The sequence below is a fragment of the Nocardia sp. NPDC051756 genome (assembly GCF_040681495.1).
In the GTDB taxonomy this organism is placed as follows: domain Bacteria; phylum Actinomycetota; class Actinomycetes; order Mycobacteriales; family Mycobacteriaceae; genus Nocardia.
In genome coordinates this window covers 913,187-1,026,863 of sequence record NZ_JBFAYV010000003.1, presented here as the reverse complement: position 1 = coordinate 1,026,863, position 113,677 = coordinate 913,187, and the positions used below count along the sequence as shown (strand labels likewise).

At 67.5% G+C, this 113,677-nt stretch carries 105 protein-coding genes, 2 tRNA genes and 1 other RNA gene (1 of these 108 only partly in view); 48 read left to right on the top strand and 60 right to left on the bottom strand.

The features are described 5' to 3' along the window. Nucleotides 1-39 precede the first annotated feature (39 nt). Nucleotides 40-1,659 (bottom strand): alpha/beta hydrolase, encoded by a 1,620-nt coding sequence (locus tag AB0M22_RS16275; protein ID WP_364726505.1) that lies wholly within the window; start codon nt 1,657-1,659, stop codon nt 40-42. A 78-nt stretch (nt 1,660-1,737) separates the two neighbouring features. After that, nucleotides 1,738-2,505, bottom strand: a complete 768-nt coding sequence (locus tag AB0M22_RS16270) for a sulfite exporter TauE/SafE family protein (protein ID WP_364726502.1) — start codon at nt 2,503-2,505, stop codon at nt 1,738-1,740. A 267-nt stretch (nt 2,506-2,772) separates the two neighbouring features. On the opposite strand from AB0M22_RS16270, the gene leuA reads away from it, so the two are divergent. Both leuA and AB0M22_RS16260 read left to right on the top strand, forming a co-directional pair. Then, nucleotides 2,773-4,566: a 2-isopropylmalate synthase gene (leuA, locus tag AB0M22_RS16265; protein ID WP_364726499.1), complete on the top strand. Its 1,794-nt coding sequence runs from the start codon at nt 2,773-2,775 to the stop codon at nt 4,564-4,566. A 360-nt stretch (nt 4,567-4,926) separates the two neighbouring features. Then, on the top strand, nt 4,927-6,567 hold the full coding sequence (locus AB0M22_RS16260; protein ID WP_364726496.1) for an AAA family ATPase: 1,641 nt from the start codon (nt 4,927-4,929) through the stop codon (nt 6,565-6,567). 60 nt (nt 6,568-6,627) lie between these two features. Here the strand turns inward: AB0M22_RS16260 and AB0M22_RS16255 are convergent, their stop codons facing one another. Together AB0M22_RS16255 and AB0M22_RS16250 are read right to left on the bottom strand one after the other, a co-directional pair. Continuing rightward, complete coding sequence (locus AB0M22_RS16255; protein ID WP_364726494.1) at nt 6,628-7,887, bottom strand: KasA/KasB family beta-ketoacyl-ACP synthase; 1,260 nt, start codon at nt 7,885-7,887, stop codon at nt 6,628-6,630. A 253-nt stretch (nt 7,888-8,140) separates the two neighbouring features. After that, the gene (locus tag AB0M22_RS16250; RefSeq protein ID WP_364726491.1) at nt 8,141-9,070 is read right to left on the bottom strand and encodes a LysR family transcriptional regulator; all 930 of its coding nucleotides are present in this window, start codon (nt 9,068-9,070) and stop codon (nt 8,141-8,143) included. A gap of 144 nt (nt 9,071-9,214) precedes the next feature. Between AB0M22_RS16250 and AB0M22_RS16245 the strand changes: the two genes are divergently transcribed. The 10 genes from AB0M22_RS16245 (at nt 9,215) to AB0M22_RS16200 (ending at nt 19,068) form a co-directional block, all read left to right on the top strand. After that, nucleotides 9,215-10,162 (top strand): EamA family transporter, encoded by a 948-nt coding sequence (locus AB0M22_RS16245; protein ID WP_364726488.1) that lies wholly within the window; start codon nt 9,215-9,217, stop codon nt 10,160-10,162. Between the two features lie 267 nt (nt 10,163-10,429). Next, on the top strand, nt 10,430-12,205 hold the full coding sequence (locus AB0M22_RS16240; protein WP_364726485.1) for an FAD-dependent oxidoreductase: 1,776 nt from the start codon (nt 10,430-10,432) through the stop codon (nt 12,203-12,205). Nucleotides 12,206-12,255: 50 nt separating this feature from the next. Beyond that, entirely contained in the window at nt 12,256-12,891 is a 636-nt protein-coding gene (locus AB0M22_RS16235) for a pyridoxamine 5'-phosphate oxidase family protein (RefSeq protein WP_364726482.1), read from the top strand. A gap of 69 nt (nt 12,892-12,960) precedes the next feature. Further along, complete coding sequence (locus AB0M22_RS16230; RefSeq protein WP_364726479.1) at nt 12,961-14,196, top strand: MurT ligase domain-containing protein; 1,236 nt, start codon at nt 12,961-12,963, stop codon at nt 14,194-14,196. Continuing rightward, complete coding sequence (locus AB0M22_RS16225; protein ID WP_364726476.1) at nt 14,193-14,903, top strand: glutamine amidotransferase; 711 nt, start codon at nt 14,193-14,195, stop codon at nt 14,901-14,903. The genes AB0M22_RS16230 and AB0M22_RS16225 overlap by 4 nt, the downstream gene beginning before the upstream one ends. Nucleotides 14,904-14,985: 82 nt before the next feature. Further along, nucleotides 14,986-15,687, top strand: a complete 702-nt coding sequence (locus AB0M22_RS16220; RefSeq protein ID WP_364726473.1) for a DUF2637 domain-containing protein — start codon at nt 14,986-14,988, stop codon at nt 15,685-15,687. A 65-nt stretch (nt 15,688-15,752) separates the two neighbouring features. After that, nucleotides 15,753-16,196 (top strand): hypothetical protein, encoded by a 444-nt coding sequence (locus AB0M22_RS16215; protein ID WP_364726470.1) that lies wholly within the window; start codon nt 15,753-15,755, stop codon nt 16,194-16,196. Nucleotides 16,197-16,343: 147 nt separating this feature from the next. After that, complete coding sequence (locus AB0M22_RS16210) at nt 16,344-17,231, top strand: ABC transporter permease (protein ID WP_364726467.1); 888 nt, start codon at nt 16,344-16,346, stop codon at nt 17,229-17,231. After that, nucleotides 17,228-18,295: an ABC transporter substrate-binding protein gene (locus AB0M22_RS16205; protein WP_364726464.1), complete on the top strand. Its 1,068-nt coding sequence runs from the start codon at nt 17,228-17,230 to the stop codon at nt 18,293-18,295. Before AB0M22_RS16210 ends, AB0M22_RS16205 begins: the two co-directional genes overlap by 4 nt. Beyond that, entirely contained in the window at nt 18,292-19,068 is a 777-nt protein-coding gene (locus AB0M22_RS16200; protein ID WP_364726462.1) for an ABC transporter ATP-binding protein, read from the top strand. The genes AB0M22_RS16205 and AB0M22_RS16200 overlap by 4 nt, the downstream gene beginning before the upstream one ends. A gap of 7 nt (nt 19,069-19,075) precedes the next feature. On the opposite strand, the gene AB0M22_RS16195 is transcribed toward AB0M22_RS16200, so the two are convergent. The 6 genes from AB0M22_RS16195 to AB0M22_RS16170 all read right to left on the bottom strand — a co-directional run bounded on the left by AB0M22_RS16195 (nt 19,076) and on the right by AB0M22_RS16170 (nt 28,098). Next, on the bottom strand, nt 19,076-19,450 hold the full coding sequence (locus AB0M22_RS16195) for a type II toxin-antitoxin system VapC family toxin (RefSeq protein WP_364726459.1): 375 nt from the start codon (nt 19,448-19,450) through the stop codon (nt 19,076-19,078). Then, nucleotides 19,447-19,704: a type II toxin-antitoxin system prevent-host-death family antitoxin gene (locus AB0M22_RS16190; RefSeq protein ID WP_364726456.1), complete on the bottom strand. Its 258-nt coding sequence runs from the start codon at nt 19,702-19,704 to the stop codon at nt 19,447-19,449. Before AB0M22_RS16190 ends, AB0M22_RS16195 begins: the two co-directional genes overlap by 4 nt. A gap of 69 nt (nt 19,705-19,773) precedes the next feature. Then, complete coding sequence (locus tag AB0M22_RS16185) at nt 19,774-20,847, bottom strand: putative zinc-binding metallopeptidase (protein WP_364726452.1); 1,074 nt, start codon at nt 20,845-20,847, stop codon at nt 19,774-19,776. Between the two features lie 5 nt (nt 20,848-20,852). Then, nucleotides 20,853-21,767 carry a transglutaminase family protein gene (locus AB0M22_RS16180; protein WP_364726449.1) on the bottom strand — a complete coding sequence of 305 codons (915 nt, stop codon included), beginning with the start codon at nt 21,765-21,767 and terminating at the stop codon, nt 20,853-20,855. Further along, complete coding sequence (locus AB0M22_RS16175; protein WP_364726983.1) at nt 21,764-24,667, bottom strand: circularly permuted type 2 ATP-grasp protein; 2,904 nt, start codon at nt 24,665-24,667, stop codon at nt 21,764-21,766. The genes AB0M22_RS16180 and AB0M22_RS16175 overlap by 4 nt, the downstream gene beginning before the upstream one ends. Before the next feature lie 38 nt (nt 24,668-24,705). Further along, on the bottom strand, nt 24,706-28,098 hold the full coding sequence (locus AB0M22_RS16170; protein ID WP_364726446.1) for a transglutaminase family protein: 3,393 nt from the start codon (nt 28,096-28,098) through the stop codon (nt 24,706-24,708). A 175-nt stretch (nt 28,099-28,273) separates the two neighbouring features. Here AB0M22_RS16170 and AB0M22_RS16165 point away from each other — a divergent pair, with 175 nt between their 5' ends. Together AB0M22_RS16165 and AB0M22_RS16160 are read left to right on the top strand one after the other, a co-directional pair. Continuing rightward, nucleotides 28,274-28,480 carry a hypothetical protein gene (locus AB0M22_RS16165; protein ID WP_364726443.1) on the top strand — a complete coding sequence of 69 codons (207 nt, stop codon included), beginning with the start codon at nt 28,274-28,276 and terminating at the stop codon, nt 28,478-28,480. A gap of 25 nt (nt 28,481-28,505) precedes the next feature. Beyond that, entirely contained in the window at nt 28,506-29,150 is a 645-nt protein-coding gene (locus AB0M22_RS16160) for a hypothetical protein (RefSeq protein WP_364726440.1), read from the top strand. A gap of 1 nt (nt 29,151) precedes the next feature. On the opposite strand, the gene AB0M22_RS16155 is transcribed toward AB0M22_RS16160, so the two are convergent. The 3 genes from AB0M22_RS16155 to AB0M22_RS16145 all read right to left on the bottom strand — a co-directional run bounded on the left by AB0M22_RS16155 (nt 29,152) and on the right by AB0M22_RS16145 (nt 30,804). Continuing rightward, a complete protein-coding gene (locus tag AB0M22_RS16155) occupies nt 29,152-29,769 on the bottom strand; it encodes a LysE family translocator (RefSeq protein WP_364726437.1) in 618 nt (205 codons plus the stop codon). Between the two features lie 64 nt (nt 29,770-29,833). After that, nucleotides 29,834-30,442 carry a recombination mediator RecR gene (recR, locus tag AB0M22_RS16150; protein ID WP_150400723.1) on the bottom strand — a complete coding sequence of 203 codons (609 nt, stop codon included), beginning with the start codon at nt 30,440-30,442 and terminating at the stop codon, nt 29,834-29,836. A 20-nt stretch (nt 30,443-30,462) separates the two neighbouring features. Beyond that, nucleotides 30,463-30,804, bottom strand: coding sequence for a YbaB/EbfC family nucleoid-associated protein (locus tag AB0M22_RS16145; protein ID WP_150400722.1), 342 nt, complete (start codon nt 30,802-30,804; stop codon nt 30,463-30,465). A gap of 239 nt (nt 30,805-31,043) precedes the next feature. Here AB0M22_RS16145 and AB0M22_RS16140 point away from each other — a divergent pair, with 239 nt between their 5' ends. From AB0M22_RS16140 to AB0M22_RS16130, 3 genes are read left to right on the top strand one after another with little or no spacing between them, the layout of a single operon-like run. Next, complete coding sequence (locus AB0M22_RS16140; RefSeq protein WP_364726433.1) at nt 31,044-31,625, top strand: hypothetical protein; 582 nt, start codon at nt 31,044-31,046, stop codon at nt 31,623-31,625. Nucleotides 31,626-31,676: 51 nt separating this feature from the next. Beyond that, entirely contained in the window at nt 31,677-32,492 is an 816-nt protein-coding gene (locus tag AB0M22_RS16135; RefSeq protein WP_364726431.1) for a MerR family transcriptional regulator, read from the top strand. Nucleotides 32,493-32,505: 13 nt separating this feature from the next. Beyond that, a complete protein-coding gene (locus tag AB0M22_RS16130) occupies nt 32,506-32,856 on the top strand; it encodes a VOC family protein (protein WP_364726429.1) in 351 nt (116 codons plus the stop codon). Between the two features lie 65 nt (nt 32,857-32,921). Here the strand turns inward: AB0M22_RS16130 and AB0M22_RS16125 are convergent, their stop codons facing one another. Then, complete coding sequence (locus AB0M22_RS16125; protein WP_364726427.1) at nt 32,922-33,356, bottom strand: SRPBCC family protein; 435 nt, start codon at nt 33,354-33,356, stop codon at nt 32,922-32,924. A 207-nt stretch (nt 33,357-33,563) separates the two neighbouring features. Here AB0M22_RS16125 and AB0M22_RS16120 point away from each other — a divergent pair, with 207 nt between their 5' ends. Both AB0M22_RS16120 and AB0M22_RS16115 read left to right on the top strand, forming a co-directional pair. Beyond that, complete coding sequence (locus AB0M22_RS16120) at nt 33,564-35,003, top strand: FAD-binding oxidoreductase (protein WP_364726981.1); 1,440 nt, start codon at nt 33,564-33,566, stop codon at nt 35,001-35,003. Beyond that, on the top strand, nt 35,000-36,316 hold the full coding sequence (locus tag AB0M22_RS16115) for a class I SAM-dependent methyltransferase (RefSeq protein ID WP_364726424.1): 1,317 nt from the start codon (nt 35,000-35,002) through the stop codon (nt 36,314-36,316). Before AB0M22_RS16120 ends, AB0M22_RS16115 begins: the two co-directional genes overlap by 4 nt. Before the next feature lie 8 nt (nt 36,317-36,324). Here the strand turns inward: AB0M22_RS16115 and AB0M22_RS16110 are convergent, their stop codons facing one another. The 3 genes from AB0M22_RS16110 to AB0M22_RS16100 all read right to left on the bottom strand — a co-directional run bounded on the left by AB0M22_RS16110 (nt 36,325) and on the right by AB0M22_RS16100 (nt 41,230). Next, nucleotides 36,325-39,900 (bottom strand): protein kinase, encoded by a 3,576-nt coding sequence (locus AB0M22_RS16110; protein ID WP_364726421.1) that lies wholly within the window; start codon nt 39,898-39,900, stop codon nt 36,325-36,327. Nucleotides 39,901-40,096: 196 nt separating this feature from the next. Continuing rightward, a complete protein-coding gene (locus tag AB0M22_RS16105; RefSeq protein WP_364726417.1) occupies nt 40,097-40,738 on the bottom strand; it encodes an SgcJ/EcaC family oxidoreductase in 642 nt (213 codons plus the stop codon). A gap of 30 nt (nt 40,739-40,768) precedes the next feature. Beyond that, complete coding sequence (locus AB0M22_RS16100; protein WP_364726414.1) at nt 40,769-41,230, bottom strand: SgcJ/EcaC family oxidoreductase; 462 nt, start codon at nt 41,228-41,230, stop codon at nt 40,769-40,771. A 93-nt stretch (nt 41,231-41,323) separates the two neighbouring features. On the opposite strand from AB0M22_RS16100, the gene AB0M22_RS16095 reads away from it, so the two are divergent. After that, entirely contained in the window at nt 41,324-41,776 is a 453-nt protein-coding gene (locus tag AB0M22_RS16095) for a MarR family transcriptional regulator (RefSeq protein WP_364726411.1), read from the top strand. Between the two features lie 14 nt (nt 41,777-41,790). On the opposite strand, the gene AB0M22_RS16090 is transcribed toward AB0M22_RS16095, so the two are convergent. The 4 genes from AB0M22_RS16090 to AB0M22_RS16075 form a co-directional block, all read right to left on the bottom strand. Then, on the bottom strand, nt 41,791-42,897 hold the full coding sequence (locus AB0M22_RS16090) for an esterase-like activity of phytase family protein (RefSeq protein WP_364726409.1): 1,107 nt from the start codon (nt 42,895-42,897) through the stop codon (nt 41,791-41,793). A gap of 122 nt (nt 42,898-43,019) precedes the next feature. After that, nucleotides 43,020-45,170: a 3-hydroxyacyl-CoA dehydrogenase NAD-binding domain-containing protein gene (locus AB0M22_RS16085; protein WP_364726406.1), complete on the bottom strand. Its 2,151-nt coding sequence runs from the start codon at nt 45,168-45,170 to the stop codon at nt 43,020-43,022. Nucleotides 45,171-45,209: 39 nt separating this feature from the next. Continuing rightward, nucleotides 45,210-46,424 (bottom strand): acetyl-CoA C-acetyltransferase, encoded by a 1,215-nt coding sequence (locus AB0M22_RS16080; RefSeq protein ID WP_364726403.1) that lies wholly within the window; start codon nt 46,422-46,424, stop codon nt 45,210-45,212. A gap of 291 nt (nt 46,425-46,715) precedes the next feature. Further along, nucleotides 46,716-49,319, bottom strand: coding sequence for a DNA polymerase III subunit gamma and tau (locus AB0M22_RS16075; RefSeq protein WP_364726400.1), 2,604 nt, complete (start codon nt 49,317-49,319; stop codon nt 46,716-46,718). Nucleotides 49,320-49,787: 468 nt separating this feature from the next. On the opposite strand from AB0M22_RS16075, the gene AB0M22_RS16070 reads away from it, so the two are divergent. The 6 genes from AB0M22_RS16070 to AB0M22_RS16045 all read left to right on the top strand — a co-directional run bounded on the left by AB0M22_RS16070 (nt 49,788) and on the right by AB0M22_RS16045 (nt 57,621). Then, on the top strand, nt 49,788-50,612 hold the full coding sequence (locus AB0M22_RS16070; protein ID WP_364726397.1) for a hypothetical protein: 825 nt from the start codon (nt 49,788-49,790) through the stop codon (nt 50,610-50,612). 170 nt (nt 50,613-50,782) lie between these two features. Continuing rightward, the gene (locus AB0M22_RS16065) at nt 50,783-52,084 is read left to right on the top strand and encodes an ammonium transporter (RefSeq protein ID WP_364726395.1); all 1,302 of its coding nucleotides are present in this window, start codon (nt 50,783-50,785) and stop codon (nt 52,082-52,084) included. Nucleotides 52,085-52,170: 86 nt separating this feature from the next. Further along, nucleotides 52,171-54,453, top strand: a complete 2,283-nt coding sequence (locus tag AB0M22_RS16060; protein ID WP_364726392.1) for an MMPL family transporter — start codon at nt 52,171-52,173, stop codon at nt 54,451-54,453. Next, a complete protein-coding gene (locus AB0M22_RS16055) occupies nt 54,450-55,127 on the top strand; it encodes a TetR/AcrR family transcriptional regulator (RefSeq protein WP_364726390.1) in 678 nt (225 codons plus the stop codon). The genes AB0M22_RS16060 and AB0M22_RS16055 overlap by 4 nt, the downstream gene beginning before the upstream one ends. A 105-nt stretch (nt 55,128-55,232) precedes the next feature. Beyond that, the gene (locus AB0M22_RS16050; protein ID WP_364726387.1) at nt 55,233-55,937 is read left to right on the top strand and encodes a hypothetical protein; all 705 of its coding nucleotides are present in this window, start codon (nt 55,233-55,235) and stop codon (nt 55,935-55,937) included. 394 nt (nt 55,938-56,331) lie between these two features. Further along, complete coding sequence (locus AB0M22_RS16045; RefSeq protein ID WP_364726384.1) at nt 56,332-57,621, top strand: ROK family protein; 1,290 nt, start codon at nt 56,332-56,334, stop codon at nt 57,619-57,621. 4 nt (nt 57,622-57,625) lie between these two features. Here the strand turns inward: AB0M22_RS16045 and AB0M22_RS16040 are convergent, their stop codons facing one another. Next, nucleotides 57,626-58,303, bottom strand: a complete 678-nt coding sequence (locus tag AB0M22_RS16040) for an amidohydrolase family protein (protein WP_364726381.1) — start codon at nt 58,301-58,303, stop codon at nt 57,626-57,628. Between the two features lie 14 nt (nt 58,304-58,317). Between AB0M22_RS16040 and AB0M22_RS16035 the strand changes: the two genes are divergently transcribed. After that, nucleotides 58,318-58,605, top strand: coding sequence for a hypothetical protein (locus AB0M22_RS16035; RefSeq protein ID WP_364726378.1), 288 nt, complete (start codon nt 58,318-58,320; stop codon nt 58,603-58,605). A gap of 40 nt (nt 58,606-58,645) precedes the next feature. Here the strand turns inward: AB0M22_RS16035 and AB0M22_RS16030 are convergent, their stop codons facing one another. Continuing rightward, nucleotides 58,646-60,277 carry a DUF2207 domain-containing protein gene (locus tag AB0M22_RS16030; RefSeq protein ID WP_364726375.1) on the bottom strand — a complete coding sequence of 544 codons (1,632 nt, stop codon included), beginning with the start codon at nt 60,275-60,277 and terminating at the stop codon, nt 58,646-58,648. A gap of 376 nt (nt 60,278-60,653) precedes the next feature. Here AB0M22_RS16030 and AB0M22_RS16025 point away from each other — a divergent pair, with 376 nt between their 5' ends. Beyond that, nucleotides 60,654-61,571 carry a neutral zinc metallopeptidase gene (locus tag AB0M22_RS16025; RefSeq protein ID WP_364726372.1) on the top strand — a complete coding sequence of 306 codons (918 nt, stop codon included), beginning with the start codon at nt 60,654-60,656 and terminating at the stop codon, nt 61,569-61,571. A 4-nt stretch (nt 61,572-61,575) separates the two neighbouring features. Here AB0M22_RS16025 and AB0M22_RS16020 read toward each other — a convergent pair whose 3' ends face one another. Next, a complete protein-coding gene (locus AB0M22_RS16020; RefSeq protein WP_364726370.1) occupies nt 61,576-61,926 on the bottom strand; it encodes a hypothetical protein in 351 nt (116 codons plus the stop codon). A 152-nt stretch (nt 61,927-62,078) separates the two neighbouring features. Beyond that, the gene (locus AB0M22_RS16015; RefSeq protein ID WP_150400697.1) at nt 62,079-62,654 is read right to left on the bottom strand and encodes an HhH-GPD-type base excision DNA repair protein; all 576 of its coding nucleotides are present in this window, start codon (nt 62,652-62,654) and stop codon (nt 62,079-62,081) included. A 170-nt stretch (nt 62,655-62,824) separates the two neighbouring features. Between AB0M22_RS16015 and AB0M22_RS16010 the strand changes: the two genes are divergently transcribed. Beyond that, nucleotides 62,825-63,415, top strand: coding sequence for a phosphatase PAP2 family protein (locus tag AB0M22_RS16010; protein WP_364726366.1), 591 nt, complete (start codon nt 62,825-62,827; stop codon nt 63,413-63,415). Between the two features lie 127 nt (nt 63,416-63,542). After that, a complete protein-coding gene (locus AB0M22_RS16005; protein ID WP_364726363.1) occupies nt 63,543-64,349 on the top strand; it encodes a methyltransferase domain-containing protein in 807 nt (268 codons plus the stop codon). A 52-nt stretch (nt 64,350-64,401) separates the two neighbouring features. Here the strand turns inward: AB0M22_RS16005 and AB0M22_RS16000 are convergent, their stop codons facing one another. Next, entirely contained in the window at nt 64,402-65,691 is a 1,290-nt protein-coding gene (locus tag AB0M22_RS16000) for an aminotransferase class I/II-fold pyridoxal phosphate-dependent enzyme (protein WP_364726360.1), read from the bottom strand. Between the two features lie 185 nt (nt 65,692-65,876). Then, nucleotides 65,877-65,971, bottom strand: an RNA gene (ffs, locus tag AB0M22_RS15995) — signal recognition particle sRNA small type. A gap of 139 nt (nt 65,972-66,110) precedes the next feature. On the opposite strand from ffs, the gene AB0M22_RS15990 reads away from it, so the two are divergent. Continuing rightward, nucleotides 66,111-66,195: transfer RNA gene (locus AB0M22_RS15990), tRNA-Ser, on the top strand. A gap of 62 nt (nt 66,196-66,257) precedes the next feature. Here AB0M22_RS15990 and AB0M22_RS15985 read toward each other — a convergent pair. From AB0M22_RS15985 to AB0M22_RS15945, 9 genes are all read right to left on the bottom strand, one after another. Then, nucleotides 66,258-67,262 (bottom strand): alpha/beta hydrolase family protein, encoded by a 1,005-nt coding sequence (locus tag AB0M22_RS15985; protein ID WP_364726357.1) that lies wholly within the window; start codon nt 67,260-67,262, stop codon nt 66,258-66,260. Between the two features lie 101 nt (nt 67,263-67,363). Beyond that, nucleotides 67,364-67,588 (bottom strand): hypothetical protein, encoded by a 225-nt coding sequence (locus AB0M22_RS15980; RefSeq protein ID WP_364726355.1) that lies wholly within the window; start codon nt 67,586-67,588, stop codon nt 67,364-67,366. 195 nt (nt 67,589-67,783) lie between these two features. After that, nucleotides 67,784-68,116 (bottom strand): hypothetical protein, encoded by a 333-nt coding sequence (locus AB0M22_RS15975; protein WP_364726352.1) that lies wholly within the window; start codon nt 68,114-68,116, stop codon nt 67,784-67,786. Between the two features lie 34 nt (nt 68,117-68,150). Continuing rightward, nucleotides 68,151-69,257, bottom strand: coding sequence for an amidase domain-containing protein (locus tag AB0M22_RS15970; protein WP_364726349.1), 1,107 nt, complete (start codon nt 69,255-69,257; stop codon nt 68,151-68,153). A gap of 53 nt (nt 69,258-69,310) precedes the next feature. Next, nucleotides 69,311-69,625: a type VII secretion target gene (locus AB0M22_RS15965; protein WP_364726346.1), complete on the bottom strand. Its 315-nt coding sequence runs from the start codon at nt 69,623-69,625 to the stop codon at nt 69,311-69,313. A gap of 206 nt (nt 69,626-69,831) precedes the next feature. Then, nucleotides 69,832-70,236, bottom strand: a complete 405-nt coding sequence (locus AB0M22_RS15960) for a Clp protease N-terminal domain-containing protein (protein WP_364726344.1) — start codon at nt 70,234-70,236, stop codon at nt 69,832-69,834. A 123-nt stretch (nt 70,237-70,359) separates the two neighbouring features. Further along, on the bottom strand, nt 70,360-70,758 hold the full coding sequence (locus AB0M22_RS15955) for a hypothetical protein (RefSeq protein ID WP_364726341.1): 399 nt from the start codon (nt 70,756-70,758) through the stop codon (nt 70,360-70,362). Continuing rightward, nucleotides 70,755-71,183 (bottom strand): hypothetical protein, encoded by a 429-nt coding sequence (locus AB0M22_RS15950; protein ID WP_364726338.1) that lies wholly within the window; start codon nt 71,181-71,183, stop codon nt 70,755-70,757. The genes AB0M22_RS15955 and AB0M22_RS15950 overlap by 4 nt, the downstream gene beginning before the upstream one ends. Before the next feature lie 131 nt (nt 71,184-71,314). Beyond that, on the bottom strand, nt 71,315-72,298 hold the full coding sequence (locus tag AB0M22_RS15945; RefSeq protein ID WP_364726335.1) for an adenosine deaminase: 984 nt from the start codon (nt 72,296-72,298) through the stop codon (nt 71,315-71,317). Nucleotides 72,299-72,530: 232 nt separating this feature from the next. Between AB0M22_RS15945 and AB0M22_RS15940 the strand changes: the two genes are divergently transcribed. Next, complete coding sequence (locus tag AB0M22_RS15940) at nt 72,531-73,373, top strand: ADP-ribosylglycohydrolase family protein (protein WP_364726332.1); 843 nt, start codon at nt 72,531-72,533, stop codon at nt 73,371-73,373. Between the two features lie 7 nt (nt 73,374-73,380). Here the strand turns inward: AB0M22_RS15940 and AB0M22_RS15935 are convergent, their stop codons facing one another. Next, on the bottom strand, nt 73,381-74,031 hold the full coding sequence (locus AB0M22_RS15935; RefSeq protein WP_364726329.1) for a helix-turn-helix domain-containing protein: 651 nt from the start codon (nt 74,029-74,031) through the stop codon (nt 73,381-73,383). Between the two features lie 153 nt (nt 74,032-74,184). On the opposite strand from AB0M22_RS15935, the gene AB0M22_RS15930 reads away from it, so the two are divergent. Further along, nucleotides 74,185-74,559 carry a hypothetical protein gene (locus tag AB0M22_RS15930; protein ID WP_364726327.1) on the top strand — a complete coding sequence of 125 codons (375 nt, stop codon included), beginning with the start codon at nt 74,185-74,187 and terminating at the stop codon, nt 74,557-74,559. 42 nt (nt 74,560-74,601) lie between these two features. Here AB0M22_RS15930 and AB0M22_RS15925 read toward each other — a convergent pair whose 3' ends face one another. The 4 genes from AB0M22_RS15925 to AB0M22_RS15910 form a co-directional block, all read right to left on the bottom strand. Next, nucleotides 74,602-75,822: a cytochrome P450 gene (locus tag AB0M22_RS15925; RefSeq protein ID WP_364726324.1), complete on the bottom strand. Its 1,221-nt coding sequence runs from the start codon at nt 75,820-75,822 to the stop codon at nt 74,602-74,604. Between the two features lie 10 nt (nt 75,823-75,832). Continuing rightward, entirely contained in the window at nt 75,833-77,101 is a 1,269-nt protein-coding gene (locus tag AB0M22_RS15920; RefSeq protein WP_364726322.1) for a cytochrome P450, read from the bottom strand. 496 nt (nt 77,102-77,597) lie between these two features. Then, complete coding sequence (locus tag AB0M22_RS15915) at nt 77,598-78,161, bottom strand: TIGR03086 family metal-binding protein (RefSeq protein ID WP_364726319.1); 564 nt, start codon at nt 78,159-78,161, stop codon at nt 77,598-77,600. A 93-nt stretch (nt 78,162-78,254) separates the two neighbouring features. Then, entirely contained in the window at nt 78,255-80,702 is a 2,448-nt protein-coding gene (locus AB0M22_RS15910) for an ABC transporter substrate-binding protein (protein ID WP_364726316.1), read from the bottom strand. A 206-nt stretch (nt 80,703-80,908) separates the two neighbouring features. Between AB0M22_RS15910 and AB0M22_RS15905 the strand changes: the two genes are divergently transcribed. Further along, complete coding sequence (locus AB0M22_RS15905) at nt 80,909-81,373, top strand: GNAT family N-acetyltransferase (protein ID WP_364726314.1); 465 nt, start codon at nt 80,909-80,911, stop codon at nt 81,371-81,373. Then, complete coding sequence (locus AB0M22_RS15900; protein WP_364726311.1) at nt 81,370-82,065, top strand: class I SAM-dependent methyltransferase; 696 nt, start codon at nt 81,370-81,372, stop codon at nt 82,063-82,065. The genes AB0M22_RS15905 and AB0M22_RS15900 overlap by 4 nt, the downstream gene beginning before the upstream one ends. Before the next feature lie 31 nt (nt 82,066-82,096). On the opposite strand, the gene AB0M22_RS15895 is transcribed toward AB0M22_RS15900, so the two are convergent. Further along, nucleotides 82,097-83,464 (bottom strand): WS/DGAT domain-containing protein, encoded by a 1,368-nt coding sequence (locus tag AB0M22_RS15895; protein WP_364726308.1) that lies wholly within the window; start codon nt 83,462-83,464, stop codon nt 82,097-82,099. 222 nt (nt 83,465-83,686) lie between these two features. Here AB0M22_RS15895 and AB0M22_RS15890 point away from each other — a divergent pair, with 222 nt between their 5' ends. Continuing rightward, nucleotides 83,687-85,342, top strand: coding sequence for a cytochrome bc complex cytochrome b subunit (locus AB0M22_RS15890; RefSeq protein WP_364726305.1), 1,656 nt, complete (start codon nt 83,687-83,689; stop codon nt 85,340-85,342). 141 nt (nt 85,343-85,483) lie between these two features. Here AB0M22_RS15890 and AB0M22_RS15885 read toward each other — a convergent pair whose 3' ends face one another. After that, nucleotides 85,484-85,693 carry a DUF397 domain-containing protein gene (locus AB0M22_RS15885; RefSeq protein WP_150400677.1) on the bottom strand — a complete coding sequence of 70 codons (210 nt, stop codon included), beginning with the start codon at nt 85,691-85,693 and terminating at the stop codon, nt 85,484-85,486. A gap of 419 nt (nt 85,694-86,112) precedes the next feature. Between AB0M22_RS15885 and AB0M22_RS15880 the strand changes: the two genes are divergently transcribed. The 3 genes from AB0M22_RS15880 to AB0M22_RS15870 are packed head-to-tail and all read left to right on the top strand — an operon-like array spanning nt 86,113 to nt 88,319. Beyond that, nucleotides 86,113-86,598, top strand: coding sequence for a DUF309 domain-containing protein (locus AB0M22_RS15880; protein ID WP_364726301.1), 486 nt, complete (start codon nt 86,113-86,115; stop codon nt 86,596-86,598). A 48-nt stretch (nt 86,599-86,646) separates the two neighbouring features. Continuing rightward, nucleotides 86,647-87,564 (top strand): tRNA glutamyl-Q(34) synthetase GluQRS, encoded by a 918-nt coding sequence (gluQRS, locus tag AB0M22_RS15875; RefSeq protein ID WP_364726298.1) that lies wholly within the window; start codon nt 86,647-86,649, stop codon nt 87,562-87,564. A gap of 44 nt (nt 87,565-87,608) precedes the next feature. Next, the gene (locus tag AB0M22_RS15870; RefSeq protein WP_364726295.1) at nt 87,609-88,319 is read left to right on the top strand and encodes an RDD family protein; all 711 of its coding nucleotides are present in this window, start codon (nt 87,609-87,611) and stop codon (nt 88,317-88,319) included. 75 nt (nt 88,320-88,394) lie between these two features. Here AB0M22_RS15870 and AB0M22_RS15865 read toward each other — a convergent pair whose 3' ends face one another. Next, nucleotides 88,395-88,931, bottom strand: a complete 537-nt coding sequence (locus tag AB0M22_RS15865; protein WP_364726293.1) for a DUF4190 domain-containing protein — start codon at nt 88,929-88,931, stop codon at nt 88,395-88,397. A gap of 29 nt (nt 88,932-88,960) precedes the next feature. Between AB0M22_RS15865 and AB0M22_RS15860 the strand changes: the two genes are divergently transcribed. After that, on the top strand, nt 88,961-89,740 hold the full coding sequence (locus AB0M22_RS15860; RefSeq protein WP_364726290.1) for a queuosine precursor transporter: 780 nt from the start codon (nt 88,961-88,963) through the stop codon (nt 89,738-89,740). A 51-nt stretch (nt 89,741-89,791) separates the two neighbouring features. Here AB0M22_RS15860 and tgt read toward each other — a convergent pair whose 3' ends face one another. From tgt to AB0M22_RS15835, 5 genes are all read right to left on the bottom strand, one after another. Continuing rightward, nucleotides 89,792-91,072, bottom strand: coding sequence for a tRNA guanosine(34) transglycosylase Tgt (tgt, locus tag AB0M22_RS15855; RefSeq protein ID WP_364726287.1), 1,281 nt, complete (start codon nt 91,070-91,072; stop codon nt 89,792-89,794). A gap of 727 nt (nt 91,073-91,799) precedes the next feature. Further along, entirely contained in the window at nt 91,800-93,719 is a 1,920-nt protein-coding gene (locus AB0M22_RS15850; protein ID WP_364726284.1) for an ABC transporter ATP-binding protein, read from the bottom strand. Continuing rightward, complete coding sequence (locus tag AB0M22_RS15845) at nt 93,716-95,449, bottom strand: ABC transporter ATP-binding protein (RefSeq protein ID WP_364726281.1); 1,734 nt, start codon at nt 95,447-95,449, stop codon at nt 93,716-93,718. The genes AB0M22_RS15850 and AB0M22_RS15845 overlap by 4 nt, the downstream gene beginning before the upstream one ends. 154 nt (nt 95,450-95,603) lie before the next feature. Continuing rightward, nucleotides 95,604-96,113, bottom strand: coding sequence for an Rrf2 family transcriptional regulator (locus tag AB0M22_RS15840; RefSeq protein WP_150400668.1), 510 nt, complete (start codon nt 96,111-96,113; stop codon nt 95,604-95,606). A 46-nt stretch (nt 96,114-96,159) separates the two neighbouring features. Continuing rightward, nucleotides 96,160-96,753, bottom strand: coding sequence for a helix-turn-helix domain-containing protein (locus AB0M22_RS15835; protein WP_364726277.1), 594 nt, complete (start codon nt 96,751-96,753; stop codon nt 96,160-96,162). Nucleotides 96,754-96,954: 201 nt separating this feature from the next. On the opposite strand from AB0M22_RS15835, the gene AB0M22_RS15830 reads away from it, so the two are divergent. Beyond that, entirely contained in the window at nt 96,955-99,249 is a 2,295-nt protein-coding gene (locus AB0M22_RS15830) for an MMPL family transporter (RefSeq protein ID WP_364726274.1), read from the top strand. A 205-nt stretch (nt 99,250-99,454) separates the two neighbouring features. Continuing rightward, nucleotides 99,455-101,755 (top strand): MMPL family transporter, encoded by a 2,301-nt coding sequence (locus AB0M22_RS15825; RefSeq protein WP_364726271.1) that lies wholly within the window; start codon nt 99,455-99,457, stop codon nt 101,753-101,755. 44 nt (nt 101,756-101,799) lie between these two features. On the opposite strand, the gene AB0M22_RS15820 is transcribed toward AB0M22_RS15825, so the two are convergent. From AB0M22_RS15820 to AB0M22_RS15810, 3 genes are all read right to left on the bottom strand, one after another. Continuing rightward, nucleotides 101,800-102,060, bottom strand: a complete 261-nt coding sequence (locus AB0M22_RS15820; protein ID WP_364726268.1) for a hypothetical protein — start codon at nt 102,058-102,060, stop codon at nt 101,800-101,802. Between the two features lie 61 nt (nt 102,061-102,121). Then, nucleotides 102,122-102,322, bottom strand: coding sequence for a hypothetical protein (locus AB0M22_RS15815; protein WP_364726265.1), 201 nt, complete (start codon nt 102,320-102,322; stop codon nt 102,122-102,124). Between the two features lie 177 nt (nt 102,323-102,499). Further along, a complete protein-coding gene (locus tag AB0M22_RS15810; RefSeq protein ID WP_364726262.1) occupies nt 102,500-102,700 on the bottom strand; it encodes a hypothetical protein in 201 nt (66 codons plus the stop codon). A gap of 250 nt (nt 102,701-102,950) precedes the next feature. On the opposite strand from AB0M22_RS15810, the gene AB0M22_RS15805 reads away from it, so the two are divergent. The 3 genes from AB0M22_RS15805 to AB0M22_RS15795 are packed head-to-tail and all read left to right on the top strand — an operon-like array spanning nt 102,951 to nt 104,218. Further along, nucleotides 102,951-103,241 (top strand): DUF6191 domain-containing protein, encoded by a 291-nt coding sequence (locus tag AB0M22_RS15805; RefSeq protein WP_364726259.1) that lies wholly within the window; start codon nt 102,951-102,953, stop codon nt 103,239-103,241. A 37-nt stretch (nt 103,242-103,278) separates the two neighbouring features. Beyond that, nucleotides 103,279-103,599 carry a hypothetical protein gene (locus AB0M22_RS15800; protein WP_364726256.1) on the top strand — a complete coding sequence of 107 codons (321 nt, stop codon included), beginning with the start codon at nt 103,279-103,281 and terminating at the stop codon, nt 103,597-103,599. Between the two features lies 1 nt (nt 103,600). Continuing rightward, nucleotides 103,601-104,218 (top strand): hypothetical protein, encoded by a 618-nt coding sequence (locus AB0M22_RS15795; RefSeq protein WP_364726253.1) that lies wholly within the window; start codon nt 103,601-103,603, stop codon nt 104,216-104,218. Nucleotides 104,219-104,236: 18 nt separating this feature from the next. Here AB0M22_RS15795 and AB0M22_RS15790 read toward each other — a convergent pair whose 3' ends face one another. After that, nucleotides 104,237-105,091, bottom strand: coding sequence for an NAD(P)H-binding protein (locus AB0M22_RS15790; RefSeq protein ID WP_364726250.1), 855 nt, complete (start codon nt 105,089-105,091; stop codon nt 104,237-104,239). A gap of 62 nt (nt 105,092-105,153) precedes the next feature. Here AB0M22_RS15790 and AB0M22_RS15785 point away from each other — a divergent pair, with 62 nt between their 5' ends. Together AB0M22_RS15785 and AB0M22_RS15780 are read left to right on the top strand one after the other, a co-directional pair. Beyond that, nucleotides 105,154-105,546 (top strand): helix-turn-helix domain-containing protein, encoded by a 393-nt coding sequence (locus AB0M22_RS15785; protein ID WP_364726247.1) that lies wholly within the window; start codon nt 105,154-105,156, stop codon nt 105,544-105,546. After that, the gene (locus tag AB0M22_RS15780) at nt 105,543-105,980 is read left to right on the top strand and encodes a hypothetical protein (RefSeq protein WP_364726244.1); all 438 of its coding nucleotides are present in this window, start codon (nt 105,543-105,545) and stop codon (nt 105,978-105,980) included. Before AB0M22_RS15785 ends, AB0M22_RS15780 begins: the two co-directional genes overlap by 4 nt. Nucleotides 105,981-106,031: 51 nt before the next feature. Here AB0M22_RS15780 and AB0M22_RS15775 read toward each other — a convergent pair. From AB0M22_RS15775 to AB0M22_RS15765, 3 genes are all read right to left on the bottom strand, one after another. Then, a tRNA-Ser gene (locus AB0M22_RS15775) sits at nt 106,032-106,122 on the bottom strand. A gap of 139 nt (nt 106,123-106,261) precedes the next feature. Continuing rightward, nucleotides 106,262-106,696: a nucleoside deaminase gene (locus tag AB0M22_RS15770; protein ID WP_364726241.1), complete on the bottom strand. Its 435-nt coding sequence runs from the start codon at nt 106,694-106,696 to the stop codon at nt 106,262-106,264. A 34-nt stretch (nt 106,697-106,730) separates the two neighbouring features. Then, on the bottom strand, nt 106,731-107,270 hold the full coding sequence (locus AB0M22_RS15765; RefSeq protein WP_150400650.1) for a tRNA adenosine deaminase-associated protein: 540 nt from the start codon (nt 107,268-107,270) through the stop codon (nt 106,731-106,733). Between the two features lie 58 nt (nt 107,271-107,328). Here AB0M22_RS15765 and AB0M22_RS15760 point away from each other — a divergent pair, with 58 nt between their 5' ends. Next, nucleotides 107,329-108,279, top strand: a complete 951-nt coding sequence (locus tag AB0M22_RS15760; protein WP_364726237.1) for a prephenate dehydrogenase — start codon at nt 107,329-107,331, stop codon at nt 108,277-108,279. A gap of 18 nt (nt 108,280-108,297) precedes the next feature. Here the strand turns inward: AB0M22_RS15760 and AB0M22_RS15755 are convergent, their stop codons facing one another. From AB0M22_RS15755 to fadD32, 4 genes are all read right to left on the bottom strand, one after another. Continuing rightward, complete coding sequence (locus AB0M22_RS15755; RefSeq protein ID WP_364726234.1) at nt 108,298-108,915, bottom strand: putative glycolipid-binding domain-containing protein; 618 nt, start codon at nt 108,913-108,915, stop codon at nt 108,298-108,300. A 51-nt stretch (nt 108,916-108,966) separates the two neighbouring features. Then, nucleotides 108,967-110,808, bottom strand: coding sequence for an ABC transporter ATP-binding protein (locus AB0M22_RS15750; protein WP_364726979.1), 1,842 nt, complete (start codon nt 110,806-110,808; stop codon nt 108,967-108,969). 29 nt (nt 110,809-110,837) lie between these two features. Next, complete coding sequence (locus AB0M22_RS15745) at nt 110,838-112,661, bottom strand: ABC transporter ATP-binding protein (protein WP_364726231.1); 1,824 nt, start codon at nt 112,659-112,661, stop codon at nt 110,838-110,840. Between the two features lie 318 nt (nt 112,662-112,979). Beyond that, nucleotides 112,980-113,677, bottom strand: the 3' end of a protein-coding gene (gene fadD32, locus AB0M22_RS15740; RefSeq protein ID WP_364726977.1) for a long-chain-fatty-acid--AMP ligase FadD32. Its footprint extends 1,222 nt past the window's final position; the window shows 698 of its 1,920 coding nt (coding positions 1,223-1,920); its start codon lies off the right edge, out of view; it ends in the stop codon at nt 112,980-112,982.

The window sequence follows — 113,677 nt, the reverse complement described above, 5'->3', positions numbered from 1 at the left end:
CGCGACGCCCTCGGCAGATGGCCGGGAGGGGTCGGCGACTCACTCCGCGAACGGCGCCCGATCGGCCTTGCAGGTCGCGCCGGGCGCGGGAAGTTGCTGGTCGATGAGGTAGCGCTCCTGCAATCGCCGGGTGCAGTCGACGGTGGTGTCGTGCCCGTAGCCGCCGTCGACGACCACGAGGCGCGCGTTGACCAGGGCCTGCTGCGCCTTGCGCGCCGCGGTCAGCGGCGTGACCGGATCGAAGCGGTTGTTGAACAGCAGCGCGGGCACGTCCGAACGCAGGATCCACGGACCGGCGTAGCGCTGCGGGTAGCCGCCCTGCGGCGACGGCCACGAGGCGCACGACTGGCGCAGGTAGAGCCAGGAGCCGCCGAAGACCGAACCCTCGGCGCCCAATTCCTTTGCCATCGTGGGCCATTGCTCCGGCTCGCGCGGAAAAGTGTTGTCCGCGCAGGAGATTGCGATGAACGAGTCGAGGAAGCCGGGGGGCACCGCGTTCGCGTCGAGGACCGCGCGCACGACCTCGGGGTTGCCCGCGGCGCCGCGCTCGAGTTCGGCGAGCAGCTGGGCCAGTGCGGGCCAGCCGTCCTTGGGGTCGTAGAGCATCAGCATGCGCGACGAGGCGACGTCGTCGAAGGCGACCGTCCGGGCGCGGTCGCCCTCGCCGACCACGATGGGTCCTTGCCGCAGCCGGTCCAGCAGCGCAAGGTCGCGGGCGCGCAAATCATCACCGCCGCTTACCTTTTGGTCGCTGCGGATCTGCCCGATCGGGTCGGCGGCCGGCTTGTTCGCGCCCGCGAAGGCACAGCGCGGCTGACCCGCCTGGGCGCACAGCCGGTAGAACTCGGAGAGCACCTCGTCGGTGCCGGTCGCCGCGGCGGCGACCTCGGTGCGGGTGTCGGAGGTGTAGGCGTCCGGATCGATCATCGAGCTGAGGCTCAGCGCACGCACCCGATCGCCGAAGACCGCGCCGTACACCTCGCCGAGATAGCTTGCGTACGAACCACCTTCGTAGGTCAGCCGCTTGTCACCGACCGCACGGCGCAGCAGATCCAGGTCGCGGGCGGCGTCGACGGTGGTCAGATGCGGCAGCAGGGCCGCGCTGTTCGCCGCGCAGCCCGCCGACAGATCCCGGCTGAACCGCGCCTGCGCGGCCTCCTGCTCGGCATTCACCGGCGGAATCCAGGTGCCGGCCCAGAACCGTTGCTCCGCTTCGGGATCGGCGAAGCACCGGACCGGTGAGCTGCGCCCGACGCCGCGCTGATCGAAGGTGACCACGTCGAAGCGGCGGGCGATCTCGCCGGGGAACATCTCCGCGCTGCCCGCCCACCTGATGCCGGAGGCGCCCGGCCCACCAGCCGCGGTGAACAGCGTGCCGATGCGGCGCGACTGATCCGTCGCGGGCTGACGGACCAGCGCGAGCCCGAGCGTCGCGCCGTCCGGATGCGCGTAGTCGAGCGGCACCGTCGCCGTCGCGCATTGCAGCTTGCTCAGGGTTTTCTCCTGGCACGGCGCCCAATCCAGCCGCGGCGTCGGCGCCGCGTCGGACTGGGCGACCAGGTCGGCCACAGCCTGCTCGTGCTTCTTCGGCGTACCGCAACCACTCACTACCAACGTCGCCGCCAGCGCACCGACGACGACGATCCTCCACCCACGCATAACGAACATCTTGTGCCGCAACGGCACGGCCGTCGTCCACCACAGGGATGAGTTGCACCCTGAGATCGCCGCCACCTCCTAGGTCATCAACAGCCGAACCACCGCGATGAGGCCGACCACGACGATGACCGCGCGCAACGCGGTCGGCGGCAGCCGCCTGCCCATCTTCGCACCGAGCTGGCCGCCGATGATGGAGCCGAGCGCGATCAGCAGCACCGCCCGCCAGTCCACGTCGGCGATCACGATGAAGATCACCGCGGCCACCCCGTTCACGATGGTCGCGAGCACGTTCTTGATGCCGTTGAGCACCTGCATGTCGTCGTGCACGAACACGCCGAGCAGCCCCATCAGCAGCACGCCCTGCGCGGCGCCGAAGTAACCGCCGTAGATGCCGGTCGCGAAGATCGCCACGAGCAGGATCGGGCCGCCGTGCTTCGGCGCCGGGCTGTCGCCGTTCTCCCGCCGGCCCTTGACCCAGCGCGAGAGCCGCGGCTGCACGACGACCAGCACCAGCGCCGCGATGATCAGCACCGGCACGATCGCCTTGAACGCGGTCGCGGGCAGCACGAGCAGCAGGATCGCGCCGGTGATGCCGCCGAGTAATGACGCGGTGCCGAAGCGCAGCAGACGTTCGCGTTGCCCGGCCAATTCCCGGCGATAACCGTGCACCCCGCTGAGCGAGCCCGGTACCAGGCCGATCGTGTTGGACACGTTCGCCGTCACCGGCGGCAGCCCGAAGGCGAGCAGTACCGGGAAGGTGATCAGGGTGCCCGAACCGACGACGGCGTTGATGCCGCCCGCTCCGATGCCCGCGCCGAAGACCGCGAGCTGTTCCAGCCAAGTCATATGTTGAATCCGTTCGACGTCCCGTCGGACCGTGCGGCCCGTACAAGCGTTTGCTCCGCTCGAACGCTAGCGGCAATGTCGGATGAACGGACGACGGGACCGGGGTTCCGAGGTGTATTGCCACACGGTAAACTCGCCGACATCATGCAGCGGGCACTTCTTCTCAGCCGCCGCGACGGGGTCTGATCGGACCGGCTCCCGTCGCGGGGTTTCGCCGCGCCGGTCGACCCACCCTTTGGGAAACACCACACCCTCGGAGTAATCGCCATGTCCCCTGCTGACGCCTTCGTATCCGGCTCGCGCACCATCACGCCGCCGTCCAAGCCCGCCCCCGCCGATCAGGCCGGGTGGAACGCGCAGAAGAACTCCTCGATGCCGACCTTCCGGTACCGGCCCTTCGCCGAGGAGGTCGAGCCGGTCACCGTGCCCGATCGCACCTGGCCGGACAAGATCATCGACGTGGCGCCCGGCTGGTGCGCGGTCGACCTGCGCGACGGCAACCAGGCGCTGATCGACCCGATGAGCCCGGCCCGCAAGCGCCGCATGTTCGACCTGCTGGTGCGGATGGGTTACAAGGAGATCGAGGTCGGCTTCCCGTCGGCCAGCCAGACCGATTTCGACTTCGTCCGCGAGATCATCGAGGACGGCGCGATCCCCGACGACGTGACCATCCAGGTGCTGACCCAGTGTCGCGCCGAGCTGATCGAGCGCACCTTCGAGGCCTGCGCCGGCGCGCAGAACGTGATCGTGCACTTCTACAACTCCACCTCGATCCTGCAGCGCAAGGTGGTCTTCCGCGCCGATCGCGCGGCGGTCAAGAAGATCGCCACCGACGCCGCGACGCTGTGCCTGCAAATCGAGCAGCGCTACCCCGACACCAACTGGCGCTATGAATACAGCCCGGAGTCCTACACCGGCACCGAGCTGGAGTACGCCAGGGAGGTCTGCGACGCGGTCTCCGCGATCATCGCGCCGACCCCGGCCAAGCCGCTGATCATCAACCTGCCCGCCACCGTCGAGATGGCGACGCCGAACGTCTACGCCGACTCGATCGAGTGGATGAGCCGCAACCTGGCCCGCCGCGACTCGATCGTGCTGTCGCTGCACCCGCACAACGACCGCGGCACCGCGGTGGCCGCCGCCGAGCTGGGCTACCAGGCCGGCGCGGACCGGATCGAGGGCTGCCTGTTCGGCAACGGCGAGCGCACCGGCAACGTCTGCCTGGTCACGCTGGGCATGAACCTGTTCTCCCGCGGCGTCGACCCGCAGATCAACTTCTCCGACATCGACGAGATCCGCCGCACGGTCGAATACTGCAACCAGCTGGCGGTCGCCGAGCGCCACCCGTACGGCGGCGACCTGGTCTACACCGCGTTCTCCGGCAGCCACCAGGACGCGATCAACAAGGGCCTGGACGCGATGAAGGTCGCGGCCGACGACGCGGACTCCGATGTCGACGACATGATCTGGGCGGTGCCCTACCTGCCGATCGACCCGAAGGACGTCGGGCGCACCTACGAGGCGGTCATCCGGGTCAACTCGCAGTCCGGCAAGGGCGGCGTCGCGTACATCATGAAGACCGATCACGGCCTGGCGTTGCCGCGCCGGCTGCAGATCGAGTTCTCCCAGGCGGTCCAGCGGATCACCGACGGCGAGGGCGGCGAGGTCACGCCGAAGGAGATGTGGGACGTCTTCGCCGACGAGTACCTGGGCCCGATCCGGCCGCTGGAGCGGATCCGGCAGAAGGTCACCGCGTCCGAGACCGACGGCGGCACCGACACCATCTCCGTCGTGGTGAAGGTGGACGGGGTCGAGCAGGAGATCACCGGCACCGGCAACGGCCCGCTCGCCGCGTTCATCGACGCGATCGCCACGGTCGGCTTCGACGTGCGCGTGCTGGACTACTCCGAGCACGCCATGTCCGCCGGTGACGACGCGCAGGCCGCCGCCTACGTCGAGTGCGCGATCGGTGACAAGGTCGTGTGGGGCGTCGGCATCGCCACCTCCATCACCACCGCATCATTGCGCGCGGTGGTCTCCGCGGTGAACCGAGCACACTGAGCGCAACCTCGGCGGTGCGCGCGCTGGTCTCCTCGGCCAACCGAGCACGCTGATAGCGCAGGTCGAGTACGGTGGAGCCGGGCACGGTGGTCGAAGATCGATCCCGTGTCCGGCTCTCGATCTTGCTGTCGGAGACCAGTTATCGGCGGCGTGTCATCCGGGCGCGTCCGCTCTGCACAAAGCGCTTGCGAGAGCGAAGGCTCGAGGCCGCCTACCGCGACGCGAGCCCGCGAACCCCGTGCTAGCGTTGGTTTCGCACTCAAGCGCCGAGCTCTCTGCTCGTAGTCCCGAGCAGATGGGGGAACTGTGACAACTAACGACCACAACCCGACCTCACCGCCCTGGCTGCAGAGTCAAGCGGTGGACACGGCCGATGGCACCGAGTCGGAGCAAGCCGCTGACCCGTCGGCCGAGCAGCCCGGCGAGGTGGAAGTGGCGGAGTCCGAGACAGCCGAAGCGCCGGACAAGCCGGAGCAGGAACCGGCCGAGCCCGACTTCAGCGGCTCGACCGATCAGACGGTGTCCTACCCGCAGGCCTCGATGCCGCCGCAGTCCTACGGCCCGCCCGAGGGTTTCGCGCCGCCGGCCCCCGCCGAGCAGTACGGCGGCTACGCGCCGCCGAACGCCGGAGCCTTCGCGCCCACTGGCGCATATGAGCCGTATCAGACCGGCCAGTACCCTCCGGTGACCGCGCACAGCGGCAGCCATCAGATCGCGCCCGAGCCGCAGAACCCGGGCTACGGCGAGTACCGGCAGGAGATCGGCCCCGACGGCCTGGTCCGCCGGGTGCCGCAGGAACACGCCGAAGCCGCTGCGCCGCAACCCGATCAGCCGGCCGGACCGATCTACAGCTGGGCGCCGCCGCCCCCGCCGGTGACCCACCAGCCGCCGCCTCCGCCGGCGTACCAGCCGCCGCCCGCGCAGCTGGGCCAGCAGCCGCCCGGACCGCCGATGGGCCAGGTGCCGCCGCCGAGCTGGCAGGGCGGACCGAACCCGCACCAGCCGTCGCAGCCGTTCCAGCCGCAGCATGTGCCCGCGCCGGGCCAGCCGGGGCACTCGGTCAACGACCTGAACCTGCTCAAGCGCGCCCGTCGCGCGCCGCGCAGTGGTTGGCGGCGTGCGGTGCACAAGGCCACCGGCGGCGTGCTCAACCCCGGCGAGTCCGCGGCCGACGTCGTCTACCGCGACCTGGTCGACCGGGTGAATCAGCCGGTGCGCGGCGACTATCGGATCGCGATCCTGTCGCTCAAGGGCGGCGTCGGCAAGACCACCACCACGGTCGGCCTCGGCTCGACGTTCGCGTCGCTGCGCGGTGACCGGGTCATCGCGATCGACGCCAACCCGGACCTCGGCACGCTCGCCCATCGGGTGCCGCGCCAGACCCGCTCCACCGTGCGCAACCTGCTCGAAGACCAGCACATCAGCCGGTACTCGGACGTGCGGGCGCACACCTCGCAGGCACCGAGCCGACTGGAAGTGCTTGCCAGCGAACAGGATCCGGCCGTCTCGGAGGCGTTCAGCGAGGCCGACTACCGCAAGGCGATCGGCATCCTGCAGTCGTTCTACAACATCATCCTGACCGACTGCGGCACCGGCCTGATGCACTCGGCCATGGCCGGCGTGCTGGACATGGCCAGCTCGCTCGTCCTGGTCACCTCGCCCGCGATCGACGGCGCGCGCAGCGCCTCGGCCACGCTGGACTGGCTCGATCACCACGGCTACGGCAAGCTCGTCGAGCGCACCGTCGTGGTGGTCAACGCCTCCCGGCGCGGCGCGTCCACGGTCGACCTCGACCAGCTGCGCAAGCTCTTCCTCGACCGCACCCGCGCGGTTCAGGTGGTGCCGTTCGACGATCACCTCGCCGAGGGCGCGGAGATCGATCTGGAACTGGTCAGCAAGCCGACCCGGCGGGCGCTGCTGGAACTGGCCGCGATGGTCGCCGACGACTTCGGTTACGTCGGCGCGCAGCAGTACCACCACCCCGGCCCGATGGGCCACTAGAACAGTCGAAAATCGTTGCAGCCCGGCGCATCTCGCGCCGGGCTGCGATGTTTCGGTGGACTAGTACTTACCGAACAGGACGGCCGCGTTGTGGCCGCCGAAGCCATACGAATTGTTCATCACGTACTGGACGTCGGTGTATCGCGCAGTGCCGCTGACGATGTCGAGGGTGATGTCGGCGTCCTGGTTGTCCAGGTTCAGCGTCGGCGGGATCACGCCGTCGCGCAGGCTCAGCACCGAGATCGCCGCCTCCAGCGCACCGACTGCGCCGACCGAATGGCCGAGCGCGGATTTGGGTCCGTAGACCGCCGGATGCTTGCCGATCGCGGCCTCGATTCCCTTGGCCTCGGCCAGATCTCCGAACGGCGTTCCGGTGGCGTGCGCGTTGACGTGGTCGACCTCCGCGCCGGCGACACCCGCGGTCTCCAACGCGCGCCGCATCGCCCGAGCATTACCGCGCCCCTCCGGATCCGGCGCGACCAAGTGGTAGCCGTCCGCCGTCAGCCCCGCCCCGAGCAACCGGGCCAGCGGCCGGGCGCCACGCGCCAGCGCGTGCTCCTCGGACTCCAGCACGAGCAACGCCGCGGACTCACCGAAGACGAAACCGTCCCGATCACGATCGAACGGACGCGACGCGCGTTCCGGTTCCCCGACCCGCGAACTGAGCGCGCGCATATTCGTAAAGCCTGCCAGCGCAAGGGCATTGATCCGCCCCTCGACGCCACCCGCGACGATGATGTCGGCCTCGCCGAGGATGATCGACCGCCACGCGTGCACCAGCGACTCACAACCCGACGAGCACGCCGACACCGGCGTGACTACGCTCGCCCGCGCGCCCAGTTCGAGTCCGAGCACCGCGGCGGGCCCGTTCGGCATGGCCATCGGGATGGCGAACGGCGAGACCTTGCGATAGCCCCTGTCCCGCAGGATGTCGTTCGAGTCGACGATCACCTCCGCGCCGCCGACCCCGGTCCCGATCGAGATGCCGAGCCGGTCCTGGTCCACCTCCGGCGCGCCGAGCGTGTCCCAGATCCGTTTGCCCATCACATAGGCCACCTGCTGGACATAGGACATGCGCCGCTTCTTGATCCGATCGAGCTCGGCGGTCGGATCGCTCTTGAACGGCGCGCCGATATTGATCGGCAACTGCCTGCTCTCGACCTCCGGATCGTCGAGCACCCGCACACCGCTCTCCCCCGCCAGCAACCCCTTCCAGGTGGACTCCGCGTCCGCGCCGAGCGCGGAGGAGACCTCCACCGCGGTCACCACCACGCTTCGGAATCCCCCGTTGCGCGTAGAGAACTGGGTGATATCACGCATTGCCGTCGCGTGTCCTTTCGTCGAGCCGCACCGCGGAAAGCCTGTCCAGCAATCTATTTGGCCGAACCGGGCGGCGACATGTGCGGAACTCTCACAGGACACGTCCAGGAATTGTGGGAATGTGCCAACGACGCAACAACAGTCGGCCGCTTAGGCTCCCCCCTCGACTCCCGTACCAGTGCCTTCGTGTCACACTATCCCGATCAGCGCGCGGCCGGCTGTGGAAAGCGAACAACTCGGCGCGACGCCGAAATCACTTCTCCCGCTGCGCCGTAGACCGAGGTCCGGACTCCGCGACCACACTCGCCGCGGCATCGTGGAAGGCCGCCAGGACCGCGGCGATCGCCGGGCTCCGCTCGGCCCGGGGCCGGGTGGCCAGCTCGAACATGCGGGCCGCCCGGACTCCGGTGAGGCGCAGCAGCGACAGGTCCGGGTGCGACACCGAGTAGCGCGGCATCAACGAGACCCCGTACCCACTGATGACCAACGCCTCGATGACCCGGAAGTCGTTCAGCCGCTGCGCTATTCGCGGCTGCACACCGGTCTGGGTGGCGATCGAGCGGAGCACGTCGTCGATCGGGTAGCCGCCGCGCACGCTCAGCCAGGTCTCGTCGGCCAGTTCCCCTGGGATCACCGAGGCGTGGCCGGCCAGCCGATGGAACGGCGCCACCACGACATCGATGGGTTCGCGCATGAGCAGGCGGACGGCGATCCGCGGGTCGGCGATCGGCGCCGCGCGCTCGTCGCGGTGGGTGAGTACCACGTCGAAATCGGCCAGCAGCCGGGTGACTTCGGACGGCGGCAGGTCCACGTCACTCGCGACGAGCTCGACGCCGCTGCCCGCCAGCGCGGACAGCACCAGCGGCAGCAGCAGCGAGCCGGCCGAGGGGAACAGCGCGACCCGCACCCGGCCGCGCGGCGAACCGCGATAGTTGGCCATCTCCGCGACCGCGCGATCCATCGCGGCGAGCACCTCGTCCGCGCGCACCACCAGCGCCCGGCCCGCATCGGTCAGGCGGACGCGGCGGCCGTCGGGTTCGAGCAGCGCTACGCCAGCCTCCTTGGCCAGCACCTTGAGCTGCTGCGACACGGCGGACGGGGTCATCGAGAGCGCGGCGGCCACGGCGGCGATGGTGCCGCGATCGGCGAATTCGCGCAGCACCCGGAGCCGCTCGATCGACATCGGCGGCCCAACCGGCTGGTCAACCACGGTTTTCCCAGGTGAAGGACCCGCCGGACGACCCGCTTCGATCATGAAGCAAAACTACATCAATAGTCCACATTAATTCGATTGTTCTGATGGTTAGGCCCGCGCACGATTGATCGCATGACCGCTCGTGATCGCCTGCTCGGACTGACCGTCGTCCTGCTCTGGGGACTGAACTTCCTCGCGCTGCGCGCGGGGCTCGACCACTTCCCGCCGTTCTTCTTCGCCGCGCTGCGCTTCGCGGTCATCGCGGTTCCGGTGCTGCTGTTCGTCCCGCGCCCGAAGGTCCGGCTGCGCTGGCTCCTGTTGTACGGCACCGGTTTCGGCATTCTCCAGTTCGCCTTCCTGTTCACCGCGATGCGCGCGGGCATGCCGACCGGGCTGGCCTCGCTGGTGTTGCAGTCCTCCGCGCCGTTCACCGTGCTGCTCGGCGCGCTGTTCCTGCGCGAGCGGATCCGGCCGGTGCAGGTCGCCGGGATCGTGGTGGCGATGGCGGGTATGGCGGTGATCGGCTGGGACCGGCTCGAGCACGCCTCGCTGCTGCCGGTGCTGCTGACCCTGGCCGCCGGGCTCGGCTGGGCCTTCGGCAATATCGGCGCGCGGCAGGCCACCGTCGAATCCCCCGGCCTCGACACCATGCACCTGACGCTGTGGATCGCCGTGGTTCCGCCGCTGCCGATGTTCGTGCTGTCCGCCGCGACCGAGGGCCCGACCACCGGCCTGCACGCGGTCGTCGATTCCTTCTCCGCGGCGGGCTGGCCCGCGCTGGCCGCGGTGGCCTACACCGCGATACTCGCCACGGTCGTCGGCAGCGGCATGTGGACGTACCTGATGAGCCGCTACCCCGCGGGCGTCGTGGCGCCGTTCACGCTGCTGGTTCCGGTCGTCGGCATCGCCGCCGCCTGGGCGTTCCTGGACGAGACCCCGACGCCGCTGTCGCTGATCGGCGGCGTGATCGTCATCGCGGGCGCGTTCGCCGCGACCACGGGCAAGCGCCCGAAGGTCGATCCGGCGCAGGCCGCGGAACTCGACGCGGCGGCGGGCACCCCGGAACTCGTCAAGGCCTGACCCCGCGCGAGCGACGCCGCCACCCGTCCCGCCCGGTCCATCGAGCGGGACGGCAGGCGGCGCGGATATTTATGTGTACCAACGGGTTCGGGAAACTGTCGTCACAGGTTTGCCTATCCGATCCCGGATATCGCTATGCTCACATCCGCCGACCGAATCAGCCTTCACCTCGGACCAGGCACAGGGCGGGTACGCCGGTGCGGACCTGCCGCTTTACAGTAGTGACAACATGTAACAAAGGTCCCGAGGCTAGGCACAGAGCGGCGCATGGCAGACAATCGGTGGACCGTATCGCGGAGAACATTGCTTCGCGGAACGGCTGTGGCGGGGGTAGCGACAGCGGGGGCGCTGACGGCCGGAACGCTGAGATCCGGGCCTGCCGCGGCAGATCCGAGCGGCAGGCGGGTCGCGGTACTCGGCGGTGGCGTCGCGGGCTTGACCGCGGCACACGAACTGATCGAACGCGGCTTCCAGGTAACGATTTTCGAGCGCCGCGCGTGGGGCGGCAAGGCGCGCAGCGTGCCGGTGCCCGGCACCGGATCGGCCGGCCGGCCGGAGCTACCCGGCGAGCACGGCTTCCGTTTCTTCCCCGGCTTCTATCAACACGTGCCGGACACCATGCGCCGAATTCCGTTCGCGGGCAACCCGAATGGCGTGTGGAACAATCTGGTGGCGGTGCCCGAGGCCCGCTTCGCCCGGCGCGACGGCGACGACTTCCGGCTGCCGCTCGGCCCACGCGCCCGCACCGGGTTCACCCCGGACAGCTTCCGCGAGACCCTCGGCGCCACCATCTCGACCACGCTGCACATGCCGGTCAACGAAGGCCTCTACTTCGCCAACCGCCTGCTCGTGTTCAACAGCAGCTGCGATGCCCGCCGTCTCGGCCAGTGGGAACACACCTCCTGGCGCGACTACGTCGGCGGCAACGCCCGCTCGCACGAATTCCGCGCGCTGCTCTCCCGCACGCTGACCAGCATCATGGTCGCCGCGAAGGAGGACGTGGCCAGCGTCCGCACCATCGGCAACATGGGCGAACAGTTCCTCGGCAATCCGGCCGAGATCGGCAACGACGGCGGCCTCGATCGAGTGCTGAACGGACCCACCAACGCCGTGTGGATCGAGCCGTGGCTGCACCGGATGCGCGAGCTGGGCGTGCGCTTCGAACTCGGCGCCGAGGTGCGCGGGCTCGACGTGCGCGACGGCCGGATCACCGCGGCCCGCATCGTGGACAGCTCCGGCGCGCAACGCAGCATCGAGGCCGACTACTTCGTGGTCGCCGTGCCCGCCGAACAGGCGCGCGCCCTGTGGTCGCCGGACGTGCTCGCGGTGCGCCCCGAATTGGCCGCGATGGACCGGCTCTTCTCCGACTGGATGAACGGCCTGCAGTTCTATCTGCGCAGGCCCGCCGATATCTCCCGCGGCCACACCGCCTACATCGACGCGCCATGGGCACTCACCTCGATCAATCAGAACCAGGTGTGGGCGCGCAAATTCACCGACTTCGGCGACGGCTCCGTGCAGGACTGCCTGTCCGTCGACATCTCCGACTGGAACACCCCGGGCATGCTGTACGGCAAGCCCGCCAAGGAGTGCACCCACGACGAGATCGCCCGCGAGGTCTGGGCGCAGATCGCGGCGCACCTCAACGACCGCGGCGACGTGCTGCGCGAGGCCGACCTGCACTCCTGGCACCTCGACCCCGGCATCACCTGGCAGGAGGGTCCGCACCGCAACGCCAACGCCGACCCGCTGCTGATCAATACCGCCGGCTCGTGGGAGTTCCGGCCGGAACCGCACGGCGCGCTCGAAAACCTGTTCCTGGCAGGCGATTACGTCCGCACCAATGTCGACCTGGCCACCATGGAGGGCGCGAACGAATCGGCCAGGGCGGCGGTGAACGCGCTGCTCGACGTGTCGGGCTCGAACGCCGAACGCTGCCGGATGTACACGCTCTACCGCGCGACCGAACTCGAACCACTGCGCCGGATGGACGCCGACCGCTACGCAGCCGGCCAGCCCAACCTGTTCGACGTGCAGATCTGATGTGATCGATCTCCCGGCGGCCCACCGCGATCCGGATGCTTGAATCGGGTATGCGCGAGTCCACCGAACAGCTCACCGACCCCGTCGAACTGCGAAATCTGCTCGGCGAGGTGGGATCCCGCGCCGCGAACAAGGAGCGGGTCACGCTGCATCCCCGGGATCGCGACTGGATCGCCGCGACGCCGTTCCTGGTCATGAGCACCAGCGATGCGCAGGGCAACTGCGACGCGTCGCCGAAGGGCGATCCGGCGGGCTTCGTCCGGGTGCTCGACGACCGGACCCTCGCGATTCCCGAGCGTCCCGGCAACCGGCGCGCGGACGGCTACTTCAACATCCTGGCCAACCCGCACATCGGCCTGCTGTTCGTCATCCCTGGCCGCAGCCAGACCCTGCGGATCAACGGACGCGCCCGCCTCGTGCGCGACGCCCCCTACTTCGACGAGATGGTGGTGCGCGGCCACCGCCCGATCCTCGCCGTCGAGGTCGACATCGAGCAGATCTATTTCCACTGCGCGAAGGCGTTCCTGCGCAGCCATCTGTGGCAGCCCGAGCAGTGGCCTGACGACGGCCTGCCGTCCTGGCCGCACCTGGTCAAAGAGGTCCAGACCGACACCACCGAATCGCTCGAAGAACTCGAACGGCACTACGCCCCCGCCAACTACAACAGCAAGCTGTACCAGGGCTAGCCGCACCGGGTGGGCAACGCCACCGGCCCGGGCCGCGCCGGTAACCCGGGTCGAACATAGACTCGCGGCGTGGCAGACATTTCGGTGCGTGGGCGAATCGCACTGCGGGCCGCGGCGGCAGCGTCGTGGGCCTCGCAGAAGGCGGGACGCGGCAAGGGATCGATGATCGGCGGGCTCATCGCGCTGCAGATCGACAAGACGATCATGGACCAGCTCGGCCGCGGCCGGCGCACGGTGCTGATCACCGGCACCAACGGCAAGTCGACCACGACCAGGATGACCACCGCCGCGCTCAGCACGCTCGGCGAGGTCGCCACCCAGGCCGACGGCGCCAACATGGACGCGGGCATCGTGGCCGCGCTCAGCGCCCATCGCGGCGTCGAGCTGGCCGCGATCGAGGTGGACGAGCTGCACCTGCCGCACGTCACCGACGCGCTCGACCCCGCCGCGGTCGTGCTGCTCAATCTGAGCCGCGATCAGCTGGACCGGGTCGGCGAGATCAACATGATCGAGCGCAAGCTGCGGGCCGGCCTGGCCCGTCACCCCGACACCGTGGTGATCGCCAACTGCGACGACGTGCTGGTCACCTCGATCGCCTACGACCACCCGAACGTGGTGTGGGTGGCCGCGGGCAGCGGCTGGTCGATGGACGCGACCAGCTGCCCGCGCAGCGGCGAGCCCATCCTCTGGGAGGGTAAGCACTGGCGCAGCACGGGCGCGGATTTCGAACGGCCCGAACCGAATTGGTGGCTCGACGGGGACGACCTGGTCGGTCCCGACGCCCAGCGGTTCCCGCTGAAACTGGCCCTGCCCGGCCGGGCCAACCGCGGCAATGCCGCGCAGGCGGTCGCCGCGGCGATCGCGCTCGGCGCCGATCCGGCGGCCGCGGTCACCGCGACCGGCACGGTGCGCGAGATCGCCGGCCGCTACCGGACGGTGCAGGTCGGCGAGCACGCCGCCCGGCTGCTGCTGGCGAAGAACCCGGCGGGCTGGCAGGAAGCGTTGTCCATGATCGAGCCGGGCTCGGCCGGCCTGGTGATCGCGGTGAACGGGCAGGTGCCCGACGGCGAGGACTTGTCCTGGCTGTGGGACGTGCGGTTCGAGCACTTCGAGGGCGTCCAGGTGGTCGCCTCCGGCGAGCGCGCCACCGACCTGGCCGTGCGCCTCACCTACGCGGGGGTCGAGCACACCACGGTGCCGAATCCGTTGCGCGCCATCGCCTCCTGCCCGGCGGGGCACGTCGAGGTGCTGGCAAACTACACCGCATTCCGGGATCTCAACCGCGACCTCGAGGCAAAGTCATGAGTGAATCGACCGTGCGCATCGGCCTGGTGCTGCCCGATGTGATGGGCACCTACGGCGACGGCGGCAACGCGCTGGTGCTGCGGCAGCGGTTGCGGCTGCGCGGCTACGACGCCGAGGTCGTCGAAATCACCCTGGCCGACCCGGTTCCCGACTCCCTCGACATCTATACCCTTGGCGGCGCGGAGGATTCGGCGCAGCGACTGGCCACCCGGCATCTGCAGCGCTACCCCGGCCTGCAGCAGGCGGCCGCGAACGGCACTCCGGTGCTGGCCATCTGCGCCGCCATCCAGGTGCTCGGCCAGTGGTACGAGACGTCCTCGGGCGAGCGGGTGGACGGCGTCGGCATGATCGATGTGACCACCTCGCCGCAGCCCAAGCGGGCGATCGGCGAGGTGACCACCGCGCCCCTGCTGTCCGGGCTCAGCGCGGCGCTGACCGGCTTCGAAAACCACCGGGGCGGCACCAAACTCGGCGGCGACGCGACCGGGCTGGCCAAGGTCACCCGCGGCATCGGCAACGGGGTCGGCGACGGCCTCGAGGGCGTGGTGCAGGGTTCGGTGATCGGCACCTACATGCACGGTCCCGCGCTGGCCCGCAATCCGGAACTGGCCGACCTGCTGCTCATGCGGGCGCTCGGCGTCACCGAATTGGCGCCGCTGCCGATGCCGGAGGTCGAGCAACTGCGCCGTGAACGTTTGCGCGCCTAGGAACTAACCCCGTCAATCCATAAACGCGACTCGGCCGATAGGCTCCGGGGCGCTGAGCTATCGACGCGCTACGCTCCCCGCTATGACGACGATCACGCCGGGGTTGCCTGCCGAATCAATGGCGCAACCGGTAATGCCACGCCGTCCACCCATTTGGACCCGCTGGCGCAGCATCCTACGGCCGCGTCCGTTGTATCTGTCGCTGATCGTTTCCTCGGTTGTCGCGCTCAAGGCATTCGAGATGTCTTTTGCCGCACTGCACCACCTAGCCGTGCGTAACCTGGTCGAGGCCGATCTCGCGTCCAATGTGCCGATCGCGATCGACGGCCTGGTCGTCGGTTCCATCGTGGCCACCGCGTCATTCCCGAAACGCAGTGCCGGTTGGTGGTATGCGACCGGGCTTTTCGTCATTTCGACGCTGGTTTCGGTGGCCGGGAATATCGAATACGCGCGCGAGATCGGCGGCGGCCCGGTGTCGTTGATCATCTACGCCGGAATGCCGCTGACCCTGTTGTTCGCGGTGCACCTGACGTTGATTCTGCTTGGCCGCAGCACCGCTGCGCGACCGGCGGAATTGAGCTTCGTCCCCGAAGCCGAGCAACTCGCCGTGGCCGAGGAGGTGCCGGAGATGGTGACGTCACCGCAGCTCAATGGGCATCCACAGGCCAACGGGCACGAGCACGCGAAGCCCGCCGCCGCCGTCCCGTTCGCGGCAGGGCCGAATACCCCGATGCGCTTCAACACCTTCGACGCCGAGGGCCGAAAGCTGGTCAACCACCGATAATCCCGCGGCGACGTCCAGGTAGTTAGTAACTCACCCACGCTCGACTACTTCGATGGAGAAAACGCATGTCTCTCACAGTCTGGCAGGACCAGGACGTCGATCAGTTCCGTGAAGTAGCGAGCAGGCTCGCCTCGGTGATCCAGAGCAGTGTGGACCGCTCGGGTGCGCTGAGCCAACTCACCGAGTCGGTGGAAAGCGGGGACGCGTTCACCGACCTGTTGATCGAATTCGCCGGGCGCTGGTTCCACGAAACCGGCGGGCAATCGGTGTTGATCGGGCCGGAATTGTTCTGGCTGCTGTCCGAACCGAACCTGCGTAAAGGCATCAGCAGCGCGCTGCGCGGTCCGGAAACCGCGCCGGATCTCGAGTACTCGGTCAGCCGGCGCAGCCGGAAACTGTTGCTCATCTGTGTTTTCGAGACATTGGCGCAGAACCAGTGGTTGGCGGGCAACATCAGCGAGCACGTCGCGATGAACGGGATGAACGGCAGCGTCAACGGAATAGGGTGATCGACCCCGCGACCAATTAGGTTCACGGCGTTTCTAACTCTCCCCTCCGGCCCCGCCGCGCGGATAGCGTCGAGGTTTGCCGAGTTTTGAGGAGAGTGCCGTGTCCGACGTGGGCCCGCATCGGCGCGGATTGTCACCGAGCGCCGCATGACCGCCGTCACCACGCCGGACGCGCCGACGGTGGGCGCGGACGCGCCTACCGTCGTGCCGCGCCGCCGGCGCAACTATCGTCGGCTGCTCGGTCCGGCGCTGACCCGCATCGGCGCGCTGGTGCTCGTGCTCGGGGTGTGGACCGTGGTCACCGCCGCCGGGCTGGTCGATCCGCTGTACCTGCCGTCGCCGCACGCGGTCTGGGATGCGTTCGTGCGCGCCAACTCTCGCCACCAGATCGCCGCGGGCGTGGATCGCACGGTGATCGGTGAGCAGAACTATTATCTGTGGGAGCACCTGCTGGCCAGCCTGCAGCGGATCGCCGCCGGGGTCGGCCTCGCGATCGTGGCCGGCCCGCTGATCGGGTTCGTAATGGGCATGCTCACCCCGGTGCGGCTGGTCACCGAGCCGATCCTGAACTTCCTGCGGTCGCTGCCGCCGCTCGGCTATATCGGCCTGCTGATCGTCTGGTTCGGCATCGGCGACATGTCCAAGATCTGGTTGCTGTTCCTGGCCGCGTTCCCGCCGATCGCCGTCGCGACACTGAGCGGCGTCACCGGGGTCAAGCAGGACTATCTCCATGCCGCCCGCTCGCTGGGCGCCGGTCGCGCCCAGGTGATTTCGCGGGTGGTGTTGCCCGCGACGCTGCCCGAGGTGATCGGCGGCATCCGGATCGCCACCGCGTTCGCCTGGACCACTGTGGTCGCCGCCGAGCTGAACAACGGCATCCCCGGCATCGGCGGCCTCGCGTATATCGCGGGCACGCAGCTGAATACGCCGCTGACCATCGCCTGCATCATCGTGATCGGCTGCGCCGCACTCGTGCTCGACTCGGTCATCAAATTCCTTGGTGCCAAAGCAGTTCCGTGGAAAGGCAAGGTATGAAATCCGCAGTCCGCCGGGCGGTCACCGCCGGTCTGGCCGTCGCCGCCGTGGTCGCGACGACCGCAGGGTGCGTCGAATCCGGTCGCGGCGACACCGGAGCCGCGGGGGCGCAGGCGACCTGCCCGTTCGCGGCGGATCCCAGCGTGACCGCGACGGCGCGGATCGGTTACCAAGCCATCCCCAATGCGGACCTGCTGGTGAAGGATCGTGGGTTGCTCGCCGCCTGCCTGCCGAACGCGAAAGTCACCTGGAGCCAGTTCTCCTCGGGCGCCGACGTGGTCCAGGCGTTCGGCGCGGGCAGCCTCGACATCGGCACCATGGGGTCGAGTCCGGCGACCAAGGCGCTGTCCGCGCCGCTGAACCTGCCGGTGCGGGTGCTGTGGATCCACGACGTGATCGGCAAGTCGGAATCGCTGATCGCCAAAGACAACTCGATCACCTCGCTGGCCGGGTTACGCGGCAAGCGCATCGCCACACCGTTCGGCAGCACCGCGCATTACAGCCTGCTCGCCGCGCTCGGCAAGGCCGGCCTGACCGCCGACGTGCAGTTGATCAACATGGCGCCCGACGCGATTCCCGGCGCCTGGAACGGCGGCCAGATCGACGCGGCCTGGGTGTGGGATCCGACCCTGTCGAAGCTCGCCGAGTCCGGCGGCCACATCATCACCTCCAGCGCCGACACCGCCGCCGCGGGCGCGCCGACCTTCGATCTGGCCGTCGCGAGCAAGAAGTTCCTCGACGAGAACGCGCGATTCGCGGTGGTGTGGGCGAAGGTGCAGGACTACGCGGTGACGCAGTTGCGGACCAAGCCCGAGGAGGCGGCCGTCTCGATCGGCGCGCAGCTCGGCATCGAGCCGAAGCTGGTCGGGCCGCAGCTGGCCGGATACACCTACCTCGGTGCGGCCGAGCAGGCCGACGCCAAGTACCTGGGCGGCGGTTTCGGCGCCGATCTGCACCAGACGGCCGAATTCCTGTTGAGCCAGGGCGGAATCGCCGCGGTCGGCGACGAATCCGCCTACCGCACCGGCATTTACGGCAACGCGGCCAAGGGTGCGAGCTCGTGACCGAGCTGGTCCGGCTCACCGGGGTGAGCAAGAGCTACCCCGGTGACGACGGCCCGGCGCAGGTGCTCGCGCCGACCGACCTGACCATCGACAGCGGCGAATTCGTGTGTGTCGTAGGCCCGTCCGGTTGCGGCAAGTCGACCTTGCTGAACCTGCTGGCCGGCTTCCTCGAGCCGACCGAAGGCAGCGTTCAGGTCGGCGGCCGCCCGATCACCGGGCCCGATCCTGATCGCGGCGTCGTCTTCCAACAGCCCAATCTCTATCCCTGGCTGTCCGTCCGGCAGAACGTCGAGTTCGGCCCCAAAGTCCGTGGCGTACCGCGCAATCAGCGCACCACCGAGGCCGACCGCATGCTCGCCCTCGTCGGCCTCGACCATCTCGGCAACCGCCGCCCGTATGAGCTCTCCGGCGGCCAGCAGCAACGCGCGCAGATAGCCCGCGTCCTGGTCAACGATCCGCAGATCATCCTGATGGACGAACCTTTCGGCGCCCTGGACGCCCTGACGCGGGAAAATCTCCAGGGCGAACTGCAAACCCTCTGGCGCGACCGGAAGAAGACGGTCTTCTTCGTCACCCACAGCATCGACGAGGCCCTACTCCTGGGCACCCGGGTCCTGGTCATGGGCACCCGCCCCGGCCGCGTGATCTACGACGAGCCGACCACGTTCAAATCCGCGCTCGCGGACCCCACCTTCGCCGCGCTCCGCGCCCACCCCGATTTCCTCCATCTGCGCGACGAGGTCTCCGCCCACATCTACGCCGCCCACGCCTGAGGCAGGCTCACACCGGGAGAACGGCAACGTCGTACCGCTGGCACCATGGGTCGCGGGTGACCAGCGTCAGATCCTCGTATTGCGCCTGCGCCACCAGCATTCGATCGAACGGGTCCCGATGGATCAGCGGCAACCGACCGGCCGCGGCCGCGTGGTCGAGGCCGATCGGTAGCGGGATGAACCCGCCGTTTCCGATGTAGTCCGCCAGGCCGACCGGCCCGCGCAACTTGCCGAGGGCCTGCTTGATGGCGACCTCCCAGATCGTTGCCGCGCTCACCAGGATGTTCGGATCGTCGGTGATCCGTTCCTTCAGTTCGTCGGAGAGCGTCGGATCGTCGGTCAACCACCACAGCACCACGTGGGTGTCGAGCAGCAGCCTCACGGAACCATCCCGAAGTCGCCGGCGATCTGGGCGTTGGTCTCGTCGGAGTCCCAGTCGGGGGTGAGGACCAGCCGCCCGCTCAGCGTGCCGCGACCGCCCCGGTTCGCGTTGCGACTCAACGGGACCACCTTGGCCACCGGCTGACCGGCGCGACTGATGACGATCTCCTCGCCGCGCTCGACCCGCTCGATGATGCGCGACAGGTTCGTCTTCGCCTCGTGGATGTTGAACTGCCCGGCCGCTTCGCTCGCCATGACCCACCTCCTTAGCTAAGAGGTTAGTCCACCGCAGTCGATCGCACTACCTTCTCCGAATACCCCTGGTCAGCGGGGGGTAGCGCAGAGGTCGTGGACCAGGCGCATCTTGTCGAGCACGGGATCGGGCAAGACGAAGGGGTAGAGGTCGGGGTGGCCCATGGAGCGGTTGACCATGTTGAGCGACCAGGCGAGCGGGAGCCAGAGGTCGATGATCTTGTCGAAGCCGGCCCGGCCGACCTGGGGACGGTCGAGCGAGGCGCCGGCGGGGGCGATGCCGAAGGCGGCGGCGGTGTCCAGGGTGTCGCGGATGTGCAGGTAGTGGGCGAAGGTCTCGGCCCAGTCCTCGGAGGCGTGCATGGTGGCATAGGAGGAGACGTAGGCGGACTCCCAGCCCGCGGGGACGCCGTCGGAGTAGTGGCGGTTCAGTGCCGCTTGATAGTCCGCGTCGGGGTCGCCGAAAAGGGCGCGGAAGCGCTGTGCGGCTTCGTCGGTGGCGACCAGGATCATGTAGTAGTAGTGGCCGATCTCGTGGCGGAAGTGGCCGAGCAGGGTGCGGTAGGGCTCGTCCATCTCGATGCGCAGCTGTTCGCGGTGCGGGTCGTTGGCCTCGGCCAGGTCGAGGGTGATCACGCCGTTCTTGTGGCCGGTGATCACCTTGCCGCTGGCGCTGGTGAGCAGGTCGAAGGCGAGGCCACGGTCCGGGCCCTGGTCGCGGCCGACGATGGGCAGGCCGAGTTCGGTCAGCTCGACGATCAGCCTGCGCTTGGCCGCTTCGGCTTCGGCGAAGGCGGCGAGGCCCGCGGGGTCGAGGTCATTGGGACGGGTCCGGGTGAGCCGGCAGGATTCGCACAGCACCGGTGTGCCGTTGGGCGCCGGATTCCCGTTGCCGTCCGGGGGCGCAGCCGGTTCGGGCACCGCGACGAGCCAATTGCATTGCGCCACATGGAGGTTGTCGCAGAGCCGGAACCGGCTGGCATCCACGACACCGGTCATCGTCTCGCTCGGCGAGCCGGGCGGCGCACCGATCACCACCAGGGCGAGGTCGGCGAGGCTGAAACCCAGTGGGCTGGAACAGGACAGGCACACCGAGTTCTCGAAAGCCAACTGCTGACCGCAGTTGGGGCAGCCGAAATCACGCACGCGGGTTACACCTCCACCGGAGAGACATCGACCGAGACGGTAATTGTGCTCTGCTTGGCGTCGGTATAGATGATGCCGCGCAGCGGCGGCACGTCGGCGTAATCCCGGCCCCAGGCGACGGTGACGTAGCGCTCGTCGCCGAATTGATCGTTGGTGGGGTCGAAGTCGATCCAGTGGCCGGTGCGGTCGTGCTCGTCGGCGTCCGGCACCCACACCGCCGACCACGCGTGCGTGGCGTCGGCGCCGACCATGCGTTCCTTGCCGGGCGGCGGGTCGGTGGCCAGGTAACCGGACACGTAGCGGGCGGCCAGGCCGTGGGATCGCAAGCAGGCCACGCCGATTCGGGCGAAATCCTGGCAGACGCCCGCTCGGGCGGCGAACACGTCGGCGACCTTGGTGGAGACGGTGGTCGAGCCGGACTTGTAGGTGAAGTCGGTGTGGATGCGGGTGTTGAGTTCGGCCACCGCGTCGATGAGCGGGCGGCCGGGGGTCAGCGACTCGGCCGCGTACGCCCGGACCTCGGGGGTGATCTCGGGTGGTTGCAGGTCGAGGGTGAACTCCACGGCGAGCGGGCCGGTCGCGCTCCTCGGGCGGGCCTGCTCCCACGGCTGGGCCGCCGGTCCGTTCGCGGCGTGATCGGGACGGTCGACCTCGACCAGGGATTCGCCGGTGACGACCAGGGTCCGATGTTCGGCGGTGACGTGGAAGTAGGACGTGGTGTTGCCGTACACATCCGGGCCGACCGATTGATCCGAGGGCACCGGATCGATCGAGATGTCGTGCGAAAGCAGCCGCTGCCCAGGGAATTCGCGCGGCGTGAGGTACGCGCGTCCGTAGGAGCTGGTGACCTCGTCGGAGTAGCGGTACGTGGTGCGGTGGGCTACCCGATAGCGCCGGGCCGCACCGTTGCGGCCGCTCATCCGACCACCCGCGTGCTGCCCCACAGCGGCTGGAAGCCCGCGGGCAGCGACAGTTTCGAGGTCTCGAACGACTCGGACAGCTTGCGCAGCCGCAGGTGTACACCCTCGAGCAGCTCGAGCAGTTCGGTTCGCCTGCCTTCGTCGTCGGTGACGTCGAGATCGTCCGGGTCGACCCGGCGCAGCATCCGTTGCGCGTCGGCCAGCAAGCGTTGCGGCCGAGACGATCCGGAGGCGCCGGGCAGCGCTTGCAGGTCGGAGTCGAGGCGATCGAGCTGGTAGGCGAGCGAACGCGGATTGGCGGTGTCGAAGAGCAGCAGGCCGGCGACGGCGGAGATGCGCACCGAATCTCCGTGCCGCCGACGGTAACTCACCTGAGACTCGGTGGCGCGCAGCACCGACTCGGTGACCACCCGCTCGGCCTCGTTCGGATAGGTCTGGGTCAACGCCGCCGACATCAGCGCGGTCAGGGCCAGTCCGCGCTCGATGCGCTTGCCGATATCCATGACGTACCAACCGGAGTCGCGCACCAGCGATTCGGCGCCGATGCCGGACAGCGACAGCAACGCCGCCAAGGTCAGCGAATGCACCGCCGACAGCGCGGTTTCCTGGTCTCCGTGCGTGCCCCGGTACTCCGCGAGCGCGCGGTCCACGGCGCTCAGGATCATCCAGGTATCGGCGGACAGCTGATCGCGCACGGCGCGGGCGGCGTTCTCATAGCGATCGATCGCGAAGGCCAGGGAGCCGGGCAGGTCGCGATCAATGGTCAACGCCGCCAAGTATTCGTAGCCCTCGCGCGAGGCACCGGCGACCGCGGGCGTCCACACCGGTCCGGGCGGCGCGAGGCCCTGTTCCTCCGCCGCGCTCGCGGCAGCGGCCATCGCCCGGTGCAGCACGCCTGGTCGGATGGTCACGTTCATTTCCTCGGCAATACCCGAGTCCGTGTCCTCGACACCCGCCATATCGGAGTCGAACTCGGCCGCCACCGAAGTCGGCGGTTCGCCCATCGACTGCTGCTGACTCGAACCCGCCTGCGTGGAATCCTGCTCTGCCGCAGCAGCATCAGCGTCGTCGACCCCGAACAACACCGCGGCCGGAGCGACGGTTGCGGTGGTCCGGCCCAATGCCGCCATCAAGACCGGCACCGCGTCGGCACCCTCCAGCCACGGCCGGTAGCGGTAGTCCTGATAACGCGCATGCGTGGCGATGAGCAACCGGGCCGCGGCCTCGGCCCGCTCGCTGTAGCGCCCCATCCAGAACAGATCGTTGAGCACACGCGGCGAACTGATGGCCGCGACGACCGGAGCCGCCCGCCGTTCGCGTTCCTCGTGCGGCGCCTCGGTGCCGACCGCGGGCACCGCCGTCGGCGCGGCCCGGACCCAAATGTCTTTGGCCGCAACCTTGATCACCGCGCGATCGGGCACCGTGCGCTGATGCAACTGCCCGAGCCCACCCGCCATCGCGGTATACCCGCTGCGCCGGGCCATCGAGAACAACCGCATGCCGACCGGCGCCGGAGTCAGCCCGCCGTAGCCTTCGACCGCGGGCGCGACCGAGAACTGCGCGGGTTCCTGCCCGACCCACTGCCAGCCGCTCTGCTCGATCCGGGCGCGCAGATCGGCACGCTGCCGGATCGACAATTCGGGTCCGAAGAGCGTGGCGCCGTCGACCGCGGACCGAATGATCAACCGGTGCAGGTTCTTCGTCAGGTGCGCGCGTTCCTTCTCGTCACCGCCCCAATAGGTCGGCGCGCTCTCCAGCAGCAGATCCTCCCCGAGCAGCGCGCGCGAGAGCCGCGGCAAGAATCCGGTCAACGCCGGATTCTCCAGCAGCCCACTGCCCAGGGTGTTCACCACGGTCACCGCGCCCCTGCGCAAGACCTCCACCAGCCCGACCACGCCGAGCCGCGAATCCGGCCGCAGATCGAGCGGATCGGAGAACTCGGCATCCACCCGGCGCAGCACCACGTCGACCCGGCGCAGCGTGCCGAGCGAGCGCATCCACAGCGCGGCGTCGCGCACCACCAGGTCCGCGCTCTCCACCAGTGGGAAGCCGAGCATGGACGCGAGATTGGCCTGATCGAACGCGGTCTCGGAGTGCACGCCGGGGCTCAGCACCACGACGAACGGATCGTCGGCCTCGCCCTCCTGCGCCGACTCGATCAGCATCAACCGCATGGCCCGGGCGAACGGGGTGAGCGGGCGCGGATTGGAATGCTCGAACGCCTCCGGGATCGCCGTGGACACCACCCGCCGATCGGCCAGCGCGTATCCCGCGCCGGACGGCGCCTGCGCCCAATCGGCGGTCACCCGGAACTGGCCGTCGCTCCACCGGCTGATATCGCAACCGTGCAGGAACAGCTGATGCCGGCCCGGCACCGTAATGCCATGCGCCGCACGGACATAACCGCGATAGCCGAAGATCACCTCGGGCGGCAGCAACCCGCTGGTGAGCGTGCGGCGCGGGCCGTAGACATCGGTGAGCACCTCGTCGAGCACCCGCGAACGCTGCACCAGACCGGCCTCCAGCCGGGTCCAGTCGTCCGCGGAGATCAGCAGCGGGATCGGATCGAGCCGCCACGGCGTGGTCACCGCCTGCTCGCTCGCGCCGGTGACCTCGGTGTAGGTGATGCCGTCGTCCTCGATCAGCCGGCGCACCCGGCTGTCGAGCCGGCCGAGTCCGGCGGTGCCGAGCTCGACGAAATCGGCGGACAGCTCCGACCACATCCGGCGTACCTTGCCGCCCGCGTCGACCAACTCGTCGTAGTAGCCGTCGGTGGGCGTGCCGCATTCGTCGTAGGGGGCGATCTCGACGCCGCCGGTCCGGTAGCGCGCGAACTGCTCGGCCACCTGCTCGCGCACGCCGGGCACCGCCGTCGTCTCCCGCAGTGCGTCTTCGCGCATCGTCACCGCGCCGACCTCACTTCCGCTGCCAGAGGTGCCTAACGGTCGCCGACCGATCCCCACACGGTCCGCGCCCGGCGCAGATCGAGGATGCCCTGCACACCGCTGTCCATGGACTGTGCCGCCATTTTCGCACGTAACTCCCCCGGATCGACCCGTGCCGTGGTGTGTCCGGCCGCCTCGAAGCGCCGGTTGCGCCGCGATTGCGCCGCCACCGCGTTGACCGGAGGCTCGTCGTAGGCCATGCCACCCGGGTGCGCCACGTGATAGGTGCAGCCGCCGCGGGACAGGCCGGTGTCCGTGTCGATCAGGTCGAACACCAGCGGCACGTCGACGGTGATCGACGGATGCAGCGAGTTCGGCGGCTGCCATGCCCGGTACCGCACGCCCGCGACCTGCACGTCGGCCTGGTCCGTGGCCAACAGCGGGACCGGCATGCCGTTGCAGGTCAGCACCGTGCGGCCGCGATCCGCGCCGACCACCCGCACCTGGAGACGCTCCACCGACGAGTCGACGTAGCGGGCGGTGCCCGCCGTGGTGGTCTGCTCGCCGAGGGTGTTCCACGGTTCGATGGCGCCGCGCAACTCGATCTCGATGTCACCGAGCATGACCGTGCCGATGCGCGGAAAGCGGAACTCGGTGAACGGGTCGAGCCAGCCCGCGTCGAAGTCGATGCCGTGCGCGCGCAGGTCGGCGGCGACCTCGGCGATATCGGCAACCACGAAGTGCGGCAGCAGATATCGTCCGTGCAGATTCGCGCCGTGCCGAATCAGCGGCGCCCGCAACGGTTCCGACCAGAAGCGCGCGACCAGGCCGCGCACCAGCAGCGACTGCACCATCGCCAGCTGGAAGTGCGGCGGCATCTCGAAGCCGCGCAGCTCCACCAATCCGAGCCTGCCCCTAGCGGTTTCGGGACTGTAGAGCTTGTCGACGCAGAACTCGGCGCGATGGGTGTTGCCGGTCAGGTCGGTGAGCAGATGACGCAGCGCGCGATCGATGTGCCACGGCGCCGAGCCCACCGAGCGCGCGGCCGAATCCGCCACCTGCGCAACCTGACTCGGCTTGGCCAAGCGCGCGATCTCGGCGAACGCGATCTCCAGTTCGTAGAGGGTCTCCTCGCGGCCCTCGTCCACCCGCGGGGCCTGCGAGGTCGGTCCGACGAAACGACCGGCGAACAGATAGGACAGCGACGGATGCCGCTGCCAGTAGGTCAGCATGGAGACCAGCAGGTCGGGGCGGCGCAGCAGCGGCGAACGCGCGGGCGTGGCGCCGCCGAGCGTGATGTGGTTGCCGCCGCCGGTGCCGCTGTGCGTGCCGTCGACATCGAACGATTCGGTGCTCAACCGGGCCAGCCGCGCCTGCTCGTACAGGGTGGACAGCAGCTCGGACTGCTCGGCGAACGAGACGGTCGGCTGCACGTTGACCTCGATCACGCCCGGGTCTGGGGTTACCGAGAAGGTGTGCAGGCGAGCGTCTACCGGGGGCGCGTAGCCCTCCAAAACCACGGGGCGATCGAATGCCGCTGCGGCGTCTTCGATTCGGCGCACCAGGTCGAGGAAGTCGTCGAGTTCGGCGATGGGCGGCAGGAATACGTGCAGTCGTCCGTTGCGGACTTCCCCGACCAACGCGGTCGTCGGTTCCCAGTCGGCGGGTTCGACGACCGCGGGTTCCTCGGTGCGGTCGACCAGCAACGGCTCGGCGAACAGCGGATCGCGGTCCGGGCGTTGCGGCGGGGTGTGCCAGGAGACGGAGTCGAGCGGCAGCCGCAGCCCGGCCGGAGAATCGCCCTCCGTCAACACGATTCGACCGGCGGGCTGCTCGGCCGATGCGCCACGGCGTAGTCGCCAGTCCGCGCTCGCCCAACCGGAGCCGTCGTCGCGGCGATACAGCGACAGTACGTAGGCGGTGGGTTCAGTGACTTCGGCGTCCAGGCGGGCGAGCAGTTCTTTGCGTGCCTGGGCCGAATCCGTATCGGGGTCGAGATCGTCGATCGGGTCGACCGGATCCCCTTCTGGGGCACGGACTTTCCCGGCCAGCCGGAGCAGCGGATCCTCGTAGGCCGGGCGGACCTGATCGTCCGGCAGACCCAGGCTCGCCGCAACATGCGCGATCAGGTCCCGTGCGGCGGCGGAATCCGGGTCGTGCCCCACCGCCGAACTCCACGGGTCGGCGAGCAGATCCTGCCGCGTCCACGCCGGCTCGGCATCGTCGCGCCACGCGACCGCGATCTCCCAGCGCGGCAACGGTTCTCCCGGATACCACTTCCCCTGCCGATACTGCACCAACCCGGTCGGCGCGTAGATCCGGCGCAACCTATCGGCGAGATCGACCGCACGTTCCCGCTTGTGCGCGCCATCCGCCTCGATGGTCCATTCCGCCCCGGTCTGGTCGTCGATGGACACGAAGGTAGGTTCGCCGCCGACCGTCAAACCCACGTCTTCGGCGGCCATCCGCGCATCGACCGCGGCGCCCGCCGCGGTAATCCGCTCCCACTGAGATCCGGTGTAGGGCAAGGTAACCCGAGGATCTTCGTGAAATCGCCGGACGGTATTGGCGAACTCCATGGTGGCGCCGGTCAGCCCGGTCGCCCCGGTGATCGGCGCGGCGGACACCGGATGCGGCGTCGCCGCCAGCGGAATATGGCCCTCCCCCGCGAACAACCCCGACGTGGGATCGAGCCCGACCCAGCCAGCGCCGGGCAGATACACCTCGGTCCACGCATGCAGGTCGGTGAAGTCGGCCTGCGGCCCCGACGGCCCGTCCAGCGACGGCACGTCCTGCGCCAGCTGCACCAGATACCCGGACACGAACCGCGCCGCCAGACCGAGTTCACGCAGGATCGACACCAGCAACCAGGCCGAATCCCGGCACGATCCGAGCGCGCCGCGCAGCGTGTGGTCGGGCGTCTGCACCCCGGCTTCCATCCGGATCGTGTAGCCGACGTCGTGGCGCAGCGCGTGATTGAGGTCGACCAGGAAGTCGATGGTGCGCGGCCGATCCGTGACGTCGTGCGCGCGCACCCAGTCCTTGACCAGCTCGCCCGGCCCGGAACCCGGCCCCGCTTCGTCCACCGGCCGCAGATACGGCTCCAGGTCCGCGAGCAGTTCCGCGCTGTAGCCGAACGGGTAATGCTCGGCCGAATCCTCGATGAAGAAGTCGAACGGGTTGACCACCTCGAGGTCGGCGATCAGCCCGACGGTGATCGACAGCTCCCGGGCCGGCTCCGGAAACACCAGTCGCGCAAGGAAATTGCCGAACGCGTCCTGCTGCCAGTTGCAGAAATGCGCGGCCGGGGTCACCCGCAGGGAATAGGCATCGATCTTGGTGCGCGAGTGCGGCGCCGGGCGCAACCGCACCACGTGCGGGTGTACCTCGACCGGCCGGTCGAAGGTGTAAATGGTCCGGTGCTCGAGCGACACCTTGATGCCCATGCAGCAAGTTCACCACATGCCGGACGCGGCGTGAGACACAATCGCGCAGCCGTCACCAGGCGCTGGAACTGCGGAAACGCCGGCCGAGGTCCAACACACGCCGCCGACCTCCCGCGGCGGGCGGCGTGGGAGTGGTAAACACGAAGATAACGAACCGATCACGTCTGGAGGACGCATGCGTGCGCCGGATTGTTCGTCCTGCGAGTCCGCCGTCGACCACTGCCACGGCACCCTGATCGTCCACTCGACCAGGCTCACCGAGTGCACCGAGAACGACTGCGTAGACCTCGACTACGTGCGGCACACGTTCGTCGTCGACTGTGCCGACCTGGCCGGCGGCTGCGCCTGTGCCGAGCCCCACACGGCCCGTCGCCTGGCCTGAACGGCCGCGTACGTACCCTGTCCGGGTGAGCTATGACCACGTCTTGCTGCCGTCCGGTGTCGCGTCATCGATCGCCGAGGTCGACGCTTACCTCGGCACTCAGCAGGGACTCCCCGAGGCGGGCCTGGTCGCGCAGATCGCGGCCGAACTGAACAAGGCCAACGCGGAGGTCCCCGAGGACGACAGCTTCCTCAGCGTGCACCCGGTCGGCGGCGCGCCCACCGGCGCGGCATTGCAGGTGCCCTGCCCGTACGACGCGATCGGCTTCGTCCGCCAGCTGCTGTTCGCGATCGCGACGCCGCTGGACTACGCGGTCTACGACCCGCAGCTGGCCTGGCTGATCGACCCGGCCGGGCACGTGCCGGCCACGGTCACCCACGGCGGCGCGGGCGAGTTCCCCTACCTCACCAAAACCCTTGCCGATCAGTGGGTTTCCGAGCTGGCCCCGCCGAATCCGTATCTGGTGGTGGAACGCGACGAGCAGATCTACATGCAGACCTACCGGGAGAAGACCGGCGCGTTCACCCTCGAATACCGAGATGGCTCCCCGGACAAGCACTTCGGCACCACGGTGCTGGACGCGCCGACGGTGTCCGCGGTGATCTGGGACTGGGCCACCGACGACCGCACCCGGATGCAGACCCTGCCGTGGTCGCGCGTCGAACTCTGACTCACTGGTTCTGCACGGCCAGCCGCCCGGCCAGCGCGATGAAGGAGACGCCGAACACCCGGCGCATCCAGGTCACCACGACCGGCCGGGAGATGACGTGGTTGCGCAGCGCCGCCGCGCACACCCCGTAGATCGCGAACACCACGAACGTGGTGAGCATGAAGACCACGCTCAGTTCGAGCATGCGCGCCAACGCATTCGGTGAGCCGTTCGGCACGAACTGCGGCAGGAACGCGAAGGCGAAGATGGTCAGCTTCGGATTGAGCAGGTTGAGCAGCACCGCCGAGGTGACCACCTTGCGCACCGACTGCGCGCCCTGATCCGGCTGCTCCGGCACGGTGAGCGCGCCCTTGTCCCGGAACGTGCTCCACGCCATGTAGATCAGGTACGCGACGCCCAGGTACTTCAACGTCTGGAACGCGACCGCGCTCGCGTTGAGCAGCGCGGCCAGCCCGGTCATCGCCGCGACCAGGTGCGGCACGGTCCCGATGGTGCAGCCGAAGGCCGCGATCACGCTGGCCTTCGTACCCCTGGAGAGCCCCGCCGCCAGGGTGAACAGCGCGCCGGTGCCCGGCGTGACGCAGATGACGAGCGTGGTCAGCAGGAATTCGATGCTCATCCCCGACACAGTAACTCGTGCCCGGCGCGCCGCAACCCCCGTAGATTCGGGGCTGGAAAAGCGGCTAGAGCGCGCGCCGGCCGGACAGCGCGCGGCCCAGCGTCAGCTCGTCCGCGAATTCCAGATCGCCGCCCATGGGCAGACCGGACGCCAGCCTGGTCACGCTCAGGCCGGGGAAATCGCGCAGCATCCGCACCAGGTAGGTGGCCGTCGCCTCGCCCTCGGTGTTCGGGTCGGTCGCGATGATCACCTCGGTGACATCGATGCCGTCCTCCTGATTTCCGATGCGCGCCAACAACTCCCGGATCCGCAATTGGTCCGGCCCGACGCCGCTCAACGGGTCGAGCGCGCCGCCGAGCACGTGGTAGCGACCACGGAACTCACGGGTGCGCTCGATCGCCTGCACGTCCTTGGGCTCCTCGACCACGCAGATCATCGTGCGATCGCGGCGCGCGTCGGCGCAGATGCGGCACTTCTCGCCGTCGGAGACGGTGCCGCAGACCACGCAGAACTGCACGCCGTCGCGCACCTTCTGCAAGGCCGCCTGCAACCGGTCGATCTCCGGCGGCTCCACCTGCAACAGGTGGAATGCGATGCGCTGTGCGCTCTTCGGACCGACGCCGGGCAGCTTGCCCAGCTCGTCGATCAGATCCTGAACCGGACCCTCGTACAACGGCTATGTCCCCGTGGCTCTCAGAAGCCCGGCAGCCCGGGCAGCGAACCGCCGCCGAGCCCACCCGAGAGCGGGCCGAGCCGCTCGGCCGCCAGCTGCTGCGCGTTCGCCATCGCGTCGTTGACCGCGCCGATCACCAAGTCCTGCAACGTGTCCACGTCTTCCGGGTCGACCGCCCTTGGATCGATGGTCAGCGCGACGACCTCGCCGGAGGCCTTGACGGTGACCTTGACCAGCCCGCCACCGGCCTGGCCGTCGACCTCCGCGGCGGAGATCTCGGCCTGTGCTTCCATCACCGCCTGTTGCATCTGCTGCGCTTGGGCGAGTAACTGCTGCATGTCGAACTGACCACCGGGCTGCACGGCATATTCCTCTCTGGGGAAAGTGTCACTGATCAGCCTAGTCCCTGCGACGCGCGCGACGCCGTGCCGGCTCGGACCGCCGAAATGCCCGCCCGCGCGAATTCGGTTCGGCGATATATGTCCAGACCGGTCGTTATGCCTTCGATGCATGGCCGGTAACAGGTTGGGTACGTCCGGGTTCAGCACAACAAGATCGACCTACCATCGGGAGGTAGGTCGGGAGTTCTGGAGTTACCGATATGAGCACGATGAGGGCACGTTTCCTGAGCACTGCGGTGCTTTCGCTGGGGGTTCCCGGCATCTTCCTCGGCCTTGCCGCACCGGCGGCGACCGCGGATCCCGGGGTCACCGAGGCGGCCGCCGACTACGGCGGTGGCTGTGTCCTCTACCCGGACAACCGAGCGGCCACGATCGACTCGCTGCGCTTCCGCTGTTCGCCCGAGCAGCAGGACGCCGTCTTCCGGGACGCGGAACGCGGCGACGTGCCGATGGGCGTGCACAACGGCTGGGTGACTCGGCCGCCCGCGATCCAGGGCATCGCACCGGCGTTCTGGATCGGCAAGGTCTTCTACACCGGACCGGACGGCGGCACGCTGACCAACCGGATCACCGGCGCAGGCTACGAGGCCTGGCCCGCGTATGTGTACAGCGCGCCCGCGATGCTCGACGGCAGGCCGACCTGGGCACTCAACTACGACCCGTCCCCCACCCCACAGGTCTACGACGAGATCCGGGAGGTCACCCCCGGCGTCTGGTTCGGCTACTCGTGGTGGCGCGGCGCGTTCCAGAACACCCTGCTGCTGACCTTCGTCCTGGGCTGATCACCACGGAAAGTTGACTCTCCCCCCGCTGGAGGGTGTTCGCTGAGGGGCATGACAGCGACCGTCTCCATCGGGGAGTTCGCCAGGCTGACGTGCCTGACCGTGAAAACGCTCCGGTACTACCACGACATCGAGCTGCTGGAGCCGGTCGAGATCGATACGGGGTCCGGCTATCGGCGGTACTCGACCGACCAAGTGGCCCCGGCCCACCTGATCCGGCGCCTGCGCCAGCTCGACATGCCGCTACCCGAGATCAAGGCCGTGCTGGCCGCGCCGGACGACGACATCCGCAACGCCGCGCTGCGCGCGCACCTGGAGCGGATGGAGGCCGAGCTGGCCCGGACCCGCTCGGTGGTGGCGTCGCTGCGGTCGCTGCTCACCCCGGCCGCGCCGCTCGCGGTCGAATACCGCTCGATCCCGGCCTTTCCCGCGCTGGCGCTCATCGAGGCGGTCAACCGCGACGACATCGGCCCGTGGTGCGCGGCCGCCTACCCGCTGCTGCACCAGACGCTGATCGCCGCGGGCGTCGAGCCCGACGGCGTCGACGGCGCCACCTATTCGATGGAGTTCTTCGAGCACGACCTGGGCGAGGTGGTGGCCTACGTCCCGATCCCGGCCACCGCCCGGCTCGCGCCGACCGGCCGGCTCTCGGTCATCGAGCTGCCTGCCCGCCGATTCGCCGTCGCCCTGCACGAGGGGGACTTCGAGGACTTCGACCGCACCTACGGCGCACTGGGCAGCTATGTCGCCGAACACGACACCGCGTTGGCCGAGCCGGTGCGCGAGCGCTACCTGCTCAGCCCCGGCGACACCGACGACCCGAACACCTACCGAACCGAAGTCTGCTGGCCGATCGGCCGGCTCTGAAAAGGAGAACCCCATGACACTCGCGCTCGCGCACATCACCATCGACAGCAACGACGCCGCCGCGCTCGCCGGATTCTGGGCCGAGCTGCTCGATCAGCCGGTCGACCCGGACGCCTCGGTGCACTTCGCCACCGTCGGCCGGACCGCCGGTGCGACACCGCTGTTGATGTTCATCCAGGTGCCCGACAAGACCCCGGGCAAGAACGTGATCCACCTCGACTTCCACGCCGAGGACTGGCATCAGCAGATCGAACGCGCGGTCAGCCTGGGCGCCAAGCGAATCGGCGACTTCGACGAGTACGGCGCGCAGTGGACCACGCTGGCCGACCCGGAGGGCAACCTGTTCGACATCGGCGCGGCCTAGCCGCGGAACCCGAAAGCGCAGCCCGGCACGGGGGTCGGGCTGCGCTGTACGTCATGAACTGTGCGTCAGGCGAGTTCGCGGGCCAGGTTGCCCAGCACCTCGGCCTGGATCTTCTTCAGTCCGAGCGGGGCGAAGATGCCCTCGAAGATGCCGGCCACGCCGCCCGCGCCCTGCCAGGTGGTGCGCAGGCTGACCTGCGCGCCCGCGCCGTCCGGCGTCACGGTCCAGGTGTTGACCATGGTGGAGTTCGAATCACGCTCGGTGACAATGGAATCCGACACGGAAACCACCGCGTGCACGTTGCGCGAGCGCTTCTCGGTGGCCTGCAGCGTCCACTCGGCCACGGTGCCCGCGCCCTTGCCGCCCTCGACCACCTTGTAATCGCGGTAGTGCGACGACAGAATGCGCGGCCGCACCGTCTCGTAATCCGCGATGGCCTCGAGGGTGCGCTTCGGATCCGCCGCCACGGCGATCGAACTGCTGGCGCTGACCTGTCCCACAATGAGCTCCTTGTCCGGGTACGGTATGTCGACCGGTACCCATCCTGCCCTGTAGCGGCCACCGTTCCGCATACCGGTCGAGTCGTGTGGCGAACTTCTCCGAGCCGGTCGATATTCCGGTTCGCAACATATGCGTGACATTTCTCCCGAGACCCCGCCCTCGCGGTGGTCCAACACTGAGGTGCGTACTAGCGTCGAGGGGTGGCAGTGAGTCTGTTGGGGAAGGCCGGACGCGCTCCGGCCGCACACGAATCCGGGTTTGCCGCGCATCGGGCTGGAGTGGACCGACTCCTGGCGAGTTATCGCGCGATTCCCCGGGACGCGAATGTGCGGCTGGCGAAGAAGACCTCGAATCTGTTCCGGGCCAGGGCGAAAAACCCCGCGCCCGGCCTCGACGTATCCGGACTGGCCCAGGTGATCACGGTAGACCCGGTGGCGAAAACCGCCGACGTGGCCGGGATGACCACCTACGAGAACCTGGTCGCCGCGACGCTGCCGTACGGCCTCGCGCCGTTTGTGGTGCCGCAGCTCAAGACGATCACTCTCGGCGGCGCGGTGACCGGCCTCGGCATCGAGTCGACCTCGTTCCGCAACGGCCTGCCGCACGAGTCGGTGCTGGAGATGGACATCCTGACCGGCAGCGGCGAGATCATCACCGCCACCCCGGACAACGAGCACGCGGACCTGTTCCGCGGCTTCCCGAACTCCTACGGCACGCTCGGCTATTCGGTCCGGCTGAAGATCGAGCTGGAGACCGTGCAGCCCTATGTGGCGCTGCGTCACCTGCGCTTCCACGACCTGCGCGAGCTGGAGCGGACGCTGGCCACGATCGTCGACGAGCAGACCTACGACGGTGAACGAGTGGACTACCTCGACGGCGTCGTGTTCACCGCCGACGAGAGCTACCTGACCCTCGGCCGCCAGACCGACGAGGCAGGCCCGGTCAGCGACTACACCGACATGGACATCTTCTACCGGTCCATCCAGCACGACGACGCGCAACCCAAGCGCGACCGGCTGACCATCCACGACTACCTGTGGCGCTGGGACACCGATTGGTTCTGGTGCTCGCGCGCGTTCGGCACGCAGAACCCGAAGATCCGCCGGTTCTGGCCGAAGCGCTACCGGCGCAGCAGCTTCTACTGGAAGCTGATCGCGCTCGACCACAAATACAACATCGCCGACAAGCTGGAGGCCCGCCAGGGCAACCCGCCGCGCGAACGAGTCGTGCAGGACATCGAGGTGCCGGTCGACCGCACCGCCGATTTCGTCGAATGGTTCCTGCGCGAGATCCCGATCGAGCCGATCTGGCTGTGCCCGCTGCGGCTGCGCGACACCGGCGCGCCCGCCACCACCGAGCGCACCTGGCCGCTCTATCCCCTCGAGCCGAACCGGACGTACGTCAACGTCGGGTTCTGGTCCGCCGTGCCCACCGTGCCCGGGCAGCAGGAAGGAGCGGCCAACCGTGCGATCGAGCGCACCGTGACCGACTTCGACGGACATAAGTCGCTGTACTCGGATTCCTATTACGACAAAGATGAGTTCGCGGCGCTGTACGGCGGCAATACCTACACCGAATTGAAGAAACGCTACGACCCAGACCAGCGGCTGCTGGATTTGTATTCGAAGGCGGTGCAACGCAAATGACGACATTCAAGGACCGATCTGACGTCTTAGGCGACCTCGGAGCCAAACTCAGCATTGCCGAGATCTTCGAGACGCTGATCGACGGCGAGGTACCGATCCGGCTGACCGCCTACGACGGCAGCGCGACCGGACCCGAGGACTCGAAGTACGCGCTGGACATCAAGACGCCACGCGGCATCAACTACCTGGCGACCGCGCCCGGCGATCTCGGCATGGCCCGCGCCTACATTTCCGGCGACATGACCGCAGACGGGGTGCATCCCGGCGATCCCTACGACATCCTCGCGGCGATGGACGGGCTGAAGTTCCACCGCCCGTCCGCGCTCGCGCTGGTCACCATCGCCCGCTCGCTGGGCTGGGAGCGGCTCAAGCCGATCGCGCCGCCGCCGCAGGAGACGCTGCCGCGCTGGCGCCGGATCGCCCTGGAGGGCCTGCGGCACTCCAAGACTCGCGACGCCGAGGCGATCCACCATCACTACGACGTCTCGAACAAGTTCTACGAGTACGTGCTCGGCCCGTCGATGACCTACACCTGTGCGTGTTACGGCGACGAGGACTGGACGCTGGAGCAGGCGCAGGAGAACAAGTACCGCCTCGTCTTCGAGAAGCTGCGGCTGAAGGAAGGCGACCGGCTGCTCGACATCGGCTGCGGCTGGGGCGGCATGGTCCGCTACGCGGCCAAGCGCGGCGTCAAGGTGATCGGCGCGACGCTGTCCGCCGAGCAGGCCGAGTGGGCGCAGCAGAAGATCGCCGAGCAGGGCCTGTCCGACCTGGCCGAGGTGCGGCACTCCGATTACCGCGACATCGCCGAGGGCGAGTTCGACGCGGTCTCCTCGATCGGGCTGACCGAGCACATCGGCGTGCACAACTACCCGTACTACTTCGAATTCATGAAGAGCAAGCTGCGCGACGGCGGCCTGTTCCTCAACCACAGCATCACCCGCCCGGACAACACCAGGACCACCAAGGCGGGCGACTTCATCGACCGCTACGTGTTCCCGGACGGCGAGCTGATCGGCTCCGGCCGGATCATCTCCGAGATCCAGAACACCGGCCTGGAGGTGCTGCACGAGGAGAACCTGCGCGAGCACTACGCGCTGACCCTGCACGAATGGTGCAAGAACCTGGTGGCGAACTGGGACGCGTGCGTCGCCGAGGTCGGCGAGGGCACCGCCAAGGTGTGGGGCCTGTACATGGCGGGTTGCCGGCTCGGCTTCCAGCGCAACGTGGTTCAGCTGCACCAGGTACTCGGCGTGAAACTGCCCGCGGACGGCGACTGGACCGTGCCCCTGCGGCCTTGGTGGCAGCCGTAGCTTTCGCGTTACTGCCCGTCCGCTTCCAGGAGTTCGTCCAGGAAGCGGGCGGGCAGTTCTATGTCTCCGGTATGGGCTGCGGCAGTGGGCATTTCGGCGTGCAGTATGCGCAGGATCGAGACGACGCCCGGTCCCGCGTCGAGTAACGGTCTGGTCCAGCCCAATCCGGCGCAGGTGGCGGCGGCGGGCAGCAGCAGGCCGGTGGCCTCGCCGACCCAGCCCGACGCGGCGAGGCATTCGGCGAGCAGCAGGGACGCGTCCAATTGCGCTCGGGGACGGCCCTTGTCGAGCATGCGGCCGTGCAGGGCGCGGGATCGGCGGACCGCGCGATCGTCGGAGCCGAGCCGGCCTTGCGCCAGCAGGGTGCGGATCGCGGCGATCTCTTCGGCCTCCGCGGTCAGCACGGCGGTGCCGGCCATCCGGCGACCGGCATGCAGTGGGGCCGAAGGCGATTCGGATTCCATGGCCTGCTCGTCCGCGGGGTCGAGCAAGCCGAGGCGCAGTCGTTCGGCGCGGATGTGCGCGGCGAGCCGGAACAGCCGGTTGTCGTGGGCGATCCGCGCGCCCTCGTCGAGCCGGGTTGCGGCGGTGTACAAGTCGCCGCGCACCGCCTTGACCCGGGCGCCGACGACGAACGTCGAGATCAGGAAGTCCACCGGGCCGACCCGGGCGACCAGCTGATGACTCTCGTCGAGCAGTTGTTCGGCAAGGTCGAGATCGCCACGGCGGTAGTTCAATTCGCCGAGCATCGCGGCCGCCACCCGCACCGCGTGCGAGCGCGGACCGGACCGCTGATTGGCGACCTCCCACGCCTCCTGGAAACACTGTGTGGCCGTGGGGAGGTCGAGCTGCTCGTAGGCGGCCGCGCCGCGGCCGCACAGCCCGAACACCGCGCCCAGCGGATCCTTGGACCGCGCATGGTATTCCGCCGCCCAGTCCTGCATCTCCCGCGCGCCGTCGAAGTCGAACTCGCACAGCCGCACGAACGAGGTCAGGTTCGCCGCGGTGGACACGGTCCAGGCGGGCAGGTCGTCCGGCGTCTTCAGGCACTCCGCGACCCGGTCGAGCACGCCCTCGGTGTGATCGCGGGCGATCTGGTCGGCGGCGCCGAGCACGGCGGCCTGGCAGCGCTGCCGATTCACGTCCTCGTCGGTGGCCGAACCGCGGGCGAGGATGTTGGACAGCCGGCCGAGCGCCGTGCGGGCCGCGCCGGACTGCTGCAAGTTCACGTTCGCCCTGGCCACCGCCATCAACAGCTTGGACCGCGAAGCCACCTGCTGCATCGGCAGTTTCGAGACGGTACCGAGCAGCGTGGCCAGCCGGGACTTGTCGATCAGGTCCATGCCGCCGGTCTCCAGCAGGTCGAGGGCCATCTTGAAATCGGTGGCGGCCAGCGCGTGATCGACCGACTTGCGCAGCAGCTGATGCTCGGCGTACCAGCGGGCGGCCTTGCGGTGCAACGACTTCAGCCGGCCCGGCTGGGCGCGCTCCAGTCGCGCCCGCAGGTGCTCGGCGAACAGCGGCTGCATCCGGAACCACTCCGGGTCGTGCACGATCCGGCGCAGGAACAGCTCGCGCTGCTCGGCCTGCTCCAGCAGGTGTTCGGCGTCCGCGTCCTCGGACAGCGCCGCGGCCAGCGAGCCGCACACCCGCTCGGTCACCGAGATCGCCATCAGGAAGTCGAGCATCCTGGGTTCCAGTGTGTCCAAGACGTTTTCGGCGAGGTACTCGCGGATGCCGTGATTGCCCTCGGACAGATGGGCGATCAGCCCGGCCGGGTCGGCGTTGCCCCGCAGCGACAGGCTGACCAGCTGGATGGCGGCGGGCCAGCCGTCGGTCGCCGCGTGGATCTGTTCGACCTGAGTCTCCGACAGCGGAAAACCGTGGTGCTGCACCAGGATCTCCGCGGTCTCCTCGACGGTCAGGCGCAGCGCGGCCGAGCCGATCTCGACCAGTTCGTCGTGCACCCGCATCCGGCTGGTCGGCAGCCCGGACTGCTCCCGGCTGGTCACCACGAATCGCAGATGGTGACATCCGTTGTCCAGCAACGCTTCCATCGCCCGGTGCGCGCCCGGGTCGGTGACCCGATGCCAGTCGTCGACCACCACGACGACCGTGCTGCCGCCGGCGTGGATCTCGTCGATGAGCGTCGAGATGACGAAGGCGGCCGCGTCGGCGGGCCGTTCCTCGAGCACCTGGTCCAGGCCGGCGCCCACGTCCGGGCGAACCCGGCGGATCGCCTGGATCAGGTGGGCGAGAAACCAGATCTCGTTGTCGTCGTCCTGGTCCACGCCGATCCAGGCGACCGGGATGCCGCGCTCGGTCAGGTCGGTCCGCCACTGCGCGGCCACGGTGCTCTTGCCGAAACCGGCGGGCGCGTGGATCGCGGCCAGCCTGCGCCGGCCGCCCGCCCGCAGGATGTCCAGCAGGCGAGGGCGCGGGACCGGCTCGCGGGCCGGGGTCGGCGGCCGAAATTTGGTGGCCGCGGTCGGCGGCAAGGTGGTGGCCGTTGCGCCGGCGCCGGTGTGCTGGGACACCGAGGGGCGCAGCGTCAGCGGCCAGCTGCGCCGGGCCGTCACCGCGGGCCGGGACTTGGTCGACGCCGACGACTCGACGGGATGGACCATCGGCTCCGGCGCGGCGATGGTCTCCAGCAGCGCCATCTCGTCGGGCATCTGGTCGTGCTCGCGCTGCACCGCGCGCAGCAGCTGGCCGAAGTCGTAGGCCGAGGGCGGGCGCTCGTCGGGGTCGATGGACATGGCGTGCTGGATCACCTCGGCCACGTCCGGCGGGATGTCGTGCTCGCGCAGATCCGGCACCGGCTGGGTGGTGATCCGCAGGAACTGCGCGACCACCTTCTCCCCCGCCTGCCGCTCGAACGCGGCGTGCCCGGTGAGCAGCGCGAACAGCGTCGCGCCGAGGCCGTAGACATCGGAGCGGGTGGTCGGCTCGTCGCCCTTGAGCACCTCCGGCGCGGTGAACGCGGGCGAGCCGGTGATCAGGCTGCTGGAGGTCTGGAAGCCGCCGGGGATCCTGGCGATGCCGAAGTCGGTCAGCTGCGGCTCGCCGTAGCCGCTGAGCAGCACGTTCGCCGGCTTCACGTCGCGGTGCAGGATCTGGGCGCGGTGCGCGCTCTCGATCGCGCCGGCCAGTTTCACCCCGGCCCGCAAGGAATCGGCCCAGGTGAGCGGGCCCTGATCGCGGATCACCTGCTCCAGCGAACCGCGGGTGCAGTACGGCATCACGATGAACGGCAGACCGCTCAGCGTGACGTCGACCTGCAAGATGTCGACAATGTTCGGGTGGCCGGACAGCCGGCCCATGGCCTGTTCCTCGCGCAGGAAGCGCTCGCGGCTCTCCACCTCGATCTCCGAGGAGAGCACCTTCACCGCGACGACCCGCTCCAGGGCGCGCTGGATACAGCGATAGACCACGCCGAAGCCGCCCCGGCCGATCTCCTTCGCCTCCGACAGGCCCATCGCCTCCAGCTCGTCGGCGATCCCGATGAGCGGGTGGCGCTGGGTATCCGAGTCGGCCGGGGTCGAGTCGGGGCCGACTTCGCCCGTACGCGTCCGTGGTTTCACGTGACCACCTCGAACTCACATCGAATCGGCGTCACCGTCGAACAACAAGCGCGCCGGCGCACGGACATCACCCGGAACCCCGCGCGATGTCCGATATGTCTGCGCATACTCCAACGTAGCGCGGGCGCGGCACCCGGTGGGAGAAGTTTCGGAACAGGATCTTTTCCACCTCGACCTTCCCCCTGATTCGCCCAGCTCAGCGCTCCCGCGCGGGCCTGGTGTCCGGTGCGATCAGGAACGAGATTCGCTCCATTACATTCTGCCGCTTGGTGTTGTGGAAGGACGCAATTTCCCAGCGACCGGCTTGCCGGACGAGCGTGTATGTCTGGGTCTTCGACAGATCCTCGGGCTGTTTGCGATCACCCTTATAGGTGTCGCCGCGACTGGTCACCACGGCGGTGTCGGGTCCGTAGAACCGGATGTCGAGAAAAGAGTCGGCCAGCTTGGTGCCTTTGAGAAAACCATCGAACAGCGCGCGGTGGCCCTCGGTCAGATCGGCGCGGCCCTGGTAGTGGGTGCCGACGTAGCTGGTGTAGGTGGCGTTCTCGGTGAACAGGTTGCCGTAGGCGTCCGCGTCGCCGCGACCCCAGGCGGCGGTGAGCTCGTCCAGGAGCGTGCAGACCTCGTGCAGGGCCTGGGGTGTCGCGGCGGGGCCGGACGGGGTGACGGTGGTGCATTCGGTGGTGCCGAGGTTGTGCACATCCGCGGTGTTGTCCAGCCAGAGGTAGCCGCCGCCGGCGGCGACGCCGAGGGTGAGGACCGAGGCGGCGAGCACGCGGGTGACGGTGCGGCGGCGCTTGGACTTGGGTGCGGCGGTCTGAATGTCTGTGGTGCTCATGTCTACTCCGTGAATTGCTTGATGAGTGGGTCAGCGCTGGGCGGCGGGGCGGGCGCCGGGGGCGAAGCGGAAGGTGAAGCGCTCCATCAGTTGCTTGCGCTTGGTGTTCTGGAAGCTGGCGATCAGCCACTGCCCGTCCTGGCGGACGAGGGTGTAGGTCTGCACCTTGGACAGCCGGTCCGGCGTCTTCGGGCTTCCCTTGTAGAGGTCGCCCCGGCTGTTGACCACGGCGGTGTCGGGTCCGTAGAAGCGGATGTCCACCACGTCGTCGGCCATCTTGGTGTCCTTCAGGAAGCTGCCGAACAGGGCGCGGTGGGATTCGACGATGTCCGCGCGGCCCTGGAAGAGGGTGCCGAACCAGGCGGTGTAGGTGGCGTCCTCGGTGAACACCGCGCCGTACGCGTCGGCGTCGCCGCGCCCCCATGCCTCGACCATTTCGGTGAAGACGGCGCGGATTTCCTGGCGCTGCTGATCGAGCTTGTTGCTGCTCATGATGGCCTCCGTGGTAGATTCTCTGCGTAGAAGATCTTTCTTCTTTGAAGAAGTTTCTTCGTTGAGGAAGAGATTACGAGATGGAGGTCGGCCATGTCAACACCCCCTGGGCGCTCGGCTGCGAGCAAGGTCTACCAGCGGTACTTGAGCGCGGTCATGCTGCACGGACAGGCCGGCGCGCGGGCCGTCGACCTGGGCGCGACCGATCTGTACGCGCTGAACATCCTGGAGTTGACCGGGCCGATGACGCCGGGCGAACTCGGCACGCGCAGCGGACTGACCACCGGTCCGACGACCCGGCTGATCGATCGACTGGAGGACGCGGGTTACGTGCGCCGGGTGCCGGTGCCCGGTGACCGGCGCAAGGTGTTGGTCGAATTAGTCGGCACGCCAGCGGAATTGGACGAGGTGCTGGCACCCGCTCGCCGTCGGATCGGCGAGATCGTCGGCGGCTACACCCCCGAACAACGGGAAGTGCTGTTCGACTACTTCACCCGGGCCGCCGACGCGTTTCGCGACGCGACCGAGGACTTGCGCGCCGAATAGGCCGGCGCGCGGCCTCAGCGGACGGCGAGGGCGATGAACTGGGTGATCTGGTTGTCGGCGAAGTTGTTGTCGCTCACCAGGATCAGGGTGCGTTCGCCGGAGGGCAGGCGCGGACCCCAGGTCATGCCTTCGACATTGTCGAGGTTGCGCAGGCCGACATCGGCCAGGTCGACCAGCAGTCGCTTGGCGGCCGGGCGGGCGTTACCGAGCGGGGCGTCCAGCACGTTGGTGGCGGTGCGCAGATCGGCCTCGTAGATCCGGATCTTGTTACCCACGCCGAAGACGAAAGAGCGTTCCAGCACAAGGACTTTCGCCGGATCGACCGGGTCGGCGGCCAGGATCGAGGCGATGCCGTTCATGCCGAGGTCAGGCTGCGGGCGGGACTCGGCGAAGACCGGCTCCATTTGGTAGGGATATTGCGCGAGCAGTTGACCGATCCGGGTCTGCACGGTGATCCGCGAGGTCGCGCCCGCGGTCGTCGTCGCGAGCGGGCCGTCTTGCAGCAGTGGCGCTTCCACCGAGGTCAGGAAGAGCGAACCACCGGCGGCGAAGGTCGCGCCCTCCAGCGCCAGGTTCTGCCGGGGACCTGAATTCGGCTGCATCCGTTCGTTGTTCGGAATCGGCAGCTCGCCCGCAAAGGTCCCGTCGGGACGGGTGATCCGGACCGAGGGGTCGGCCAGCACCGTGTCGGTACGCTCGCCCTCCTGCGACCAGAAGTAGTCACCGGACCACGGATCGATCCGAATCTCCTCGGGATCCAGCGACTTCGGGCCGTACACGGTGCCGCTTGAAGTCAGCAGCGGCCGGGTGCCGGTGAATTCCACCGGGCCCAGGCCGTTTTCACCCACCCCGAAGCGAGCCGTATAGAACCGGGCCGGATTGCGCTCCGAGCGGTCGTCACTGATCAGCACGTAATCGCCGGTGCGCGTGTCGAAGTCGATGCCGGACAGGCCGCCGACCCTGGTGCCCTGGAAGTCCAGGTCATTGGGGATTACCTGCTCGCCGAGCAGCCGGACCGCGTGGACCGATTCCGGCGCGGCGCCGGCGGGCGCTGCGGCCAGCGCCACCGCGACGGCGGCGACCAGTAGGGTTTGCGCACGTCGTGCCTGTCCACGTCTCACGAAGACCACGCTATCCATCATGCGGTACCAGCAGGTGAACAGCACCCGAATCCGCCGAACCACCCCGGAAACGGCGAAAGCCCGCCACCGCGAAACGCGGTGGCGGGCTTTACCGTTGGTGACTACTTACGCAGCGAGGCCGGAACCTCGAAGCGATCGCCGTAGGTCTTGGCCAGGTAGTCGGCGCGCTCGACGAACGCCGCCTGCCCACCCGGGTAACCGACGATGAACTGGTGCACGCCACCGGTCCAGGCCGGGTAACCGATGCCGAAGATCGAGCCGATGTTGGCGTCGGCGGTGGTCTCCAGCACACCCTCGTCGAAACACTTCTGGGTCTCGATCGCCTCGATGAACAGCATGCGGTCGATCAGATCCTGCAGCGGGACAGTGAAGTCCGCCGTGGTCTTGAAGTGATCGCGCAGGCCCTGCCAGATGCCGGTGCGCTTGCCGTCTTCGTCGTACTCGTAGAAGCCGGCCTTCTCCAGGCGACCCGGACGACCCTCGGACACCAGGTAGTCGATGACGTCCTGAGCCGGGTGCCGCTTCTTGCCCATCGTGGTGTCGCCCGCCTCGGCGGCCTCGATGGTCTCCTTGGCGATCTTCTGCATGAGCTTGAGGTTCAGCTCATCCGAGAGCTGCAACGGCGCGGCTGGGTAACCCGCCTGCAGACCGGCCTGCTCGATGGTCGCGGGCTCGATGCCCTCGGTGAGCATGGCGATCGCCTCGTTGACGAAGGTGCCGATCACGCGCGAGGTGAAGAAGCCACGGCTGTCGTTGACCACGATCGGGGTCTTCTTGATCGCGAGGGTGTAGTCGAACACCCGGGCCAGCGCCTCGGGCGAGGTCTTCTCGCCCTTGATGATCTCCACCAGCGGCATCTTGTCGACGGGCGAGAAGAAGTGGATGCCGATGAAGTCTTCCTGGCGCTTCACGCCGGCCGCGAGGCCGGTGATCGGCAGGGTCGAGGTGTTCGAGCCCAGCAGCGCGTCCGGGGTGACGATGTCCTCGATCTCCTGGAACACCTTGTGCTTGAGCTCGGTGTTCTCGAAGACGGCCTCGATCACGAAGTCCACGCCGTCGAAATCCTTGGCGTCGGCGGACGGGGTGATCCGGGCCAGCAGCGCCTTGGACTTCTCCTCGGTGGTCTTACCGCGGGAGAGGGCCTTGGCCTCGATCTTCTCCGAGTAGTTCTTGCCGCGCTCGGCCGCCTCGATGGTGACGTCCTTGAGCACGACGTCGTAGCCCGCCTTGGCGGAGACGTAGGCGATGCCCGCGCCCATCATGCCCGCGCCGAGCACGCCGATCTTCTTGATGTCCTTCTTCGGGACATCGTTCGGCCGCGAGCCACCGTTGTTGATGGACTGCAGGTCGAAGAAGAACGCCTGGATCATGTTCTTCGCGACCGGGCCGGTGAGCAGCTTCACGAAGTAGCGCGACTCGATCAGCGAGGCGTTGTCGATGTCGACCTGCGCGCCCTCGACCGCGGCGGACATGATCGCCCGCGGGGCCGGCATGTTGGTGCCCTTGAGCTGCTTACGCAGGTTGGCCGGGAACGCGGGCAGGTTCGCCGCGAAGGCCGGGGTGGACGGGGTGCCACCGGGGATCTTGTAGCCCTTCTTGTCCCACGGCTGCACGCCACCCTCGGGGTTGGCCTTGATCCAGGCCTTGGCCGCGGGGACCAGTTCCTCGATCGAGCCGACGACCTCGTTGATCAGGCCGATTTCCTTGGCCTTGCCCGGGCGGTACTTGTTGCCCTGCAGCAGCAGCTGCATCAGCGCGTTCTGCAGGCCGAGCATGCGCACGGTGCGGGTGACGCCACCACCGGCGGGCAGCAGGCCGAGGCTGACCTCGGGCAGGCCGAGCTGCACGCCCGGCACGTCGGCGGCGATCCGGTAGTGGGTCGCCAGGGTGATCTCCAGGCCACCGCCGAGCGCGGCGCCGTTGATGGCGGACACGACCGGCTTGCCGAGGGTCTCCAGCCGACGCAGCGCGTCCTTGATGGTGAAGAGCTCGTCCATGACGCCCTGGCCGTCGTTCGGGCCGACCTGAATCATGTTCTTCAGGTCGCCGCCCGCGAAGAAGGTCTTCTTCGCCGAGGTCAGCACCACGCCGGTGATGTTGTCCTTCTCGGCCTCGAGCTTCTCGACGGTCGCGGTCATCGACGTCTTGTACAGCTCGTTCATCGTGTTGGCGCCCTGGTTCGGGTCGTCCATCGTCAGCGTGACGATGCCGTCCGAATCCTGCTCCCAACCGATCATGTTGGTTTCGCTCACAGCTCTGTGTCTCCTTGAATTCTCAGCTGCCGGTTGGGTTTAGACGCGCTCGATGATGGTCGCCACGCCCATGCCGCCGCCGATGCACAGGGTGATCAGCGCGTAGCGGCCGTTGCGGCGCTCCAGCTCGTCGACCATGGTGCCGGTGATCATCGCGCCGGTGGCACCCAGCGGGTGGCCCATCGCGATCGCGCCACCGTTGACGTTCAGCTTCTCGTCCGGGACGTTCAGGTCCTTCTGGAACTTCAGCACCACCGAGGCGAACGCCTCGTTGATCTCGACGAGGTCCATGTCCTCGATCGTCAGGCCCGCCTTGGCCAGCGCCTTCTTGGCGGCCGGGGTGGGGCCGGTCAGCATGATGGTGGAGTCGGCGCCGCTGGTCGCGGTCGCGACGACGCGGGCGCGCGGGGTCAGGCCGGAGGCCTTGCCCGCCTCTTCGGTGCCGACCAGCACCAGCGCGGCGCCGTCGACGATGCCCGAGCTGTTGCCGCCGTGGTGCACGTGGTTGATCTTCTCGACGAAGTAGAACTTCTGCAGCGCGACCGCGTCGAAGCCACCCATCTCACCGATCACGGCGAAGGACGGGTTGAGCTTGGCCAGGTCCTCGGCGGTGGTGCCGGGACGCATGTGCTCGTCCTTGTCCAGCACGATGATGCCGTTCTGGTCCTTGACCGGAACGACCGACTTGGCGAAGTAACCGCCGGTGGTGGCCTTGGCGGCCAGCTCCTGCGAGCGCACCGCGTAGGCGTCGACGTCATCGCGGCTGAAGCCCTCGATGGTGGCGATCAGGTCGGCCGAAACACCCTGCGGCACAAAGTAGGTGTCGTAGTTGGTGGCCGGGTCCAGCGCCCACGCGCCGCCGTCGGAGCCCATCGCCACGCGGGACATGGACTCGACGCCGCCGGCCAGGACCAGGTCGTCGAAGCCGGAGCGCACCTTCTGCGCGGCCAGGTTGACGGCCTCGAGGCCGGAGGCACAGAACCGGTTGAGCTGGAAGCCGCCGACGGTGTCCGGCAGGCCGGACACGGTCACCGCGGTGCGGGCGATGTCCATGCCCTGGTCACCGACGGGGCTGACGACACCGAGGATCAGATCCGAGATCCGGTCTTCGTCGAGGTTCGGGAAGCGGCCGCGCAGCTCCTGGATCAGACCAACAGTCAAGTCGATCGGCTTGACCGAATGCAGCGAGCCGTTCTTCTTGCCGCGGCCGCGCGGAGTGCGGATGGCCTCGTAAATGTAGGCCTCTGTGGTCATATCGGAGTGTTCCTTCCTTAAAGGTGCGGCGGCCGGACGTCGTCCGTCCGAGCGCTCTGTGCGGCTACTCCGCGCGATGCGGGGTAGCTGCGGGTAACCTCGCCGACCGGTCCCGCGACCGACCGTCCTGACGCTGTACAAAACGCGGCATGCGACGGCGGACGCAGGTTCCGATCGCCCATACGCCTGGGCATACCATAGAACCTCGTCGTACCGGAGCTCACGGCCACCCGTTCATACTACCGTGGTGTGCGAACTCCGGTTAACTTAACGTCCTGGCGGCGGTGGTTGTCAACCACTCAGCCGTGTGGCCCCCAGCTCACTCTTCAGCAATTCGAGAGCAGCCTCGTCGGGGTCGCGCCGATCCTCGGGTGCCACCGGGACCGCCGCGGCGCGGATCATCTCCTCTTCGTCCTCGGGCGTGGTCTCCGGTACCACCCCGCCACCTGCCTCGTTGCCGACCGTGGGCTGCGCCGACTCGGGCGGCGCGGAATCAAAAGGGCCGGGATCGTCCGGTAGATCGGGAAAATCGGGCGGCGGAATATCGTCGTCACCGAACGCGCGCGGCTTGTTCGCGCCGCCCGCCTGGTCCGCGGCGGCGGCGTTCTTGGCCTGGCTCGGCCGCGAGAAACGCGGCGGCGCAGGCGCATCCGTGCCGCGCGCGGGCGCGTTGCCGGATTCACGCGCGGCCGGTTGCCCGGCCCCGCGCTGCGGCTTCGGCTGCCCGCCGCCCCGCGGCGTCGCCGCAGGTCGCGCGGCACCGCCGGCCTCCCAGCGGACGTCGTGCGCGCGGCCGAGCACCGCGTGCACCGCCGAGCGCACCGCATCCAGGTTGCGTGGATCCGAGAGCCGCTGGGCCAGCGGCTCGTGCTGATGGGCGAAGACGATCGTGTCGCCGTCGATCCGGGAGACCGAGGCGCCGGCCAGCATCGCCTGCACGGCGGCGCCGAACTCGCGCACCTTGGCGCGGATATCCGCCCAGGCGGCCTCGACCTCGCGCAGCAGGTCCGCGTTCGGAGCGGTCGACGGTTCCGGTTCGGCGACCGGATCGGGCTGTGCGGCGACGGGCGGCGCGGCGGCCGGTTCGGCAGGAACCGGTTCGGCAATCTCCCGGATAACCGATTCCGCTGCGGAAAAGGCCTGTACCGGTTCACGTTCGGGGTCGTCCTCGGCCGGAACCGGCTCGGGCGAACTGGCCGGAACTTGCTCCGCTGCGGCAGCGGCCGGTTTCGGTTCGGAAGCCGGTGCGGGACTGGCGGATTCGGGCTGAACCGGAGTCGATGCGCTCGATTGCTCGGCGACAACGCCCGATCCGGCGGCACCGACATCAACGCCATTGGTAGCGGTGACCGGCTGCTTTTCCTCGGTCGCGCTGACCTGCTCATCCGTGCGAGAGGGCTGTGCATAACTCTCGGCAACCGCGCCCGCGGGCGACGCCGCCGGGCTGTCGGCCGATCGCGCCTCGCCGACCACCTCGTGGTCGGTCCGTGCCGCACCCGCATCGTTCACCGGCGGCGCGGCCGACGGGGCAGGCTCACTCGAACCAGCGCCACCGGCGGCCGACGGTGCGGCCTCACCCGATCCCGCGGTCTCCCGGCGGATCGCGGCCAACGCCTCCGCGCCCCGGCGACGGGTCGACTCGGGCGAGCTGGCAATGGGCGCGGGCCTGGATACGGCCGCCACGGCCGCGTCCGCGGGCGCAGAGCCCGACGATGTCGCAGGCAACGGCGCGACGGCCCCGCCCGCGAATCCACGTTCGAGCCGCTCCAACCGCTGCAACGTGGCGGACTCGGCATCCGAGACCGACGGCAAGAGCATCCGCGCACAGACGACCTCGAGCAGCAACCGCGGCGACGTCGCGCCGCGCATCTCCCCGAGCGCCTCGTGCAGCAACTCCGCATAACGCGCCAGCGTGGCCGGACCGAGCCGCCCGGCCTGATCGCGCATCCGATCGAGGACATCCCCCGGCCCGGAGACCAGCGCGCGCTCGATCGCATCGGGCACCGCGCGCATCAGGATCAGGTCGCGCAGCCGCTCGAGCAGGTCGACGGCGAACCGGCGCGGATCGTGCCCCGCCTCCATCACCCGGTCGACCGTGCCGAACAGCTCCGCGCCGTCGTTATCGGCCAGCGCGCCGATCGCGTCGTCGATCAGCGCGACATCGGTGACGCCGAGCAGCGAAACCGCCCGGGAATAGGTGACGCCCTCCGGTCCCGCACCGGCCAGCAGCTGGTCGAGCACGCTGAGGCTGTCGCGCGGGGAACCACCGCCCGCGCGAATCACCAAGGGGTACACCGCCTCTTCGACGGTCACCTGCTCCTGGTCGCAGATCTTGCCGAGCAGGCCGCGCATGGTGGCGGGCGGCAGCAATCGGAACGGGTAATGATGGGTGCGCGAGCGGATGGTCGGCAGCACCTTGTCCGGCTCGGTGGTGGCGAAGATGAAGATCAGGTGGGCCGGCGGTTCCTCGACGATCTTCAGCAGCGCGTTGAAGCCTGCCGTGGTGACCATGTGCGCCTCGTCGACGATGAAGACGCGGTAGCGGGATTCGGCGGGCGCGTAGAAGGCGCGGTCGCGCAGCTCGCGGGTGTCGTCGACACCGCCGTGGCTCGCGGCGTCGAGTTCGATCACGTCCAGATTGCCCGGGCCGCCGGGGCCCAGCGCGACACAGGACGGGCACACGCCACACGGCTTCGAGGTCGGCCCCTGCACGCAGTTCAGCGAGCGCGCGAGGATGCGCGCGGACGAGGTCTTGCCACAGCCGCGCGGGCCGGAGAACAGGTAGGCATGACTGATCCGGCCGGTGTCCAGGGCGATGCTCAGTGGGTCGGTGACGTGCTCCTGACCCACTACCTCAGCGAACGTTGCCGGTCGGTACTTCCGGTACAGAGCCACGGCCAGAGGTTACCGGCGCGCACCGACAAAGAACATTCGCGCTGACCGCCGGGCCCGGCGCGGCGGAACACCAACAGCGGAGACCCCTTCGATGTGATCCAAATCACAAGATTCTGCAGCCCTTATTAACCCCCACTGACCGATAGCAACAGCGGCAACGCATGAGCTATCGCTGATGAAGCACCGGTCGATCGCGGGAAATTACCGCCCAATTCCCCCATGTAGACCGAAAAATATGTACTCACGCCCCGATTTACCGCAGATTTATGGAGATAACGAAAGCGTCAACGAAGATGACATCGACGCAATCGGCTGGCTACCGTGGCAATCGGCAACTTCGGTAGCCAAACCTTCATCAGGTTGGTTGCCCCGGCCGGTCCCTCATCCCGACCGGGGCACAACCAAAGTTCCCGCACCGCCAAGTTCCAGCGCAGCCGAGTTCCACATCCATCGGAGGAACTTCTCACCGTGCAAAAGCCTGATGACATCGCCACCGCGTTGCTTTCCAGCACCGACTTCGCCGGCGATCGTTCCGCGGTCGACCTGCTGAGCCGCGCGATCAGCCCGCAGGACTTCGCGATCAAACGCGACTCCCTCCCGGTTGCCGCCGCCGCCGATCCCGCCACCTCCGCCGCCATCCTCGAGCTGCTCGAACGCGGCCAGGTGCCGACCATGGCGGCGATCCGCACGCTCACCGCGCAGAACGAGATGCGCCGCGAGGCCGAACGCATCGAGCGCCTCGGCCGCCGCGCCCAGCGCAGCATCGACGACTTCGGCCGCGCGCTGGCCACCCTGGCCGACGCCCACTGGACCGCGCACGGCATCGGCCCGACCCGTCGCGACGTGCTGTCCTCCGAGCAGGTCATGACGCTGATCCGTACCCGAATCGGCGACATCGCCCCCTCGGCGGTCAAGCACCTCTGGCTGATCGAGCGCGCCCAGCGGGCTGGCTGGATCGCCTCCAACGCCAACGCCGGATCGCTCTGCGCCGGCCGCCGTTTCCACTCCGACCAGTACGGCAACCGGGTCTCGCTGCGCCCGGTCAACACCATCGGCACCGCGGTCGCCGCCTACCTCGGCGACTACCTCACCGAGCACGAGCGCGCCCCGCGCTGGTCCACCGTCGCCCAGGAACTGCGCGACGATCGCGGCCGCCGGATCTTCCACAACACCGCCGACGCCCGCGTCCAGGAACTCTGGCTGACCACCGCCGAATGGGTGGCCATGCGGGACGATCTGCCTGTTCCCGGCAAGCGCGGCCAGCGCGCGGTGGCCCGCAAGTCCCGCGCCTGAACGGTCCCGCTCAGCGGCCCCATTCGGCAAACATCCCATGTCCGAACCTGCGCGCAACTCGTAGACCAGCGCAAATCCGGCGGTGACCATTCGGTAATTTCCTTGCAACGCTGAGAGCGCTTGCGAGCCACGTATGTGCGAGGCCGCATCTCGCGTGGAAGGAGCTTCCCGTGTCCACATCCCTGGATCCCGCGGCCACCGCCTGGCTGCTCGTCAGCACGGCCCTGGTGCTGCTGATGACCCCGGCGCTCGCGCTGTTCTACGGCGGGATGGTGCGCTCGACCGGCGTGCTCAACATGCTGATGATGAACTTCATCGCGATCCCGCTGGTGACCGTCGCCTGGCTGCTGTTCGGCTACAGCCTGGCCTTCAGCGACGATGCCGGCGGCGGCCTGATCGGCAACCTCGATCACCTGGCCATGACCGACATCGACCCGACCACACTGCACGGCGCGGTACCGGAACTGCTGTTCGCCACCTTCCAGCTGACCTTCGCGATCCTGACCGCGGCGCTGGTCAGCGGCGCGATCGCGGACCGGGCGAAATTCGCCGCGTGGATGATCTTCGTGCCGGTGTGGGCGCTGGCCGTCTACGCCCCGATCGCGCACTGGGTGTGGGGTCCGGACGGCTGGCTGGCCTCGTTCGGCGCGCTGGACTACGCGGGTGGCCTGGTAGTCGAGATCGCTTCCGGCGCTTCGGCGCTCGCGCTCGCCCTGGTGCTCGGCCCGCGCATCGGTTTCAAGACCGACGCGATGCGCCCGCACAACCTGCCGTTCGTGCTGCTCGGCGCGGGCCTGCTGTGGTTCGGCTGGTTCGGCTTCAACGCCGGGTCGGCGCTGTCCGCGAACGGCGTTGCGGCGGCGGTCTTCCTGAACACCCTGGTGGCCGGCTGCCTCGGCATGCTCGGCTGGCTCGCGGTCGAGCAGATCCGCGACGGCAGGCCGACCACCTTCGGTGCGGCGTCCGGCGTGGTCGCCGGTCTGGTCGCGATCACGCCGTCCTGCGGCTCGGTGAACACGCTCGGCGCGCTGATCGTCGGGCTCTCCGCCGGCGTGGTGTGTTCGTTCGCGGTCGGCTGGAAATTCAAGGCGGGCTATGACGATTCGCTCGACGTGGTCGGCGTGCACTTCGTCGGCGGCATCGTCGGCACGGTGCTGATCGGCCTGCTCGCCACCCAGGTGATGACCGGCGGCGTCGAGGGCCTGTTCTACGGCGGCGGGCTGGCGCAACTCGGCAAGCAGCTGGTCGGCGTGCTGGTCGTCGCGGCGTACGCGTTCGTGGTGACCTTCCTGCTCGGCAAGCTCATCGATCGCACCATCGGCTTCCGGGTCAGCCAGGAAGAGGAGACCGCGGGCATCGACTTCGCGCTGCATGCCGAGACCGCCTACGCGGAGGGCGTGCACGGGCACTCCCCGCGACGGTTCGGCGAGGGGCATTTCGGCCAGGGCCAGATAGGTGACCGGGATCACTGATCGCGTGGCGGCTCCCTCTGTCGGCGCAGAAGTAACGGCGTTACGCTAACGGCGTTAACCCACTGCGTCGAGCAAGGGAGCCGCGCGTGCTGATCCGGATCGCACAGATCGTCACCCGATATCCGCGGGCGATCCCGCTCGCCGCCGCCGCGCTCGCGATCGTCTGCGGGGTGTTCGGCGCGACGGCGGCGGCGCACCTGAAGTCCGCCGGATTCACCTCGCCGGACGCCGAGTCCTCCCAGGTCGCGCGCCTGCTCGCGGACAATTTCGACGGGGCGGCGCCGAACTATGTGCTGCTGGTCAGCTCGGATTCGGGTGCCGACGCGCCGGCCACCCGCGCGGTCGGCCTGCACCTGACCGACACGCTGCGCGCCCGCACCGACGTCAAGGGTGTGCAGTCGTACTGGACCGCCCCGCCCGCGGTGGCCTCCGCGCTGCGCAGCACCAGCGGCAAGGAAGCGCTGGTCTTCGCCTACCTGACCGGCGACGACACACAGTCCCAGGAGACCGCGGGCCAGCTCACGGAGCAGCTCGCCGGAACCACCGACGGCATCACCGTCCGGCAGAGCGGCACCGCCGCCGTCTTCCACGACGTGAACAAGCAGATCACCCACGACCTCGCCGTCGCGGAAGGCGTCGCGATCCCGGTGTCGCTGATCGTGCTCGTGCTGGTGTTCGGCAGCCTGATCGCCGCCGCGCTGCCGCTCACCGTCGGCATCTTCGCCATCCTCACCACGCTGGCCATCCTGCGGATGTTCACGCTGATCACCGACGTGTCCATCTACGCGTTGAACATGACCACCGCGATGGGTCTCGCGCTGGCCATCGACTACAGCCTGTTCATCGTCAGCCGGTATCGCGAGGAGCTGGCCAACGGCCTCGAACCGGTGGCCGCGACCATTCGCGCGGTGCAGACCGCAGGGCGCACCGTGCTGTATTCCGCACTGACCGTTGCGCTTTCGCTGGCCGTGCTGAGCATCTTCGACATCTACTTCCTGCGGTCGTTCGCCTACGCCGGTGTCGCGGTGGTCGCCGCGGCGGCCGCGGCGGCGATCCTGATCCTGCCCGCCGCGCTGGTGCTGCTCGGGCACCGGGTGAACTCGCTCGACATCCGAGTTCCGTTGCGCCGCCTGTTCGGTCGCTCCGCGCCGGATCCGATGCGGCCGCTGGTGCCGGAGCAGAGCTGGTGGTATCGGATGGTGACCTGGGTGACGGGGCATTCCATCCCGGTCGCGTTGCTGCTCGTCGTGCTGTTCCTCGCGCTCGGATCGCCGTTCCTTTCCGTGAAATTCGGCTATCCCGACGACCGGGTCCTGCCGACCACCGCCGCTACCCGCCAGGTCGGCGATGTGCTGCGCGCGGAGTTCCCGGCCGCCAACGCGGGCAACAACACCACCGTCGTGCTGGACGGATATCAGGGCGGCCCAGGGCCGATCGGCGACTACGCCAAGGGCTTGTCCAAGGCGGACGGTGTTTCGGCGGTGCTGTCCAGCGCCGGCGTCTACATCAAGGGCGGTCGGGTCGCCAACGGCCCGGCCGGAATGGCAAACGGCACAGGCGAATACATCAATGTCGCGACCCGCGTCGACCCGTTCTCCCCGGCCGGTGAGGCACAGTTGCGCGAGCTGCGCGCCGTGCCCGCACCGGGGCAGACGCTGTTCGGCGGCGGCGCGGCGATCAACGCCGACGCCCTCGACTCGCTCGGCAAACGGCTGCCACTGGCCATCGCACTGATCGCGCTCGCCACCTTCGTGGTGCTGTTCTTGTTCACCGGCAGCCTGATATTGCCGCTGAAAGCCATTGTGCTGAACACACTTTCACTGTGCGCCGCGTTCGGCGCGATGGTCTGGATCTTCCAGGACGGGCATCTGTCGGGCCTGCTCGGCTTCACCCCGGTCGGCTACATGACGCCGACCATGCCGATCCTGATGTTCTGCCTCGCGTTCGGCATGTCGATGGACTACGAGGTGTTCCTGCTGTCCCGTATCCGCGAGGAATGGCTCGCCTCCGGTCGCGTGGCCGACGGCGTCGTCGTGCGCACCGCCGAGGACAACGTGCACGCGGTCGCCGTCGGCGTCGCCCGGACCGGCCGGATCTTCACCGCCGCGGCCGTGCTCATGGCCATCGTGATGGGCGCGATGGTCACCTCGAAGGTGTCGTTCATCCAGTTGATGGGCCTCGGGCTCACCCTGACCGTGCTCGCCGACGCCACCCTCATCCGCACCATGCTCGCCCCGGCCCTGATGAAGCTGATGGGCACCTGGAACTGGTGGGCGCCCGCGCCGCTGGCCCGGCTGCACGCCCGAATCGGGCTGAGCGAGCACGCCGATCCCGATCCCAGCGAGCACGTGCTGGCCGGGCGCGAATGATCGGAGCACGCAGGTCGCGCTCCGCCCGCGGCGCCGGCGCTCAGCTGCGCACCGAAATCCTCGACGCGGCAAGGGAATTGCTGGCCCGCACCGGGCACGCCGACGCGGTATCGATCCGCGAGATCAGCAAGCTGGTCGGCGTGAGCGCACCCTCGATCTACCGGCATTTCGCGGACAAGGACGAGCTGATCGAGGCCGTGGTCGTGCAGGTCTTCGAGGACCTGGACGCCGCGATCGTCGCCGAGACCGATCCGGCGGTCTCGCCGATCACCCGGCTGTGCCAGCAAGGGCTGGCCTACGTCCGGTTCGCCAGGGAGCACCCCGAGCAGTATCGGCTGGCGACCGCGCCGACCATGTCCGTCGGCGCGGTCGATCAGGTGCTCGGTAGCGGTGCGTTCCAGCACTTTTCGCAGACGGTGCAGGAGTGCATGGACGCGGGCGTGATCATCCCCGGCGACCCGATGCCGGTCGTGCTCGATCTCTGGGCCGCCGCGCACGGCATCGCGTCGCTGCTGATCGCCAAGCCGTACCTCCCGTGGGGCGACACCGAGGTGGTAGCCAATCGGGTGCTGCGCGCCGCGTGCGTCGGCCATGTGGTGGTGGACCTGATCGGCGCCGACACCGAGCCGGACGAGTTCGCCGCCTGGGTGAGCGAGATGCGCCGCGACCGCTGAGCCGTCGCGGATTGGAATCTCCCTGCGTTTTTCCCTCGTTATCCAGGGTTTTCTCCTCGATGCTTTGCCTCGACAGCACTGTCTAGATGAGGGATCGCAGTACACATGAGGATGAGGAAGCTTGCCGTGGTCGCGGCACTGGTGACCATGACGACCGGAGTCGCCGCTGGCACTTCCGTCGCCGCACCGCCGGCCAACGATGATCCGGTGAATTTCACCGCCCATGCCACCGACACGTCGTCGATCGTCACCACCGACTCCGGGTCCATCGTGGTCGAGGACGACACGCTGAAGATCAAGGCGGCCAACGGCACCGTCGTCGCGGGCACCCCGCTGAAGTTCCGGATCGACGACTTCGAGCTTCCGATCGCGGCCGACATCGCGGGCCACACCGCGACGCTGACCCCGCAGCTCGATCCGGCCAAGGCCACCTACAAGCCGGTTGCCCTGCCGTTCGAGGACAAGGCGCCGTGGAAGACCGAGTACGACCGTGAGCAGGCGGCCTGGAGCCGGCTGACCAGCACCATCTCCATGGGCGCCAGCATCGGCACCCTGGTCGGTGGCCTCGGCGGCGCGGCGGTCGGCTGTGTCCTGGGCGGCGCGCTCGGTGGCACCATCGTCGGTGGCACCATCGTCGGCCTGTTCGGCCCGTTCGTCGGCGGCATCATCGCCGGCTGCCTCGCGGGCGCCGCGGCGATCGGCGCGCTGGGCGTCATCGGCGGCCAGATCTTCGTCACCGCCCCGGTCGCGATCGGTGCGGCGATCCAGTACTTCACCACGATCAACCAACCGTTCGTGGCGCCGAAGTAACTCGCGGTAGCCACCACCGCGACCAGGCCCCGCCCCGACATCCTCTCGCCGGGCGGGGCCTTTGTCATGCCACCGATGCCGGTCTGACGGCGGACTCTGTGCCGCTACGGCTCGTCCGTGACCTGGGAAAACACTGTGTGCGACAACACAGCGGCGGATTGAGGCTTGGTGAGTCGCGGTCAGCGGTGTTAATTTCATTTACATGTCTGCTGGCCGATCGAACGCGCTGCGGGTCACCTATGTGACCGCCGCGCTGGGTCTTCGGTTGCCGCTGACGCGCGAACTGTGTTGTCGCCCTTGCTGCAGCTGAGCTGTTCTTCCAGCTCGTTTGCTGCCTAGTCGCCCATGTAGGCACGTCCCGCCAGTCGCGGGACCTCGGCAAGGAATCTTCACCATGTCCCTTCCTACCCTTGAACGATCCGTCGCCAGGACCGCAGGCGGCCGCATCCGGGTCCAGCGTCCCGTGGTCGCTCCTGAACTGCGCATCGCCGACAACCCGGCGGCCGCCGTTCTCCGCTCGGCCACCGGCGGTCCCGTCTCGCGGGACAATGCCGCGCGCTCAACGGGTTTGAGCATCGCGACGGTCAACCGTCAGGTGTCCGCGTTGCTTGCCGCCGGTTTGCTCCGCGAACGCCCCGACCTCACCGCCTCGGGTGCGGTCGGCCGCCCGCGGGTGCCCTTCGAGATCGACCACGAGGCGTACCTGACCCTCGGCATCCACATCGGCGCCGCGGTCACCAAGATCGTCGCGGCCGACCTGCGCGGCCGCATCCTCGGCGGCCTGGCCATCGCCACCCCGCAGACCGGCCAGGAATTCGCCACCACCACCGTCGCCCGCAGCGCCAAGGCGTTCCTGCAGCGGTGGCATCGGCGCAAGCCGCTCTGGGCCGGCGTCGCCATCGGCGGCCGGGTCGACCCGCTCACCGGCGTGGTCGACCATCCCAAGCTGGAATGGCAGGGCGCGCAGATCGGCGCCGTGCTCGGCGAGGTGCTGGAGCTGCCCGTGTCGGTGGCGCCGCACGTCGAGGCGATGGCGGCCTCGGAGTTGTTGCTGCCCACCATCGAATCGCGCGACGCGGCCAACGGACGCGTCGCCGGTCCGGAACGCGGTAGCAGCCTGTACTTCTATGTTCGCGAAACCGCCGGTGTCGCAGTGACTTTGGACGGTCGCGTGCACACCCCGAGCAACGGCCCCGGCTCGATCGCGCATCTGCCGACCGGCTCCGATGTCGAATGCACCTGCGGCAGGCGCGGTTGCCTCGAGGTGACCGTCGGCGATCGTTCGCTGCACTCGCGGGCCGTCGGGCGCGGAATCATCCCCGCGCACAACGGAACCGCGGGCTCGACCATCCTCGACCTGTACCGCGCGGCCGAATCGGGCTCGGAACCGGCCCGTGAGCTGCTCGCCGAGCGGGCCACCATCCTCGGGCACACCGTGGCCATGGTGCGCGACATGCTCAACCCGGACCGTGTGATCCTCGGCGGGCAGGCCTTCACCGGCTACCGGCCCGCCGTCGCGCACGTGGCCCGCGCGTTCAACCAGGGTTCCACCCTGCCGCCCACCGACATCCGGATCAGCGGATTCGGCGGCAAGGTCCAGGAATTCGCGGCGGTGGTCACATCGCTGAGCGTGCTCTACGCGGACCCGCTCGCCGCGATCCGCCGGACGACGCTGAGCGACTGAGGGTTCAGCTCAGCAGTTGCTGAGCGGTGCCGCCGAGGACAAGTTCGCGGACCTGTGGCGAACGGGTCGCGCGCTCGACGGTGAGGCGTGCCGTGACCGGATCACCATAGGGCACGTCGGAGCCGAACAGTGTGCGCTCCGGAACCTCGGCGATGGCGATGCGGACGGCGAAAACGATACTGGCGGTGGACAGTTCGAGGTACACGTTCGGGGTGTCGCGGGCCAGCTCGATGGCGTCCATCCAGTGCGCTCCACCGAGCTGGGACACCACGAGCGGTACCTGTGGATAACTTCGCGCCAGGTCGGCCAGGGTGTGCAGGTCGGCGGCGGTAGTGGGCGCGGCGCCGTGCACGACCACGGGAAGCCCACCGTGGTCGGTGGCGGCCTGCAGCACCGGCTCGAGCAGTGCGGCCTCGCCGGCCGGCGGGGTCAGCTCACCGATGCCGCGCAACCCGCGGCCGACCACGTCGCGGTCGACGAGCAGGCCGACGTCCGGTGCGTCCAGCGGCACCGAGCCGAAGCCGATGAACCGGTCCGGATACGCGGTGAGCGCCGCATCCAGCTCGCGCCAGGCGATCTCGCGGGCCTCGTTGCCGCCACCGGCCAGCGCCCGGTACAGCAGGTCCATCTCCTGCCGCAGCTCGGCCAGGTTTTCGGCGCGTTCCGGATGCGGCCGGGACATGAAGAAGCACGGTCTTGCCCACACCCGCCTCGTCCAGCAGCGCGATGTGGTCCTCGACCGGGACGTGTACGTGGCTGTGTGCGTCGATGATCGAACTACTCCCCTGCACCCGCGCCGACGGCGCCCTACGCGTCTGCCCCGGCGTCCTCCCCACCCTCCAGGACCGCCTGGCCGAATTGGACCGCCGCGCAGACGATCTCGCCACCGCCCGCAACCTGCTCCGCCACGCCATCGTCGACACCGAACGCTCAGCGCTCGACCGGAACAGCAACCAGTCGACCGATCGCTCCGCGCCGCAATGACCTTCGTGAGCAGGAGCGCGCACCTACGTCAAGAGCTGGGTCAGCGGTGGGGGTCGCCTGCGGTCGAGAACAGCCCTTCCAGTGCCGTGATGAAGAACGGGAAGTGGCCGGCGAAGCGTTGCAGGTTGCGGTCGCGGTCGAAGCCGCCGAACCAGTAGAGGCCGGGTTGGGAGTCGGCGGAGGGGTTCAGGTCGCGGAAGGCGCGGATCCAGTTGTCCGCGCGGCCGCCGATCACCATGAACGGCAGGGCGCGGGAGAAGACCGTCTCCTGATCGATCGGCGGAACCTGTTCACGCCGAGTCGATTCCAGGCCGCGCTGCAGCGCGCGGATCTGGCCGGTCAACTCGACGCCGTGGGTGGTCCGGACGGGCAGGTACTTCGGCAGCAGCACCGTGGCGATGCCGGCGAGGGCGATCGCGACACCGACGAGCGCGTGCCCCGAGGTCAAAGCCAGTGCGACCGTGGCGACTACACCGCCGACGATCAAGGCACCGCCCAGCGCCATCGTCAGACCGGGGCGGCGACGGTCGATGAAGGTGCCGCGAGTAACCGCGTCGGCGACCAGCGCGGTGCGCACCGGCCCGGACTGCACCCGTCCCGGCGCGCGGAGTTCGGTGATGGTGACGCCGTCCGTGCCGTCGGGCAGCAGCGCCCGGTAAACGGCCTTCTCGTAGTCCCGCAACTGATCATCGGGCGCGTTGACCCGAGTGATCCGCCAGTCGGTCTCGCCGAGCGGCGTGACCCAGATGTACCGGCGCACAGCGAGATCCACCACCGTCGCGGCGATATCGACCGGATCGACATGCTCGTCCAGCAGCAGCCCCGCCTCACCGGGCAGCACCCCGTCCGGCGAGGTGAACTGCACCCGCTCACCATCGCGCACCAGCGGATCGATCGTCGTCGAACCGGTTCCGGCAGCGGCATTCTGCCGACGCGCGCGCAGCACGAAGGCGACCAGGCCGGCCAACGCGAGCAGCAGCACACCGAACGAGACGAGCACCGGTGTGGTGATCCCGAACGGCCCGGCCGCGCTGGTGTCGCGCACGTCCGCATTGCTCGGCACACTGCCCGGCGGCAGTTGCAGGGTGAGATCGATCGCATCGCCCTTCTTCAGATCGGTCTGCTCCAGATGGAGCACGCCGTCCACCTCGGTCTTCACGTCGGCGCACGGGCGGGTGTTGCCGGGCGGGCCGAGTTTGCAGTCCACGATGCCCATTTCGAAGCTCGGGCTGATCAGCGTGGCGCTGATCGACGCGATATCGCTGCCCATCACGCCGAGCCAGTTGAACACCTGGCTGCCGGGCACGTCGTTGACCAGGTTGTGCACCGAATAGGTGAACGTCGACGTACCGGGCTTCGCCTCGATGGTGAATTGATCGTTCGCCACCGTCGCCGTGCCCGCCCCCTTGGTGTCGACGTCGGTGACCTTGAAATAGCGTTCGACGTCGTCACTCACCTGCAGCCGCAACGGCAGCGACATCCGGAACGAGCCGTCGGCAGGCACATCGACCTGTTCGACCACCTCGAGCACGCCCTCGCGGCTGAGCTTCAGATCGGCGATGATGGACACACCGCTCGGGGCGGGCTGGGTGTGGGCGATCGGGGCGGTCGCGAGCAATCCCACGGTGGCGAGCAGCAGCGCGCCTACGGCGCCCCCCCGAAAAGTCAGCATGGCTGCCTACTTTAGACAGCTTGCTATTCTGCGTCATCGGCTGTCGGTGATCATTGAGACGAGGGGGTACGGGGGCGTGACCCAACCACCGTACGGATACGGACCGGTTCCGCCTGGTGGGCGACCGGTTCCGCCCCCGCCTGGATACGGTCAGCCTGCGCCCGGCTACGGGCCGCCGCCGGGCTATGGACCGCCGCCCGGATACGGACCGCCACCGGGATACGGGCAGCAGCCGGGTTACGGACAACAACCCGGCTACGGACAACAACCCGGGTACGGCCAGCAACCCGGGTACCAACAACCGGGATACGGTCCGCCACCGGGATATTCACCGCCCGGATACGGTCCACCGCCCGGACATCGCGCACCACCGCCGATGCCGTACGGTCCGCCCGGACGTCCGCCGCACACTCCGCGCCGCAGGTCCGGTGGCGGCGGCGCGTGGGTCGCCGTGCTGGTCGTCGTGGTCTTCCTGGTCGCCGGTGGCCTGGTGCGCAATGCCATATCGACCGGCAAGAACGACGACCACGCGACCGGCCCCGCCCCGAGCCTCACCTTCGCCCCCGACGGCGCGGTCGGCCCCGCCGAGACCGGCGCCAACCCGCTCCTCGCCGACCCGAACGCAACGCTGATCCCCTCGCGCTGCGCGTACTCCTCGTGGGGCACCCAGGTGGACGCCGCACGCAAGTTCTTCGACAGCGCCGCCGGCTGCCTGGAGGCGGCCTGGAAACCGGTGCTGCAGAAGGCGAATCTGCCGTTCGCCGCGCCGTCGCTGAACGTGAGCGCGACCACCACCGGCATCACCACCCCGTGCACCGGCTCGACCAGCAACTTCGCCGCCTTCTACTGCCCGGCGAACAAGACCATCTACATGCCGATCAGCCAGCTGCAGACCGACTTCTTCAAGGACAACTGGATCGTCTACCTGTCGGTCTTCGCCCACGAGTACGGCCACCACGTGCAGGCCATGTCCGGCATCCTGCGCAAGGCCAACAGCGACCGCGCCGACGCGGGCCCGCGCACCACCCGCGGGCTCGAGCTGTCCCGCCGAGTCGAGTTGCAGGCCAACTGCTTCGACGGCATGTACCTGAACTCGTCCTCCGGCGCGGGCTCGCTCACCAACTCGCAGCTGAACCTCGCGCGCAAGGATGCCTACGGTCGTGGCGACCAGGCCGGCGACATGCGCGACCACGGCACCTCGGAGAACGGCGGCCAATGGTTCGAGACGGGCTTGGACAAAAACCGTGCCGCCCAATGCAATACGTTCACCGCCTCGGCCTCGGCCGTCAGCTAGCCGTTCAGGCGGGCCGAGGCCGGTGCACGTCGTCGGCGAACGGGGAACTCGACCGTCGCGCGTAGGTGTACTCCGGCGCCACGGTGATCACGTCGCACACCTGCACCAGTTCGCCGGGCACATCCCCGTCGAAATGTGCTGTGCTGGGCACGATCACCGCATCCGTGCCGAGCTGCCGCGCCACGTTCATCAACCGCCCGACGATGTCCTCGGTCTCCGCACCGAACACCACCGTCTTGGACAGGTCATACCCGAACCGCTGGGCCAAGCTCCGGATCAGCACCTCATCCCACTGCTGCCGCGCCCCGGAAACATCTCGACGCAAATACCCGACCGCTGCTGGACGTCGCCTCATCAGACCACTCCCTTCCGCCCAACACCATCCCGGCAACGCGCCGACCCCGGCAATGCCCGACCACTGCCAGTCCCCCGCCACTGCACCGAATTTCGCCGGAACCCCGGGCCGGCGCTCGACATCGGCAGGGGCTTCGGATGACTACCCCAGCGTCAGCTCTGTTTCGCCGCCGCCTTCGCCTGCTTCTTGAATTCCCTTACCTGCGCGAGTGATTCGGCATCCGTCACGTCGGCCACGGAGCGGCGGGAACCTTCGTCACCGTAGGCGCCGGCCGCTTCCCGCCAACCCACCGGCTGAACGCCGCGCTGCTTTCCGAGTAGCGACAGGAAGATTCGGGCCTTCTGCTCGCCGAATCCGGGCAGCGCCTTCAACCGGCGCAGCACCTCTTTCCCATCCGGCTTGTCCTGCTTCCACAGGTTCTCGGTTTTCGCGTCGTAGTTCTCGATGACGTAGCGGGCGAGTTCCTGGGCGCGGCGGGCCATCGAGCGGCCGTAGCGGTGGATTGCGGGCGGGGTGGCGCAGAGGTCTTCGAATTCCTGGGGATCGGCCTCGGCGATGCGGTGGATGTCGAAGCCGCCCATCCGGTCGGCGATCTTCTTCGGGCCGCGGAACGCTTGTTCCATCGGATACTGCTGGTCGAACAGCATGCCGAGCAGGGTGGCGAAGTGGTCCTCGGTCAATAGCTCGTCCGCCTCGACGTCCTGCGCCAGGCAAAGCTTGCGACTCATCGCCCATTCCTTCCCACCGTGACAAACCTGCTCGGACGGATTCGATCATCTCACTTGTCAAGACGGCGTGAAGGCGTCCTGCTCATCGCACTTTAAGCCGCATCGTCGCCCGTCTTATGACCGGTGGGAGTCAGTGGGCGCCGCGGGTCTCCGCGTGATTGGATTGCCGGATGCAAGGGGGGTTGGCACTCGATACCGGGCGGGCCGCGCGCGTGCTCACCGAACTGGGTGCGCCGTGGATGATCAATATCGTCACCGCGGTGCTCGCCGGGTTCGCGGTGGGTTCGCCGGCGTGGGGATTGTTCGTCGCGACGATCTCGGGGGCGATTCCGATGCTCGTCATCCTGGCGGGTGTGCGGCGCGGGATCGCGAGCGATCGCCATGTGAAAGAGATCGACGACCGGCACTGGGTGATCCTGGCGATTCTGGGGATCGTGTGCGCCGGCCTGGCCGTCGAGATCGTGCGCGGCGCACCGCGCGAATTGATCGCCTGGACCGTCGCCGCGCTGGCGGTGCTGGTCGGGATCGGCATCGTGACCGTGCTCGGCGGCTGGAAAGTCAGCGTGCACACCGCGGTCGGCGCGGGCACGACCGTGCTGCTGGCCATGATCGCTGCCCCGTGGTTCCTGCTCGCGCTTCCGCTGACCGCGGCGGTCGGATGGTCGCGGGTGTGGCTCGGCGATCACACCCGCGGCCAAGTGGTGGTCGGCGCGGTTCTCGGCGCGGCGTTGGCCGCCGCCGCGTACCTGCTCGCCTCGTGACCGGCCTCACATCCCTACCGTGCGTCGCCATATCCCCGCGCGTAGGCTCCAGCGCATGCCTCAGCAGACGGCAGTACCTACATCGGCACCCCACGAGGTGGCCACGGCTAGGGATGGAAACGGGCCCATGGACACCTACACTTTGCGCCCCGATCGATTCGATCGCGCAGGCCAGGATCAACTCGTCGACGTTCGCGACTTACAGGCCGCACTGCCCGGTATCCGCAGGTTGCGGGACTGGGCGCACGACGCACTCGCGCTGCGTCCCGGCGAGCACGCACTCGACATCGGCTCCGGCACCGGCACGGAGGTCATGGCCTTCGCGGACGCGGTCGGACCCGACGGTGCGGCGGTGGGCGTCGAGCCCGACCCGAACCTGCTCGCCTCCGCGGAACGCCGCGCCGCCCAGACCGGTTCGACCGCCAAGTTCCATTCCGGCGATGCCTACGGCCTGCCGTTCGGCGCGGGCAGTTTCGACGCCGCATTGTGCGAGCGGGTGTTTCAGCATCTGACCGCGCCGGCCCGCGCCGCCAACGAGATCGCGCGCGTGCTGCGGCCCGGCGGCCGCGTCGTGGTGGTGGACAGCGACTGGGGCACCGCGATCGTGCATCCGGGCGAGCGTCAGGTGGTGCGCGAGGTGGTCGACACGTTGATCTCCGCGACCACCAACCCGTTCTCCGGCCGCAAGCTGCCCGGGCAATTGACCAAGGCGGGCTTGGTGATCGACGAGATCGGCTCGCACGCGCTGGTGCAGGATCGCACCGTCGGCGTCGGCTCGCTGGTCACCCGAATTTCGGCGATGGCGGTGGCGCGTGGCGTGATCACCGAGGAGCAGCGCGCGCGGTTGGTCGAGGATCTCGAGGCGGGCGCGGCCAGCGGCGACATTCACCTCTCGGTCACGATGTTCGCCGTGCTGGCGCACAAGCCGAGCTGACCGTAGACAGCACAGCGGGCGCGTACCTCGGTACGCGCCCGCTGTTTTCGTGCTACTTGTCGAGCAGCTTCTCGGTGGCCGCGAGCAGTACGCAGGTGGCCAGGCCGTCCATCGCCTTCTCCAGCTCGGGCAGCTTCGGGAAGCTCGGCGCGATCCGAATGTTCTTGTCCTCCGGGTCATTCCGCAGCGGGAAGGCGGAACCGGCCGCGGTGAGCGCGATGCCCGCGTCCTTGGCGAGCGCGATCACCCGCGCCGCGGTGCCCTCGAGGACATCCAGGCTGACGAAATAGCCACCCTTGGGCTCGGTCCAGGAGGCGACCTTCGACGCGCCCAGCCGGTCCTCCAGGATGCGCAGCACGGCAGCGAATTTCGGCTCCAGGATGGCGCGGTGCTTCTGCATGTGCGCGCGCACGCCGTCGGCGTCCTTGAAGAAGCGCAGATGACGCAGCTGGTTGATCTTGTCCGGGCCGATGCTCTTCTTGCCCGCGTGACCGAGGTACCAGTTCAGGTTCTCGGTGGAACCGCCGAGGAAACTGACGCCCGAACCGGCGAAGGTGATCTTCGAGGTCGAGGCGAATACCAAGGGGCGGTTGGGGTTTCCGGCCGCGGCGGCGAGACCGAGCACGTCGTACACCGGCGCCGCGGTGTCGGTCAGCGGGTGCACGGCGTAGGCGTTGTCCCAGATCAGCCGGAAGTCCGGGGCCGCGGCGGGCATCGAAACCAGTTCCCGGACAACCTCTTCGGAGAACGTGACGCCGGACGGGTTGGAGTAGTTCGGCACCACCCACATGCCCTTGATCTGCGGATCGTTCGCGACCAGCTCGGCGACGGCGTGCACGTCCGGGCCGTCGTGATGCATCGGGACCGGGATCATCTCGAAGCCGAGCACCTCGGTGATCGAGAAATGCCGGTCGTAGCCGGGGCTCGGACACAGGAACTTCAGCTTCTCCTCGGCGGCCCACCGGCGCTCGGAGTCGTTGGTGCCGTACAGCATCGCGAACGCGAGCACGTCGTGCATCAGCTCGAGGCTGGCGTTGTTGCCGGCCAGCAGGTTGTCCACCGGGATGCCGAGCAGCTCGCCGAAGATCGCGCGCAGTTCCGGAAGGCCGTGCTGGCCACCGTAATTGCGGCAATCGGTGCCGGTGCCGTCGCGGTAGTCGCCGTCGCCGGGCAGGGACAGCAGCTCCAGCGACAGGTCGAGTTGTTCCGGCGAGGGTTTTCCGCGGGTCAGGTCCAGCGTGAGCTTCTCGGTCTTGAGCGTCGCATAGTTCGCGTCCTGAGTCTCGTGTTCGGACACGAGTTCCTCGTGGCTCATCAAACCGATCTGCGTTTGCCGGGGCATCCTGGGCAGCCTTTCGAAGCAGCGGGGACGTGGGTTGTGGCCGGACCGATGTGCGGCGGCCGGACGTTCGGCCTGTCAGGCGCATCGGGCGTCAACGGACCGTAGTTCACGTTACCCGTGTGTTGCTCGGAATTGGAGGCGTTATTCAGCAGCCGGGTTTCGGTCCGGGCGGGGCCCCTCGAAAATTAAGGGGACCCCGCGCACCCGGCAGAGCCCATTGACCCTTGCTGCCTTCCGGCCCTGGGGGAGTTCACAGGATGCGCGCCGCGCGGGATCCGTCGGCCAGTGTAGCCGCTCTCCCGCCCATCCTCCTCCTCCGGGTACCCGAAACCGGGTAGAAACCGGGCCGAACTGGGACTTTCCTGGTCCGAACGGACCCGTTTGGCGTCTACCCTCCCCCACCCGGTATGCTTCCCCACGGAGGATTCGCCTAGTGGCCTATGGCGCTCGCCTGGAACGCGGGTTGGGTTAACGCCCTCAGGGGTTCAAATCCCCTATCCTCCGCCGAGAAGGGCCCCGCACAGCTCAGCTGCGCGGGGCTCTTCGCATTTCCCTCTCGGTCCACGTCACAAGGCGGCGAGCAGCATCGGCAGCGATCGGTGGAGTTCGCGCTGCCAATAGGGTGGGCTGTGGGTGCCGCTGGTGAGATGGACGATCGGTTGTGCGCCCAGTTGCCGGAGTCGGTCAGCGACCGCGCGGGTGCTTTCGTGCATCACGGACTCGGTGAGATCGACCGCATTCGGGAATTCGGTTGCGCACCGGTCGATTTCGCCGAACAGCGGGTCGCGCTGGAGATCCGGCGGGTCGAATTCGCCTGGGGAGCCGTCACCGCTGGACAGGAAGACCGGTATCGCGGTGAGATTGCCGGCCAGGTGGTACGGATCGTGCGCTTCCCAGGTGGTGCGGTCGCGGATCGGGTCGCCCCAGATCCGGTTGGGATCGTCGATTCCGACGAACCGCGCTGCGCCGAGCACGATGTCGGCCCGCTGTCGCGGGTGGAGCCAGCCGCTGTAGCTGGCGGCGGCACGGAACAGGCCTGGTCGCCGTGCGGCGTAGGCGAGCGCGCCGTAGCCGCCCTGGGAGACACCGGCGATGACGCGGTGATCGCCTGCGCCGTAGCCCCGTTCGAGTAGCGGCAGCAGTTCGTCGAGATGGAACGACTCCACCGCCGGCGTCCCCGCGCGCCAGTCGGTATAGAACCCGAACATCGGCATCCCCGGAACCACAACCAGCACGTCCCGCAGTTGTGGCAGTTCGGTGACGTCGATGTCGGCAGTCCAACCGGTGTGGTCGCCGTCACCACCGGGCAACAGATACAGCACCGGCCATCTCCGCTGCGGCACGCGATCACTCCAACCCTGCGGCGTGATCAATCGGACAGCCGCCTCCGCACCGAGACTCGGCGAGTCCAGCACCAGATCGACAATGCGATCGTCGACCCGCTGCTCGGACACGACGCGAACCGACGCGGCCGAGCGCTCACTGCCAGGAGCGCAAGCCACCGCCGCGACCACACCGGCGACGAGCGTGATCGCGGTACACAACCGCCGGAACCGGGTCGAATACCGCATTGCCCGACGCTATGCCGCACCCGGTGCTCACCACATCGGGGAACCACCCGGAGCTTCGGTGGAACAAGTCAGGGCTGCACCCTGGTGTCGAGACCCCGCTACTACTGACCTCTGTCTGGCTCCAATTTGTAGGTGCCGTACCCGTCTTCGACACAGACCGCTTCCGTGCCATAAATCTGCCGGTAGCTGTCCTTGCCCGTTGACATGCACTCCTGGTACGTCATGCCGCCACCTTGGGCGGCGGCGATACCACCGGTCCAGACAGCACCAGCCATTGCGCCGGTGACCAGGGCGCTGATCGCGAAGCCATACGCGGTGCGCTTCATCACGTGAATCCTCTCCTTGGTTGCGGTAGGCATCACACGTGCCCCTCCCTGTGCCGGCGAGAACTCCTGCTCGCCAACCCGGAGAGTACGGGAATAGATTCGAGAAATGCTCCCGCAGAACGGATTTGGCAGATCCTGGCAGTCCGAGATAGACCTCGCATGCGGAGGCAAGACCCGGTAGTTCCGACCGTCGTATTACGCGCAGCCGGAGTTGAGCTTGTACAGGTGAATCTTGCCGGCGTAGTCGTGCACGAACAGCAGCCAAGGCGAATCTCCACAGGCGCGCGCCGACCGATCCACCGCGAACGGCAGCGGCCATCGGCGATCCGCAGACTCGGGACCGCCGTATCGCTCGACCAGGCGCCGATACTGCTCGCTACCCTCCGGCGCGGAATCCACGCGACTGTAGGTGACATCGTCGATCCGCGGCGGCGGAGTCAACATCCAGGTCAGCGAATCGTAGCGGGACAGAAAGAACAGCCAATCCACGACGAGCGCGGCAAGAACAACGCCAACCACCACGGCCACAGCCGCAAGCCATTTCCTCGAACGAGTACGTGCTTCAGTCACCGGGATAGTTCACCTTGATCATGTGATAAGTCAGCGGGAAAGAGCTTCCGCTGCCCTGCTGGAGCGTCCAGGGTACCTGCTTGTTCTCTTTCGAATGGTAGTCGACCACGTCGGCCATCACCGTCTCACCGTTCGGCATCGTCACCGGCTTCTGTCCGACGTAAATCGCGGTGTGGTTGATGGTTCCGGCGTTGGCGCCGTCGTTCAACTCGTACTGGACGATGTCGCCGGGTTTCAAGCCGGCCTTGCTCAGTGCCAGCGGGTCGGCGGCAGCGGTCGTGGTGTTGATCCCACCGGTTTGCACCTCGGTGCCGCTCGGAGTTCCCGATTGCGGATTATCCCGGAGTAGATATTCGTGCAGATTGGGTGCTCCGCCCCAGGTATACGACTTGTCGACTTTGACAGTGTCATCGTCGTAGTACCACCGACCGTTGTCATCGCGGTGCATTTGCGGGACGCCGCCGTCACCTTCGTCCTTGAATCCGCCTGCGCGCAAGCACTGGGAGACGAAGTTGGTGCAATCCGCGTCACCCAGGTCCTCGTAGTCGGGATTGCGACTCAATGCCCAGCGGTTGGCGTACTCGATGGCCGCGGCTCGTTCCGGCGAAAGGGACGTATTGCCTGCGTTGATATCGACGTTGTTGCTGATCGGCGCCATTCGGCGAATCTCGTCGATGGCCTCCTGGATCTTCGGCTTCCACTGCGCGTCGGCCTCGGCGATGGTGGTGGCGAAGCTGATGAGGCTGCTGCTGAGGTTCGCCGCCTCGTTCTCGTCGGTCATGCCGTGCACGGTCCAGGCCTGATCGTTGCCGATGACGACCGGCTCGACCTCGTGCAGTTGCACGAGCTGCTTGATCTGCCCGACCGAGTATTCGATTGCGCCGTGCAGGCTTTCGGACGCGCTTTCGAGGTCGTAGTAGGCCGTTGCCACGGCCCGCATTTCGCGTTGCTCTCGGTTGGCGCGATCCTCCGCGGCATTCTTCGCCGCGCCCGACCAGTGCAGGTCGTCATGGAGCGTGGTGTACACCGAGTTGGAAGCCGTCACGATGGCGTCACCGATCTTGCCCGCATTGGCGGCCACGTCTTTCAGCGCTGCCACATTCCAAGATGTCACTTGATCCCGGGTCGGGATCGATCCTGTAGGACTCACAGTCATCGACCCCCGTGCGGATCTCCTGAGTTCAGATCGCTGAATGCCGCCAACTTGCCCGCGGTCGCGGTGTCGGTATCGGTGTATTCGTCAGCAGAGATCTTCAGCAGGTTTCCGAGTTCCTTCATCCTGGCCTGGAGTACCGCTTTCGCCTGGCGGCTCGCATTGTCCGCCTCGGTGAACAAAGCAGCGCAGCCCAATCCGTTCAACTGAGTGACCGCATTGGCGCCCCCGAGTCGCGTCCAATGGTCGACGTCACCCGACTCCGTGAACAATTTCGTGGCCGCTGCCCGCAGGCTGGCCGGCTCGACCTCCACACGACCCCCTCTATCCGAGGATCGAGACTATCTCCCGGAGTTAGCGACATAGAAGCTGGGCCTCCCCGAGTCGAGGACACCGCCAGCGCAGCCGATCTATCGAGCGTCGCACCGATGCCCTACATGATTCGGAGCAGCGGGGTCGGCACCTGCTGTTCGGCGCATTGTCGCGCCCCATCACCAAGGACGGAGCGCGACATCGCTTTTCATCCGAATCGATCGAGCATCGCCTTGAACTCGTCGGCTTTCGGACCACTCACGTCGTAGGTGACCGTGACCGGTCGGGTCGGCAAGCCCGGTGCACTGCCCGGCTCCGGAATGACCGCCTTCACCAATTCCTGTACCTCCGAATAGGTCAGGGGCTGTTGTGGTGCCGAAGAATCGAAATCGTTGATGACACCGCGTTGTATCGGTTCTCCGTCGATGCGCGGCCAGAACACCTCAAGGGGTGTCAACGGCGCATCGAACAGCGCCGCGAGGATGTGCTCGGTCCCGACGTAACCGTGGCCACGTTCGGCGGCGATGCGCGCGGCATGCTGGAGAGTCCCGATCAAACCAATCGCGGCGGAGGTCACCGTGACGGACGTTTCATGGTTTTCCAACGAGGTCATGCCCGCAACCTAATAGCAGTGTCGAAATACGTTGCCCTGGTGTCGGTTCGGCGTGCCGTAGCGCAGAAGTGCCCCGATCAATTGATCGGGGCATTTCCTGCTTCCTCGTGCAGTCGAGGGCAGTCAGCGCAGGGGCACTTTGGTTGCGCGGCGGGTGTCGATTGTTGCGAGGACGCCGGCTATGGCTGCGATGGCTAAGCCGATGTACAGGATTATGTTGCCGGCGAGGGTGCCGATGTTTCCTGATGACAGGTTATCGAGGAGGGCGCCGCCGAGGAGGCCGCCCAGGGCGATGAAGGCGGCGATCAGGGTGGCGAGGAGGGGGGTCCACCACCAGCGGGTGGTGAGGGCTACGGCGAGGGCGAATACCGCTAGCACGAGGATTCCGGGTGGGAAGCCGGGGAATTTGGCGGGGTCGGCGATCCATTGCATTATCAGGCCTAGGATTCCGATGGTCAGTCCGTAGAGGGATAGTTTGGTGTTCTTTGGTAGAGCTGTCCAGCGGGTGCCAATTGTATTCATTGCCAATGCCTTTCGAGTCGACCGGCCGATGATGTCCGGGGCGCGCCGTCGGCTGGGGTCCGCCGACGGACGGCGGCGATTCCGAAAAGGATCGCTGCGGCGAAGCTGATTGTCTGGAGCCATGCGGCGAGGAATTCGACGGGCTCGGCGGGGGTGACGAGCCGGGTCGGGAAGTCCTCGTCGGCGAATCCGCCGACGAGGAAGAACAGCGACATCGCGACCGCGGTCAGCGGGATGTATCGCCATCGGACCGTTGCGACCAGAACGGCGAAGCCGAGATAGATCAACGGCCCTGGTCCGTCGTAACCGGTTAGGAGACTGCGGGATTCGATGATCTCGGGGCCGGCGTCACCGATGGCCGCGAGTACGAGTGCCGCGCACGTCGCGAGGATGAAGGGCCGGCGCCTGCCTGCCGTTGTGGTCATGAACACACTGTCGGCCAGGGGGCACGGTCGGCACATCCGCCGCGCAGCGGATCAGCGGGTACGCCGCGGCGCGTAGTCGCCGCACATCTCGGCGCTCTCGAACCGAGATGTGCGGCTTGGATTCTCGTGGATCAGAAGTGGTATGCGTCGACCTCGCCGAGGTAGCGGGCGCGGGTCGGTTCGTCGATGAACGAGGCCTCGAAGGAGTTGCGGGCGAGGGTGCGCAGGTGGTCGGCGGTCAGGTTCAGGGCATCCCGGACGCCGTCGAGGTTTTCCTGCACATAGCCGCCGAAGTAGGCCGGGTCATCGGAGTTCACCGTGGCGACCAGGCCGAGATCGAGCATCCGGCGCAGCGGGTGGTCGGTCAGCTTGTCGATCACGCGCAGGCGCACGTTGGAGAACGGGCACACGGTCAGCGGAATTCGCTCCCGCACCAGGCGCGCGACCAGCTCGGGGTCTTCGAGCACGCGGATTCCATGGTCTATGCGTTCGACGCGCAGCACATCCAGCGCCTCGGCCACATACGAGGCCGGGCCCTCCTCCCCGGCGTGCGCCACCGCTCGAAGCCCCAGCTCGCGAGCGCGCTCGTAGACCGCGGCGAACTTGGCGGGCGGATGACCGACCTCTGCGGAGTCGAGGCCGACCGCCACGATCCGATCCAGGTACGGCTCGGCCGCGCTCAGGGTCTCCAGCGCGGATTCGACCGACAGGTCGCGCAGGAAGCACATGATGAGCTTGGTCGTGACGCCATACCGCTGCTCACTATCCCGCAGCGCCGCCCACAGACCGTCGATGACGGTCGCGAAGGGCACTCCGCGCGCGGTGTGCGCCTGCGGGTCGAAGAAAATCTCGGCGTGCCGCACGCCCGCAGCGCTCGCCCGGACCAGGTACGCCTCGGCCAGCTCGGTAAAGTCCCGCTCAACCCGCAGCACGTCCGTGAGCCGGTAGTACAGATCGAGAAAAGATTGCAGATCCTCGAACCGGTAAGCGTGATGCAACTCATCCACCGAGGCGAACGGCAACTCGGCGCCATTGCGTTCGGCCAGCGCAAACGCCAACTCCGGTTCCAGCGTTCCCTCGATGTGCAGATGCAGTTCGGCTTTCGGTACAGGCATTCGGGGGATCCTAGCTAGTTGACCTGGTAGATCCAGATGCCTGGGGTGGTCGGTTCGCCGGTGGGGATCCAGCGGTAGGTGCGGGCTAGGCGGGTAGCACCGGCGAGCGGGCCGTCACCGACCCGAATGCCTCGTCGCTCGCCGAACCAATCTTAGCTTCGAGATAGCCTGTTGCACTATCGAATCGGGTGCGCCAAGATCTGGCGGCAGGGTTCGACGGGGAGGGGATCACATGCTGGTCGAGTTGGCGGTCGGGGACGCCTACGGCGCCGGGTTCGAGTACGCGAGCGCCGGCCTTGTCGCAGAACACAACACGTTGGCCGGGTACATCCAGCATCCGACGCACCTCGGAGTCCGGCCGGGCGCCTATACCGACGACACGCAGATGACGTTGGCGGTCGCGGAGCTGCTGGTCTCGGGTGCGCCATGGCAGCAGGCGGAGCTGGCCGAGCATTTCGTGCGGGCTTACCACCGCGATCCGCGCGACGGCTATGCCGGTCGGTTCCAGCAGTTCCTCGATACCGTACACACCGGCGAGGATCTGTTGAGCCGCATCGACCCGTCCAGCGACAAGAGCGGATCCGCGATGCGCGCCGGGCCGGTCGGGTTGCTGCCCACCGTCGACGAGGTGCTGCGCTACGCGGAAGTGCAGGCACGGGTCACGCACAACACTCCCGCCGGGATTTCGGCGGCGCAGGCGGCCGCGCTGGCTGTGCACTACTGCCACTACCAACTCGGACCACTGTCCGGACTCCCCCGCTGGGTCGGTGCTCGCCTCGATCCGAGCTGGGCGCGTCCGTGGCGCGGCAAGGTGGGATCCAAGGGCTGGATGAGCGTGCGGGCCGCGCTGACCGCACTGAGTTCGGGCAACAGTCTCAGCGAAATCTTGCTCACCTCAGTGGCTTTCACCGGAGACGTCGACACCGTGGCGACCATCGCACTCGCGGCCGGATCGCGTTCGCCGCAGATCAAGCAGGATCTGCCGGACGTATTGGTGAACGGCCTCGAGAACGGCGCCTTCGGTCGCGACTACCTGCGGGACTTGGACGCGCGACTGCTCGCCAAATTCGCCTGACCCCGGTTCACGAATCCAGCACCACGATTCGAGCGCCGTCGGCGAGCAACCTGCTGGGCGTGAGCCCGCACATCGCGTGGAAGGTATCGCTGAAATGCGAAGGGCTGGCGAAACCCGCATCCGCCGCGGCCGTCGTGAGATCAGCCCCCTTCGCGACGGCACGGCCGACACTGAGCATTCGCGCCCACATCCGATAACGGCGAAAGCTCGTGCCCGCGTCCCGGGCGAACAAATGCAGGAATCGCGAGGTCGACAGGTGCGCCTCCGCGGCTAACTCGGCAGCCGAGTTCGACCGGGCCGGATACGCCCGCAACGTCGCCGCCGCGGCCGCGATCCGATCATCGATCTTCGCCGAACCGGGACCACAGGCCAGGTCGACCGCGGCCACCGGATCGAATTCCGTTTGCGCGGCGAGGCTTATCAACTCGCCTTCATCGCGGTGGTCCATGCCGAATCCACCAGAGCGACTGTTCATTCGATCCCAGCTGATTTTCGCCCGAGGCGAGCTGGGATCGATATAGCAGAACAGCATCTGCTCGCCGGTGGCGACAACTCGATGCACCATGCGCGGCGGAATCAGCGCGGTCCGCACCGTCTGCTCGAACCCGTCGGCCCGCACCGTGAACGGTGCATCGACACCGACCGCTAGACACAGCACCGATCCGCAATGCGCGTCGAGCCGCAGCGAAGGACCCCGATAAACCGCGTGCCCAGGCCACAACCACACGGTCGCGAGACAGCGTGTTTCTGGAAGTGCCGCACCGCCCATACTCGCCATGCTTGCACGACCAAGAGAAAGGACGGATCGAACATGCGATTCGACTACGTCGCGCAGGCAGCTCTGGTGCTGATCGGCGTGATCCACATTGTTCCCGGCATCGTCGCCTGCGCACCCGGTCGCGCCGTCGCGGTCTACGGCACCGAACTCGGCAATCGCGACCAGGAGCTGCTCTTGCGGCACCGCGCGCTACTGCTCGCGCTGGTCGGAATCGGACTGATCGCAGGCGCGTTCATCGCGCCGGTTCGAGTTGCCGCGATCATCGCGGCCGCGATCAGCATGACCAGCTTTCTCGCGCTCGCACTCACCATCGGTTTCGGTGAGCTGAATGGGAAGACCAAGCGCGTCGCGTGGGTGGACGTGGTCGCGCTGATCGCACTTGCGGCTTCCGCGCTTGCCTTCGTCTGACGAAAGCGTGGAGTGCCGAACGGGCACCCCACGCTCGACGACCTACTCCCCCAAATACACCGGCAGCTGGCGGTGACCGTTGGAGACGAAACTGCCGACCGGCTGCAATTCCGCCGGATCCACCGCGAGCCTGAGGTTCGGGAAGCGCTCGAACAAGGCGGGGAGCGCGACCGCCGCTTCGAGCCGGGCCAGCGGGGCGCCGATGCAGTGGTGCGCGCCGTGCCCGAAGGACAGGTGGTCCTTGTTGGTGCGGTGGATGTCGAACTGATCGGCCGTCGCGCCGTGCAGGTTCGGATCCCGTCCGGCACCGGCGTAGGAGGCGAGAATGGCCTCCCCCTTCGGGATTCGGATGTCGCCGATCTCGATGTCGTCGACGGCGTAGCGCAACGGCAGGTGCGCGACCGGCGCTTCGTAGCGCAGCGTTTCCTCCACCACGTCCGACCACGGCACCCGGCCCTCGACCACGTCGGCGCGCTGCGCCGGATGGGTCAGCAGCGCGAAAATCGCTTGGTCGAGCAGGTTTACGGTCGTCTCGTGGCCCGCGTTGATGACGAGCATCAGGGTGTCGACCAGTTCCTTCTCCACCAGCTGCGCACCGTCCTCGGCGCGGGTGGCGATCAGGACGCTGGTCACGTCGTCACCGGGCGTCTCGCGCCGGTAGGCGACGAGTTCGCTGATGAGCCGGTACATCTCGAGATAGTTGGCTTGCGCCTGCTCGGGCGTGAACGAGGTGTCGAAGAACCCGTCCACGCACTTGTGCAGGCCGCCACCCAAATGTTCTGGCACGCCCATCATTTCGGTGATCACCTGGATCGGCACCGGATACGCGAATCCCGCACGCAGATCTACCGATTCGCCGGGCAAGGTGGCGGCCAGCGCGTTCAGCAGGTTGTCGGTAATCGCCTCGATCCGCGGCCGCAGCGCGGTGGTGCGGCGATGGGTGAACGCGGGCGAGACCAGTTTCCGCAGTCGCCGATGGTCGGAACCGTAGGCGGTGAACATGTTGTCCACCGCGACCCAGGGCAGCAGCGGCCACGCCTCGGTGATCTCCCCGTTGATGAACGAAGACCAGTGCTGCCGAGGATCTTTGGACACGCGCGGATCGGCGAGCAGGCTCTTGAGCACCGCCGCGTCGGTGGCCGACCACGCGGGCACGCCACCCGGTAATTCCACCACCGCAACGGGTCCGCGCGCCCGGATGCGCGCGGACTCGCCTTGGATGTCGGCACCGGTCGTGTCCAGAACTATCGGTTCATGCTCCATCGGACGCTCCTTACATCATGTTCAACGGAGGGGACTTGGGGAAGACGACCGGCAGTGCCGCTACCGCGCGGTGGAAAGGCCCTGGCCGCCAAACCAATTCGTCCGGGCCAACGGCGAGTTCGATTTCCGGCAGTGCGTCGAGCAGCTGATCGATGGCGTCCTGCACGATCAGGTACGCGACGGACTTGGCCGGGCAGGCGTGCGGTCCGGCGGCCCACGCCAGGTGCGAGCGGTTGCCGGTGCGGTCGCCGCCGCGGATCTCGGGATCGTTGTTGCAGCCGGCCAGGCTGATCAGGACCGGCTGATGCGCGGGCAACCAGTTGTTGTCGATCAGGATCGGCTGCCGCGGGTAGGAGGTGCAGAAGTTCGCCATCGGCGGGTCGTTGAACAGGACCTCGTCGAGCGCGTCGCGGGTCGACATGCTGCCGCCGAGAACGTGGCCGCCGAAGCGGTCGTCGGTGACCATCAGGAGCAGGGTGTTGATGATCAGGTTCTGCTGCGGCTCGATGCCCGCGCCGTAGAAACTGATGAGCTGGCACAACATTTCGGTGTCGTCGAGTTCGGCCGGATGATGCGCTAGTCGGGAGGTGACGTCGTCGCCGGGCTCCGCGCGGCGCAGGCTGATCAGCTCCAGCAGGGCCTCGCTGAGCATCTGCATGCCCTGCGCGGCGTTGACCGTGTCGAAGAGCTGGGCCATGCCGGTCGCGACCCGCTGACCCAATTCCGCCGAGCAGCCCACCATTTGGTTGAGCACGTCGAAGACCAGCGGGAACGCGTACTGGGTCACTAGATCGGCCGACCCGGTCGTGCAGAAGGTGTTGATCAGCGGAATGGCGATCCGCTCGACGGTGGAATGCAGGGCGTGCAGGTCGATTCCGTCGATGGCGGCGGTGTAGGCCTGCCGGTAGCGCGCGTGCGCGGCGCCGCTGTTGCGCAGCGCGTTCGGGTACCACTCCATCATCGGCTTGATGGGCGAGTCGTCGGGGATGTTCTGCTGCCAGGTCCGCGGATCGGCCGGAAAGTGCTCTGGGTCGTTGAGGATGCGCAGCGCGGCGTCATAGCCGACGACCAGGGTGGCGGGCACGTCCGGGGCCAGTTCGATCGGCACCAGCGAGCCGTACTGCCGACGCATCTCGGCGTAGGCGCGATGCGGATCGGCGGCGAACTCCGGGGTGTGCAGGCGCACGCGGGGACCATCGGTATCGATGGGTGAGCCGTGCTGAACCGGGCAGACCCCAGGTGCGGCGTTGTCGGACACGGTGAATGGTGACGTGGTCAAGGACGTGGCTCCAGACGGTGGGTGCGCGGGCACGCGGCTCGGGCACGTGCCTCTGGAAAGGTCGGAGGTGTATCAGGTTTCACCCGACCATAGGTGACCACTGCTAACGAGTGCACGTCGAGGATGGGAACGCTGCGCGGTAACCGTGGTTTCACCGCGTCCCCCTCACAGTCCTTACAGGACACGCGGTTTCGCCGGTCGAACGCCGGATTCCCACGGTTGACCCTGGTAGCCGCCCAGAACCTGACGGCTCACCCACGGTAGCAGCATTGCGAGAAAGTCTCTCTCGATGTGGCAACCGGCAGCAGCCGGCTACCTGGTCGCAAATATGTTGCGCTACCAGGGGATAAGTCTTTGGGGTTCAGCGTTTGCGCAGGACTGCAGTGGCGGATCGAGTCAACGGCGAGGCGATTGCCGATTGTTTGTCGCCATGTCGCTGAACTGCTGGGGATCTGGAGCGGACCGAAAGAGCGTTCGCGACAGTGCAATCCGTTGGCTATCCGCGGTCAGCTACCTCGGCCCAGCGCGGATTGCGGCCGGTGACCGCGACGATGCGATCGATCAGCGCGGCATCGTCGGAGGTCTCGACGGCGGAACTCCACAGTTCGGGGATGGGGGCGTTCGGGATGAAGGCGACGACGTGGTCGAGGCAGGCGTGCAGCGTCGGCGTGGACAGGGTGAACGGGCGGTCGGTGGCCTGGGCGAGATCCCAGGCGTGCACCACCATTTCGGTGAGTGCGATTCGGCCCCACAGCTCGTTCGACTGCTCCAGGTCCGCGGACAGAGCGGTAGTGCCTTGCCAGGCCGACGGGTCGTCCCAAGCGAGGCCGAGGGTGCGCACCCGCTCGGCGACCACCTTGGGGTGCGCAGCGATCTCGCGAGGAATGTCACCGGTGTCTTTACGCGCGAACGCGGTGAAACGTTGTGCAACCCCACCGATGTGGTCGATAAGGAGGGCGACGGTGTACTCGCTGCACGGGGTGGGACGGTCGAGTTGGTCGGCGGAGGTGCCGAGCAGCAGGTCGATCATCGTGTCGCAGGCCGGCTTCAGATCGATCATGGGACTCTCCTCGGGTCGAGCACGGGTCGCGTGCGCCTCTGTTGATGCAGACGGCCGGCGCGACCCGAACTCATCGGTCGCCGAGGGTGACGGTTAATTGACCTTGTAGAGCCAGGTTTGGGGTGTGGCGAGTTCGCCGGTGGTGGACCAGCGGTAGGTGCGGGCCAAGCCGGTGCCCTCGTAGCCGCGCAGGTAGTCGGCGAGGCCGGCGCGAGTGGTGCGGCCGGAGGTGACGCCCTTCAGAATGATGGTGGTGAGGTCGTACGCCTCGACGGAGCTCGGGCCGGGGGCTCGGCCGTTGAGAGCTTGGTATTCACTGGCGAATTGAGTTACGTCAGGGCCGCAGGAGCAGGAGACGATCGCGCCTTTCGCCGAATTTCCCGCTTGGGCAACGAAGTCCGGGGTGACGGTGCTTTCCGCGGAGACGAAGGGGACCGTGATTCCCGCTCGGCGCAGTTGCTCGAGCAAGGCGGCCGCCTCGTCAGCGAAGCCGGAGTAGAAGATCGCGTCCGGCTCGGCCGTCGCGATTTGTGTGGTCAAAGCGGCGAAGTCGCGATCACCCTTGCCGATCTCGCCCGCACAGCTCGAGTCGGCGGCCGAGCCGAGGCTGGAGACGGCGCTGCCGGCCAGGCTTCTGCCGTAACCGGTCTTGTCCTGGATGACGCAGATCTTGCGGTAGTGCGCCGTGTTGACCAGGTACTTCGCCAGGGCGGTGCCTTGGACGTCGTCGGCGGCCAGCCCACGGAAGAAGGAATGCCAGCCGTTGGTGGACAGGGCGGGATCGGTGGCTGATGGAGTCAGGAACGGTAGGCCCGCGTCATTGAAAACCTTTCCCGTGGACTGGATTTCCGTGGAGAACACCGGGCCGATCAATGCGGCGATCGACGGATCGTTGGTGATCTGCGCGGCCACATCGCTCACCTGCGAGCCGGAGAAGTCGAATTCCCGCAGTGCGACAGAGCATCCGGGGTTCGCCTTCTTGAATTGATCGATGGCCAGCTTCACGCCACCGTCCGCGCTACCGCTGGAAACGGCTGTCGTGGCCAGAGTTACGGGCGTGCACGTCGCCTTGCCGTCACCCGCCGGAGTGCTGGCGGCACCAGGTTTCGCGACCTCCTTGCCCTGCGCATCGATCTGCGTCAGTGGCTCGATAGCTCGCGGCGCACCGGCGGTCCCTGGAGCAACGGCACCTGACCAGTCGATTGTTCGCAGCGCACCGGGGCCGGCCGACGTGGGCGAGGCCGGGCTGTCCGAAGAAGTTCCCGAGTTTGCCCAAATGATCCCCGCGACAATCGCGGCGACAACCAGAACAGCCCCGGCGACAACAGCATTGCGCGCGCCCCGCCCGCGCGGCCGCCGGATCTCCGGCAGGCCATCGTCCGGCTCGGCAGCCAGCGTCCGCTGACGCGGCTCCTCCCACACTGTGGCTTCGCGCGAACCCGCTTCCACCGCAGACTGATTCGACGCCGACAGCCGTGCGCTCTTCCTCGAGCCGAGCTCATCCGGGCCCGACCTCGCCGACGCACCCGATTCTGCCTGTCGTGCACGCGCATCCGGCGTCGATGCTTGCGCGGGCTCATTTGGGGCGGCCTGCCTGTGCGTGGACTCACTCGATGGTTGCCGCCCAGGTGGCGGCTCACTCTGCCCTGACCGTTCAGTGAGCGGAGGCACCCAGGACTGCGGGATCGTGAGTGGGGCAGGCGATTTCACGGCGGTCAGTGCGTCGCGGGCGGCCGTGGCGAATTCCGCACAGGATTCGTAGCGGTTGCCGGGACGCTTGGCTAGTGCCTTGGACAGAACTGCGTCGAGAGCCGGGGGTAGATCGGATCGACGGGTGGTGAGTGGAGGCGGCGGTTGCTGGAGGTGGGCGGCGATCATCGCGGCGGGGTTGTCGGCGGTGAAGGGGGCGGTGTTCGACAGCAGCCAGAACAGGGTGCAGGCCAGGGCGTACTGGTCGGAGCGGTGGTCGACGGGGCTGGCCGAAAGTTGTTCCGGGGAGGCGTAAGCCAGGGTTGCGGCGAACATTCCGGTGCGCGTGAGCTGGTGAACGTCGTCGCGTAAGCGAGCGATGCCGAAGTCGGTGAGCAGGACGCGTTCGTCCTGCCCGGCGGTCGCGCGAGCCAGCAGGATGTTGGCCGGTTTCACGTCGCGGTGCAGGACGCCGACGGCGTGCGCGTAGTCGAGCGCCTTGGCGGTTTCGGCGATGATCTCGACCGCGCGGGCGGGGTCCAGCGTGCGCGGGTCGAGCGCGCCGGCGTCGATGCCGTCGACGAACTGCATGGAAATCCATCGGACGCCCTCATCGACACCGCGGTCGTATACCGCGACGATATTCGGGTGATCCAGCTGCGCGACCAGCTCCGCCTCGCGCTCGAACCGGGCGCGCATTTCGTCGTTGGCGTGCAGGTCTTGGCTGAGCAGCTTCAACGCGATCCGCCGCGGTAGCCGCGGATGCCGCGCGAGATATACCGACCCCATGCCGCCGCGACCCAGCTGGCGCTCGATCACGTATCCGGCGAAAACCTCACCAGCGCGCAGCATTCCGTCCTCTCAGACGTCGAGTCACTCGACCACATCCGCTCGCGCTGCCGAATTACCCCGTGCAGGCTCGCACATCACCGATTGCGGCCATCGTAGCCTGCGAGCCGGTGCGGACGTGGGCCGCCGGAATTCCGTTGACCAGGGCATACCTGTTGCTGGAGGCTCATGTCGTGGACAGGAATACGGAGCCGGTAAGGCTCGAGCCGTTGACGGAGGAGAACCTCGCGCTGCTGCTCGAGGCGGCGGTGGCCGATGCCGATCCGTTGGAGGTGATGCCGCCGGTGGACGGCGCGCCGGGGTGGAATGCGGAGCGCAGGCAGGCGTTTCTCGAGTTTCATCGCGGGCGGGCGTTGGTGGTGGATGCGCCGGTCGAGTACACGTATCTGATCGTGGTGGGGGCGCGGGTGGTGGGGGCCGCGCGGTTGCAGCCTGGGGAGGAGGGGTTCGAGGCGGGGGTGTGGATCGGTCGTTCGGATCGAGGGCGTGGCGTGGGTAAATCTGTGGCCGAGCGGTTGCGGGTGGTTGCCGGGGAGATCGGTGCGCGGCGGGTTGTCGCGGTGACCACGGTGGATAATTCGGCGGCGCGGAAGTTACTCGCGGCAGCTACGTCGACGGTCGATGGCGACACGGTTACGGCGACGCTCGCGCTCGATCAGCGCCGGCCTCGATGACCGTCAGCGGCCGCATCGATGCGCGGAAATCCTGTGGCAGAGTGGGATCGATGGCTGGCATCAGATGGGACCACAACCGCTTCTACCACCGGTTTCTGCTGCGGCAACTGCCCGACCCGTGCGCGCGAGTGCTGGACGTCGGATGCGGGGCCGGTGCGTTCGCGGTGGAGTTGGCGCGGCATGCCGAGCGGGTCGAGGCGATCGATCGATCGCCGGTGATGATCGACGCGGCGAAGCAGGCGACGCCCGGCAATGTCACCTGCATTCTCGGGGACGTGCTGGAGCAGCCGTTGCCGGCCGGGAGCTATGACGCGATCGTTTCGATCAGCACGTTGCACCACATGCCGTTGGACAGGGTATTGCCGGTTCTGGCTGAAGCGCTGCGTCCGGGTGGGGTGCTGGCGGTCGTCGCATTGCCGCGTGCGGACCTGGCCCGGGAGCTGCCGGTTGAACTCGTGGCCGCGATCGGTCAGCGGGTTCTGGCGATCACATTCGCTGTTCTGCGCAAGTTCGGTCGCGGAGATTGGTACGCGTTGGAGCCGACTCACGACGATATGCCGGTCGTTCTCGATCCGCCGTTGACAACTCGTCAGGTGCGACAGCAGGCGGTCGCGCTGCTTCCGGGAGCGCGGGTGCGGCGGCGGGTTTACTGGCGGTACTCATTGGTGTGGCACAAGTCCGTCGCAGGTTAGTTTCGTTGCTCCGAATTCGGCTGTGCCGCAATCATTTCAACCCCTGCGCCGCCTCATTCAACGCGGCGCGCAACAACTCGGCGTAGGCGTCGAGATCCGGAATTGCCGCGGCATCGGCATGGAGTGAGATCGTGACGGTGTCGCCGAGTCCGTGGACGCCGTGGGTCAGTCGCATGACCGAGCCGATCGCCGGGAAGCCGCCGGTGAAGCGGACCGGGCCGCCGCCGAAGGTGAGGTTCGCCGGGCCGCGGTAGACGCTGGAGACGACGGTGTGACCTGCGATGGAATCCGGCACCGTGTCGAGGGGGTAGCGGGCGATGTCGCGGCGGAGCATTGGCGCGGGGACGACATCGGTGACGCGATCCTGAGCTGTCAACAGCGGGTGCTGGGCGCGCAGCCGCCGGTCGGCCATGGTCGCGGCGATTTTGTCGGCCCGTGCGCGGAGATCGGGTTCATCGATGGACAGGTCGACGCTGAGGCTTCGATAGTTGTTGTGGGCGTTGCTCTTTGCGGTATCGGACAACGCCATCGGCACCTGTGCGCCGAGTTTATCCACAGGCCCCCCACGCTTTTCGAGGTAGCGTGCGAGTGCGAGCGAGACGGCGGTCAGCACGACAACGGTCACCGTGCGTTCGGGGACACGCAATGATACGGCGTCACACACGATCAACCGCACCCGATGGGCCGAATCAACTTCCGCCACAGCATGATTGACGAGACTGGGCGGAAAGTCCGGCCCTGGTGGCGGCAACTCCCCCGCCGCGGTGAGTTCGGCGAGTTCCTGCTGGGCCCGAAACGCTCGATACCCGAGAACTGCGGTGCGGGCCATCCGAATCGGCAGCCGCGGCAGCGCCAGCACCGCCGCGGCGGTCGCCATCGCACGACTGGGCAGAACAACACTGCGGGGTGTGCCTGACACAGAGTTCGGTGTGGCGTCGCCCTCCTCGGCGAACAAGGCCCGCGCGATCTCGGCCGCGCGCCGGCCGTCGGCTAGTGCGTGCGACATCTGGAGAACCGCGACGAGCGCCTGGTCAGCGCCGCCCGGGGCGTCGACTATGCCGCGGAACAGGTGCACTCGCCACGGTCGCACCGACGCATCCACGCCGGTGTCGACCACGTCGCCGAGCGCGGCTTGCAGGTGCACCCAATCCGGTGTCGGCAATGCATGCTCGATGAACTGATCGGCGGTGAACTCACACGGCACCCACGACGGATAGTCCAGATCGCCGGGAACATCGCGCGCCCGGACCCGCAGGTCACCGATCCGCGCGCTCCGTTCGGCAACGAACGCGCGTAATTCCGCCGACGGTCGCCCGGTATCGGTGAAGCAGTACAGCAGGAACAGATCATTGCGAGTACGGCCCGACAGCCAGTACATCGTCGCGTCCTGCGGCGCCATCGAAACCACCTCCCGACAGTATCGAACCCATCAACCCCGCCGCCTGCCCGTCGAACGGGACATGGGTCCGGCAGCGGAATTGATCGACCTTTCGGTGCACCCGAAATCCGCGAATGATCTTGATCCACAAGTGGATAGGCGAAAACCTATCGATTCCGGACGCCTTGCCTGCTACCGTCTGTAGTAGAACGCAACCACTCTCCCAGGGGCGGGGTGTCGACCATGGCAACTCAACTCGGTCGCAAGGTCAGCGCGCAGGCGGATTCCGCCGACGAGCGATATCAGGCCGCCAATTTCCTGAAGCGGTCGATCAACAAGGTGTTTCCGACGCACTGGTCGTTTCTGCTCGGTGAGATCGCCTTGTACAGCTTCATCATCCTGTTGCTGTCGGGTGTTTATCTGACCTTGTACTTCGACCCGTCCATGACCGAGGTGGTCTACGACGGCTCCTACCAGCCGTTACGTGGCGTGACCATGTCGCGGGCATACGAGACGGCGCTGAACATCTCGTTCGAAGTGCGCGGCGGATTGTTCGTGCGACAGGTACATCATTGGGCCGCTTTGCTTTTCGCGGCGTCGATCATCGTGCACCTGTTCCGGGTGTTCTTCACCGGCGCGTTCCGGAAACCGCGCGAGGCGAACTGGGTGATCGGTTCGCTGCTGCTGATCCTGGCGATGTTCGAGGGCTACTTCGGCTACTCGCTGCCGGACGATCTGCTCTCCGGGACCGGGCTGCGGGCGGCGTTCTCGTCCATCACGCTGGGCATGCCGATCATCGGCACCTGGCTGCACTGGTTGATGTTCGGCGGCGACTATCCGGGCACCATCATCATTCCGCGCCTGTTCATCGCGCACGTGCTGCTGTTCCCCGGCATCATGCTGGCATTGATCGCGGCGCACGTGGCGCTGGTCTGGTACCAGAAACACACGCAGTTCCCGGGGCCTGGCCGCACCGAGAACAACGTGGTGGGCGCGCGGATCGTGCCGGTGTTCTCGCTGGATCAGGGCTCGTTCTTCGCGTTCACCCTGGGCATCGTCGCCATCATGGGCGGGCTGTTGCAGATCAATCCGATCTGGAACATGGGTCCGTACAACCCTTCGCAGATCTCCGCGGGGTCGCAGCCGGACTTCTACATGATGTGGACCGACGGCATGATGCGCCTGATTCCGCCGTGGGAAATCTATCTGGGCCGCTACACGGTGCCCGCGCCGGTGTGGGGCGCGCTGATCATGGGCTTGGTGTTCACGGTGCTGATCGCCTATCCGTGGATCGAGAAACGGCTGACCGGGGACAAGTACGTCAACCACAATCTGCTGCAACGCCCGCGCGACGTGCCGGTGCGCACCGCGATCGGTGCGATGTCGATCGCGTTTTACGTGGTGCTCACGCTGTCCTGCGTGAACGACATCGTCGCCTACCAGTTCAACGTCTCGCTGAACGCGACGACCTGGACCGGACGTATCGGCATCCTGCTGATTCCGCCGCTGGCCTACTTCGTGGCCTATCGGATCTGCCTCGGCTTGCAGCGCGGCGACCGGGAGGTGCTGGAACACGGCGTCGAGACCGGTGTGGTCAGGCGGCTGCCGAACGGCGAGTACATCGAGCTCCATCAACCGCTGGGGCCGGTGGACGAACACGGCCATCCGATCCCGCTGGCGTACCAGGGTGCGCCGGTGCCGAAGAAGATGAGCAAGCTCGGTGCGGCGGGCAAGCCGGGCACCGGCAGCTTCTTCCGTGCCGATCCCTGGCAGGAGTCCGAGCGCAATCACGAGGCCGACCACGAGGAAGAGCGACGGCAGCTCGCGGTACTGCGGAATTACCAGGAACGCGATAGCCGGAACGGGAACGGTCCGGGCGGGAACGGTTCAACGCGATAGCCGGCGGTGAATAGCTGGCCGGCGCGCATTATCCCTACACGCAAGTATTCGGACGCCGGAATCCCGGTGCCCGAATATTGCGAAGGCCCCGAGCCGTGCCGACCCGGGGCCCATAGTGCCTGTTCAGGCAGCCTGTTGTTATCAGGCCCGCCCGAACTCCCCCTGCGCTACTCCGGTTAGGAATGCGTCCCACTGCCCCGGGGCAAACGCCAGCACCGGGCCACATCCGTTGTCCTTGGTGTCACGGACCGCGATTTTGCCGTCGACTAGAAAGGCGACTTCCACGCAGTTCCCATCAGGGCCGCTGTATGTGCTCTTGCGCCACACAGCATCCGTCAAATCAACCTCCACGGCACTAGCTCCTTTGCTGCGTCGAGAACGAGATTTCTTCTGACATCGTTCAACTAGCACCGGCACCCGGCCAAGCAACGCCGAATCCCCTGTGCGCCTGACGAAAGCGCGCAACTCAACGGTGCGTCGTTATCGCACTGTACGTCGGGGTGGAATACACCCCGCGAGGTTGCCCCCGCGACAGAGACTTTAGCAGGTTGATCGAAAGTTTGCCCGTCTCTTGCTTATTGAATCATCGCAACTGCCAAGTTTGCGAAGATTAAATGTTGCGGAAACATTGCCAGCGGGTTGCAACCATTCCTCTGATCGTACTGCCGCAAACTTTTCGATCGATGTGATTGTGCTGTGATCCGGCATAGTTTCTTTCTGCGGACACTGGCTCATCGACGCCATCACTGTGGGCAGGCATGATGGAAGGCATGGTTGACCGCGATCGCGACGACGCAGGTCGCGCCCTTAACGCTCGTCCGCGTGACCGATTGGGCCGTCCGCTGCCGCCCGGCAGTGCCGGAGTTGCCCGAATTCCCGATGATCTGGAACTACCGCCGCAGCAAACCCTCACCTTCGCTCAGCAACTGCTGGATGACGGTTTGGCATTCAACGCGCACGAGGTATTAGAGGCGGCGTGGAAGAACGGACCGTTCGCCGAACGGATGCTGTGGCAGGCACTTGCCCAACTTGCTGTCGGTGTCACACACATCCAGCGAGGTAATCCGAAGGGTGCGCGCACGCTGCTGACCCGGGCGATCACCCGGCTGACCGAGTTCGAGCCCGAAGACGGCGCGGACGTGCCCTACGGCATCGACCGCGCGGGACTGATCGCCCACTCGCAGGCCCTGCTCGACGCGCTGGACGCGCAGACACCGATCGCGCCGACGGAGCTGACGCCGCAATTGCGCGGCTGATATCTACGATGGGCACCGTGTTCACCTCATCCCGCACCAGCCGGGCCCGTGCCTGAGCCGGGTGCGGGCCGGTACGCGCCGAGCCCGTCCGGGGATCTGCACGTAGGAAACCTGCGCACCGCCCTGCTCGCCTGGGCGTTCGCCCGGTCGACCGGCCGGCGCTTCCTGATGCGGATCGAGGATCTGGATCGGGTCCGGCCGGGAGCCGAGCAGCGGCAGCTGGACGACCTTGCCACGATCGGGCTCGACTGGGACGGCCCGGTGATCCGGCAGTCCGAACGGCTTCCGCTCTATCAAGCGGCCATCGATCGGCTCACCGCCGCCGGCCTCACCTACGAATGTTTCTGCACGCGAAGAGAAATACAGCAGGCGGCCACCGCGCCACACGGTCCGCTCGGCGCCTACCCGGGCACCTGCCGCACGCTGACCGACCAGGCGCGCACCGACTTCCGCGCCCAGGGACGCCCGGCCGCGCTGCGCCTACGTGCCGCGGCAACCGAATTCGAGATCGTCGACGAGCTGCACGGGCGCTACCGCGCACCGGTGGACGACGTGGTGCTGCGCCGCGGCGACGGCATCCCGGCCTACAACCTCGCGGTGGTGGTCGATGACGCGGCCCAGGGCGTCGATCAGGTGGTGCGCGGCGACGACCTGCTACCGTCCACCCCGCGGCAGGCCTATCTCGCGACGCTGCTGGATCTTCCGGTGCCGCAGTACGCCCATGTTCCGCTGGTACTCAACGCCGAAGGACAACGCCTGGCTAAGCGCGACGGCGCGGTGACGCTGGCCGACCAACGCGCGCTCGGCAACACGCCCGACCAGGTAGTGGCCGCACTGGCCCACTCGCTCGGCTACCCGGCGACCTCGGCGGCCGAGCTGCTCGACAGCTTCGACCCGGCACATCTGCCACGCGAACCGTGGATACTCGACGGGAATGGGTTGTTGCAACGCAGTCGATGTCCGTAACGTACGCATTCGTCCAACTACTGATCACTCGACGAGGACAAACTATGACAAGCGGTGGGTACGACCCCAACCAATATCCGCAGGGCGGGCAGCCGTATGGGCAGCAGCCGTACCCGCAAGGCGGCCAACAGCAACCGCAAGGCGGTCAGCAGTTCCCGCAGGGCGGCCAACAGTTCCCCCAGGGTGGGCAGCCCTACGGCCAGCAGCCCCAGTACGGCCAGCAGCCGCCGCAGTACGGCCAGCAGCCGCAGTACGGTCAGGCGCCGCAGTACGGCCAGCAGGATCAGTACGGCCAGTACCCGCAGCAGCCGGGCGGTTTCAACCAGTACGGCGGCCAGCCGGGTGACCTCGGCACCCGTATCGGTGCGCGCGTCATCGACGCGCTCGTCCTCTACATCCCGTACCTGATCATCTATTTGCTGGTGAAGAACAGCGTCGGGCTGACCATCGGCCTCGGCCTGATCTGGACCCTGGTGCAGCTCGGCTACTTCGTCGGCATGGAGACCACGCAGGGCACCACCATCGGCAAGAAGGTGCTCGGCCTGAAGGTGCTCGCCCCCGGCGGCGCGGCCAAGATCGATCCGGTCACCTCGCTGAAGCGCAACGCGTTCATCGCGGCGAGCATCATCCCGTGCGTCGGCAGCCTGGTCTCGCTGGGTCTCGCCATCTACATCATGGTCACCATCTCGCAGGACCCGAACAAGCAGGGTTGGCACGACAAGTTCGCCGGCGGCACCCAGGTCGTCAAGTCCTGACGCCTACCGGCTGAAGACACGCGCAGGGGCGCACCCGATTTTCGGGTGCGCCCCTGACGTTTTCGTGGGGTCGAGCTAGGTGGTGCCTGCGACGAGGACGACGACGAACCAGAGGACGGCGAGGACGATCGCGCCGACGCCGATCCAGATGCCGGCCAGGGCCATGCCCTTGCCTTCCTGGCCGGACTGCTTGACCTGGTTCAACGCGATGACGCCCAGGATGATCCCGACAATCGATCCGAGGCCACAGGTGACGAATCCGGCGAGCGAGGAGATGAGCGCGCCGATGGCCAGGCCGTTGGTGCCCTGCGGCTGCGCCATGCCGTACGGCTGGTAGGCGGGCTGGTAGCCGTAGTTCGGCTGGCCATACGGTTGCTGCTGGGGCTGCGGCGCTTGACCGTACTGCGGCTGCTGGTAGCCCGGGTACTGCTGTTGCGGCGGCGGGGTCATGGGCTGGGCGGGTTGCTGCGGGTATTGCGGCGCCGACGGGTACCCCGATGGCTGTTCAGCGTTCGGGTATTGCGGAACCGAGCTCGGTGCACCGGATTCCGGCGATACGCCTTGGCCGCCGTACTGCTTCCACCATTCGTCGGAATCGCCGGGATTCGTCATTGCTACAGGGTATTCCACAACCTGGTTGGATGATGCGGGTGAGTGAGCCGAATAAAACCGAAGTCCCCGAATCTGGACGCCCCGCGCCCGACCATGCGGCATTCGCCCAGGTGGCGCGGGGGTACTACACACCGATCGTGGCGTTGTTCACGGCAACGCTGATCATCTCCAACATCTGCGCGACCAAGGGCGTGCAGTTCTTCACCGATCACTCGGTGCAGCTAGGCCCCTTGGAGGTGCTGCCGATCACTACCGACGGCGCCTGGTTCCTTTTCCCGCTCGCCTACATCATCGGCGATGTGCTGAGCGAGATCTACGGCTTCAAATCCGCCCGCCGGGCCATCTACTTCGGCTTCGCCGTCCTGCTGCTGACCGTGGTGTGCTTCAAGATCGCGATCGAGTTGCCCGCCGCGACGTTCTACGAGAACCAGGACGCGTTCCGCACCATCATCGGGACCACGCCGCAACTGGTCGCCGCCGGACTGGCCGGCTATTTCGTCGGCGAGATGCTGAATTCCGCGACGCTGGTGCTGATCAAGGAACGGACCAAGGAAAAACACCTGTGGGCCCGGCTGATCGGCTCCACCGTGGTCGGCGAGTTCGGTGACACGCTGATCTTCTGCTCGATCGCGGCCACCGCCATCGGCATCGACTCGTGGAGCCAGTTCGTGAACTACGTGATCGTCGGCTTCCTGTGGAAGACGCTCGCGGAGATCATCGTGCTGCCGATCACCTATCGGGTGATCGCCTGGCTGAAGAAGCACGAGCCGACCTACGCACCGCGCGAAGAAGCCGCGCTACTGAGCTGAAAGACGTTGGCGGCCACCGGACTTCACGCCGTGAAGTCCGGGGCCACCGGGCTACGGGGTCGGGATGCGACCCTTCCAGCGCCCCAGCGTCTCGGCCTTGTGCTCGTCGAAATAGCCGCCCTCGATGCTCGCGCGAATGCGGTCGACCAGTCGAATCGTGTAGCGCTCGTTGTGAATTGTGCACAGGGTGGCCGCGAGGATTTCCTTGGCCTTGAACAGGTGATGCAGGTAGGCGCGGGTGTAATTGGCGCAGGTGTAGCAGTCGCAGGTGTCGTCGATCGGGGTGAAGTCGCGCCGGAAACGACTGGTGTTGATATTGAATCGGCCCTCGGCGACATAGATCGCGGCATTGCGGGCGACCCGGGACGGGTTCACACAGTCGAACGTGTCGGCCCCGTGCTCCACCGCGGTGAAGATGTCCTCCGGCTCGCTGATGCCGAGCATGTGCCTGGGCTTTTCCTCGGGCAGCTCGTCGCAGCACCAGCCGACGATGGTGCCGAGGTTGTGTTTCTCCAGCGCGCCGCCGATGCCGTAACCGTCGAAACCCGTTCCCTCGCTGCCGCGCAACGATTCCAGGCCGCGGCAGGCCTGGCGGCGCAGGTCTTCGTACTGCGCGCCCTGGATCACGCCGAAAAGCGCCTGGTACGGGCGATGCGTGCGGGCCGCGGTCAGTCGTTCGTGCTCATCGATACAGCGCTGCGCCCACTCGTGCGTGCGCTGCAACGACTTCTCCTGGTAGCCGCGCGTATTCATCAGAGTCGTGAGCTCGTCGAAGGCGAACATGATGTCGGCGCCGAGCTGATGCTGGATGCCCATGGACACCTCAGGGGTGAACCGGTGCTTCGAGCCGTCCAGATGCGAACGGAAGGTGACGCCGTCGTCGTCGACGGTGGCCAACCGCTCCTTACCCTTCGCGATCACCTGATCGCTGCGCACACCCACGGCTTCCATCGCGAGCACCTTCTTGAAGCCGACGCCGAGCGACATCACCTGGAAGCCGCCGCTGTCGGTGAAGGTCGGCCCCGGCCAGTTCATGAACTTGCCGAGCCCGCCCGCCTCGTCCACGATGTCCGAGCCCGGCTGTAGGTAGAGGTGGTAGGCGTTGGCCAGCAGCGCCTGCGCGCCGATCTCCTGCATGGTCTCCGGCAGCACCGCCTTCACCGTCGCCTTGGTGCCCACCGGGATGAACGCGGGCGTGGCGATCGCGCCGTGCGGGGTGTTGATCACGCCGGATCGGCCGTGCCGCCCGTCGAGGCGGGTACCGACAGTGAACGAGAAGGAACCAGGGTCTGACACCCGAACATCCTCCCAGGTCCCCCACCCACCCCTCATCGAGGCAACCCCCTAGCCCCACAACCCTCAACCGCAACCGCAGACCAAGCGACAGATAGGTCAACTCCGCACACCTGCTTCTCACTCCGCATACCCCTCAACGTGCTGACGGATATGCGAAAGATGAAGCAGGTGCGCGGAGGATGAAGCAGGTGTGCGGAGGACGAAGCAGGAGTGTGGAGGACGAAGCAGGAGTGTGGATCCAGGAGTGTGATGGATGGAGCAGGTGTGTGAAGACCCCCCTTCGATAACGCAACCGACCCTCCCGCTCTTGTCCGAAGCGTTTGTAACCGGACCACAGCCAAGGAACCACGCCGGAACTCGACGAACACGCACCTGACAGCGGGAGGTAAGCCGGGTACGGCACACGACGCGCCCAGCACTGCTCCAGTGAAAACCTGTGTAGGTCTTCAGCTATCTATTGCCAGGTCACCCTGGGATGTCTGTTGTTGTACCTGCCTGGATAGGTGCACCTGGTCCCTGGGAATGATCGAGTAATGCTGGGCGCGTCAGGTGGGGTACCCGGCTTACCTCCCGCAGTTGGGATGGGCAACGTGGGAGTTCCGGCGTGGTTCCTTGGCTGTGGTCCGGTTTTAGAGACGGCAAGGAAGATCGAGTCGAGTCAAATGGTCGTTCCCGCGCATCGAGGTTAGTCAAATGGTTGCTGTTGAAGATCATTTAGCGACCATTTGACTAACCTCGATGGGTCCTGCTCTTTCCGAACCGGCTACACCTCCGCAGACGCCGCCGCGAACTGGGCGTTGTACAGGCGGTAGTACGCACCGCGCTCTTCGAGCAGGCGTTCGTGGGTGCCGTGCTCGACGATCCGGCCCGCCTCCATGACGACGATCAGGTCGGCGTCGCGGATGGTGGACAGGCGGTGCGCGATGACGAAGCTGGTGCGGTCGCGGCGCAGGGCCGCGGTCGCGTGCTGCACCAGCAGTTCGGTGCGGGTGTCGACCGAGCTGGTCGCCTCGTCCAGGATCAGGATGGACGGCTTCGCCAGGAACGCCCTGGCGATGGTGATCAGCTGTTTCTCGCCGGCGCTGACGCCGGAACCCTCCTCGTCGATCACCGTGTCGTAGCCGTCGGGCAGCGCGTGCACGAAGCGGTCCACGTAGGCGGCCCGCGCCGCGTCGAGGATTTCTTCCTCGCTCGCGTTCGGGTTGCCGTAGGCGATGTTCTCCCGGATGGTGCCCTTGAACAACCAGGTGTCCTGCAGCACCATGCCGATGCGGGAACGCAGGTGGTCCCTGGTGATCCGGGTGATGTCCACCCCGTCGATGGTGATCGCGCCGGAGTCCAGCTCGTAGAACCGCATCAGCAGATTCACCAGCGTGGTCTTGCCCGCGCCGGTCGGACCGACGATGGCGACCACGTGGCCGGGCTCGGCGATCAGCGACAGCCGCTCGATCACCGGCTTGTCCTCCTCGTAGCGGAAGGAGATGCCCTCGAACTCGACCTCGCCGCGATCGACCGGACGGGTGTCGGCCGCGATCGGATCCGGGCTCTGCTCCTCGGCGTCGAGGATCTCGAAGATCCGCTCGGCCGAGGCGACGCCGGACTGCAGCAGGTTGGCCATCGCGCCGATCTGGGTGAGCGGCTGGCTGAACTGACGCGAGTACTGGATGAACGCCTGCACCTCGCCGAGCGAGAGCTGACCGGTCGCCACCCGCAGGCCGCCGACCAGCGCCACCAGCACGAAGTTCACGTTCCCGAGGAACATGATGGCCGGCATGATCAGCCCGGAGATGAACTGCGCCTTGAAGCTGGACTGGTAGAGCTCCTCGTTGCGCTTGTCGAACTCGGCGCCGACCTCGCGGTTGCGGCCGAACGCGGTGACCACCTCGTGCCCGGTGTAGGCCTCCTCGACCTGCGCGTTCACCATGCCGGTGTGCTTCCACTGGTCGACGAAGTGCGGCTTGGAGCGCTTCGCGATCAGTGCGGTGACGGTGATCGCGGCGGGCACGGTGAGCAGGGCGATCAGCGCGAGCAGCGGCGAGATCCAGAACATCATCACCAGGATGCCGAGCACGGTGAACACCGAGACGATCAGCTGACTCATCGTCTGCTGCAGGCTCTGCGACACGTTGTCCACGTCGTTGGTGACCCGGCTGAGCACGTCGCCGCGCGGCTGGGAATCGAAGTAGCGCAACGGAAGCCGATGGATCTTGTCCTCGATGTCGCTGCGCAGCCGCTTGACCGTCCGGTTGATCACCATGTTCAACAGGAAGGCCTGCAACCAGCCGAACACCGACGCGCCGATGTAGAGCGCGAGCACCAGCATGAGCACCCGGCCGACCGCGGTGAAGTCGATGCCGGTGCCCGGCACCACGTTCATCGCGCTGAGCATGTCGGCAAAGGTGTTGTCGCCCTTGGACCGCAGGTATTCGACCGCCTGCTCCTTGGTGGTCCCCGGCGGGAACTTCAGCTGCTTGCCGACCACGCCGTCGAAGACCAGGTTGGTCGCCTTGCCCAGCATGTACGGGCCGAGCGTGTTCAGCACGACGGAGGTGATGGCGAGCAGCACGACCAGCCAGACGAACTTCTTCTCCGGGGCGAGCCGGTGCAGCAGTCGCTTCAGCGACGGGCCGAACGACTTCGCCTTGGCATCCGGCGCACCGGGAGCCGGCATTCCTGGCCTCATCGCACCTCCTCCGCGCTCAGCTGGGACGAAACGATCTCTTGGTATTCCTTGCAGTCGCGCATCAACTGTTCGTGACTGCCGATGCCGACCATCTCGCCGTCCTCCAGCACCACGATCTGGTCCGCGTCGCGGATCGTCATGATCCGTTGCGCCACAATGATTACCGCGCAGTCCCTGGTCACCGGGCGCAGTGCGTCGCGCAGCCTGGCGTCGGTGGCCACGTCGAGCGCGGAGAACGAGTCGTCGAACAGGTAGACCCGCGGCTGCTTCACCAGGGCCCGCGCGATGGCGAGGCGCTGACGCTGACCGCCGGAGACGGTGGTGCCGCCCTGAGCGACCGGGGTCTCCAAGCCCTGCGCCATCTCCCGGACGAAGTCGTCGGCCTGCGCGATCTCCAGCGCCCGCCACAGGTCCTCGTCGGTGGCGTCCGGATTGCCGTAGCGCAGGTTGCTGGCCACGGTTCCGGAGAACAGGTACGCCTTCTGCGGGATCAGGCCGATCTGTTCGCGCAGCAGCTCCAGGTCGATGTGCCGGACATCGGTGCCGCCGAGGTAGACCGCGCCGTCGGTGACGTCCATCAATCGCGGGATCAGGTTGAGCAGCGTGGTCTTGCCGGAACCGGTAGAACCGACGATCGCGGTGGTCGTACCCGGCTTCACCTCGAAGCGAATGGCCTTGAGCACCGGCTTCTCCGCGCCGGGGTAGGCGAACTCGGCGAACTGGAAGTCGACGTCGGCCGGATCACCCTTGAACGGTTGCGGCAGCTTCGGCGGCACGACCGAGGACTCGGTCTCGAGCACCTCGCCGATCCGGTCGGCCGAGACCGCGGCGCGCGGCGCCATCATGGCCAGGAACGAGGCCATCATGACGGCCATCAGGATCTGCATGATGTAGGACAGCATCGCGGTGAGCGAGCCGATCTGCATGGTGCCCTGGTCGACCGCGTGCCCGCCGAACCAGATCACCGCCACCGCGGTGACATTGCTGATCAGCATGACCAGCGGGAACATCAACGCCATCAGCCGGCCGACGCGCAACGCGGTGTCGGTGAGCTCGGTGTTGGCGACGCCGAAGCGCCAGGTCTCCTGGCGTTCCCGGACGAACGCGCGGACCACCCGGATGCCGGTGATCTGTTCGCGCAGCACGCGATTCACCTCGTCGATCCGGGTCTGCATGTCCCGGAAGCCGGGCACCATCCGGCTGATGATCCAGCCCATCGACAGCCCGAGCACCGGCACCGCGATGAGCAACAGCCAGGACAGGCCGAGGTCCTCGCGCAGCGCCATGATGATGCCGCCGATGCACATGATCGGGGCCATCACCAGGATGGTCGCCGACATCGCGATGAGCAGCTGCACCTGCTGAATGTCGTTGGTATTGCGGGTGATCAGCGACGGCGCGCCGAACATGCCGACCTCGCGGGCGGAGAAGGTGCCGACCCGGTGCAGCAGCGCGCCGCGCAGGTCGCGGCCCGCGCTCATCGCCGCCTGCGCGCCCAGGTAGACCGAGCAGCCCGAGGCGAGGATCTGGACGCCGGTGACGGCGAGCATCCGTAGCCCGGTGCTCCAGATGTATCCGATATCGCCCTTGGTGACGCCGTTGTCGATCAGATCGGCGTTGAGACTCGGCAGATACAGCATCGCGATCACCGAGATCAACTGCAGCACAACGACCCCCGCCAGCTGGGCGCGGTAGGGGTGCAGATAGGTGCGCAGAAGTCGAATCAGCATGATGAATCGCAGAATACCGGCGAACAGTGACGTGCGTCGCAAAGATTTCTGACCAGCATAAATAGCCTCCCGTCACGGCGCTTATCCGCGCCTGGCGTTCAATTCAGTGGCCCTGGCGTCTGATTCAGCGGGTGCTTTGTCTGATTCAGCGGACCTAATTCAGCGGGCGCTCTCTACGCGCCCATGCGCCCGGATCATTGGTGAGCGCGTCGACGAACTCGGGTAGCCGATTTCCGGCGACGTCGTCGATCGACACATTCTCCAGTACCGCACGGATATTCACGCGCAAGGCGATCCAGACACGCTGCAGCGATTCGGCCGCACCGGAATAGGTCACGTCCTCCGGTCGCTCGCCGCGCACCGAGGCGAGCGGGCCCTCGATCGCCCGGATCACGTCGGCGACGGAGATCTCGCCGGCCGGGCGGGCCAGCCAGTAGCCGCCGTCCGGGCCGCGCCTGCTGATCACCAGATCGGCGCGACGCAGGTCGCCGAGCACCGTTTCCAGCACCTTCGGCGGGATGCGCTGCGCCGTGGCGATCGCGTCGGCCTTCACTACCGGCGCCGCCTGGACGACGGGGCCGAGCGCGGCGGGGTTCAGCTGCGGTGCGCGGGCGATTTCGAGCAACGTCCGCACCGCGTAGTCGACCTTCGCGGTGATATGCACAGCTTCTCCTGGCGTTTTCCGGTTGGTCCGTCTGAGTAGCTGCAATCTACGCGCAGTCGCGCGGGTTGAGCACGCAGGTCGCCGCATCGAGCAGCGTGGTTTCCACCAGGGCGTCATCGGCGCCCGGCGCGAACTCGCGCGACATCAGCGCCACGCCGAGCATGGCCAGCGCCGCGCTGGCCCGGAGCTTGGCCTCGTCGGTGGCGTCCGGTCCGGCCAGCCATTCGCGCAGGGTCTGATCGTCATCGACGAGGTCGGGGTGCCGGTCGGCCATCGCGTTGACGATCGTCACGGTGTCGCGCAGCACCAGCGCGCCCGCGGCGCGGTGGTGCACCAGGCCGCGCAGATAGGTGCGCAGCACGTCCCGGATGCCCTCGGTGTCCCGCGTCGCCTGGTCGAGATCGACCACCACCGAGCGCATGTGATCGATGATCGGATCGATGATCGCGTGCAGCAGATCGAGCTTCGAGGCGTAGTGATAGTAGAGCGATGCCTTTGTGATTCCTACCGCATCCGCGACCTCGCGCAGGCTCGTCTGCTCGAATCCTTTGTCGCCGAATAGCTTCACCGCAGCGTCGCGGATCGCGGATTTCGTCCCCCGACCAGCGGCAACGGTGGCAGGGGTGGAACGGGCGGCCATCGGATGATCCTCTCACCAATCGTGCGCCGAGCTAACGGTGCCAGCGAAATTGAGGTTGCACCTCCGCTTAGACCCCGGATAGTCTACCTACCGCACGGTAGGCAGAAAGCGTCACGTGGAGGCGGGGGACAGGCAGGGCACCCCCGCGAGTGCTGTCACCGGCTGAATCAGCACACCCCCAGCATCGCTAGGAGATCCTTCGTGTCCGTATATCTCTATAGATGGGGAAAGTTCGCTTTCCGAAGAAAGTGGATCGTCCTCCCGGTCTGGCTGGTCCTGTTCGTCATCCTGGGCGGCCTGGGTGCGCAGCTCAGCAAGCCGATGACCAACGACTTCAGCATGCCGGACCTGCCCTCCGCGCGGGCCAACGACATTCTGGACAAGCACTTCCCCGGCGCGTCCGCCGCGTTCAAGTTCGACGCGGTCACCGGCACCTATGTGATCGCCGCACCTGCCGGGCAGAAGCTCACCGACCCGGCGAACCGCACGGCCGTCGACGCGTTGCTCGCCAAGCTCGGCGAACTCGACATCGTCGACCACAGCAAGCCGCTGATGAATCCGATCGAGGCCGCCGACAAGATGGGCTGCCTGGCGAACCCGGATCCCGGCACCTGTAGTGGCGCACCGCTGAACGTGCTCAGCAAGACCGTGCCGGACTCGGTCGCGGTGCTGAACGTGCCGTTCACCATCAAGAGTTTCACCGACGTCACCGACAAGGAACGCGACGCGGCCTACGCGGTGGCTGGCGACGCGCGCAACGCCGGACTGACCGTCGAGATGAGCGGCTCGATCGCGTCCAAGCAGGAGGCGCCGAGCGGCAAGTCCGAGATGATCGGCATGGGCGTCGCGCTGATCGTGATGATCGTGGCGTTCGGCGCGATCGTGGCCGCCTTCGTGCCGATCGTCACCGCGATCGTCGGCCTCGGCGCGGCCACCTCGCTGATCATGCTGGGTACCTCGGTGATCGAGGTGCCGAGCTTCACCACCTTCTTGGCGTCGATGATCGGTATCGCGTTGTCCATCGACTACGCGCTATTCATCGTCTCGCGCTACAAGCATGAACTGGCGGTACAGGATTCGCCGGAGGAGGCGGCCGGTACCGCGCTCGGCACGGCCGGGTCCGCGGTGGTGTTCGCCGGTCTGACCGTGATCATCGCGCTCGGCGGGCTCAGCATCGTCGGCGTGCAGTTCATGACCTTCATGGGTCTGGGCGGCGCGATCGCCGCCGGGTTCGCGGTGCTCACCGCGATCACGCTGATGCCGGCCCTGCTCGGCGCGTTCGGCAAGTCGCTGTTCAAGCCGAAGCTGCCGCTCGTCGCCCAGCATGATCCGGAGGACGACCACTCGGTCACCAACGGCATGCGCTTCGGCCGGCTGATCGGCAAGGCGCCGTGGCTCGCCCTCGGGCTCAGCGTGCTGGTGCTCGGTGCGCTGGCCGCGCCCGCGGCCGGACTGAACCTCGGCCTGCCCGGCGACGACAGCCAGCCCAAGACCTCCACCATCCGCAAGGCCTACGAGCTGCGCACCGAGGGGTTCGGTGAGGGCAGCAACGGCGTGCTGAACGTGGCGGCCGACCTGTCCAAGGTGCCGGTGGAGAACCGGGACAACGCGGTGAAGGCGCTGCGCGACAAGCTCTCCGCCTACCCCGGCATGGACTACGTGACCGAGCCGAAGTGGAGCGAGGACAAGCAGGGCGTGCTGCTCGACGGCGTGCCCAAGTCCGGGCCGAACAACCAGGCCACCAAGGACCTGGTCAAGGACGCCCGCGACGCGGAAGGCCAGCTGCAGGCCGAGTTCGGCATGGAGTACGGCATCACCGGCACCACGGCGATCTTCGCCGATGTGGACAACGTGCTGCTCGGCAAGATCGTGCCGTATCTGGCGATCGTGGCCGGCGCCGCGTTCGTGCTGCTGATCCTGGTGTTCCGCTCGATCCTGGTGCCGTTGACCGCGGCGCTCGGGTTCCTGCTGTCCATGGGTGCGACGTTCGGCGCGACCGTGCTGATCTTCCAGGAGGGCAAGTTCGGCCTGATCGAGGATCCGCATCCGCTGATCAGCTTCCTGCCGATCATGTTGATCGGCCTGGTGTTCGGTCTCGCGATGGACTACCAGGTGTTCCTGGTGACCCGGATGCGCGAGGAGTTCGTCAACGGCAAGTCGCCCAAGGAAGCGGTCGTCGCCGGTTATCACCACGGTGCCCGCGTGGTGACCTCGGCCGCGATCATCATGATCTCGGTGTTCGGCTCGTTCCTGCTGGAGACCGACGTGACCGCGAAGTCGTTCGGCTTCGCGCTGGCGGCCGGCGTGCTGTTCGACGCGTTCATCGTCCGGATGGTGCTCATCCCGTCGCTGCTGGTGCTGATGGGCAAGTGGGCCTGGTGGATGCCGAAGTGGCTGGACCGGATCGTGCCGGACATCGACGTCGAAGGCGCCAAGCTGCGCGAATTGCAGCAGCGCTCGGCGGACCCGGTGCAGGTGCCGGTCGGCGTCAGCTGATCGCCGCTGGCTCGTACTCGGCCCCGCACCCGTTCGACGGGCGCGGGGCCGAGTCGTATCCGGGGTTCTTGATCTTGTGGCCCGGCCGCAGCAGACTCAGTGGAAGTTCGATCTCTCCAGCTCGGTAGTTACCGGCGGGTGCAGTCGGCCCGCGCGCGTTATGTCGTTCGATCCGGCACGACTCGATCACCGCGAGGAGAACCCTGTGTCCGTGTATCTATACCGGTGGGGAAAGTTCGCCTTCCGCCACAAGTGGATAGTGCTACCCATCTGGATCGTCGGTTTCCTGGTCCTGGGCGGCCTGGGCACCCAGCTGAAAGAGCCGATGAGCGACGACTTCAGCATGCCCAACCTGCCGTCGGAACGCGCGACGCAGATCCTCGACCAGCACTTCCCCGGCATGTCCGAGGGATTCAAATTCGACGCCGTCACCGGAACCTACGTGATCGGCGCGCCCGCAGGCCAGAAGCTGACCGACCCGGAGAACCGGCAGGCGATCGACGCGCTGATCGACAAGCTGAACCAGCTCGGCATCGTCGACCACAGCAAGCCGATCGCGAACCCGATCACGGCGACCGAGGAGATGGGCTGCCTGGTCGCGGAGCCCGACGCCGCCAAGTGCAGTGGCGCACCGTTGAACGTGCTCAACAAGACCGATCGGGACTCGGTGGCGTTCTTCAGCGTGCCGTTCGGCATCACGAACTTCACCGACGTCACCGCGGACAGTCGCAAGGCCGCCTACGACGTGGCCGATCAGGCCCGCGGGGCCGGTTTGACGGTCGAGATGAGCGGCACCATCGCGATGGAGCAGCAGGCGCCGAGCGGTAAGTCCGAGATGATCGGTATGGCCGTCGCGTTGATCGTGATGATCGTCGCGTTCGGCGCGATCGTGGCGGCGTTCGTGCCGATCATCACGGCGGTGGTCGGGCTCAGTGCGGCGACCTCGTTGATCTTCCTCGGGACCTCGTTCCTCTCCATCCCGAGCTTCACCACGTTCCTCGCGTCGATGATCGGGATCGCGTTGTCCATCGACTACGCGCTGTTCATCGTCTCGCGCTACAAACATGAACTGGCAGTACAGGATTCACCAGATGAAGCGGCCGGTACCGCGCTCGGCACGGCGGGTTCGGCGGTGGTGTTCGCCGGTCTCACGGTCATCATCGCGCTGGTCGGGCTCAGCATCGTCGGGGTTCGATTCCTGACCTTCATGGGTCTCGGCGGCGCGGTGGCCGCGGCGTTCGCGGTGCTCACCGCGATCACGCTGATGCCCGCGCTGCTCGGCGCGTTCGGCGGGGCGCTGTTCAAGCCGAAGCTGCCGATCATCGCCCAGCACGACCCGGAGGACGACAACTCGGTCACCAACGGCATGCGCTTCGGTCAGGCCATCGGCAAGGCGCCCGCGGTCGCGCTGGTGCTCAGCGTCGTCGTGCTCGGGTTGCTCGCCCTGCCTGCGACCAATATGAACCTGGGTCTGCCCGGCGAGGACAGCATGCCGAAGACCTCCACCGTTCGAAAGGCCTACGAGCTGCGCACGGCCGGGTTCGGCGAGGGCAGCAACGGCGTGCTCCAGGTCGCGGTCGATCTGGCGGACGTCCCGGCGGACAAGCGCGCCGCGGCGCTGGCCGCGCTGCACGACGAACTCGCGAGCTCGCCGGACATGGACTACGTGACCGAGGCGCGGATGAGTCAGGACGGGCTCGGCGCGCTGATCAACGGCGTGCCGAAGTCCGGCCCGAACGACCAGTCGACCAAGGACCTGGTCCGGGACGCACGCGCCGCCGAGGGCCGGCTCGAATCGCAGTACGGGATGAAATACGGCATCACCGGCACCACCGCCATCTATGCCGACATCGACCACGTGCTGCTCGGCAAGATCGTGCCGTACATGGCGATCGTGGCGGGTGCCGCGTTCATCCTGCTGATCCTGGTCTTCCGCTCCATCCTGGTGCCGTTGACCGCCGCGCTCGGCTTCCTGCTGTCCATGGCGGCCACCTTCGGCGCGACGGTGCTGATCTTCCAGGAGGGCAAGCTCGGGTTGATCCAGGATCCGCGGGCGATCGTGAGCTTCCTGCCGATCATGTTGGTGGGCTTGGTGTTCGGTCTCGCGATGGACTACCAGGTGTTCCTGGTGACCCGGATGCGCGAGGAATACGTGCACGGCAAGCCGCCGAAGGAGGCGATGATCAGCGGTTATCACCACGGGGCACGGGTGGTCACCTCGGCGGCGGTCATCATGATCTCGGTGTTCGGCTCGTTCCTGCTGGAGACCGACGTGACCGCGAAGATGATGGGTTTCGCGCTGGCGGCCGGCGTGCTGTTCGACGCGTTCATCGTCCGGATGGTGCTCATCCCGTCGCTGCTCGCGCTGATGGGCGAGTGGGCGTGGTGGATGCCGAAGTGGCTGGACAAGATCGTGCCGGACATCGACGTGGAAGGCGCCAAGCTGTTCGCTTTGCGCGGGCAGCCGACGCCGGGCGAGACGAAGTTGCCCGCCGACGTCGGCTGATCTGCAGAAATCGCCCCCACTCGGTTACCGGGTGGGGGCGTTTTTCATTGGCTCGGCTGCGGCAACGTGCAGTCGTCGACCTTCGGGTTCACACCCATGTAGTTGAGCGGACCGGCGAGCGCCGTGACGGCGATCGTGCCCCAGCCCGCGCAGTTCGTCGGGCTGCTGTCGAAATAGTGGCGCTGACCCGCGGCGATCAAGCCGATGGCGCACCAGATGAGCAACAATGTACTGAGCAGACGGGTGCCGGTACCGCGCACTGCTCGTCCGCGAACACCGCGGTCACGAATTTCCCGGTCGCGCATGTCATCGCTCCCTTTCCGTGCTCCCCACCTGAGATTACCCGCCTGATCAGCGATTATCCCGTTATTGGCTGGGCTGCGGAACGTTGCAGTCGGCGACCTTCGGGTTCACCCCGACGTAGTTGAGCGGACCAGCGAGGACGGTGAGCGCGGTACTGCCGAAGCCGGCGCAATTGACCGGGCCACTGTCGAAGTAGTGGCGCTGGCCTGCGGCGATCACTCCGACCACCAGCCAGAGCACGACAATCAAACTTCCAAGTCGCATGCGGCCTCGTTCGTCGGCGTCCGTTGAGCAACATCATTATGTGGTGCCGCACGCGACGCGCCGAACGCGACGAACTCGCCTGCGTGCCGCACGGCGGCGAACCCGCGCCGGTTGCCGGGCGCGGGGTCACCGAATAGGTTGGGCCGGTGCGCGGTACGCGCTCACCGGTTCCGTTGGTTACGGACTTGGTTGCGGCACATTGCAATCGTCGACCTTGGGGTTCACGCCCATGTAGTTGAGCGGTCCCGCGACCACGGTGACGGCGATCGTGCCGAATCCGGCACAATTCACCGGCCCGCTGTCGAAGTAGTCCCGCTGAGCTGCGGCGACGACGCCGACCAGCAACCAGACCAAGACAATAATGCTTCCGATTCTCATGTTTCTCTCGCTCATCGGTCTCGAGCGGACTGCACGACGGCGCATTGGCCACCACGTCCTTCCCGCATTTAGCTATCCGGCGTATACCCCCGTTCGCCCGAAATATCCGTTCCGCCGAAACTATTGCTCGCCGGCTCGATCCCGCAGGCAGGCCATGCATTTCATCCGCTGTTCAGCCGGTGGCGGGCCAGAGCAGGCGCCCCGCCTGCGTGACCGGGAACACGTGCCGCCGCCGGATCGTTCAGTACACATGGCGTCCGTACTGCAATGGTGGATCCCGGGTTGGATCATCTTGCTGATGCTGGTCGCACTCTACGAGCTGACGGTAGGCAAGCGACGTAAGCGCCGCAGGACGCCGATCTCCGGCACGTTCACCGACGAATTCACCGCGCTGTTCTACTCGACCAAGCGGATGGAACTCGATCATCGTGAGTCGGTGTCGATGCTGCGCGACGAGGACGCGGAGGGCGCGCCTCCGTTCGGCGTCGACCTCGATCGACACACCGTTGTGCTGCGGACAGAGCATCCGAAAGCCGAATAAGCCCGGGCAGCAAGGTAATCGGGGGGACAATATTTCGATGGCGCGGTCGATGGCGGAGCAGTGGCAGCGGTTCGGTGAGCGGGTCGAGTCCGGACGCGGACGGCTACCGGCTGAGGTTCGTCGGGAGATCCGTAGGCGGGCGGCCGATTCGGTGGGTGGAGACGGTATTCCTCCTGAGCTAGCGGAGTTCGTCGACCTAGTCGCGGAACGTTCGTACCGGGTCACCGCGGAGACCGTTGCCGGGCTGACGGCGGCGGGGCACAGCGACGACGAGATCTTCGAGGCGGCGGCCGTCGCGGCTTACGGGGCTGCCGATCGGCGGCTACGGGCCGCTAAGCGCGCGTGGGGAGGCCATTGAAATGTGGCTCGAGGCAGTGGAATCCGGGCACGATCGACCAACCCGGTTGATGTTCGGCATGATGCGGCGGTTCAGCAAGATCGACCTGCCCGCGGTGTTGAAGGTGACGTTCTATCGGAATCATTTCCTCGGGACGCCACTGTCGGATCTCATCCAGCAGGCCATGCGCGGGCCCTCGTTCTGGACGGTGGCCGAACGCGAGATCTTCGCGACCGCGACTTCGCGGGCGAACGAGTGCCCGTTCTGCGCCTCGGCGCATCACGCGATCGCCGGTGCTTACGTGGACATCCAGGTCGTGGACCTGGCGTTGCAGGACGGAGCGGACTCGCCGCTGCGCCCCGAGGCGCGGGCCATGCTCGAATTCCTGCGGAAGCTGGCCCGCGACCCCGACGGACTCACCCCGGATGACGCGGACACGGTCCGGCAGGCGGGGGTCTCCGCCGAGGCCTTCGACGAGGCGGTGTGGGTGGGCACCACGTTCGGGGTGATCAATCGGATGCTGAACGCGTTCGGCGCGCAGGCGCTGGCGCCCGAGGAGGCCAGGGGCGGAGCGCGATTCATCAAGGCGGCCGGCTATCGGGTGCCGCCGCCGATCCGGATCTTCTCCCGCGACACCTGATCAACGCCGGTTCGGGTATCAGGAGAAGTCGGCGGCGTGGTCGGCGGCCCACTGCGCGTAGCTGCGCGCGGGTGCGCCGGTGACCTCCTGAATTGTGGCGGTCGGCTGACCTGGTGAGTCGACCATCGCGGCCAGTCCGTTGAGGATGAAATCGGCGAATTCCTCTGGTACCCAATCCATTTGCGCCTTGGCCTGGGCCGGGGTGATCTCCTCCCAGGTCAGCGGCCGGCTCAGTGCCGCGCCGATGGTCGCCACCTGTTCGGCCCGGCTCAGCGACGTCGGCCCGCTCAGTTCATAGCGCGCTCCGACGTGATCGTCGGTGGTCAGCGCGAGTACCGCGACCGCGGCGATGTCGGCTTCGTGCAGCAGGGTGCTCGACGCGGCGCCATACGCGCCGCGCACCACATCGCCGGCCCGGATCTGCGGCGCCCACTCCAAGGTGTTGGTGGCAAAACCGTAGGGGCGCAGGAAGGTCCATTCCAGATCGGAATCCCGGATCGGTTGTTCGACGAGGGCGTGCGCCTTGCCGATCGGGTTGTCCTGCTCGGTCACGTCGTCGCGGACCGCGCCGGAGGACAGCAGGACGATGCGGTGCGTGTGTTCGGCGATCACCTCGATCACCCGGTTCGCGGCGTCGCCGGGGAGCATCGGCCAGGTGAGGTACACCGCGTCCACTCCGTCGAGCGCAGGGATCAACGTTTCGGGGGTGGTCAGGTCGCCGGGTACGACCTCGACACCGGTCGGCAACGCGGCCGCCGCGGGCGTGCGCGCCAGTGCGCGTACTGCGACATCTTTTTCCGCGAGTTGCGAAACAACTTGTCCGCCAACATGACCGGTCGCGCCGATCACCAGGACCTGCTTTGTCTGAGCCATGACCTCACCCTACGAGGGCGGCTAACCTTTGGTAAGGCCCTACCTCAAAGTAAGCTCTACCCATGAAGGTAGGTTCCCTGGCAGGCAGCTCGCCGGACACCATGCGGCGGGCAATATTCGACAGCGACTGTCCCGGCCGCACCGTCCTCGACAAGCTGACCAGTCGGTGGGGCGTGCTGATCCTGGTCGCCCTGCGCGAGGGACCGATGCGCTTCCATGTGCTGCGCGACAACGTCGGCGGCATCAGCGAGAAGATGCTGTCGCAGAACCTGCGCACCTTCACCGATTACGGGCTCACCGATCGCGCGGTGGAACCGACTACTCCCCCGAAGGTCACATACTCCCTGACTCCGATGGGTATGGAAGTAGCGCAACGATTGCACGGTCTGCTGGACTGGGTCAGCATCAACGGTGAGGCAATCGTGAAATTCCAGTCAGGGAGGTCAGCACGATGAGCAGGTCCCATTCTCGAGCCGCAGCGAGCGCGGCGGCCTTAGCGGCCGTTACCGTCACCGCCGCACTGACCGGTCCACCGGCCAACGCCGAGATGACCAGCGTCAGCGTCACCGCGGGTTCCGAGGGCATCGTCACCGGCTGCCGCTACACCATCACCGCCACGGTCACAGACCTGACCGACGATCCAGGCTCGGTCTTCTTCTGGCTCTCCGGCGGCGTCATCCCCGGCAACGGCGAACGCCTCCCCGGCAACCCGATCCACCACCCCGCCAACAACACCGTCACCACCACCTGGACCCCCACCCGCGGCGGCCCACAGAACATCACCGCCATCCAAAGCGACCCGGGCAAATACACGTCGACAAAATTCACCACCGTCGACGTAGCCGGCACCGGCCTGGACACCGGCAGCTCCTGCATCAAAACGGGATAGGCACCGAACAAGAAAAAGCCCCTCATCCGTTCACCCGGACGAGGGGCTTTTTGGCGGTGGCGGAGGGATTTGAACCCTCGGAGGGGGGTTACCCCTCACACGCTTTCGAGGCGTGCTCCTTAGGCCGCTCGGACACGCCACCGCCGACAACCATACCGGACTGCAAGCCGATCGCTAAATCGCCTGGGCAACTCCCGGACTGGTGTGACTTGACGCACGAAAGGTGCACGTGACGCATGCTGCAACCTACGTCAGGAGCATGGAGCGTGCGTCAGGAGAGATCAGCGCTGGGTGCGGAAGAAGGTGTCGAGGAGGGCGGCGCAGTCGGGTTCGAGGATGCCGCCGCGGACCTGGGGGCGGTGGTTGAGGCGGCGGTCGCGGACCACGTCCCAGAGGGAGCCGACGGCGCCGGTTTTGGGTTCCCAGGCGCCGAAGACGAGGCGGGAGACGCGGGCCAGGACCAGGGCGCCCGCGCACATCGTGCAGGGTTCCAGGGTGACGGCGAGGGTGGCGCCTTCCAGCCGCCAGCCGTCGCCGTGCACCTCGGCGGCGCGCCGCAAGGCCAGGACCTCGGCGTGCGCGGTGGGGTCGCCGAGGGCTTCGCGGGCATTCGCCGCGCGCGCGAGTTCCCTTCCGGCGGAGTCGAATACGACGGCGCCGACGGGAACGTCGCGGGGGTCGGCTTCGGCGGCCGCGGCGATCGCGGCACGCACCATATCGGTGTCCGAAGGTAGTGACGGGCCCGGCACGTCAGCGGGGCAGCTTGTCCAGCACCGCCGAGAGTTCGTCGGCGAAGCCGAGGCGTTGGGCGATCATGCCGAGCTGTTCGTCCGGGTAGAGATCGGTGTCGGCGAGGATGACGCTCAGCACCGGCTCGGGCAGACCCAGATCGGCGAGCACGCCGAGGTCGCCCTCTTCCCACGGCTCGATGTCGTCGAGCTCGTCGGGGTCGATGTCCGGGATTTCCACATTCAGGGCGTCGAGGACGTCCGCGGCGATGTCGTAATCAATGGCGGCGGTCGCGTCCGAAACCAGCATCCGGGTACCGCTGGGCGCGGGCCGGACCACGATGAAGAACTCGTCGTCGATGTCGAGCAGGCCGAAAACGGCACCCGAGCTGCGCAAGGCCTTCAGTTCGTTTTCCGCTGCGGACAAATCCGTAAGCGCATCGTGGCTCAGCGGGCTGCACCGCCATTTGCCTTCTTCGCGGACAACCGCCACTGCGAACCCTTCTACGTCGTCGTAATCATCCGACGCCGCCCTATTCGTGCCCGAGCGCTGTGCTGCCATGGCCGCAACGGTAGTCTGCCCGAGCCGAAATGTTGAAGTCGTATGCGAATCTGTTCAGGTGACTTCTGCTGAGAAAGCGTCCGTGTGTGTCCTCGGAACCGGCTTGATCGGCGGTTCCCTGCTGCGCGCCGCCGTCGGCGCCGGGTATGACGCCTGGGGGTTCAACCGTTCGGCGGCAGGCGCGGAAGCTGCCCGAAGTGACGGCTTCGATGTGACCGAGGAGCTGTCCGCCGCGCTGACCCGGGCCGCCGCCGCGGACGCGCTGATCGTCATCGCGGTGCCGATGCCCGCGGTCGGGCACCTGCTCTCCGCCATCGCCACCTACGCGCCGCGCTGCGTGCTGACCGATGTGGTCAGCGTGAAGGCTCCGGTCGCCGAAGCAGTGCGCAAGGAGGGGCTCACGGCCCGCTATGTCGGCGGGCATCCGATGACCGGAACCGCCGAATCCGGATGGGCCGCCACCGATTCCGGCTTGTTCCGGGACGCCGTGTGGGCGGTCGGCGTGGACGAGGGCACCCATGCCGAGGCGTGGACCAGGGTGGCGCGGCTGGCGCTGGACTGCGGCTCGGTGGTCGTTCCGGTGGTCGCGGACGAGCACGACCGCGCGGTCGCCCGGATCTCGCATCTGCCGCACGTGCTGGCCGAGGCGCTGGCCTCGGCCGGTGCGGCCGGCGGCGCGCTCGCCCTCGGGCTGGCGGCGGGTTCGTTCCGCGACGGCACCCGGGTCGCGGGCACCGCCCCCGATCTCGTGCGCGCCATTTGTGAACCGAATTCCGCGGCCCTGTTGACGGTCCTGGAGGAAACGCTCACCGTGCTCGGCGCCGCCCGCGACAGCCTGCGCGCGGACAATTCCCTGGCCGATCTCGTCGAAGCCGGTCACGACGCCCGGGAACGCTACGAAACCGCGCAACGATGGGAAATCACCGATATCCACCCCGGCGACCACAATTGGCTGGCGAACTTACGCGACGCAGGACAGCGCGGCGGGGTTATCACCCGGTTGAACTGAGCGCGGTATACCGAATTGTCAGATGCGCTCGGCGAGGCCCGGGTAGTCGAGCAGGAAGCCGTCGGCGTCGACGGTGACCGTCGCGCTGGAGACCGGGGACAGCACGCTGATGCCGTCGGCGGCGCTGCTGTAGGTCAGGCTGGCTTCCTGGACCAACAGGTCGGGCAGGCGCACGTAGACGACCGGGACCTGGACGTCGTGCACCGCGTGCTGCAGGTCGAAGCGGCGGATGGGCAGCGTGTTGAAGAACGGGCTGAGCACCACGTCGACATCGAGCGCACCGGCGAAGGTCGAACGCACGTGGCTGCCGCCCGCGTCGACCAGCCAGTAGTTCTCCTCGTCCCTGGCGATCGACGCGTGCCGCTCGCCGGCCGCGGTCGTGGTGCGCAACGAGAGCCGCTTGGTCGCGCCGCTCTCGTCGGTGACCAGGTCGTAGGACGCGCTGAACGCTGGATGGTCGTCGCACGCGCCGCCGATCATGCGACCGGCGGCGCGGATGCGATTACCGTTCAACGTCACGCGGACCGACTCCATCCGGGACGCGTTGTGCGCGCGCCAGGTGAGAATCGCCGGCCAACGGGAGGCCGGTGGCGTATCGGGGCCAGAGGCTTGGCTCGCGGAGGCTGGGATCGTCACGTATCTACCGTAAGCGACACCGAGCCGTAGTCCGCACCACACCAGCCCGCATCACACCAGCGATTCCCGCCACGCCGCGTGCAAACTGGCGAACCGGCCGGTGCCCGCGATGAGCTCGGCCGGGGTGCCGTCCTCCACCACCCGCCCGGATTCCAGCACCAGCACCCGGTCGGCGATCGCCACGGTGGACAGCCGATGGGCGATGATCACCGCCGTCCGGTCGCGCAGCACCGTCTCCAGTGCCTGCTGCACCAGCCGCTCACCCGGGATGTCCAGGCTGGACGTGGCTTCGTCCAGCACGATCACCGCCGGGTCGGCCAGGAACACCCGGGCGAACGCGACCAGCTGCCGCTGCCCGGCGGACAACCGGCCGCCGCGCTTGCGCACGTCGGTGCCGAAGCCCTCGGGCAGCGCCTGCACGAAGTCGTACAACCCGACCGCACGGGCCGCCGCGAACACCTCCGCGTCGGTCGCGTCCGGCCGGCCGAGCCGGATGTTGTCGGCCACCGAGCCGGAGAACAGGTAGGACTCCTGGGTGACCATCACGACATTGCGGCGCAGGTCGGCATCGGAGATCCGGCGCAGGTCGACCCCGTCCAGGGTGACCGTGCCCGCGGACGGGTCGTAGAACCGGGTCAGCAGCTTGGCCAGCGTCGACTTGCCCGCACCGGTGGCGCCGACCAGCGCGACGACCTGTCCCGCCGGGATGTCCAGGGAGAACTCCGGCAGCACCTGACGCTCGCCGCCGTAGCCGAAGGACACCCGGTCCATCAGCACCGCGCCGCTCGCCTTGGCCACCGGCGTCGGGTCGGTCGGCTCGGCCACCGAGGGCTCCTCCTCGAGCACGCCGGAGATCTTCTCCAGCGCCGCGGCCGCGGACTGATACGAGTTGAACACCTGCGCGAGTTCGTCGAGCGGGCCGTAGAACTCATTGAGGTACAACAGGTATGCCGCGAGCACACCGACCGCGATGTGTCCCTCGATCACCTGCCACGCGCCGACCACGATGATGATGACCGTGGTCAGGTTGCCGAGCAGCCTGCTCAGTCCGGCGTAGTCGCCCATGCCGCGCATGGCCTTGGTGGTCGCCTGCTGGTAGTCGCCGTCCTCGTGCGCGAGCACCGACTCGTTGCGCTGCTCGCGGCGAAAGGTCTGCACCGCGCGCATGCCGCCCATCGACTCGACGAACTGCACGACCACCTTCGCGATCGCGCCGCGGGTATGCCGGTAGCTCGCCCGCTGCCTGCGCTGCGCCCAGCGGGTGACGAACACCAGGGGCACGAAGCCGATCAGCACGATCGCGGCCAGCGTCAGATCCAGGTAGATCAGCAGCACCGCGATGGTCAGCACCGAGAGGATCGCGCTCAGCGCCTGATTCAGCGCGCCCTCCAGCAGCTCCTGGAGGGTCTCGATGTCACCGGTCAGGCGCGCGACGACCTTGCCCGAGGTGTACTTCTCGTGGAAGGCGACGCTGAGCCGCTGCATGTGGGTGAACGAGCGCACCCGCAGGTCGAACAGCACGCTCTGGCTGAGCTTGCCGGAGACCCGCAGGAACAGGAACGTGGTCAGCCCGCCGATCAGCACCGCGCTGAAGTACCCGCCGACCGCCCAGGTCAGCGGGGTCCAATTCCCTTTGCGCCCTTCACCGATGCCGTTGTCGAGCCCGTGCGCGATGAACAGCGGCGCGGACACCATCGCGGCGTTGTCCACCACGATGAGCACCAGCGCGAGCGCCGCCAGCTTGCGGTACGGGCGGACCAGGTCGAGCAGCAGCCGCCGGGATCGCCCGGCCAGCACCAGGTTTCCGGCCTGGGTGACCTCTTTGTCCTCGCTGGCGATGCCGCGCCAATCGGCGGCCTCGTCCCGCGGAACGGACGAATCCTCGTTTGTCACCGCGTCTTTCGACACGACCGTCTCCGTGCTCACAGCTGCTCACCTCCCATCAGTTCTCGATATCGGCTGCTGCTGCGCAGCAGTTGATCGTGGGTGCCCTCGGCGACGATCCGGCCGTCGGCCAGCACCGCGACCCGATCGGCCAGCGCGGCCGTCGAGGGACGGTGCGCGACCAGCAGGGTCGTCGCGCCGGCCAGCACGGTGCGCAGCCGTTCCTGCACCCGCTCTTCGGTTTCCACGTCCAACGCGGACAGCGGGTCGTCGAGCACCATGATCCGGCTGCGACTGCCCTCCCCCGCCCCGCTCAGCACGGCGCGGGACAGCGCGAGCCGCTGCCGCTGGCCGCCGGACAGGCTGAGGCCCTGCTCGCCGATCCTGGTGTCCAGTCCCCACGGCAGGTTGTCCACGAACTCGGTGGCCTGCGCGACGTCCAGCGCGCGCCGCACGTCGGCGTCGGTGGCGGACGGATCGCCGAGCGCGACGTTCTCCCGCACGCTCGCGGAGAACAGCACCGGCTCCTCGAACGCGACCGACACCAGCGAGCGCAGGTCGGCCAGTCGCATGGTCGCGATGTCGATGCCGTCGATGGTGATCACGCCGCCGGACAGGTCGTAGAGCCGCGGGATCAGGTTGAGCAGCGCGGTCTTTCCGCTGCCGGTCGCGCCGACCAGCGCGACCGTCTCGCCCGGCCGGATCTTGAGCGAAACATCGTGCAGCACCTCCCCTTTCGCGTCCGGGAAGGCGAACTTCACCCCCTCCAACCGCAATTCGCCGACCACCGTCTCCGGCAGCTCCACCGGATCGGCCGGATCGGCGATGTCGACCGGGGTGTCGATGATCTCCCAGTACCGATCGCCCGCGGTGCGCGCGTCGTTCAGCTCGGCGAGCAGGAAGCCGGTCCAGATGATCGGCCACTGCAGGAAGTTGGCGAGGGTGATCGCCGCGACCAGGGTGCCGAGCGTCATCGAGCCCTGCGCCACGGCGTAGCCGCCGTAGCCGAGCGCGAACGCGATGGCCAGCTGCGGCAGGCCGGTCATGGCCGACCACAGCCGGGCGTCCAGGCGCACCTTGAACATCTCGGTCTTCTGCAACTCGCGCGACTGCGCGAGGAACCGGCCGCCGAAGAACACGCCGCGGCCGAACGCCTTCAGCACGCGCACGCCCTGCGCCGATTCCTCGGCGGTGGTGGCCAGGTCGCCGGACTGGTCCTGGGACCGGCGCGACGCGATCGAGTACTCGCGCTCGAACCGAATGCAGATGTAGGTCAACGGGATCGCGATGATCACGAAGATCAGCCCGATCTGCCAGTTCAGGAACAGCAGCACGATCAGGCCGACCGGGATCAGCACGAAGTGGATGATCAGGAACGGCCCGGCGAACGCGACGAAGCGGCGCAGGGTGGCCATGTCGTCGACCGCGCGGGACAGCAGCTGACCCGACTCCCAGGAGTCGTGCCGCCCGATCGCCAGCGACTGCAACTTGCGGAAGATCTTGGCGCGCATGGTGATCTCGACCATCGTGGCCGGCTTGGACACCAGCCAGCGGCGGCCCCACACGCCGAAGGCCTCCAGCAGGCCGAGCGCGAGCACCAGCGCGACCGGCGCGAACACTCCCGCGAAATCACGGTGGGCGATCGGTCCGTCGATGATCTTGGCGATGATCAAGGGGATGACGATCGCGGTCAGCGACGAGAGGACCGCGAGCGTGGTCGCGCCGAGCAGCGCGCGCCGGTACGGGCGCACGTACGGCCAGAAACGGCGCAGCGATTGCAGGCGGCCCGGCGCGGACGCCGCGGGCCGCTCGGGTCTGTCGGCCTCCGGATCAGCGGTCGCGACATCCAGTGCAACTGACATGGTGCCCCCTAGAGGTCTGTGGATGGTGGTGGCGGGAACCGGCGCACTCGGTGATGTTCGCACCGAGGTCCGACATTTCAGGGTGGCAGCATCGCCCCGATCGGCCAACCGATTTTCCGGGCCCGGCGATTCCCCCGCGCCCGTGTTCGTGCTGGATATCACCGCTCGGCCGCAGGTCGCGCTGTCCGTCATCTACCCAGCAAACAACCTCGAGTAATCTTCAGGTCAAGAGGTGCCGGGCACACAACGAAACGACCTCGGCGCCCAGATCCTGGGCGCCGAGGTCAGTGAATTCGAGTATTCGAACGAGGTCCGGCTCTAACGGACGCCCGCGCTCTCCCGCTCGGCCGGTGCGTCCGGGAAGGCCTGCTGCTGATAACCACCGCGCAGCGTGCCGTCCAGATACGCGGCGCGGCAGGCCCGGCGGGCGATCTTGCCGCTGGAGGTCCGCGGAATCGACCCCGCGGGCACGAGCAGCACGTCCCGCACGGTGACGCCGTGCCGCTGCGAGACTGCCGCGCGCACGGTGTCGGCGACCGGCTCGGTCTCGAGCTTGCCCGCGCCGGTGTTGCGTTCGGCGACGATGACCAACTGCTCGGAGTTGTCGTCGGCGTCGAACTTCAGGCCGGAGTGGCTGCCCTTCTCGAAGACCAGCGCCGGAAGTTCGTTGGCCGGCACCGAGAATGCGGCGACGAAACCGGGTCGCAGCGCGGTGCTGGATTCCTGCGCCGAGAACTCCAGATCCTGCGGGTAGTGATTGCGGCCGTCGACGATGACCAGGTCTTTCACCCGGCCGGTGATGTACAGCTCGCCGTCGAGGTAGGCGCCGTAATCGCCGGTGCGCATCCAGTGGGCGTCCTCGGGCGTGCCCTGCGCGTGACTGCCTTCCGGCTGGCGAGCGGCAAGCTTGGCCTGGAAGGTGGCCGCGGTCTCGTCGGGCTTACCCCAGTAACCGATGCCCATGTTCTCGCCGTGCAACCAGATCTCGCCGACCTCGCCGTCCGCGCGCTCGACGC

Coding starts and splice junctions, on each gene's coding strand:
- AB0M22_RS16275 (WP_364726505.1), bottom strand. CDS start 1,659: ATGCGTGGGTGGAGGATCGTCGTCGTCGGTGCGCTGGCGGCGACGTTG.
- AB0M22_RS16270 (WP_364726502.1), bottom strand. CDS start 2,505: ATGACTTGGCTGGAACAGCTCGCGGTCTTCGGCGCGGGCATCGGAGCG.
- leuA (WP_364726499.1), top strand. CDS start 2,773: ATGTCCCCTGCTGACGCCTTCGTATCCGGCTCGCGCACCATCACGCCG.
- AB0M22_RS16255 (WP_364726494.1), bottom strand. CDS start 7,887: ATGCGTGATATCACCCAGTTCTCTACGCGCAACGGGGGATTCCGAAGC.
- AB0M22_RS16250 (WP_364726491.1), bottom strand. CDS start 9,070: ATGTCGATCGAGCGGCTCCGGGTGCTGCGCGAATTCGCCGATCGCGGC.
- AB0M22_RS16245 (WP_364726488.1), top strand. CDS start 9,215: ATGACCGCTCGTGATCGCCTGCTCGGACTGACCGTCGTCCTGCTCTGG.
- AB0M22_RS16240 (WP_364726485.1), top strand. CDS start 10,430: ATGGCAGACAATCGGTGGACCGTATCGCGGAGAACATTGCTTCGCGGA.
- AB0M22_RS16235 (WP_364726482.1), top strand. CDS start 12,256: ATGCGCGAGTCCACCGAACAGCTCACCGACCCCGTCGAACTGCGAAAT.
- AB0M22_RS16225 (WP_364726476.1), top strand. CDS start 14,193: ATGAGTGAATCGACCGTGCGCATCGGCCTGGTGCTGCCCGATGTGATG.
- AB0M22_RS16220 (WP_364726473.1), top strand. CDS start 14,986: ATGACGACGATCACGCCGGGGTTGCCTGCCGAATCAATGGCGCAACCG.
- AB0M22_RS16215 (WP_364726470.1), top strand. CDS start 15,753: ATGTCTCTCACAGTCTGGCAGGACCAGGACGTCGATCAGTTCCGTGAA.
- AB0M22_RS16210 (WP_364726467.1), top strand. CDS start 16,344: ATGACCGCCGTCACCACGCCGGACGCGCCGACGGTGGGCGCGGACGCG.
- AB0M22_RS16205 (WP_364726464.1), top strand. CDS start 17,228: ATGAAATCCGCAGTCCGCCGGGCGGTCACCGCCGGTCTGGCCGTCGCC.
- AB0M22_RS16190 (WP_364726456.1), bottom strand. CDS start 19,704: ATGGCGAGCGAAGCGGCCGGGCAGTTCAACATCCACGAGGCGAAGACG.
- AB0M22_RS16180 (WP_364726449.1), bottom strand. CDS start 21,767: ATGAGCGGCCGCAACGGTGCGGCCCGGCGCTATCGGGTAGCCCACCGC.
- AB0M22_RS16175 (WP_364726983.1), bottom strand. CDS start 24,667: ATGCGCGAAGACGCACTGCGGGAGACGACGGCGGTGCCCGGCGTGCGC.
- AB0M22_RS16170 (WP_364726446.1), bottom strand. CDS start 28,098: ATGGGCATCAAGGTGTCGCTCGAGCACCGGACCATTTACACCTTCGAC.
- AB0M22_RS16165 (WP_364726443.1), top strand. CDS start 28,274: ATGCGTGCGCCGGATTGTTCGTCCTGCGAGTCCGCCGTCGACCACTGC.
- AB0M22_RS16155 (WP_364726437.1), bottom strand. CDS start 29,769: ATGAGCATCGAATTCCTGCTGACCACGCTCGTCATCTGCGTCACGCCG.
- AB0M22_RS16140 (WP_364726433.1), top strand. CDS start 31,044: ATGAGCACGATGAGGGCACGTTTCCTGAGCACTGCGGTGCTTTCGCTG.
- AB0M22_RS16135 (WP_364726431.1), top strand. CDS start 31,677: ATGACAGCGACCGTCTCCATCGGGGAGTTCGCCAGGCTGACGTGCCTG.
- AB0M22_RS16130 (WP_364726429.1), top strand. CDS start 32,506: ATGACACTCGCGCTCGCGCACATCACCATCGACAGCAACGACGCCGCC.
- AB0M22_RS16115 (WP_364726424.1), top strand. CDS start 35,000: ATGACGACATTCAAGGACCGATCTGACGTCTTAGGCGACCTCGGAGCC.
- AB0M22_RS16105 (WP_364726417.1), bottom strand. CDS start 40,738: ATGAGCACCACAGACATTCAGACCGCCGCACCCAAGTCCAAGCGCCGC.
- AB0M22_RS16100 (WP_364726414.1), bottom strand. CDS start 41,230: ATGAGCAGCAACAAGCTCGATCAGCAGCGCCAGGAAATCCGCGCCGTC.
- AB0M22_RS16095 (WP_364726411.1), top strand. CDS start 41,324: ATGTCAACACCCCCTGGGCGCTCGGCTGCGAGCAAGGTCTACCAGCGG.
- AB0M22_RS16080 (WP_364726403.1), bottom strand. CDS start 46,424: ATGACCACAGAGGCCTACATTTACGAGGCCATCCGCACTCCGCGCGGC.
- AB0M22_RS16055 (WP_364726390.1), top strand. CDS start 54,450: ATGATCGGAGCACGCAGGTCGCGCTCCGCCCGCGGCGCCGGCGCTCAG.
- AB0M22_RS16050 (WP_364726387.1), top strand. CDS start 55,233: ATGAGGATGAGGAAGCTTGCCGTGGTCGCGGCACTGGTGACCATGACG.
- AB0M22_RS16045 (WP_364726384.1), top strand. CDS start 56,332: ATGTCCCTTCCTACCCTTGAACGATCCGTCGCCAGGACCGCAGGCGGC.
- AB0M22_RS16040 (WP_364726381.1), bottom strand. CDS start 58,303: ATGTCCCGGCCGCATCCGGAACGCGCCGAAAACCTGGCCGAGCTGCGG.
- AB0M22_RS16030 (WP_364726375.1), bottom strand. CDS start 60,277: ATGCTGACTTTTCGGGGGGGCGCCGTAGGCGCGCTGCTGCTCGCCACC.
- AB0M22_RS16025 (WP_364726372.1), top strand. CDS start 60,654: ATGCCGTACGGTCCGCCCGGACGTCCGCCGCACACTCCGCGCCGCAGG.
- AB0M22_RS16020 (WP_364726370.1), bottom strand. CDS start 61,926: ATGAGGCGACGTCCAGCAGCGGTCGGGTATTTGCGTCGAGATGTTTCC.
- AB0M22_RS16015 (WP_150400697.1), bottom strand. CDS start 62,654: ATGAGTCGCAAGCTTTGCCTGGCGCAGGACGTCGAGGCGGACGAGCTA.
- AB0M22_RS16010 (WP_364726366.1), top strand. CDS start 62,825: ATGCAAGGGGGGTTGGCACTCGATACCGGGCGGGCCGCGCGCGTGCTC.
- AB0M22_RS16005 (WP_364726363.1), top strand. CDS start 63,543: ATGGACACCTACACTTTGCGCCCCGATCGATTCGATCGCGCAGGCCAG.
- AB0M22_RS16000 (WP_364726360.1), bottom strand. CDS start 65,691: ATGCCCCGGCAAACGCAGATCGGTTTGATGAGCCACGAGGAACTCGTG.
- AB0M22_RS15985 (WP_364726357.1), bottom strand. CDS start 67,262: ATGCGGTATTCGACCCGGTTCCGGCGGTTGTGTACCGCGATCACGCTC.
- AB0M22_RS15980 (WP_364726355.1), bottom strand. CDS start 67,588: ATGAAGCGCACCGCGTATGGCTTCGCGATCAGCGCCCTGGTCACCGGC.
- AB0M22_RS15960 (WP_364726344.1), bottom strand. CDS start 70,236: ATGACCTCGTTGGAAAACCATGAAACGTCCGTCACGGTGACCTCCGCC.
- AB0M22_RS15955 (WP_364726341.1), bottom strand. CDS start 70,758: ATGAATACAATTGGCACCCGCTGGACAGCTCTACCAAAGAACACCAAA.
- AB0M22_RS15950 (WP_364726338.1), bottom strand. CDS start 71,183: ATGACCACAACGGCAGGCAGGCGCCGGCCCTTCATCCTCGCGACGTGC.
- AB0M22_RS15945 (WP_364726335.1), bottom strand. CDS start 72,298: ATGCCTGTACCGAAAGCCGAACTGCATCTGCACATCGAGGGAACGCTG.
- AB0M22_RS15940 (WP_364726332.1), top strand. CDS start 72,531: ATGCTGGTCGAGTTGGCGGTCGGGGACGCCTACGGCGCCGGGTTCGAG.
- AB0M22_RS15930 (WP_364726327.1), top strand. CDS start 74,185: ATGCGATTCGACTACGTCGCGCAGGCAGCTCTGGTGCTGATCGGCGTG.
- AB0M22_RS15925 (WP_364726324.1), bottom strand. CDS start 75,822: ATGGAGCATGAACCGATAGTTCTGGACACGACCGGTGCCGACATCCAA.
- AB0M22_RS15915 (WP_364726319.1), bottom strand. CDS start 78,161: ATGATCGATCTGAAGCCGGCCTGCGACACGATGATCGACCTGCTGCTC.
- AB0M22_RS15910 (WP_364726316.1), bottom strand. CDS start 80,702: ATGCTGCGCGCTGGTGAGGTTTTCGCCGGATACGTGATCGAGCGCCAG.
- AB0M22_RS15900 (WP_364726311.1), top strand. CDS start 81,370: ATGACCGTCAGCGGCCGCATCGATGCGCGGAAATCCTGTGGCAGAGTG.
- AB0M22_RS15895 (WP_364726308.1), bottom strand. CDS start 83,464: ATGGCGCCGCAGGACGCGACGATGTACTGGCTGTCGGGCCGTACTCGC.
- AB0M22_RS15890 (WP_364726305.1), top strand. CDS start 83,687: ATGGCAACTCAACTCGGTCGCAAGGTCAGCGCGCAGGCGGATTCCGCC.
- AB0M22_RS15880 (WP_364726301.1), top strand. CDS start 86,113: ATGGTTGACCGCGATCGCGACGACGCAGGTCGCGCCCTTAACGCTCGT.
- AB0M22_RS15870 (WP_364726295.1), top strand. CDS start 87,609: ATGACAAGCGGTGGGTACGACCCCAACCAATATCCGCAGGGCGGGCAG.
- AB0M22_RS15865 (WP_364726293.1), bottom strand. CDS start 88,931: ATGACGAATCCCGGCGATTCCGACGAATGGTGGAAGCAGTACGGCGGC.
- AB0M22_RS15860 (WP_364726290.1), top strand. CDS start 88,961: ATGATGCGGGTGAGTGAGCCGAATAAAACCGAAGTCCCCGAATCTGGA.
- tgt (WP_364726287.1), bottom strand. CDS start 91,072: ATGAGGGGTGGGTGGGGGACCTGGGAGGATGTTCGGGTGTCAGACCCT.
- AB0M22_RS15850 (WP_364726284.1), bottom strand. CDS start 93,719: ATGAGGCCAGGAATGCCGGCTCCCGGTGCGCCGGATGCCAAGGCGAAG.
- AB0M22_RS15845 (WP_364726281.1), bottom strand. CDS start 95,449: ATGCTGATTCGACTTCTGCGCACCTATCTGCACCCCTACCGCGCCCAG.
- AB0M22_RS15835 (WP_364726277.1), bottom strand. CDS start 96,753: ATGGCCGCCCGTTCCACCCCTGCCACCGTTGCCGCTGGTCGGGGGACG.
- AB0M22_RS15820 (WP_364726268.1), bottom strand. CDS start 102,060: ATGCGCGACCGGGAAATTCGTGACCGCGGTGTTCGCGGACGAGCAGTG.
- AB0M22_RS15815 (WP_364726265.1), bottom strand. CDS start 102,322: ATGCGACTTGGAAGTTTGATTGTCGTGCTCTGGCTGGTGGTCGGAGTG.
- AB0M22_RS15810 (WP_364726262.1), bottom strand. CDS start 102,700: ATGAGAATCGGAAGCATTATTGTCTTGGTCTGGTTGCTGGTCGGCGTC.
- AB0M22_RS15805 (WP_364726259.1), top strand. CDS start 102,951: ATGGCGTCCGTACTGCAATGGTGGATCCCGGGTTGGATCATCTTGCTG.
- AB0M22_RS15800 (WP_364726256.1), top strand. CDS start 103,279: ATGGCGCGGTCGATGGCGGAGCAGTGGCAGCGGTTCGGTGAGCGGGTC.
- AB0M22_RS15795 (WP_364726253.1), top strand. CDS start 103,601: ATGTGGCTCGAGGCAGTGGAATCCGGGCACGATCGACCAACCCGGTTG.
- AB0M22_RS15790 (WP_364726250.1), bottom strand. CDS start 105,091: ATGGCTCAGACAAAGCAGGTCCTGGTGATCGGCGCGACCGGTCATGTT.
- AB0M22_RS15785 (WP_364726247.1), top strand. CDS start 105,154: ATGAAGGTAGGTTCCCTGGCAGGCAGCTCGCCGGACACCATGCGGCGG.
- AB0M22_RS15780 (WP_364726244.1), top strand. CDS start 105,543: ATGAGCAGGTCCCATTCTCGAGCCGCAGCGAGCGCGGCGGCCTTAGCG.
- AB0M22_RS15770 (WP_364726241.1), bottom strand. CDS start 106,696: ATGGTGCGTGCCGCGATCGCCGCGGCCGCCGAAGCCGACCCCCGCGAC.
- AB0M22_RS15765 (WP_150400650.1), bottom strand. CDS start 107,270: ATGGCAGCACAGCGCTCGGGCACGAATAGGGCGGCGTCGGATGATTAC.
- AB0M22_RS15745 (WP_364726231.1), bottom strand. CDS start 112,661: ATGTCAGTTGCACTGGATGTCGCGACCGCTGATCCGGAGGCCGACAGA.